Annotated in this window: 97 protein-coding genes and 1 riboswitch (2 of these 98 only partly in view); of the genes, 44 read left to right on the forward strand and 53 right to left on the reverse strand. The window is 55.7% G+C overall.

Annotated elements, in window-relative coordinates:
• A protein-coding gene (locus H2Z33_RS04105) for an ABC transporter permease (RefSeq protein WP_006810078.1) crosses the window boundary here: on the reverse strand, positions 1–501 show its 5' portion. 270 nt of this gene lie to the left of the window's left edge; 501 of the gene's 771 nt are visible here — the first part of the coding sequence; the start codon lies at positions 499–501; its stop codon lies off the left edge, out of view.
• A complete protein-coding gene (locus tag H2Z33_RS04110; protein ID WP_017383763.1) occupies positions 498–1,424 on the reverse strand; it encodes an ABC transporter ATP-binding protein in 927 nt (308 codons plus the stop codon). Before H2Z33_RS04110 ends, H2Z33_RS04105 begins: the two co-directional genes overlap by 4 nt.
• 107 nt (positions 1,425–1,531) lie before the next feature.
• On the opposite strand from H2Z33_RS04110, the gene can reads away from it, so the two are divergent.
• The gene (can, locus tag H2Z33_RS04115; protein WP_003856301.1) at positions 1,532–2,194 is read left to right on the forward strand and encodes a carbonate dehydratase; all 663 of its coding nucleotides are present in this window, start codon (positions 1,532–1,534) and stop codon (positions 2,192–2,194) included.
• A 64-nt stretch (positions 2,195–2,258) separates the two neighbouring features.
• Here can and hpt read toward each other — a convergent pair whose 3' ends face one another.
• Positions 2,259–2,795, reverse strand: a complete 537-nt coding sequence (gene hpt / locus H2Z33_RS04120; RefSeq protein WP_003856303.1) for a hypoxanthine phosphoribosyltransferase — start codon at positions 2,793–2,795, stop codon at positions 2,259–2,261.
• A gap of 206 nt (positions 2,796–3,001) precedes the next feature.
• On the opposite strand from hpt, the gene H2Z33_RS04125 reads away from it, so the two are divergent.
• A complete protein-coding gene (locus H2Z33_RS04125) occupies positions 3,002–5,392 on the forward strand; it encodes a glucose/quinate/shikimate family membrane-bound PQQ-dependent dehydrogenase (RefSeq protein WP_003856304.1) in 2,391 nt (796 codons plus the stop codon).
• Positions 5,393–5,479: 87 nt separating this feature from the next.
• On the opposite strand, the gene cueO is transcribed toward H2Z33_RS04125, so the two are convergent.
• Complete coding sequence (gene cueO / locus H2Z33_RS04130) at positions 5,480–7,039, reverse strand: multicopper oxidase CueO (protein WP_032652587.1); 1,560 nt, start codon at positions 7,037–7,039, stop codon at positions 5,480–5,482.
• 145 nt (positions 7,040–7,184) lie between these two features.
• Between cueO and H2Z33_RS04135 the strand changes: the two genes are divergently transcribed.
• The 3 genes from H2Z33_RS04135 to speD all read left to right on the forward strand — a co-directional run bounded on the left by H2Z33_RS04135 (position 7,185) and on the right by speD (position 9,298).
• A complete protein-coding gene (locus tag H2Z33_RS04135; RefSeq protein WP_063135056.1) occupies positions 7,185–7,532 on the forward strand; it encodes a YacC family pilotin-like protein in 348 nt (115 codons plus the stop codon).
• 101 nt (positions 7,533–7,633) lie between these two features.
• The gene (gene speE / locus H2Z33_RS04140; RefSeq protein ID WP_063135042.1) at positions 7,634–8,503 is read left to right on the forward strand and encodes a polyamine aminopropyltransferase; all 870 of its coding nucleotides are present in this window, start codon (positions 7,634–7,636) and stop codon (positions 8,501–8,503) included.
• Entirely contained in the window at positions 8,504–9,298 is a 795-nt protein-coding gene (gene speD, locus H2Z33_RS04145) for an adenosylmethionine decarboxylase (protein ID WP_017694500.1), read from the forward strand.
• A gap of 31 nt (positions 9,299–9,329) precedes the next feature.
• Here speD and yacL read toward each other — a convergent pair whose 3' ends face one another.
• On the reverse strand, positions 9,330–9,692 hold the full coding sequence (gene yacL / locus H2Z33_RS04150) for a protein YacL (protein WP_017694501.1): 363 nt from the start codon (positions 9,690–9,692) through the stop codon (positions 9,330–9,332).
• 212 nt (positions 9,693–9,904) lie between these two features.
• A complete protein-coding gene (gene acnB, locus H2Z33_RS04155) occupies positions 9,905–12,502 on the reverse strand; it encodes a bifunctional aconitate hydratase 2/2-methylisocitrate dehydratase (protein WP_017383766.1) in 2,598 nt (865 codons plus the stop codon).
• 449 nt (positions 12,503–12,951) lie between these two features.
• Here acnB and H2Z33_RS04160 point away from each other — a divergent pair, with 449 nt between their 5' ends.
• A complete protein-coding gene (locus H2Z33_RS04160; RefSeq protein ID WP_063135041.1) occupies positions 12,952–14,448 on the forward strand; it encodes a DUF3300 domain-containing protein in 1,497 nt (498 codons plus the stop codon).
• A gap of 10 nt (positions 14,449–14,458) precedes the next feature.
• Complete coding sequence (locus H2Z33_RS04165) at positions 14,459–15,250, forward strand: DUF2950 family protein (RefSeq protein ID WP_032671432.1); 792 nt, start codon at positions 14,459–14,461, stop codon at positions 15,248–15,250.
• Between the two features lie 52 nt (positions 15,251–15,302).
• Here the strand turns inward: H2Z33_RS04165 and lpdA are convergent, their stop codons facing one another.
• From lpdA to pdhR, 4 genes are all read right to left on the reverse strand, one after another.
• A complete protein-coding gene (lpdA, locus tag H2Z33_RS04170; RefSeq protein ID WP_003856313.1) occupies positions 15,303–16,727 on the reverse strand; it encodes a dihydrolipoyl dehydrogenase in 1,425 nt (474 codons plus the stop codon).
• Between the two features lie 175 nt (positions 16,728–16,902).
• Positions 16,903–18,783, reverse strand: coding sequence for a pyruvate dehydrogenase complex dihydrolipoyllysine-residue acetyltransferase (aceF, locus tag H2Z33_RS04175; protein WP_063135040.1), 1,881 nt, complete (start codon positions 18,781–18,783; stop codon positions 16,903–16,905).
• A gap of 14 nt (positions 18,784–18,797) precedes the next feature.
• Positions 18,798–21,461, reverse strand: a complete 2,664-nt coding sequence (aceE, locus tag H2Z33_RS04180; RefSeq protein WP_003856315.1) for a pyruvate dehydrogenase (acetyl-transferring), homodimeric type — start codon at positions 21,459–21,461, stop codon at positions 18,798–18,800.
• 123 nt (positions 21,462–21,584) lie between these two features.
• Positions 21,585–22,349 (reverse strand): pyruvate dehydrogenase complex transcriptional repressor PdhR, encoded by a 765-nt coding sequence (gene pdhR, locus H2Z33_RS04185; RefSeq protein WP_015572686.1) that lies wholly within the window; start codon positions 22,347–22,349, stop codon positions 21,585–21,587.
• A gap of 537 nt (positions 22,350–22,886) precedes the next feature.
• On the opposite strand from pdhR, the gene aroP reads away from it, so the two are divergent.
• The 3 genes from aroP to H2Z33_RS04200 all read left to right on the forward strand — a co-directional run bounded on the left by aroP (position 22,887) and on the right by H2Z33_RS04200 (position 26,780).
• Positions 22,887–24,257, forward strand: a complete 1,371-nt coding sequence (aroP, locus tag H2Z33_RS04190) for an aromatic amino acid transporter AroP (protein WP_015572685.1) — start codon at positions 22,887–22,889, stop codon at positions 24,255–24,257.
• Positions 24,258–24,421: 164 nt separating this feature from the next.
• A complete protein-coding gene (locus H2Z33_RS04195) occupies positions 24,422–25,819 on the forward strand; it encodes a glycoside-pentoside-hexuronide (GPH):cation symporter (protein ID WP_040117219.1) in 1,398 nt (465 codons plus the stop codon).
• Between the two features lie 10 nt (positions 25,820–25,829).
• On the forward strand, positions 25,830–26,780 hold the full coding sequence (locus tag H2Z33_RS04200; RefSeq protein WP_045330130.1) for a family 43 glycosylhydrolase: 951 nt from the start codon (positions 25,830–25,832) through the stop codon (positions 26,778–26,780).
• 18 nt (positions 26,781–26,798) lie between these two features.
• On the opposite strand, the gene ampE is transcribed toward H2Z33_RS04200, so the two are convergent.
• Both ampE and ampD read right to left on the reverse strand, forming a co-directional pair.
• Positions 26,799–27,653, reverse strand: a complete 855-nt coding sequence (gene ampE / locus H2Z33_RS04205; protein ID WP_063135039.1) for a beta-lactamase regulator AmpE — start codon at positions 27,651–27,653, stop codon at positions 26,799–26,801.
• On the reverse strand, positions 27,650–28,213 hold the full coding sequence (ampD, locus tag H2Z33_RS04210) for a 1,6-anhydro-N-acetylmuramyl-L-alanine amidase AmpD (RefSeq protein ID WP_017694507.1): 564 nt from the start codon (positions 28,211–28,213) through the stop codon (positions 27,650–27,652). The genes ampE and ampD overlap by 4 nt, the downstream gene beginning before the upstream one ends.
• An 87-nt stretch (positions 28,214–28,300) precedes the next feature.
• Between ampD and nadC the strand changes: the two genes are divergently transcribed.
• From nadC to hofC, 4 genes are all read left to right on the forward strand, one after another.
• Positions 28,301–29,194 (forward strand): carboxylating nicotinate-nucleotide diphosphorylase, encoded by an 894-nt coding sequence (gene nadC / locus H2Z33_RS04215; RefSeq protein WP_015572681.1) that lies wholly within the window; start codon positions 28,301–28,303, stop codon positions 29,192–29,194.
• Positions 29,195–29,368: 174 nt separating this feature from the next.
• Positions 29,369–29,806, forward strand: coding sequence for a prepilin peptidase-dependent pilin (gene ppdD / locus H2Z33_RS04220; protein ID WP_015572680.1), 438 nt, complete (start codon positions 29,369–29,371; stop codon positions 29,804–29,806).
• Positions 29,807–29,818: 12 nt separating this feature from the next.
• Positions 29,819–31,198 carry a type II secretion system protein GspE gene (gene gspE / locus H2Z33_RS04225; protein WP_198091826.1) on the forward strand — a complete coding sequence of 460 codons (1,380 nt, stop codon included), beginning with the start codon at positions 29,819–29,821 and terminating at the stop codon, positions 31,196–31,198.
• The gene (gene hofC / locus H2Z33_RS04230; protein WP_062938403.1) at positions 31,188–32,372 is read left to right on the forward strand and encodes a protein transport protein HofC; all 1,185 of its coding nucleotides are present in this window, start codon (positions 31,188–31,190) and stop codon (positions 32,370–32,372) included. Before gspE ends, hofC begins: the two co-directional genes overlap by 11 nt.
• Before the next feature lie 33 nt (positions 32,373–32,405).
• Here the strand turns inward: hofC and H2Z33_RS04235 are convergent, their stop codons facing one another.
• On the reverse strand, positions 32,406–33,449 hold the full coding sequence (locus H2Z33_RS04235) for a GMP reductase (protein ID WP_017383777.1): 1,044 nt from the start codon (positions 33,447–33,449) through the stop codon (positions 32,406–32,408).
• A gap of 228 nt (positions 33,450–33,677) precedes the next feature.
• Between H2Z33_RS04235 and coaE the strand changes: the two genes are divergently transcribed.
• From coaE to yacG, 3 genes are read left to right on the forward strand one after another with little or no spacing between them, the layout of a single operon-like run.
• The gene (gene coaE / locus H2Z33_RS04240) at positions 33,678–34,298 is read left to right on the forward strand and encodes a dephospho-CoA kinase (RefSeq protein WP_032103181.1); all 621 of its coding nucleotides are present in this window, start codon (positions 33,678–33,680) and stop codon (positions 34,296–34,298) included.
• Positions 34,298–35,041 carry a cell division protein ZapD gene (gene zapD / locus H2Z33_RS04245; protein ID WP_017383779.1) on the forward strand — a complete coding sequence of 248 codons (744 nt, stop codon included), beginning with the start codon at positions 34,298–34,300 and terminating at the stop codon, positions 35,039–35,041. The genes coaE and zapD overlap by 1 nt, the downstream gene beginning before the upstream one ends.
• Before the next feature lie 9 nt (positions 35,042–35,050).
• Positions 35,051–35,245, forward strand: a complete 195-nt coding sequence (gene yacG / locus H2Z33_RS04250; RefSeq protein ID WP_015572675.1) for a DNA gyrase inhibitor YacG — start codon at positions 35,051–35,053, stop codon at positions 35,243–35,245.
• Between the two features lie 34 nt (positions 35,246–35,279).
• Here the strand turns inward: yacG and mutT are convergent, their stop codons facing one another.
• From mutT to leuO, 23 genes are all read right to left on the reverse strand, one after another.
• On the reverse strand, positions 35,280–35,672 hold the full coding sequence (gene mutT / locus H2Z33_RS04255) for an 8-oxo-dGTP diphosphatase MutT (protein WP_063135055.1): 393 nt from the start codon (positions 35,670–35,672) through the stop codon (positions 35,280–35,282).
• A gap of 57 nt (positions 35,673–35,729) precedes the next feature.
• Positions 35,730–38,435 carry a preprotein translocase subunit SecA gene (secA, locus tag H2Z33_RS04260; protein ID WP_015572673.1) on the reverse strand — a complete coding sequence of 902 codons (2,706 nt, stop codon included), beginning with the start codon at positions 38,433–38,435 and terminating at the stop codon, positions 35,730–35,732.
• 58 nt (positions 38,436–38,493) lie between these two features.
• Positions 38,494–38,997, reverse strand: coding sequence for a secA translation cis-regulator SecM (gene secM / locus H2Z33_RS04265; protein ID WP_032103219.1), 504 nt, complete (start codon positions 38,995–38,997; stop codon positions 38,494–38,496).
• Between the two features lie 280 nt (positions 38,998–39,277).
• Positions 39,278–40,195, reverse strand: coding sequence for a UDP-3-O-acyl-N-acetylglucosamine deacetylase (lpxC, locus tag H2Z33_RS04270; protein WP_003856337.1), 918 nt, complete (start codon positions 40,193–40,195; stop codon positions 39,278–39,280).
• Positions 40,196–40,296: 101 nt separating this feature from the next.
• Positions 40,297–41,448: a cell division protein FtsZ gene (ftsZ, locus tag H2Z33_RS04275; RefSeq protein ID WP_003856338.1), complete on the reverse strand. Its 1,152-nt coding sequence runs from the start codon at positions 41,446–41,448 to the stop codon at positions 40,297–40,299.
• Between the two features lie 63 nt (positions 41,449–41,511).
• A complete protein-coding gene (ftsA, locus tag H2Z33_RS04280; RefSeq protein WP_003856340.1) occupies positions 41,512–42,768 on the reverse strand; it encodes a cell division protein FtsA in 1,257 nt (418 codons plus the stop codon).
• Positions 42,765–43,607, reverse strand: coding sequence for a cell division protein FtsQ (gene ftsQ / locus H2Z33_RS04285; RefSeq protein ID WP_003856342.1), 843 nt, complete (start codon positions 43,605–43,607; stop codon positions 42,765–42,767). Before ftsQ ends, ftsA begins: the two co-directional genes overlap by 4 nt.
• 1 nt (position 43,608) lies before the next feature.
• A complete protein-coding gene (locus H2Z33_RS04290; protein WP_063135038.1) occupies positions 43,609–44,529 on the reverse strand; it encodes a D-alanine--D-alanine ligase in 921 nt (306 codons plus the stop codon).
• A complete protein-coding gene (murC, locus tag H2Z33_RS04295) occupies positions 44,522–45,997 on the reverse strand; it encodes a UDP-N-acetylmuramate--L-alanine ligase (protein WP_003856345.1) in 1,476 nt (491 codons plus the stop codon). Before murC ends, H2Z33_RS04290 begins: the two co-directional genes overlap by 8 nt.
• Before the next feature lie 59 nt (positions 45,998–46,056).
• On the reverse strand, positions 46,057–47,121 hold the full coding sequence (murG, locus tag H2Z33_RS04300; protein WP_017383783.1) for an undecaprenyldiphospho-muramoylpentapeptide beta-N-acetylglucosaminyltransferase: 1,065 nt from the start codon (positions 47,119–47,121) through the stop codon (positions 46,057–46,059).
• Positions 47,118–48,362, reverse strand: coding sequence for a cell division protein FtsW (gene ftsW, locus H2Z33_RS04305; RefSeq protein ID WP_006810115.1), 1,245 nt, complete (start codon positions 48,360–48,362; stop codon positions 47,118–47,120). The genes murG and ftsW overlap by 4 nt, the downstream gene beginning before the upstream one ends.
• Positions 48,362–49,678, reverse strand: a complete 1,317-nt coding sequence (gene murD / locus H2Z33_RS04310) for a UDP-N-acetylmuramoyl-L-alanine--D-glutamate ligase (protein WP_017694517.1) — start codon at positions 49,676–49,678, stop codon at positions 48,362–48,364. Before murD ends, ftsW begins: the two co-directional genes overlap by 1 nt.
• A 2-nt stretch (positions 49,679–49,680) precedes the next feature.
• Complete coding sequence (gene mraY / locus H2Z33_RS04315) at positions 49,681–50,763, reverse strand: phospho-N-acetylmuramoyl-pentapeptide-transferase (RefSeq protein ID WP_003856353.1); 1,083 nt, start codon at positions 50,761–50,763, stop codon at positions 49,681–49,683.
• Positions 50,757–52,115 (reverse strand): UDP-N-acetylmuramoyl-tripeptide--D-alanyl-D-alanine ligase, encoded by a 1,359-nt coding sequence (murF, locus tag H2Z33_RS04320; RefSeq protein WP_017383785.1) that lies wholly within the window; start codon positions 52,113–52,115, stop codon positions 50,757–50,759. Before murF ends, mraY begins: the two co-directional genes overlap by 7 nt.
• Complete coding sequence (gene murE / locus H2Z33_RS04325) at positions 52,112–53,599, reverse strand: UDP-N-acetylmuramoyl-L-alanyl-D-glutamate--2,6-diaminopimelate ligase (RefSeq protein WP_017383786.1); 1,488 nt, start codon at positions 53,597–53,599, stop codon at positions 52,112–52,114. Before murE ends, murF begins: the two co-directional genes overlap by 4 nt.
• Complete coding sequence (ftsI, locus tag H2Z33_RS04330; protein ID WP_003856361.1) at positions 53,586–55,352, reverse strand: peptidoglycan glycosyltransferase FtsI; 1,767 nt, start codon at positions 55,350–55,352, stop codon at positions 53,586–53,588. The genes murE and ftsI overlap by 14 nt, the downstream gene beginning before the upstream one ends.
• A 15-nt stretch (positions 55,353–55,367) precedes the next feature.
• Positions 55,368–55,733, reverse strand: a complete 366-nt coding sequence (gene ftsL, locus H2Z33_RS04335; protein ID WP_003856363.1) for a cell division protein FtsL — start codon at positions 55,731–55,733, stop codon at positions 55,368–55,370.
• Positions 55,730–56,671 (reverse strand): 16S rRNA (cytosine(1402)-N(4))-methyltransferase RsmH, encoded by a 942-nt coding sequence (rsmH, locus tag H2Z33_RS04340; protein WP_003856366.1) that lies wholly within the window; start codon positions 56,669–56,671, stop codon positions 55,730–55,732. Before rsmH ends, ftsL begins: the two co-directional genes overlap by 4 nt.
• Positions 56,672–56,673: 2 nt before the next feature.
• Entirely contained in the window at positions 56,674–57,132 is a 459-nt protein-coding gene (gene mraZ, locus H2Z33_RS04345; RefSeq protein WP_006810119.1) for a division/cell wall cluster transcriptional repressor MraZ, read from the reverse strand.
• Positions 57,133–57,723: 591 nt separating this feature from the next.
• Complete coding sequence (gene cra, locus H2Z33_RS04350) at positions 57,724–58,728, reverse strand: catabolite repressor/activator (protein ID WP_003856369.1); 1,005 nt, start codon at positions 58,726–58,728, stop codon at positions 57,724–57,726.
• A 179-nt stretch (positions 58,729–58,907) separates the two neighbouring features.
• A complete protein-coding gene (gene ilvN, locus H2Z33_RS04355; protein WP_063135036.1) occupies positions 58,908–59,399 on the reverse strand; it encodes an acetolactate synthase small subunit in 492 nt (163 codons plus the stop codon).
• Between the two features lies 1 nt (position 59,400).
• The gene (ilvI, locus tag H2Z33_RS04360; RefSeq protein WP_015572665.1) at positions 59,401–61,125 is read right to left on the reverse strand and encodes an acetolactate synthase 3 large subunit; all 1,725 of its coding nucleotides are present in this window, start codon (positions 61,123–61,125) and stop codon (positions 59,401–59,403) included.
• Positions 61,126–61,501: 376 nt separating this feature from the next.
• Positions 61,502–62,446 (reverse strand): transcriptional regulator LeuO, encoded by a 945-nt coding sequence (leuO, locus tag H2Z33_RS04365; RefSeq protein WP_017383788.1) that lies wholly within the window; start codon positions 62,444–62,446, stop codon positions 61,502–61,504.
• 628 nt (positions 62,447–63,074) lie between these two features.
• Here leuO and leuL point away from each other — a divergent pair.
• The 5 genes from leuL (at position 63,075) to leuD (ending at position 67,934) form a co-directional block, all read left to right on the forward strand.
• Entirely contained in the window at positions 63,075–63,161 is an 87-nt protein-coding gene (gene leuL, locus H2Z33_RS23555) for a leu operon leader peptide (protein ID WP_057979999.1), read from the forward strand.
• A gap of 91 nt (positions 63,162–63,252) precedes the next feature.
• A complete protein-coding gene (leuA, locus tag H2Z33_RS04375; protein WP_017383789.1) occupies positions 63,253–64,824 on the forward strand; it encodes a 2-isopropylmalate synthase in 1,572 nt (523 codons plus the stop codon).
• Positions 64,824–65,915 (forward strand): 3-isopropylmalate dehydrogenase, encoded by a 1,092-nt coding sequence (leuB, locus tag H2Z33_RS04380; protein ID WP_017694521.1) that lies wholly within the window; start codon positions 64,824–64,826, stop codon positions 65,913–65,915. Before leuA ends, leuB begins: the two co-directional genes overlap by 1 nt.
• Before the next feature lie 2 nt (positions 65,916–65,917).
• Positions 65,918–67,318, forward strand: a complete 1,401-nt coding sequence (gene leuC, locus H2Z33_RS04385) for a 3-isopropylmalate dehydratase large subunit (protein ID WP_017383791.1) — start codon at positions 65,918–65,920, stop codon at positions 67,316–67,318.
• 10 nt (positions 67,319–67,328) lie between these two features.
• Entirely contained in the window at positions 67,329–67,934 is a 606-nt protein-coding gene (gene leuD, locus H2Z33_RS04390) for a 3-isopropylmalate dehydratase small subunit (RefSeq protein ID WP_015572662.1), read from the forward strand.
• A gap of 91 nt (positions 67,935–68,025) precedes the next feature.
• On the opposite strand, the gene H2Z33_RS04395 is transcribed toward leuD, so the two are convergent.
• The 3 genes from H2Z33_RS04395 to sgrT form a co-directional block, all read right to left on the reverse strand.
• A complete protein-coding gene (locus H2Z33_RS04395) occupies positions 68,026–68,178 on the reverse strand; it encodes a Hok/Gef family protein (protein ID WP_010427008.1) in 153 nt (50 codons plus the stop codon).
• A gap of 216 nt (positions 68,179–68,394) precedes the next feature.
• Positions 68,395–69,573 (reverse strand): sugar efflux transporter, encoded by a 1,179-nt coding sequence (locus tag H2Z33_RS04400; RefSeq protein ID WP_033488170.1) that lies wholly within the window; start codon positions 69,571–69,573, stop codon positions 68,395–68,397.
• Between the two features lie 121 nt (positions 69,574–69,694).
• Positions 69,695–69,847 (reverse strand): glucose uptake inhibitor SgrT, encoded by a 153-nt coding sequence (sgrT, locus tag H2Z33_RS04405; RefSeq protein ID WP_003856388.1) that lies wholly within the window; start codon positions 69,845–69,847, stop codon positions 69,695–69,697.
• Positions 69,848–69,935: 88 nt separating this feature from the next.
• On the opposite strand from sgrT, the gene sgrR reads away from it, so the two are divergent.
• The 4 genes from sgrR (at position 69,936) to thiQ (ending at position 75,014) form a co-directional block, all read left to right on the forward strand.
• Complete coding sequence (gene sgrR / locus H2Z33_RS04410; RefSeq protein WP_063135034.1) at positions 69,936–71,591, forward strand: HTH-type transcriptional regulator SgrR; 1,656 nt, start codon at positions 69,936–69,938, stop codon at positions 71,589–71,591.
• A 36-nt stretch (positions 71,592–71,627) separates the two neighbouring features.
• A riboswitch (TPP riboswitch) is annotated at positions 71,628–71,728 on the forward strand.
• 31 nt (positions 71,729–71,759) lie between these two features.
• Positions 71,760–72,743, forward strand: a complete 984-nt coding sequence (thiB, locus tag H2Z33_RS04415) for a thiamine ABC transporter substrate binding subunit (protein WP_039271728.1) — start codon at positions 71,760–71,762, stop codon at positions 72,741–72,743.
• Complete coding sequence (thiP, locus tag H2Z33_RS04420) at positions 72,719–74,329, forward strand: thiamine/thiamine pyrophosphate ABC transporter permease ThiP (RefSeq protein ID WP_033488172.1); 1,611 nt, start codon at positions 72,719–72,721, stop codon at positions 74,327–74,329. The genes thiB and thiP overlap by 25 nt, the downstream gene beginning before the upstream one ends.
• On the forward strand, positions 74,313–75,014 hold the full coding sequence (thiQ, locus tag H2Z33_RS04425) for a thiamine ABC transporter ATP-binding protein ThiQ (protein WP_033488173.1): 702 nt from the start codon (positions 74,313–74,315) through the stop codon (positions 75,012–75,014). Before thiP ends, thiQ begins: the two co-directional genes overlap by 17 nt.
• A gap of 43 nt (positions 75,015–75,057) precedes the next feature.
• On the opposite strand, the gene H2Z33_RS04430 is transcribed toward thiQ, so the two are convergent.
• Positions 75,058–75,825 carry a DedA family protein gene (locus H2Z33_RS04430; RefSeq protein ID WP_017383796.1) on the reverse strand — a complete coding sequence of 256 codons (768 nt, stop codon included), beginning with the start codon at positions 75,823–75,825 and terminating at the stop codon, positions 75,058–75,060.
• A gap of 118 nt (positions 75,826–75,943) precedes the next feature.
• On the reverse strand, positions 75,944–76,789 hold the full coding sequence (araC, locus tag H2Z33_RS04435; RefSeq protein ID WP_003856402.1) for an arabinose operon transcriptional regulator AraC: 846 nt from the start codon (positions 76,787–76,789) through the stop codon (positions 75,944–75,946).
• Between the two features lie 337 nt (positions 76,790–77,126).
• Between araC and araB the strand changes: the two genes are divergently transcribed.
• The 6 genes from araB (at position 77,127) to rluA (ending at position 87,351) form a co-directional block, all read left to right on the forward strand.
• A complete protein-coding gene (gene araB / locus H2Z33_RS04440) occupies positions 77,127–78,836 on the forward strand; it encodes a ribulokinase (protein ID WP_032670576.1) in 1,710 nt (569 codons plus the stop codon).
• A gap of 10 nt (positions 78,837–78,846) precedes the next feature.
• Entirely contained in the window at positions 78,847–80,349 is a 1,503-nt protein-coding gene (araA, locus tag H2Z33_RS04445) for an L-arabinose isomerase (RefSeq protein ID WP_032671439.1), read from the forward strand.
• A gap of 86 nt (positions 80,350–80,435) precedes the next feature.
• Positions 80,436–81,131: an L-ribulose-5-phosphate 4-epimerase gene (araD, locus tag H2Z33_RS04450; protein WP_023295910.1), complete on the forward strand. Its 696-nt coding sequence runs from the start codon at positions 80,436–80,438 to the stop codon at positions 81,129–81,131.
• Between the two features lie 156 nt (positions 81,132–81,287).
• Positions 81,288–83,645 carry a DNA polymerase II gene (gene polB, locus H2Z33_RS04455; RefSeq protein ID WP_023303069.1) on the forward strand — a complete coding sequence of 786 codons (2,358 nt, stop codon included), beginning with the start codon at positions 81,288–81,290 and terminating at the stop codon, positions 83,643–83,645.
• A gap of 127 nt (positions 83,646–83,772) precedes the next feature.
• The gene (rapA, locus tag H2Z33_RS04460) at positions 83,773–86,679 is read left to right on the forward strand and encodes an RNA polymerase-associated protein RapA (RefSeq protein ID WP_063135033.1); all 2,907 of its coding nucleotides are present in this window, start codon (positions 83,773–83,775) and stop codon (positions 86,677–86,679) included.
• Between the two features lie 12 nt (positions 86,680–86,691).
• Positions 86,692–87,351: a bifunctional tRNA pseudouridine(32) synthase/23S rRNA pseudouridine(746) synthase RluA gene (gene rluA / locus H2Z33_RS04465; RefSeq protein ID WP_045330172.1), complete on the forward strand. Its 660-nt coding sequence runs from the start codon at positions 86,692–86,694 to the stop codon at positions 87,349–87,351.
• A gap of 31 nt (positions 87,352–87,382) precedes the next feature.
• Here the strand turns inward: rluA and djlA are convergent, their stop codons facing one another.
• Positions 87,383–88,198 (reverse strand): co-chaperone DjlA, encoded by an 816-nt coding sequence (gene djlA / locus H2Z33_RS04470; RefSeq protein ID WP_015572652.1) that lies wholly within the window; start codon positions 88,196–88,198, stop codon positions 87,383–87,385.
• 239 nt (positions 88,199–88,437) lie between these two features.
• Between djlA and lptD the strand changes: the two genes are divergently transcribed.
• Genes lptD through apaH form a run of 6 tightly spaced genes read left to right on the forward strand, consistent with a single transcriptional unit; the run spans position 88,438 to position 95,167 of the window.
• Entirely contained in the window at positions 88,438–90,789 is a 2,352-nt protein-coding gene (lptD, locus tag H2Z33_RS04475; protein WP_047737154.1) for an LPS assembly protein LptD, read from the forward strand.
• A gap of 53 nt (positions 90,790–90,842) precedes the next feature.
• Complete coding sequence (surA, locus tag H2Z33_RS04480; RefSeq protein WP_017383803.1) at positions 90,843–92,129, forward strand: peptidylprolyl isomerase SurA; 1,287 nt, start codon at positions 90,843–90,845, stop codon at positions 92,127–92,129.
• On the forward strand, positions 92,129–93,115 hold the full coding sequence (gene pdxA / locus H2Z33_RS04485) for a 4-hydroxythreonine-4-phosphate dehydrogenase PdxA (RefSeq protein ID WP_015572650.1): 987 nt from the start codon (positions 92,129–92,131) through the stop codon (positions 93,113–93,115). The genes surA and pdxA overlap by 1 nt, the downstream gene beginning before the upstream one ends.
• Positions 93,112–93,933 carry a 16S rRNA (adenine(1518)-N(6)/adenine(1519)-N(6))-dimethyltransferase RsmA gene (gene rsmA / locus H2Z33_RS04490; RefSeq protein ID WP_003856423.1) on the forward strand — a complete coding sequence of 274 codons (822 nt, stop codon included), beginning with the start codon at positions 93,112–93,114 and terminating at the stop codon, positions 93,931–93,933. Before pdxA ends, rsmA begins: the two co-directional genes overlap by 4 nt.
• Before the next feature lie 3 nt (positions 93,934–93,936).
• Positions 93,937–94,314, forward strand: coding sequence for a Co2+/Mg2+ efflux protein ApaG (apaG, locus tag H2Z33_RS04495; protein WP_003856425.1), 378 nt, complete (start codon positions 93,937–93,939; stop codon positions 94,312–94,314).
• Between the two features lie 4 nt (positions 94,315–94,318).
• On the forward strand, positions 94,319–95,167 hold the full coding sequence (gene apaH / locus H2Z33_RS04500; RefSeq protein ID WP_015572649.1) for a bis(5'-nucleosyl)-tetraphosphatase (symmetrical) ApaH: 849 nt from the start codon (positions 94,319–94,321) through the stop codon (positions 95,165–95,167).
• A 39-nt stretch (positions 95,168–95,206) separates the two neighbouring features.
• On the opposite strand, the gene folA is transcribed toward apaH, so the two are convergent.
• From folA to kefF, 3 genes are all read right to left on the reverse strand, one after another.
• Positions 95,207–95,686, reverse strand: coding sequence for a type 3 dihydrofolate reductase (folA, locus tag H2Z33_RS04505; RefSeq protein WP_003856431.1), 480 nt, complete (start codon positions 95,684–95,686; stop codon positions 95,207–95,209).
• A gap of 114 nt (positions 95,687–95,800) precedes the next feature.
• Entirely contained in the window at positions 95,801–97,666 is a 1,866-nt protein-coding gene (gene kefC, locus H2Z33_RS04510; RefSeq protein ID WP_062938884.1) for a glutathione-regulated potassium-efflux system protein KefC, read from the reverse strand.
• Entirely contained in the window at positions 97,659–98,189 is a 531-nt protein-coding gene (gene kefF, locus H2Z33_RS04515) for a glutathione-regulated potassium-efflux system oxidoreductase KefF (protein WP_017383806.1), read from the reverse strand. The genes kefC and kefF overlap by 8 nt, the downstream gene beginning before the upstream one ends.
• A gap of 370 nt (positions 98,190–98,559) precedes the next feature.
• On the opposite strand from kefF, the gene H2Z33_RS04520 reads away from it, so the two are divergent.
• Entirely contained in the window at positions 98,560–101,517 is a 2,958-nt protein-coding gene (locus tag H2Z33_RS04520; RefSeq protein ID WP_177799040.1) for an autotransporter outer membrane beta-barrel domain-containing protein, read from the forward strand.
• Between the two features lie 48 nt (positions 101,518–101,565).
• On the opposite strand, the gene H2Z33_RS04525 is transcribed toward H2Z33_RS04520, so the two are convergent.
• From H2Z33_RS04525 to H2Z33_RS04545, 5 genes are all read right to left on the reverse strand, one after another.
• Positions 101,566–101,799, reverse strand: a complete 234-nt coding sequence (locus tag H2Z33_RS04525; RefSeq protein WP_003856439.1) for a YgdI/YgdR family lipoprotein — start codon at positions 101,797–101,799, stop codon at positions 101,566–101,568.
• Positions 101,800–101,939: 140 nt separating this feature from the next.
• Positions 101,940–105,164 carry a carbamoyl-phosphate synthase large subunit gene (gene carB, locus H2Z33_RS04530; RefSeq protein WP_023295906.1) on the reverse strand — a complete coding sequence of 1,075 codons (3,225 nt, stop codon included), beginning with the start codon at positions 105,162–105,164 and terminating at the stop codon, positions 101,940–101,942.
• 18 nt (positions 105,165–105,182) lie between these two features.
• A complete protein-coding gene (gene carA, locus H2Z33_RS04535; protein WP_023295905.1) occupies positions 105,183–106,331 on the reverse strand; it encodes a glutamine-hydrolyzing carbamoyl-phosphate synthase small subunit in 1,149 nt (382 codons plus the stop codon).
• A gap of 454 nt (positions 106,332–106,785) precedes the next feature.
• A complete protein-coding gene (gene dapB / locus H2Z33_RS04540; RefSeq protein ID WP_032671442.1) occupies positions 106,786–107,607 on the reverse strand; it encodes a 4-hydroxy-tetrahydrodipicolinate reductase in 822 nt (273 codons plus the stop codon).
• Positions 107,608–107,739: 132 nt separating this feature from the next.
• The gene (locus tag H2Z33_RS04545) at positions 107,740–108,747 is read right to left on the reverse strand and encodes a LacI family DNA-binding transcriptional regulator (protein WP_063135031.1); all 1,008 of its coding nucleotides are present in this window, start codon (positions 108,745–108,747) and stop codon (positions 107,740–107,742) included.
• Between the two features lie 187 nt (positions 108,748–108,934).
• Between H2Z33_RS04545 and H2Z33_RS04550 the strand changes: the two genes are divergently transcribed.
• Genes H2Z33_RS04550 through H2Z33_RS04570 form a run of 5 tightly spaced genes read left to right on the forward strand, consistent with a single transcriptional unit; the run spans position 108,935 to position 113,239 of the window.
• Positions 108,935–110,677: a class I mannose-6-phosphate isomerase gene (locus H2Z33_RS04550; protein ID WP_017694537.1), complete on the forward strand. Its 1,743-nt coding sequence runs from the start codon at positions 108,935–108,937 to the stop codon at positions 110,675–110,677.
• Between the two features lie 2 nt (positions 110,678–110,679).
• Positions 110,680–111,108: a PTS sugar transporter subunit IIA gene (locus H2Z33_RS04555; protein WP_063135030.1), complete on the forward strand. Its 429-nt coding sequence runs from the start codon at positions 110,680–110,682 to the stop codon at positions 111,106–111,108.
• A 10-nt stretch (positions 111,109–111,118) separates the two neighbouring features.
• Positions 111,119–111,613, forward strand: a complete 495-nt coding sequence (locus H2Z33_RS04560; protein WP_015572639.1) for a PTS system mannose/fructose/N-acetylgalactosamine-transporter subunit IIB — start codon at positions 111,119–111,121, stop codon at positions 111,611–111,613.
• A 10-nt stretch (positions 111,614–111,623) separates the two neighbouring features.
• A complete protein-coding gene (locus H2Z33_RS04565) occupies positions 111,624–112,421 on the forward strand; it encodes a PTS mannose/fructose/sorbose/N-acetylgalactosamine transporter subunit IIC (protein ID WP_015572638.1) in 798 nt (265 codons plus the stop codon).
• Positions 112,421–113,239: a PTS system mannose/fructose/sorbose family transporter subunit IID gene (locus H2Z33_RS04570; protein WP_015572637.1), complete on the forward strand. Its 819-nt coding sequence runs from the start codon at positions 112,421–112,423 to the stop codon at positions 113,237–113,239. The genes H2Z33_RS04565 and H2Z33_RS04570 overlap by 1 nt, the downstream gene beginning before the upstream one ends.
• A gap of 27 nt (positions 113,240–113,266) precedes the next feature.
• On the opposite strand, the gene H2Z33_RS04575 is transcribed toward H2Z33_RS04570, so the two are convergent.
• From H2Z33_RS04575 to ispH, 3 genes are all read right to left on the reverse strand, one after another.
• Positions 113,267–114,037 carry a glucose-6-phosphate isomerase family protein gene (locus tag H2Z33_RS04575; RefSeq protein WP_063135029.1) on the reverse strand — a complete coding sequence of 257 codons (771 nt, stop codon included), beginning with the start codon at positions 114,035–114,037 and terminating at the stop codon, positions 113,267–113,269.
• A complete protein-coding gene (locus H2Z33_RS04580) occupies positions 114,030–114,584 on the reverse strand; it encodes a glucose-6-phosphate isomerase family protein (protein WP_032652534.1) in 555 nt (184 codons plus the stop codon). The genes H2Z33_RS04575 and H2Z33_RS04580 overlap by 8 nt, the downstream gene beginning before the upstream one ends.
• A 156-nt stretch (positions 114,585–114,740) precedes the next feature.
• Positions 114,741–115,343, reverse strand: partial view of a 4-hydroxy-3-methylbut-2-enyl diphosphate reductase gene (ispH, locus tag H2Z33_RS04585; RefSeq protein WP_017383814.1) — the 3' portion only. The gene runs 348 nt beyond the window's last position; 603 of the gene's 951 nt are visible here — the last part of the coding sequence; its start codon lies off the right edge, out of view; it ends in the stop codon at positions 114,741–114,743.

Genomic DNA, 115,343 nt, shown 5'->3' on the forward strand with positions numbered 1-115,343 from the left:
GAACGTTTTGGCGAACACGGCGTTCAGCAAGCCAGCCAGTGAGAACAGGATCGCCGTCAGCAATAGCGTGAGCGCCACGAACAGCCACGAGTGCACCTGGAACGGCACGAAGAACAGCGAAATCGCCGTCACCAGAATACCCACGCACAGCCCGCGCGCCACGCCGCCGCCCACGTAACCGGCGATAATGACGTGCGTCGGCACTGGCGCCACCAGCAGCTCTTCAATGTTGCGCTGGAACTTGGCGCTGAAGAATGAGGACGCCACGTTCGCGTAAGCGTTGGTGATCACTGCCATCATGATCAGGCCCGGCACGATAAACTGCATATAGGTAAAGCCGTGCATCTCACCAATGCGGGAGCCAATCAGGTTGCCGAAAATGATGAAGTAGAGCGTCATGGTGATCACCGGCGGCACCAGGGTTTGCACCCAGATGCGCATAAAGCGGTTAATCTCTTTCGCCCAGATGCTTTTCAGCGCGACCCAGTAAAGATGCGTCATGCCTTGTCTCCTTGTTTATCGTGCACCAGAGAGACAAACAGCTCTTCCAGTCGGTTCGCTTTGTTACGCATGCTTAATACCTGAACGCCCTGCGCGCTCAACTGGGAGAACACGCTGTTGATTCCCTGCTCGCGCAGCACTTCTACCTCCAGCGTCGAGGTATCGACCAGGCGATAGTTATACCCCTCCAGCTTCGGCAGGGCGCTTTTCGCCGCCAGATCGAGGATAAAGGTCTCTGATTTTAGCTTGGAGAGCAGGTTCTTCATCGAGGTGTTTTCCACCAGCTCGCCGTGCTGAATGATGCCGATGTTGCGGCACAGCATCTCTGCCTCTTCAAGGTAGTGCGTGGTCAGAATGATGGTGGTGCCTTTGTCGTTCAGATCCTTCAGGAAGCCCCACATGGAACGACGCAGTTCAATATCCACGCCAGCGGTCGGTTCATCAAGAATGAGCAGCTTTGGCTCGTGCATCAGCGCGCGAGCAATCATCAGGCGGCGCTTCATCCCCCCGGACAACATCCGCGCGCGCTCGTTACGCTTCTCCCACAGGTCAAGCTGTTTGAGATACTTTTCGCTGCGCTCCAGCGCTTCTTTGCGCTCAACGCCATAGTAACCCGCCTGGTTAACAACAATCTGCTGTACCGTCTCAAACGGGTTGAAGTTGAACTCCTGCGGCACCAGCCCCAGCTGGCGCTTGGCGTTGACCACGTCTTTTTGCAGGTCGTAGCCAAACACGCTAACGCGGCCAGACGTTTTATTGACCAGCGAGCTGATAATCCCGATGGTGGTCGATTTTCCCGCCCCGTTCGGCCCCAGAAGCGCGTAGAAATCTCCCGCTTCGACTTTAAGATCTATCCCGCGCAGCGCCTGGACGCCCCCCGGGTAGGTTTTTTTGAGCTGTTCAAGCTCCAGTGCAATCGCCATGAATTCAACTTACCTTAAGTTCTGACACACGTTGTGTGGTTTCATTAAAAGTCGGGTTACCCTATAGTAGCGCAACGCAATCACTTGGTTACAGGTCGCTAACCTCCATGAACGACATAGATACACTCATCAGCAACAATGCACTATGGTCAAAAATGCTGGTGGAGGAAGACCCCGGATTTTTTGGAAAACTGGCACAGGCGCAGAACCCGCGCTTTCTCTGGATTGGATGTTCCGACAGCCGCGTCCCCGCCGAACGTCTGACCGGTCTTGAACCGGGCGAACTGTTTGTTCACCGCAATGTGGCTAACCTCGTTATTCATACCGATCTCAACTGCCTTTCGGTTGTTCAGTATGCCGTTGACGTTCTGGAGGTTGAGCACATCATTATTTGTGGCCACTACGGCTGCGGCGGCGTACAGGCGGCGGTCGAAAATACAGAGCTGGGGTTAATCGATAACTGGCTGCTGCACATCCGTGATATCTGGTTCAAACATAGCTCACTGCTGGGCGAAATGCCGCAGGAGCGCCGTCTCGACACGCTGTGTGAGCTGAACGTGATGGAGCAGGTCTATAACCTGGGCCACTCGACGATTATGCAGTCTGCCTGGAAACGCGGACAGAAGGTCTCCATCCACGGCTGGGCGTACGGTATTCACGACGGCCTGCTACGCAATCTGGAAGTGACCGCCACCAACCGCGAAACGCTGGAACAGCGTTACCGCTCGGGAATTGCCAACCTCAAGCTTAAGCACGTTAACCATAAATAACAAAGCCGGGGGTTTTCACCCTCTCCCTGTGGGAGAGGGCTGGGGTGAGGGCATCAGCCCGCAATTATTCGTCCAGAATCACTACTTTCCCAACATACGGCAGATGGCGATAACGCTGCGCGTAATCAATGCCGTAACCCACCACGAATTCGTCCGGGATGGAGAAACCAACGAACTCCACCGGCACCTGCACTTCACGGCGCTCAGGCTTATCCAGCAGAGTACAAATCGCCAGTGATTTTGGTTCACGCAGGCTCAGGATCTCACGCACTTTAGAGAGCGTGTTGCCGGAGTCGATGATGTCCTCAACAATCAACACATCTTTGCCACGAATATCTTCATCCAGATCTTTCAGGATTTTCACATCACGGGTTGTGGACATGCCGCTGCCGTAGCTGGAGGCGGTCATAAAATCGACCTCGTGCGGCACCTGCACTTCACGGCACAGGTCTGCCATGAACATGAAAGAGCCACGCAACAGACCGACCAGCACCATTTCGCTGCCGCTGTCCTTGTAATGTTCGGTGATTTGACGACCCAGTTCGGCGATACGCGCTTTGATCTCGGCTTCCGGGATCATCACTTCAACAGTATGTTTCATATTACTAACCAAATGATTTTAGTGAAAATCTCTCAATGCGGATGACTCTCGCTCCGGCATCGATACGCAAGCCAGCCATTATACCAGTAATTGGATAAGCCTGGCGTATGAGTTATAAAAAGCAATATTTGTGATTCCGATCACAGTTGTTAATACCTATAATTAATTGCTAGCAAATAATTAACAAAACTGACGAGTACTTTTCTATGGCTGAAACAAAAACTAAACAGCCGCGTCTACTGGTGACATTAACAGCCGCGTTTGCCGCGTTCTGCGCGCTGTATTTGTTAATCGGTGGCGTATGGCTGGTCGCGATTGGCGGCTCCTGGTACTACCCGATTGCGGGTCTGGTTATGGTTGGCGTAACCGTCCTGCTTTTACGCAGAAAACAATCTGCTCTGTGGCTGTACGCAGCGTTACTGCTCGCAACCATGATCTGGGGCGTCTGGGAAGTCGGGTTCGACTTCTGGGCGTTGACGCCGCGCAGCGACATTCTGGTCTTCTTCGGTATCTGGCTGATCCTGCCGTTTGTCTGGCGTCGTCTGATCGTCCCTTCCAGTGGCGCCGTGGCCGGTCTGGTCGTTGCCCTGCTGATTAGTGGCGGCATCCTGACCTGGGCCGGTTTTAACGACCCGCAGGAGATCAACGGTACGCTGAACGCGGAATCCACGCCGGCTGCGGCTATTTCGCAGGTGGCGGACGGTGACTGGCCTGCTTATGGTCGTAACCAGGAAGGTCAACGCTACTCCCCGCTGAAGCAGATCAACGCGGACAACGTGAAAAACCTGAAGGAGGCCTGGGTATTCCGTACCGGCGACCTGAAGATGCCAAACGATCCGGGTGAGCTGACCAACGAAGTGACCCCGATTAAAGTGGGCAACATGCTCTACCTGTGTACGGCGCACCAGCGTCTGTTCGCGCTCGACGCGGCTACCGGTAAAGAGAAATGGCACTTTGATCCACAGCTGAACTCCAACCCGTCGTTCCAGCACATTACCTGCCGCGGCGTCTCTTACCACGAAGCGCGCGCCGATAATGCCAGCCCGGAAGTCATTGCCGACTGTCCTCGCCGCATTATGCTGCCGGTGAACGATGGCCGCCTGTTTGCCATTAACGCTGAGACCGGCAAGCTGTGCGAAACCTTCGCCAATAAAGGCATTCTGAATCTTCAGACCAACATGCCGGACACCACGCCGGGCCTGTATGAGCCGACCTCCCCGCCAATCATCACCGACAAAACCATCGTGATTGCCGGTTCGGTAACGGATAACTTCTCTACCCGTGAAACCTCCGGCGTTATCCGTGGTTTCGACGTGAACACCGGTAAACTGCTGTGGGCCTTCGACCCGGGCGCGAAGGATCCTAACGCGATCCCATCGGATGAACACACCTTTACCTTTAACTCACCGAACTCCTGGGCACCGGCAGCGTATGACGCGAAGCTGGACCTGGTCTACCTGCCGATGGGCGTGACCACGCCGGATATCTGGGGCGGTAACCGTACGCCGGAGCAGGAACGTTACGCCAGCTCCATCGTGGCGCTGAACGCAACAACCGGTAAACTGGCATGGAGCTACCAGACCGTTCACCACGATCTGTGGGATATGGATATGCCGTCCCAGCCGACGCTGGCGGACATTACCGTTAACGGTAAAACCGTACCGGTGATTTACGCCCCGGCGAAAACCGGTAACATCTTCGTGCTTGATCGTAGCAACGGTAAGCTGGTTGTTCCTGCGCCGGAAAAACCGGTTCCGCAGGGTGCGGCCAAAGGCGACTACGTCACCAAAACGCAGCCGTTCTCTGACCTGAGCTTCCGTCCGAAGAAAGATCTCAGCGGTGCAGACATGTGGGGTGCCACCATGTTTGACCAGCTGGTATGCCGCGTGATGTTCCACCAGCTGCGCTACGAAGGGATTTTCACCCCGCCGTCAGAGCAGGGTACGCTGGTCTTCCCGGGTAACCTGGGGATGTTCGAATGGGGTGGGATCTCCGTTGACCCTAACCGTCAGGTCGCCATCGCTAACCCAATGGCGCTGCCGTTCGTTTCCCGCCTGATCCCTCGTGGTCCGGGTAATCCAATGGAGCAGCCGAAAGATGCGAAAGGCAGCGGTACCGAAGCCGGTATCCAGCCGCAGTATGGCGTTCCTTATGGTGTGACCCTGAATCCGTTCCTTTCTCCGTTCGGTCTGCCGTGTAAACAGCCTGCCTGGGGTTACATCTCCGGTCTGGATCTGAAGACCAACAAGATCGTCTGGAAGAAACGTATTGGTACGCCACAGGACAGCATGCCGTTCCCGATGCCTGTTCCAGTGCCTTTCAATATGGGTATGCCAATGCTGGGTGGCCCAATCTCCACCGCCGGTAACGTGCTGTTCATCGCGGCAACCGCAGATAACTACCTGCGCGCGTACAACATGACCAACGGTGAGAAACTGTGGCAAGGCCGTCTGCCAGCCGGTGGACAGGCAACGCCGATGACCTATGAAGTGAATGGCAAGCAGTACGTTGTCATCTCTGCGGGTGGTCACGGTTCGTTTGGCACGAAGATGGGCGACTATATTGTCGCGTATGCACTGCCTGACGACGCTAAGTAACGAAAAAGCCCGGTGGCGCTAACGCCTACCGGGCCTACGGGTGCCCTATGTAGGCCGGGTAAGGCGAAGCCGCCACCCGGCTTTTTTTTATACGGTAAAACCGAGCATCATCCCCGTATCTTCATGCTCCAGCAGATGACAGTGGGCCATATAGGCAAACTCTTTCGGCGCCTCGTGGTCGAACTTCACCAGCACCTCGCTGACGCCGCCTTCCACCCTCACCGTATCTTTCCAGCCCGCACGATGCGCCTCCGGCGCTTTACCATTTTCAGACAGAATACGGAACTGCGTGCCGTGGATATGGAACGGGTGCAGCATCATGTCGCCTTCGCCTGAAATCACCCAGCGTTCAAACTGTCCTTTCGTGGCGGCGAACATGGGCGTGTTCATATCGAACGCTTTGCCGTTGATGCGGTTGGCGTTGTGGAAATCGAAACCATGGCCGCCGTGATCCATGCCGCCCATTTTACCGTGGTCCATATTCATATGGCCCATCATCTGGCCGTGATGCATTCCCGCCATGGCCTGATTGCCGTACTTCTTCATCAGCGCCTGCATGCCCATCATGTCTAGCATCGGATCCATAGAAAGCTGAAGTTTACGCTGCGTAAGCCCGTCCAGCGACGGGAGTGCTGGCAGCGTGGTGAGGGTCTCCGGCAGCGTACCGGAGGCGGTGATCTGTAGCGGCTGAATGCGCAGGACCGGATGCGGCTTATCAAACGGCGCAACGGCCATCCCCATCTGGCTGACCGGCAGGGTCACCAGGTCAAACGCTTTGCCATCGCTGATATCCACCAGCACCTCGAAGCGCTCCCCCATCAGCATCGGCAGCTCGCTCACCTTCACCGGTTCCGGCAGCAGGCCGCCGTCGCTTGCCACCACGTAAAGCGGGCGTTTATCGCTGGTGGCGAAGTTCAGCGAGCGGGCGTTACAGCCGTTAAGCAGACGTAAGCGCAGCCAGCCTTTTGGCGCGGCATGCTGCGGGTAGATCGCGCCGTTGGTCAGGAGTGTATCGCCAAACCAGCCTACCGCCGCGCTCATTACGTCCAGCTGATAGTCAATTTGCCCGTCAGCGTTGAATTTTTTGTCCTGCACAATCACCGGGACATCGTCGATTCCCCACTGTTTTGGCAGGCGCAGCAGGCGGCTTTCATCGTCTTCAATCAGCACCAGCCCGGCCAGCCCCATCGCCACCTGATGGCCCGTTTTGCCATGCTGATGCGGGTGGAACCAGCAGGTCGCCGCGCGTTGTTCCGGAGTAAAGGTTACGCTGCGTTTACCACCAGGCCTGATAATGCCCTGAGGCCCTCCATCCACTTCGCCCGGGACTTCCAGCCCGTGCCAGTGCAGCGTGGTCTCTTCCGCAAGCGTGTTATGAATGTCTACCGTCACCGCCTTCCCTTTGCGTAACTGCAACGCCGGGCCGAGCAGATTGCCGTTATAGCCCCACGTCGTGGCGGCGTGCTGACCGAACGTGGTTTTACCGGCCTGCACCACAAGCTGAATGCGGCTGCGGGCATCTGCGGCGAGTAATTCAGGAATGGGTAAAGCCGGTCTGTCGGCGGCAAAAACGGCGCGGCTCCAGAGAGGTAACGCGCTGGCAACCCCCAGTGCGGCAGAAAATTTTAAAAAATCACGACGTTGCATGTGCATTTCCTTATTTCCAGCAGGCGATCTTTTGAGCATAAACCCTCCCCTTACCGGAAGGTCAAGCACGGCGGCAATAATAAAGATCGTCGGCCTGGCATCAAGTATGCTAACGTTAATTTTCCGTGATGCAGTGGTAAAGGCAATGAAGACGTTTTTCAGAACAATTTTGTTCGCCAGCCTGATGGCGATGTGTGCGAACAGTTACGCGCTAAGTGAAAACGAAGCGGAAGATATGGCCGATCTGACGGCAGTTTTTGTTTTTCTGAAAAACGATTGTGGTTACCAGAATTTACCCAATGGGCAAATTCGTCGCGCACTGGTCTTTTTTGCCCAGCAGAACCAATGGGACCTCAGCAACTACGACAGCTTCGACATGAAGGCGCTCGGTGAAGACAGCTACCGTGATTTAAGCGGTATTGACATTCCCACTGCTAAAAAATGCAAAGCGCTGGCTCGCGATTCACTCAGCCTGCTCGCCTACGTGAAGTAACCTTCCCGACGCCCCTTGTTGACCCGTTAACCGCCTCACGGCGGTGTTGTGTTGCGCCCAACTGCCGGATGTAATGGATGTTAACGAAGGAGGTGCTCCCCATGACCGAAAAAACGGTATGGCAAGAAACGCTGCATGACCAGTTTGGTCAGTATTTTGCCGTGGATAACGTGCTCTATCATGAGAAAACCGATCATCAGGATTTGATAATCTTCGAAAACGCCGCCTTTGGCCGCGTGATGGCGCTGGACGGCGTGGTGCAAACCACCGAGCGCGACGAGTTTATCTATCACGAAATGATGACCCACGTCCCGCTGCTGGCCTACGGCCACGCGAAGGACGTGCTGATTATCGGCGGCGGCGACGGCGCGATGCTGCGTGAAGTCTCTCGCCATCAGAATGTCGAAACCATCACCATGGTGGAAATCGACGCCGGTGTGGTGTCGTTCTGCCGCCAGTATCTGCCCAACCATAATGCCGGCAGCTATGACGATCCGCGGTTTAATCTGGTTATCGATGATGGCGTCAATTTTGTTAACCAGACTACGCAAACGTTTGATGTCATTATCTCTGACTGTACCGACCCTATCGGTCCGGGCGCGTCGCTGTTTACCTCGTCGTTTTACGAAGGCTGCAAGCGCTGCCTGAAGCCTGGCGGAATTTTTGTGGCGCAAAACGGCGTTTGCTTCCTGCAACAGGATGAAGCGCTTGATAGCCACCGTAAGCTGAGCACCTATTTTGCTGACGTCAGCTTCTACCAGGCGGCGATCCCCACTTACTACGGTGGGATCATGACCTTTGCCTGGGCGACGGATAACGACGTACTGCGCCATCTTTCTACCGAGATCGTGCAGGCCCGCTTCCACCAGGCCGGACTCCAGTGCCGGTACTACAACCCGGCGATCCACACCGCAGCCTTTGCGTTGCCTCAATATCTGCAAGACGCGCTGTCCTCAAAGGAGGTGAACTAATTGAAAAAGCTTAAACTGCATGGCTTTAACAATCTGACCAAAAGCCTGAGTTTTTGTATTTACGATATCTGCTACGCCAAAACAGCAGAAGAGCGCGATGGTTACATCGCCTATATCGATGAACTCTACAACGCCAACCGTCTGACCGAGATCCTGACAGAGACCTGCTCGATTATCGGCGCGAACATCCTGAATATCGCGCGCCAGGATTATGAGCCTCAGGGTGCGAGCGTCACCATTCTGGTGAGTGAAGAGCCGGTTGACCCGAAGCTTATCGACAAAACCGAGCACCCCGGCCCGCTGCCGGAAGTGGTAGTCGCCCACCTGGATAAAAGCCACATCTGCGTGCACACCTACCCGGAAAGCCACCCGGAAGGCGGGCTATGTACCTTCCGCGCGGATATTGAAGTGTCGACCTGCGGCGTGATTTCACCGCTGAATGCGTTGAATTATTTAATCCACCAGCTGGAATCCGATATCGTCACTATTGATTATCGCGTGCGCGGTTTTACCCGTGATATCAACGGCATGAAGCACTTCATTGATCATGAGATCAACTCCATTCAGAACTTCATGTCCGAGGACATGAAGTCGCTGTACGACATGATGGATGTGAACGTCTATCAGGAGAATATCTTCCATACCAAGATGATGCTTAAAGAGTTCGATCTTAAGCACTATATGTTCCATACCAGGCCGGAAGATTTAAGTGACGAAGAGCGTAAGGTCATTACCGACCTGCTCTGGAAAGAGATGCGCGAAATTTACTACGGCCGTAACATTCCGACCGTGTAAACGTGATCCGGAGCAGGGACGCTTCGGGGAATTACTTCTGTTTCATAAAATCGCGGTAGGCGTTCAACACGCTCAGGAAGTCTTCCACGCCGCAAAGCGACAGGCTCTCTTCGTCGTAGTAGCTCATCCCCTCTTCCATCTCATCACCCGAGAACTCAAGTTGGTTGGCGCGCACCATCACCTCTTCGCCATCCATCCACAGCGTGTATTCGTGCCCGGCGCGTTGCCAGGAGCGTTCACTGCCTTTCACCGTTTCCGCCGCCTGTTCGACTTCATCCAGCAGCGCGAGGTTCTCTTTCACCTCTTCGTTAAACCAGTGTCCAACGGCTTCGTGCCCCATCGACATTCGCACTTTCACCACGCCGGTGATGTCGCGCAAAAATTCGTAATCCATAGCGTTTTCCTCTGCAAAGCCATTAGGGTAATTATCGCAGCAGAGAGGAAGAAAAAAAGCGGGAGAGGTGGGAGGAATGAAAATAAAAAACCCACCGACGTTGCGATGGGTTTTGTAGGCCCGGTAAGCGTAGCGCCACCGGGCAATGGGTCAGGTGCGGAGCGGTCTGGTGCCCTCACCCCCAGCCCCTCTCCCACGGGAGAGGGTAGCATTTATACTGCGGTCTGGAAGATCACCCCGTCAGCCTTCTCGGTGTACTGAGAGAGCTGGTCGAAGTTCAGATAGCGATAGGTATCCACCGCCGTCTTATCTACCTGAGCCACAAAGGTCTGGTACTCTTCCGGCGTTGGCAGTTTGCCAATCAGCGCCGCAACCGCCGCCAGCTCCGCAGAGGCCAGGTAAACGTTCGCCCCGGTTCCTAAACGGTTAGGGAAGTTACGGGTTGAGGTGGAAACCACCGTCGCACCGTCGGCCACGCGCGCCTGGTTGCCCATACACAGGGAACAGCCAGGGATTTCGATACGCGCCCCGCTCTTACCAAACACGCTGTAGTAGCCCTCTTCGGTCAGCTGCGCCGCATCCATACGGGTTGGCGGCGCCACCCACAGACGGGTCGGCAGCTGGCCTTTGTGGGTATCCAGCAGCTTACCGGCAGCACGGAAGTGGCCGATGTTGGTCATACAGGAGCCGATGAACACTTCGTCGATCTTATCGCCCTGCACGTCAGAGAGCAGACGCGCATCGTCCGGATCGTTAGGCGCACACAGGATTGGCTCTTTGATATCCGCCAGATCGATCTCAATCACCGCCGCGTACTCTGCGTCAGCGTCGGCTTCCAGCAGCTGCGGATCCGCCAGCCATTTTTCCATGCCCTGAATACGACGCTCCAGCGTACGACGGTCGCCGTAGCCTTCCGCTATCATCCACTTCAGCAGCACGATGTTGGAGGTCAGATACTCAATAATCGGCTCTTTGTTCAGCTTGATGGTACAGCCCGCCGCAGAACGCTCGGCAGAGGCATCGGTCAGCTCGAACGCCTGCTCCACTTTCAGATCCGGCAGACCTTCAATTTCCAGAATGCGGCCAGAGAAGATGTTTTTCTTGCCTTTCTTCTCGACGGTCAGCAGACCCTGTTTAATGGCATACAGCGGGATCGCGTGCACCAGATCGCGCAGGGTAATGCCCGGCTGCATTTTACCTTTGAAGCGCACCAGCACCGATTCCGGCATATCCAGCGGCATCACGCCGGTCGCTGCGGCAAACGCCACCAGACCGGAACCCGCCGGGAAGGAGATCCCGATTGGGAAACGGGTATGGGAGTCACCGCCGGTACCGACGGTATCCGGCAGCAGCATGCGGTTCAGCCAGGAGTGGATAACGCCGTCGCCCGGACGCAGGGAGACACCGCCACGGTTCATAATGAAGTCTGGCAGCGTGTGGTGCGTGGTTACGTCAACCGGCTTCGGATACGCCGCGGTGTGGCAGAAGGATTGCATCACCAGATCGGAAGAGAAGCCCAGGCACGCCAGGTCTTTCAGTTCATCACGGGTCATTGGGCCAGTGGTGTCCTGAGACCCCACGGAGGTCATTTTCGGTTCGCAGTACGCGCCAGGACGGATACCAGTGACGCCGCAGGCGCGACCCACCATTTTCTGCGCCAGAGAGTAACCGCGGTTGCTCTCGGCCACGTCTTTCGCCTGACGGAATACGTCACTGTGCGGCAGACCCAGCGCTTCACGCGCTTTGGTGGTCAGGCCACGGCCGATGATCAGCGGAATACGACCACCGGCACGCACTTCGTCGATCAGCACGTCGGTTTTCAGTTCGAAGCTGGCCAGCAGTTCGTTGGTTTCGTGGTTGCGCACTTCGCCTTTATACGGGTAAACGTCAATCACGTCGCCCATGTTCAGGTTGCTCACGTCCACTTCAATTGGCAGCGCGCCCGCATCTTCCATGGTATTGAAGAAGATTGGCGCAATTTTGCCGCCGAGGCACAGGCCGCCGCCGCGCTTGTTCGGCACGTGCGGAATGTCGTCGCCCATGAACCACAGCACGGAGTTGGTGGCGGATTTACGGGAAGAACCGGTACCAACCACGTCACCGACGTAAGCCAGCGGGAAACCTTTTTGTTGCAGGGCTTCGATCTGTTTGATCGGGCCAACCACGCCTGGCTGATCCGGCTCAATGCCTTCACGGGCGTTTTTCAGCATCGCCAGGGCGTGCAGTGGGATATCCGGGCGAGACCATGCATCCGGCGCCGGAGAAAGGTCATCGGTGTTGGTTTCACCGGTCACTTTAAAGACGGTAACGGTAATTTTTTCAGCAAGCTGAGGGCGGTTCAGGAACCATTCGGCATCGGCCCAGGACTGCATCACCTGCTTCGCGTAAACGTTGCCTGCTTTGGCTTTTTCTTCCACATCGTAGAAGTTATCGAACATCAGTAGCGTTGAAGAGAGCGCTTTGGCAGCAATTGGCGCCAGCTTGTCGTTATCCAGCGCGTCAATCAGCGGATGAATGTTATAGCCGCCCTGCATGGTGCCGAGCAGTTCAATCGCTTTTTCAGGAGTAACCAGTGGGGAGGTGGCTTCGCCTTTGGCAACGGCGGCAAGGAATCCGGCTTTTACGTAGGCAGCTTCATCTACGCCAGGCGGTACACGGTTGATCAGCAGATCTAACAGGAATTCTTCTTCGCCCTCAGGCGGGTTCTTCAGCAGCTCGACGAGCGCGGCCATTTGGGTTGCATCTAACGGTTTGGGTACAATTCCCTCGGCGGCACGTTCTGCTACGTGCTTACGGTATTCTTCTAGCACGACGGTTCTCCTCGCTCTCATTGTCATATGCGGCGGGCGTTCTCTTCACGCTCCTGTGAGACAGCAGTTTGTAGGGTAAATGCCCGATACCGCGTCGGGCAGCATAGCAGGATTTCTGCACAGTGTTAATCTGTTTACAAAAAAGCAACATTAAAAAATTTGCTGAATCGTTAAGCATGGTATAGCACCCCGTCACCGGGCCCGAAAGCAGTTCCGTAAGTTTGTCGCCACCCCAGCAGCTAGCTGCTGGCCGCTCGCAAGAGCGGCCTTCTGAATGTCCGTCGCCTGCTCAGCCATCCGATATAATTGCGTAATAAATACTCACACTCTTTATCCGGATGCTTCGGAGGTTTTCCCAACAAAAGTCAAAACTGTAAAACACGGGTGAATGATACTCGCGGCAACAGCAACGCCTCACGGCACTGCACTCGTCTCGTTGGAGTCAATCTATGAAGTTGCCTTTTAAACCACATCTTCTTGTTCTGCTTTGCAGTGCGGGGCTGTTTGCCGCCTCGGGCGTCATGTTCGTTAAAAGCCGCGCAACGGAACCCGCTCCCGCACTTGCGCCGGTAGCCCCGCAGCTCCCCGCCCCGACAGCACAACCTGCCCCGATGGCGACTCCGGCCTATACCGCCGCGCAGATCGATCAGTGGACCGCGCCTATCGCGCTCTACCCCGACGCGCTGCTGTCGCAAATTCTGATGGCCTCAACCTATCCGGCGAGCGTGATTCAGGCCGCCCAGTGGTCAAAGGACAACCCTAAAATGCAGGGCGATGCCGCCATTCAGGCGGTCAGCGGGCAGCCATGGGATGCCAGCGTAAAATCGCTGGTCGCCTTTCCGCAGTTAATATCGCTGATGGGGGAAAACCCGTCGTGGGTACAGAGCCTCGGCGACGCCTTTCTGGCCCAGCCAAAGGATGTGATGGATTCCGTGCAGCGTCTGCGCCTGCTGGCGCAGCAGACAGGCACGTTGCAATCCACCCCGCAGCAGACCGTCACCACCGTGAAAAAATCTGCGCCAGCCTCCACCAGTACAGCCGCGACGTCAACGTCGGCTAGTCCGACGGTGATTAAAATTGAGCCAGCCGATCCACAGGTGGTTTATGTCCCTACCTACAACCCTTCCACCGTTTACGGTACGTGGCCAAACGCCAGCTATCCGCCGGTGTATCTGCCCCCGTCTCCCGGCCAGCAGTTTACCAATAGTTTTGTCAGAGGCTTCGGCTATAGCCTCGGCGTAGCCACTACCTATGCGCTGTTCAGTAACATCGACTGGGACGATGACGACGATCACCATCACGATCATGATGACGATCACCACGGCGGTTATTCGCATAACGGCGATAACATTAATATTAATGTTAATAACTTCAATAAGATCACCGGCGAGCACCTTACCGATAATCATCAGGTCTGGCAGCATAATCCGGCCTACCGCAACGGCGTGCCCTACGCCAATAGCCAGCTTGCCAGCCGCTATCATCAGACTTCAGTGCCGGGCGGGTTGAGCGCTACCCGGCAGCAGCCGGTCAACCGCGATAGCCAGCGGCAGGCTGCGATGGCGCAGGTACAGCAGTCGACGGGCAAAACCCTCACACAGCTACAGCATGGCGACGCGCATTTCCCGCAACATTCAGCGTCCGCGCAGCAGCTGAAGCAGCTCTCTCAGCGCAGCAACTATCGCGGCTACGACAGCGCGCGGCCACACGCACAACAGATGAATAATACTCTTGCGCAAACCAGACGCCCGACGCAGGTTCAGCATCAGCCGCTGCGGGCAAACGCCCTGAGCGGCAACGACAGCCGTTCGGCCAGCTGGCAGGCCCAGCACCAGCGCGGGCTGCAAAGCCGCCAGCACGCGTCGCTGAACAGTGAGCAGCGTGCCAGCTTCCGCCAGCAGCTGTCCGAACACCATACCGAACACCGTGAATTCCACCGTCGTTAAGGGAGCCGCTATGAACATGAAACCGATCGGTGGAATGCTGTTGTTGATGGTATCCACCTTCGCCTGCGCCCAGCAATCCTTCTCCACGCCTGAGCAGGCAGCCAATGCCCTGACGAAGGCCATCAGCGAGCAGAATGAGCGCGCGATGGCCGACCTGCTGGGGGATAACTGGCGCGACTATCTGCCACCTGAAGGAGTTGATCCGGAGGCGGTAGCTCGATTCCTGCGTGACTGGAAGATTAACCATCGTACCGAAATCAGCGGCGATATTGCCCATCTGTCAGTTGGCGATAACGGCTGGCAACTCCCCATACCGGTAGTGAAGAAAAAAGAGGGCTGGCAATTTGATATGCAGAAAGCGGCGGATGAGATCCTGACCCGCGAAATCGGCCGCAACGAACTCGCGGCTATCGAAGCGCTGCACGCCTACGTCGACGCACAGCACAGCTACTACGCCATGAACCACCGCTATGCGCAGAAGATTGTCAGCACGCCAGGGCTAAAAGACGGCCTGTACTGGCCCATCTCGCCGGGCGAAGCGCCAAGCCCGCTGGGTCCCGCCTTCAGCCCGCCGGAGCCGGGTATGGGCTATCACGGCTATCGGTTCCGCATTCTGCCTGATAAAAATGGCTTTGCGATGGTTGCCTGGCCCGTGAGCTATGGTCAGACGGGGGTAATGAGCTTTGTTGTTAACCAGGATGACAAGGTGCATCAGGCAAATCTCGGCAACGATTCGGCACAAAAAGCGCAGGCGCTCGCTGCATACCACCCGGATAAAACCTGGCAGCCTGTCACCCCCTGAACGCGGCGCATAAAAAAAGCGGCCTGAGGCCGCTTTTTTCATCTGAAGAAATTTATTTCTTCTTCGCTTTCGCGTTTGGCAGGTCCGTAATGCTACCTTCAAACACTTCTGCCGCCAGGCCCACGGACTCGTGCAGAGTCGGGTGAGCGTGGATGGTCAGCGCGATGTCTTCCGCGTCACAGCCCATTTCGATAGCCAGACCGATTTCACCCAGCAGCTCGCCGCCGTTGGTACCGACAATCGCACCACCGATCACGCGGTGAGTCTCTTTGTCGAAGATCAGTTTAGTCATACCGTCTGCGCAGTCGGATGCGATAGCACGGCCAGAAGCAGCCCACGGGAAGGTGGCGGTTTCGTAGCTGATGCCTTTCTCTTTCGCTTCTTTCTCAGTCAGACCGACCCATGCAACTTCTGGCTCGGTGTAGGCGATAGATGGGATCACTTTCGGATCGAAGTAGTGCTTCATGCCGGCGATAACTTCAGCGGCAACGTGACCTTCGTGAACACCTTTGTGCGCCAGCATTGGCTGACCGACGATATCGCCGATAGCAAAGATGTGCGGCACGTTGGTGCGCAGCTGTTTGTCAACGCGGATGAAGCCACGGTCGTCCACTTCCACGCCAGCTTTGCCCGCGTCGAGGTTTTTACCGTTCGGCACACGACCGATAGCCACCAGCACGGCGTCGTAACGCTGTGGTTCGGATGGGGCTTTTTTGCCTTCCATGGAAACGTAAATACCGTCTTCTTTCGCTTCAACGGCAGTCACTTTGGTTTCCAGCATCAGGTTGAATTTCTTGCTGATGCGTTTGGTGAAGACTTTAACGATGTCTTTGTCGGCAGCCGGGATAACCTGGTCGAACATTTCAACCACGTCGATCTCTGAACCCAGCGCATGGTACACGGTACCCATTTCCAGACCGATGATACCGCCGCCCATAACCAGCAGGCGCTTAGGAACGGTTTTCAGCTCCAGCGCATCGGTGGAATCCCACACGCGTGGATCTTCATGTGGAATGAATGGCAGTTCGATTGGGCGAGAGCCTGCCGCGATGATCGCGTTGTCGAAGTTAATCACGGTTTTGCCGTTTTCGCCTTCCACTTCCAGGGTGTTCGCACCGGTGAATTTACCCAGACCGTTTACCACTTTCACTTTACGGCCTTTGGCCATACCCGCCAGACCGCCGGTCAGCTGAGTGATAACTTTCTCTTTCCAGGTACGAATTTTGTCGATGTCGGTTTTCGGCTCGCCGAAGACGATACCGTGTTCAGCCAGCGCTTTGGCTTCTTCGATAACTTTCGCTACGTGCAGCAGCGCTTTAGAAGGGATACAGCCGACGTTCAGACAAACACCGCCGAGGGTGCTGTAACGTTCTACGATGACGGTTTCCAGACCTAAATCCGCGGCGCGAAATGCTGCGGAGTAACCTGCCGGGCCTGCCCCAAGTACTACGACCTGAGTTTTGATTTCTGTGCTCATCATGACCTCTTAATGTATACCCGTCGTCCACCGGGTCGTTCTATCCGCCCGTATTTTACAAAATTGTTAACAATTTTGAAACAACAAACGGCTCACGAATTATCGCTTTCACCAATAACCTCAAAAACCCCATGAGATTATCAGAAAAAAGCCGGCCGACTGGCCGGCTTTTCGATTACATCACCAGGCGGCGAATGTCGCTCAGCATGTTGTTGATGATGGTGATGAAACGCGCACCATCAGCCCCGTCGATCACGCGGTGGTCGAAGGACAGAGAGATTGGCATCATCAGACGCGGCACGAACTCTTTGCCATTCCACACCGGCTCCATCGCGGACTTGGACACACCGAGGATAGCCACTTCCGGCGCGTTCACAATCGGCGCGAAGTGGGTGGTACCCAGGCCGCCGATGCTGGAGATAGTGAAGCAGCCGCCCTGCATTTCGCCGGCAGTCAGCTTACCATCACGCGCTTTTTTGGAGATGGTGGTCAGCTCACGGGACAGCTCAGTGACGCTCTTCTTGTTCACGTCTTTGAAGACCGGAACAACCAGACCATTTGGCGTATCAACCGCAACACCGATGTTGATGTACTTCTTCAGCGTCAGCTTCTGGCCGTCTTCGGACAGGGAGCTGTTGAAGCGAGGCATCTGCTCAAGGGCAGCGGCAACCGCTTTCATGATGAAGACCACTGGAGTGAACTTCACGTCCAGCTTACGCTTCTCAGCTTCGGCGTTCTGCTGTTTACGGAACGCTTCCAGATCGGTGATATCGGTCTTATCGAAGTGGGTAACGTGCGGGATCATTACCCAGTTACGGCTCAGGTTAGCACCCGAGATTTTCTGGATACGGCCCAGTTCCACTTCTTCGATTTCACCGAACTTGCTGAAGTCCACTTTCGGCCATGGCAGCATGCCCGGGATACCGCCACCGGCAGCAGCAGCAGGTGCAGCTTCGGCGCGTTTCACCGCATCTTTCACGTAAGCCTGAACGTCTTCGCGCAGGATACGGCCTTTACGGCCAGTGCCCTTCACTTTCGCCAGGTTCACACCGAATTCGCGCGCCAGGCGACGAATCAGCGGAGTCGCGTGGACGTAAGCGTCGTTTTCAGCGAACTCAGATTTTTCTGCTTTAGCAGCAGGGGCAGCAGCCGGTTTAGCAGCCGGTGCCGGAGCAGCCGCGGCAGCTGGAGCGGCGGCAGGTGCTGCGCCTTCCACTTCGAAGACCATGATCAGAGAGCCGGTAGATACTTTGTCGCCGGTGTTGATTTTGATCTCTTTAACGGTACCGGCGAACGGCGCAGGCACTTCCATAGAAGCTTTGTCGCCTTCAACGGTGATCACTGACTGTTCAGCGGCAACTTTGTCGCCCACTTTTACCATCACTTCGGTCACTTCAACTTCGTCACCGCCGATGTCCGGTACGTTAACGTCTTTCACGCCGCCAGCAGCCGCTGGTGCAGCAGCCGGAGCCGGAGCAGCTTCCGCTTTCGCTGGAGCCGCAGCGCCTTCAGCGCCCGCCACTTCGAAAATCATGATCAGGGAACCCGTAGACACTTTGTCGCCGGTGTTGATCTTGATCTCTTTAACGGTACCCGCGAACGGTGCCGGCACTTCCATAGAGGCTTTGTCGCCTTCTACGGTGATCAGTGACTGCTCGGCCGCAACGGTATCGCCCACTTTCACCAGGATTTCAGTGACTTCAACTTCGTCACCGCCGATGTCAGGCACGTTCACTTCTTTCGCTGCCGCGGCCGCTGCTGGAGCAGCAGCAGGAGCGGCTTCTTTCTTCTCTTCCTGCGCAGGCGCAGCAGCTGCTGCACCGTCGGCGGAATCGAAAATCATGATCAGTTTACCGGTCTCGGTTTTATCGCCAACAGAGACTTTGATCTCTTTAACAATGCCAGCCTGAGGAGACGGGACTTCCATAGAAGCTTTGTCGCCTTCTACGGTGATCAGCGACTGTTCAGCTTCAACTTTGTCGCCCACTTTGACCAGGATCTCGGTGATTTCAACTTCATCAGCCCCGATGTCCGGTACATTGATTTCGATAGCCATTATTCTTTTACCTCTTACGCCAGACGCGGGTTAACTTTATCTGCATCGATGTTGAATTTGGTGATTGCGTCTGCAACCACTTTCTTATCGATTTCGCCACGTTTAGCCAGTTCGCCCAGTGCTGCTACTACCACGTAGGAAGCATCAACTTCGAAGTGGTGACGCAGGTTTTCGCGGCTGTCAGAACGACCGAAGCCGTCAGTACCCAGTACGCGATAATCATCAGCTGGAACGTAAGTACGAACCTGCTCAGCGAACAGTTTCATATAGTCAGTAGACGCCACCGCTGGCGCGTCGTTCATCACCTGAGCGATGTACGGAACGCGTGGGGTTTCCATTGGGTGCAGCATGTTCCAGCGCTCACAATCCTGGCCATCACGCGCCAGTTCAGTGAAGGAGGTAACAGAGTACACATCGGAACCCACACCGTAGTCTTTCGCCAGGATCTGCGCTGCTTCACGAACGTGACGCAGGATAGAACCGGAGCCCAGCAGCTGAACTTTACCTTTGCTACCTTCGATGGTTTCGAGTTTGTAGATACCTTTACGGATACCTTCCTCGGCACCTGCTGGCATTGCCGGCATGTGGTAGTTTTCGTTCAGGGTGGTGATGTAGTAGTAAATATTCTCTTGCGCTTCACCGTACATGCGCTGCAAGCCGTCATGCATGATGACTGCCACTTCGTACGCGTAAGACGGGTCGTAAGAGATACAGTTAGGGATAGTCAGAGACTGAATGTGGCTGTGACCATCTTCGTGCTGTAGACCTTCACCGTTCAGGGTCGTACGACCAGAAGTACCACCGATCAGGAAGCCGCGAGCCTGCTGGTCGCCTGCCTGCCAGCACAGGTCACCGATACGCTGGAACCCGAACATGGAGTAGTAGATGTAGAACGGGATCATCGGCAGGTTGTTGGTGCTGTAAGAAGTCGCAGCAGCCAGCCAGGATGCGCCTGCACCCAGTTCGTTGATACCTTCCTGAAGGATCTGACCTTTCTCGTCTTCTTTGTAGTATGCAACCTGCTCACGGTCCTGCGGGGTGTACTGCTGACCGTTCGGGCTGTAGATACCGATCTGACGGAACAGACCTTCCATACCGAAAGTACGCGCTTCGTCGGCGATGATTGGAACCAGACGATCTTTGATCGACTTGTTCTTCAGCATCACGTTCAGGGCACGAACGAAAGCGATAGTGGTAGAGATCTCTTTGTTCTGCTCTTCCAGCAGCTGAGAGAAATCTTCCAGCGCTGGCAGTTCCAGCTTCTCGGTGAAGTTAGGCTGACGAGCAGGCAGGTAGCCTTTCAGCGCCTGACGACGTTCGTGCAGGTACTTGTGCTCTTCAGAACCTTCCGGGAAGGTGATGTAAGACAGTTTTTCTACCTGCTCATCGGTCACTGGAACGTTGAAACGGTCGCGGATATAACGCACGCCGTCCATGTTCATTTTCTTAACCTGGTGAGCGATGTTTTTACCTTCTGCGGTATCACCCATGCCGTAACCTTTGATGGTGTGGGCCAGGATCACAGTCGCTTTACCTTTGGTTTCACGCGCTTTTTTCAGTGCAGCGTAAACTTTCTTCGGATCGTGACCACCGCGGTTCAGCGCCCAGATCTGCTCGTCAGTCCAGTCTGCAACCAGGGCTGCGGTTTCAGGATATTTGCCGAAGAAGTGCTCACGAACGTAGGCACCGTCTTTGGATTTGAAGGTCTGGTAGTCGCCGTCAACGGTTTCGTTCATCAGCTGGATCAGTTTACCGCTGGTGTCTTTGCGCAGCAGCTCATCCCAACGACCGCCCCACATCACTTTGATCACGTTCCAGCCAGCACCTGCGAAGATGCCTTCCAGTTCGTTGATGATCTTGCCGTTACCGGTTACCGGACCATCCAGACGTTGCAGGTTACAGTTGATGATGAAGCACAGGTTGTCCAGCTTCTCACGGGTCGCGATGGTGATCGCGCCTTTAGATTCTGGCTCATCCATTTCACCGTCGCCCAGGAAGGCGTAAACGGTCTGCTCAGAGGTGTCTTTCAGACCACGGTGTTCCAGGTACTTCAGGAATTTAGCCTGATAGATCGCACCGATTGGACCCAGACCCATAGATACGGTCGGGAACTGCCAGAACTCAGGCATCAGTTTAGGGTGCGGGTAAGAAGACAGACCCTTACCGTGAACTTCCTGACGGAAGTTGTTCATCTGCTCTTCAGTCAGACGACCTTCCAGGAAGGCACGTGCATAGATGCCCGGAGAGATGTGGCCCTGGAAGTACACCAGATCGCCGCCATCTTTCTCGTTAGCTGCACGGAAGAAGTGGTTGAAGCACACTTCGTAAATGGTCGCAGAAGACTGGAAGGACGCCATGTGGCCACCCAGTTCCAGGTCCTTCTTGGATGCGCGCAGAACGGTCATGATGGCGTTCCAGCGGATAGCAGAACGGATACGGCGTTCCAAATCCAGATTGCCCGGGTATTCCGGTTCGTCTTCGACGGCAATCGTGTTTACGTAGTTGCTAGCCCCTGCACCTGAAGCCACTTTCACGCCGCCTTTGCGTGCTTCTGAAAGCAGCTGATCAATCAGATACTGAGCGCGCTCAACACCTTCTTCACGGATGACCGATTCGATCGCCTGTAGCCAGTCGCGAGTTTCGATCGGATCCACGTCATTTTGGAGACGTTCTGACATGGGGGTATTCCTTATCTATCTAATACGTTGATTTGTCTGGAACCTGTCCCATTGTATTTTCGCCAGAAAACACAATAAGACAGGTTCTGCGTTTAGTTGCCGCGCTCTAAAAGTACCTGGCGCTTAATCCTTTCGTTGCTGTATGCGGCGTAATGAACGTTCGCGACGCGATTGTTCACGGCTGCGGTCCAGCAAGATTTCCTCAATGAAAGCCAGATGGCGGTGCGACGCTTCGCGCGCCTGCTCCGGTTCCCCGGCCATTATCGCCTCGAATACTCGGGTGCGATGGTTGCTTACCAGCGGGAGCATCTCCCGACGGGCATACAACAATTCAAAATTCTGACGAACGTTCTGGGCCAGCATCGGCTCCATGCAGCGTAGCAGATGGAGGAGCACCACGTTGTGCGCCGCTTCGGTGACGGCAATTTGATACTGGACGACGGCATTGGACTCGGCGTCTAAATCGCCGGACTGCTGTGCCCGTTCAATGGCCTGATGCAGCTCGCGAATACGTACGCGGTCTTCATCAGTGCTGCGAAGGGCGGCGTAATAAGCCGCGATACCTTCCAGCGCGTGACGGGTCTCAAGCAGATCAAACTGGGATTCTGGGTGGTCAGAGAGAAGTTCTACCAGCGGGTCGCTGAAGCTCTGCCACAGGCTGTTTTGCACAAAGGTTCCGCCACCCTGGCGACGGAGCAACAGGCCCTTTGCTTCGAGACGTTGAATCGCCTCACGCAGAGAGGGGCGTGAAACGTCGAACTGTTTTGCCAGCTCGCGTTCTGGCGGGAGTTTCTCGCCCGGGCGCAGTGTCCCTTCGAGAATCAAAAACTCCAGCTGCTGCTCAATCACATCGGAAAGTTTTGGTTGGCGAATTTTGCTGTAGGCCATATTCCCTGTCTTACGCCTTTTTGCCCGGAGTCAATTGGTCTTACCAATTTCATGTTCGTATCGCTAAAGTAACAAAGTATTCACCTTCTGTCCATATTGGTTTTGATTGAAATCAGTAAACCCGGCACATTTTAACAACCTTACAGAACTAACGTTTCAGGAATGTAACTTTGCACAAATGAAATGGTTACTACCAAAGAGGCAGCTTTAACCATAATGAAACGAGGGTTTTTGCAATCTGAAGCGATTCAACAAGGCAAAAAATGAAAATTCGCCCTCTTCTGACGCATTTCTATTCTATAGGTTGGGGTATGAGGGGTTAACGTACCGATTTACAATTGGTTTCTTTTTATTCAAGTCGTCTTCATCCCTTCATAAAGCAGGTGCATTCGCTGGCGCTTACCACTATTCTTGCGCTAACGGAAGCCATCTCCGCTTTTTTCGGTATCGTTAACCGTAAAGAAATAAATACAGAATATGGACTTTCATAATTACACACGCACAGCGTGAACATAACAACCACACACGAGGTTTCAAATGGAAGCTCAACAGCATGGCGATCAGCTAAAGCGCGGCCTTAAAAACCGCCATATTCAGCTCATCGCCCTGGGCGGTGCTATTGGTACTGGCCTGTTTCTGGGCAGTGCATCGGTTATCCAGTCGGCCGGTCCGGGCATTATTCTGGGGTACGCGATTGCGGGTTTTATTGCATTTCTGATTATGCGCCAGTTAGGTGAAATGGTTGTTGAGGAGCCGGTCGCAGGCTCATTCAGCCACTTCGCCTATAAATACTGGGGCAGCTTCGCAGGTTTCGCCTCGGGGTGGAACTACTGGGTTCTGTACGTTCTGGTTGCCATGGCCGAGCTGACCGCCGTTGGGAAATACATTCAGTTCTGGTACCCGGAGATCCCCACCTGGGCGTCTGCGGCGGCCTTCTTCGTCATTATCAATGCCATTAACCTGACCAACGTAAAAGTGTTTGGTGAGATGGAGTTCTGGTTTGCCATCATCAAAGTGATTGCCGTTGTAGCGATGATCATCTTCGGCGGCTGGCTGCTGTTCAGCGGCAACGGCGGTCCGCAGGCCACCGTGCGCAACCTTTGGGAGCAAGGCGGGTTCCTGCCGCACGGCATGACCGGTCTGGTGATGATGATGGCAATTATCATGTTCTCCTTCGGCGGTCTGGAGCTGGTGGGCATCACCGCCGCGGAAGCCGACAACCCGGAGCAGAGCATCCCGAAAGCCACTAACCAGGTTATCTACCGTATTCTGATCTTCTATGTGGGCTCCCTGGCGGTCCTGCTCTCCCTGCTGCCATGGACGCGCGTGACGGCGGATACCAGCCCGTTTGTGCTCATCTTCCACGAGCTGGGCGACACCTTCGTGGCGAACGCGCTCAACGTCGTGGTGCTGACCGCCGCGCTCTCCGTTTATAACAGCTGCGTTTACTGCAACAGCCGTATGCTGTTCGGCCTGGCGCAACAGGGCAACGCACCGAAAGCGCTGCTTACCGTTGATAAGCGTGGCGTACCGGTTAATACCATCATCGTGTCGGCGGTCGTGACGGCGCTGTGCGTTCTGATTAACTACCTGGCACCGGAATCTGCCTTCGGTCTGCTGATGGCGCTGGTGGTTTCCGCGCTGGTGATTAACTGGGCGATGATTAGCCTCGCGCACATCAAGTTCCGCCGCGCCAAGCACCAGCAGGGCGTAACCACGCGCTTCCCTGCCCTGCTCTATCCGCTGGGGAACTGGGTTTGCCTGCTGTTCATGGCAGCTGTGCTGGTCATCATGCTCATCACCCCAGGCATGGCGATTTCCGTCTACCTGATCCCGGTCTGGATTGCGATCCTCGGCGTGGGTTATATGGTGAAACAGAAAAATGCCAAAACGGTGAAAGCGCACTAAGTGTTTTCTCGCTGTACTCGCGGTTGCGGGTACAGCGTCTTGTTACCTTCCTCACAAATTCGCGCCCACAGCAAAATCCTCCATATCACCGCCTTTATATTGCAACGCATATATTCGTTTGCCAGCGAATAATTCTCTCCATACCGAAACCCGGAGAGCTGTCGATGAATAACAACAAACTGTCAGTAAAAGAAAAGATCGGCTATGGCATGGGTGACGCCGGATGCAACATTATCTTTGGCGCCATCATGTTATTTGTTAACTACTTTTATACGGATATTTTTGGTCTGGCTCCTGCACTGGTTGGCGTTTTACTCCTGTCCGTACGCGTCATTGATGCCGTCACGGACCCAATTATGGGCGCGATTGCCGACCGTACCCGCAGCAAATATGGCCGGTTTCGTCCATGGCTGCTGTGGATTGCCTTCCCCTACGCGCTGTTCAGCATCCTGATGTTTACCACGCCTGACTGGAGCTATAACAGCAAAGTTATCTATGCCTTTGTCACCTACTTCCTGCTGTCGCTGACCTATACCGCCATCAACATTCCGTACTGCTCGCTCGGCGGCGTGATCACCAACGACCCGAAAGAGCGCGTTGCCTGCCAGTCCTACCGTTTTGTTATGGTTGGTATCGCCACGCTGCTGCTGTCGCTGACGCTCCTGCCGATGGCCGACTGGTTCGGTGGGGATAACAAAGCCAAAGGCTACCAGATGGCGATGACCGTGCTGGCGCTGATTGGTACCTGCATGTTCCTGTTCTGCTTCGCCACGGTGCGGGAGCGCGTGCGTCCGGCGGTGCAAACTCATGACGAACTGAAAAACGACCTGAAAGACGTGTGGAAGAATGACCAGTGGGTGCGGATCCTGCTGTTAACGCTGTGCAACGTCTGCCCCGGCTTTATCCGCATGGCGGCCACCATGTATTACGTCACCTGGGTCATGGGGCAAAGCACCCATTTCGCCACGCTGTTTATCAGCCTGGGCGTGGTCGGCATGATGTTCGGCAGTATGCTGGCGAAAGTGCTGACCGACCGCTGGTGTAAGCTGAAGGTCTTCTTCTGGACCAACATCGTGCTGGCGATTTTCTCCTGCGCCTTTTACTTCTTCGACCCGAAAGCGACGACAACTATTGTCGTGCTCTACGTCCTGCTGAACATCCTGCACCAGATCCCGTCACCACTGCACTGGTCCCTGATGGCCGACGTGGATGACTACGGCGAGTGGAAAACCGGGAAACGCATCACCGGGATCAGCTTCTCCGGCAACATCTTCTTCCTGAAGCTGGGTCTGGCGATTGCCGGGGCAATGGTCGGCTTCCTGCTCTCCTGGTACGGCTACGACGCGGGCGCAAAAGCGCAGAGCGCGGATGCCATCAACGGGATCGTGCTGCTGTTTACCATCATTCCCGGCATTGGATACTTAATTACCGCGGGCGTAGTACGTCTGCTGAAAGTGGACCGTGAGACCATGAAGCAGATCCAGTCCGATCTGGAAAAGCGTCGCACCAACTATCGCGAGCTGAACGATTATCAGGAACTCAAAGCCGCTGAGACTAAATAAGGAAAGCCGAATGCAAACCTGGCCAAACCCGTTTATTGAACAACGCGCCGACCCGTATATCCTGCGTCACGATGGGCAATATTACTTTATCGCCTCCGTACCAGAGTACGATCGGCTGGCGATCCGCCGCGCGGACTCGCTGGAAGGTTTACGCGATGCCGAAGAGGTGGTTGTCTGGCGCAAGCCCGACACCGGCCCGATGAGCCAGCTGATCTGGGCACCGGAACTGCATCATATCGACGGCAGGTGGTACATCTATTTTGCCGCCACGCATACCCAGGCGCTCGATCAGCTCGGGATGTTCCAGCATCGCATGTTTGCCATTGAATGCGCAGATCGCGATCCGCTCACCGGTACGTGGGTGGAAAAAGGGCAAATCAAAACCCCGTTTGACACCTTCGCGCTGGATGCCACCACCTTTGTTCATCAGGGTAAACGCTGGTATCTGTGGGCGCAAAAAGCCCCGGACATTTCCGGTAACTCCAATCTTTACCTGTGTGAAATGGAAAATCCGTGGACGCTGAAAGGCGAGCCGGTGATGCTCAGTAAACCGGAATATGACTGGGAGTGCCGTGGGTTCTGGGTCAACGAAGGCCCGGCGGTGCTGTTCCATGGCGATAAGCTGTTTATCAGCTATTCCGCCAGCGCCACCGACGAGAACTACTGCATGGGATTACTGTGGGCAGACCTGAATGCCGATCCGCAAAACCCGGCTAACTGGCATAAATCCCCGCGCCCGGTGTTCGTCACCAGCTACGAAAACCGTCAGTATGGGCCAGGCCATAACAGCTTTACGCAGACGCCGGAAGGCGAAGATGTGCTGGTCTACCACGCGCGAAACTACACTGAAATTGAAGGCGATCCGCTTTACGATCCCAATCGCCATACTCGCCTGAAACTCGTCCGCTGGAACGAAAACGGGATGCCTGACTTCGGCATCCCGCCCGCGGATACGCCGTAACGGCTTCGGCGCGCTGGGTCAGACCAGCGTGCCGTAAATCGTTAGCAGCGCCACAATCACCACCACCACAAAGGATGTTTTCTTCGCCATCGAGACGGCAGCTTTTGGCGTTGCGACTTTATCCGTGTGCGGCTCACGCGCCAGCGAGAACTGTGCCAGTCGGGTTAAAACCTGATACTGCGAGATATGGCGGTCTGCAAGGGAGACAAACCACGCGGGCAGCGCCTTTTCACCGTGACCGATGAGGGCATAGACCACGCCTACCAGACGCACCGGAAGCCAGTCGAGCACGTGCAGGATGGCATCAATGCCGGACTGTAGACGTTCATGCGGCGTAAGATAGCGGGCAAGCCAGGTCTGCCAGGCGCGCAGGAACGCATAACCCATCAGCAGAACCGGCCCCCAGGGTCCGCCCACCACGAACCAGAACAGCGGCGCCAGGTAGTAACGGAAGTTAATCCACAGCAGCGCGTTTTGCAGCTCCCGCAGAAACTCGCGTTCATCGCAATCCGGCGGTACGCCGTGGATCATCGTCAACTCGCTCGCCATCGCGCCGCGCGCGTGGGCATCATCCCGGGAAGCGGCTTTCAGATACGCGTGATAGTGCAAACGCACCTTGCCCGCGCCAATACACAGCACGCCGAGCAGGATCCACACCACCAGCAGCGGCACGTTGAAAAAGAGGCCGTAAAGCGAGCGCAGCAACAGGAACGTAATCGCCATCACGCCTGCCGCCATCAGCAGCGTGCGCAGCATGGAAAAATGCCTGATGCGGCGGAATAACACCTCCAGCCGATGATCCAGATGCCAGTGCTCGCCGAGCTTAAACAGGCGTTCAGCGATCATAACCAGCAGCATGGTAAACAACGTCATGTTATCTCCTTATCTGACGACGTGGTAAGCATGGCGTGAAACCGGGACCAGTCAAACGCCGGGCCGGGGTCGGTTTTTCTTTCCGGGGCGATGTCGCTGTGCCCTGTAATATTGTCTGCAATGGCGGGATAGCGCCCGATTAACGTTTGCGTTACAGCAACCAGTTTCTCATATTGCGCATCGGTGTAAGGCGTGGTGTCCGTTCCTTCCAGTTCAATTCCAATAGAGAAATCATTGCACCGCTCGCGCCCCTGATACATCGACACGCCAGCATGCCAGGCTCGCTTATCAAAAGGAACATACTGAACCACTTCGCCATCACGACGGATCAGACAGTGCGCCGATACGCGCAGATGCGCAATCTCAGCAAAGAAGGGGTGGGCATCGGGATCTATCGTTCCAGTGAATAACGCATCGATCCACGGACCGCCAAACTCACCCGGCGGGAGACTAATATTGTGAACCACCAGCAGTGTGGGCTTTTCATCCTCCGGGCGGCAGTCGTGGTGCGGCGACGGTACATGCCGCGCGTCCACCAGCCATCCGTTTTCTAACAACATGCTGGAACTCCTTATCTATGGTGCTGTTACTCGGTTCAGAGTAGCATGTTTCAATATTATGATTCGTTACCAATTTGGAGTTTTATCATGCCGCCTCGCCGCTATAACCCCGACCACCGACGTGACGCGCTTCTGGAACGTATTAATAGTGATATCCCGGCAAGCGTTGCCCATGCCCTGAAAGAAGATCTCGGCGGCGACGTCAGCGCCGATAACGATATTACCGCCCAATTGTTGCCAAAAGAGACACGCTCGCATGCGGTGATCATCACCCGCGAAGCGGGGGTTTTCTGCGGCAAACGCTGGGTTGAGGAGGTCTTTACCCAGCTGGCAGGCGACGAGGTGCAGGTAACATGGCACGTTGAAGACGGTGATGCGGTCACGGCGAATCAGCCACTGTTCGAGCTGGACGGCCCGTCCCGCGTCTTGCTGACCGGTGAACGCACCGCGCTCAATTTTGTGCAAACGCTCTCTGGCGTTGCCAGTGAAGTACGCCGCTACGTTGACCTGCTGGCAGGCACCCGCACGCAGCTGCTGGATACCCGTAAAACCCTGCCGGGCCTGCGGACCGCGCTGAAATACGCGGTACTCTGCGGTGGCGGCGCCAACCATCGTCTGGGGCTATCCGATGCCTTCCTGATCAAAGAGAACCACATTATTGCCTCTGGCTCGGTGCGTCAGGCCGTGGAAAAAGCCTTCTGGCTACATCCGGATGTGCCGGTCGAAGTGGAAGTGGAAACGCTGGAGGAGCTGGACGAGGCCATTAAAGCGGGGGCTGACATCATCATGCTCGATAACTTCGACACGGAGCAGATGCGTGAAGCGGTCAAACGCACAAACGGCCAGGCGCAGCTTGAGGTGTCCGGCAACGTGACGTTCGACACCATCCGCGAATTTGCTGAAACCGGCGTCGATTACATCTCCGTTGGCGCCCTGACCAAGCACGTCCGCGCCCTCGACCTCTCGATGCGCTTCAAATAAATTAGCCTCCCCTCTCCGCCCGGAGAGGGGAAATACGAAACCGCTCGCAATTACGCTGTCCTTCTCTGCAACACTGAATCATTTCCCTGAAAGCCCCTTCACGTTCACGCTTTTGTCCCTCGTTTCTGCATGCTGGCACTGCCACAGTAGCGCCACTTAACGTAAGGAGCAGACATGAACAGACAACAAGGATTTACCCTGATTGAGCTAATGGTGGTCATTGGCATTATTGCCATCCTGAGCGCCATTGGCGTTCCGGCCTATCAGAACTACCTGCGAAAAGCGGCGCTCACCGATATGCTGCAAACGTTCATCCCCTACCGCACCGCCATTGAGCTTTGCGCCCTGGATCGTGGTGGTGTGGATAGCTGCGACGCAGGCACCAATGGCATCCCCTCCCCGACAACCACACGTTACGTTTCAGCGATGAGCGTGGCAAAGGGGGCCGTATCGTTAACAGGGCAGGAAAGCCTTAACGGACTTGAAGTGCTCATGACACCGATCTGGAGCGACGGTAACGGTATGACGGGCTGGACGCGTGACTGCAAAATTGCGTCCGACACGGCGCTCAGACAAGCCTGTGAAGATGTTTTCCGCTTCGACAACAACTGACAGGAGTGGACAATGAATACCGAACAGCTAATGACGCTCTGTCAGCGCCATCACGCACTGCTACTCGCAAGCGACACCGATATGATCAGCATTGCGGTGGTGGGTAATCCTGCCTCTGAGCTGATGGAAGCGTTACGCTTCGCCACGCAGAAGCGTATTGATATTGAGTGCTGGACGGCAGAACGGATGGAAAAACGGCTTCAGTCCGTCTCATCATCGCACCTGCCGGGCATAGCGCCAAACTCAGCCGCTGACGTGCTCAGTACAACCTTGCAGCAGGCAGTAAACCAGCGGGCTTCTGACATCCATATTGAACCGACGGAGCACGGCTACCAGATCCGTTTGCGAATCGACGGTGTTCTCTACCCGCAACCGCCGATCTCTGCCACCCTCGGGACGACGCTTGCCGCACGCCTGAAGGTGCTGGGTCAACTGGATATTGCGGAGCGCCGGCTGCCGCAGGACGGTCAGTTTACGGTGGAGCTGGCAAGCGTCCCCGTCTCTTTTCGTATCGCAACCCTTCCCTGTAGTGGTGGAGAAAAAATCGTGCTTCGTCTGCTTCACCAGGTACAGCAGGCACTGGAGCTTGAACAGCTGGGGATGAGCGCAGACCAGCAGGCCCGTTTTGCCGGGGCGCTTAACAGCCCTCAGGGGTTGATTTTGGTCACCGGCCCGACCGGTAGCGGGAAAACGGTGACGCTGTACAGCGCGTTACAGGCGCGAAATACCTCTGACGTCAATATTTGCAGCGTGGAAGATCCCGTTGAAATCCCGCTTGCAGGCTTAAACCAGACGCAGATTAATCCGCGCGCGGGGCTGACCTTTCAGAGCGTGCTGCGTGCCCTGCTCAGGCAGGATCCTGACATCATTATGGTGGGTGAAATTCGTGACGGCGAAACGGCAGAAATTGCCATTCAGGCGGCGCAAACCGGACATCTGGTGCTGTCCACCCTCCATACTAATTCGACGACTGAAACGCTGGTACGACTGCAACAGATGGGCGTCGCGCGCTGGATGATCTCTTCGGCGCTCTCGATGGTGATTGCCCAGCGACTGGTGCGCCGTTTATGTCCGTACTGCCGACAGGAAGCCAGCCGCCACACCGAATTACCCCGCACGCTGTGGCCCCGGCCGCTTCCTCGCTGGCAACCCACCGGCTGCGATCGCTGCTACCACGGTTTTTATGGTCGCGTAGCCATTTTTGAAGTGCTCGTCATCGACGACACGCTGCGGCAGGCCATCGCCAGCGGAGCAAACACGGAGGTGATTGGGTCCAGCGCTAGTCAGGCGGGAATGACCTCTTTGTTTGAGCATGGCTGCATGGCCGTAGAGCAAGGGCTGACCACGCTCGAAGAGCTGTTGCGCGTCCTGGGAATGCCCGATGGCTGCTAATTCGCTCTGGCGCTGGCGTGCCCTGAACACCGAGGGGGAGGTGCAAACCGGCACCCTCTGGGCCATCGACCGTGACGCAGCTTACACGGCTCTGGTGCTTAAACAACTGCACCCGCTGGCGCTAAAACGCTGTCAGCAGCGCCAGCGATGGCAGGTGCAGCACTGCTACGATATTTTTCGCCAGCTCGCCACGCTGCTACAGGCTGGACTCACGCTATCCCAAAGCCTGCACATGCTGGCGGAACAGCATCCTTTGCAGCACTGGCAGGCGCTGCTGCACAGTCTTGCTGATGACCTGAGCGAAGGTTGCGCCCTGTCAGAGACCATGAAGAAATGGCCAGAGGTGTTTAGCCCTCTTTATGTCTCAATGGTGAAGACGGGTGAGCTGACGGGTAAGCTCGAAGCCTGCTGCCGTCAGCTTGCGCAGCAACAAAAATCCCAGCAGCAGCTCAGTGCGAAGGTGAAGAAAGCGCTGCGCTATCCGCTGATCATCCTGACGCTGGCCGTTTTCGTGGTGCTGGCGATGGTCACGCTGGTTTTGCCTGAGTTTGCTGCAATCTACAAAACGTTCAACACCCCGCTCCCTTTGCTCACGCAGGCAGTCATGGGGCTGGCGGCCTTGGTTCAGGCGCATATCCTCACCCTTTTGACCCTGCTCGTGGCAATGGTTGTCATCGCCTGTAAGCTGCGGCGGCATCCACGCTGGCAGTATGTCTTGTTACACGTACCGGTGATGGGCACGCTGACGCGCGGGCAAAAACTGGGGCAGATTTTTACCGTGCTGTCATTAACCCAGCAGGCCGGAATTGCCTTTTTACAAGGACTGGAGAGTGTGGAGGAGACCGTTGAGAGGGGCTACTGGCAGGAGAAACTCCGTGAGATACGCAGCGATATCGAACAGGGGATGCCCGTGTGGTCCTCCTTCCAGAAGGCCTCTGTTTTTACGCCACTGTGTATTCAGCTCATTCGCACCGGAGAAGTGTCGGGTTCACTGGATGTGATGCTGATGAATCTGGCCCGCCACCATACGGAACAGACATTTCAGCAGGCAGACAATCTGGCAGCGCTTCTTGAGCCTTTGCTACTGGTCGTGACGGGTCTGATTATTGGCACGCTGGTGGTGGCAATGTATTTGCCGATTTTCCATCTGGGGGATGCAATGAGCGCGGGGTAATGCTGGCGCACGGACGCGCGCCAGCCGTAGCCGTCAGAGGCTATTGAATACGCGGTTTTCCTGCTCCTGAACGCGGATAAACGTCGTGCGTTTCGTCAGCTCTTTCAGGCGGGAAGCACCAACGTAGGTGCAGGCAGAACGCAGACCTCCGAGGATATCGCGCGCCGTGTTTTCGACCGGACCACGCAGTGGCAGCTTAACGGTTTTGCCTTCCGCCGCACGGTATTTCGCGACACCGCCCACGTGACGGGTCATCGCGGATTCAGAGCTCATTCCGTAGAACAGCATGAACTTCTCACCGTTTTCTTCCACCACGGTACCGCCGCTCTCTTCGTGGCCAGCCAGCATGCCGCCGAGCATCACGAAATCCGCGCCGCCGCCGAAGGCTTTCGCGACATCGCCTGGCATGGTGCAGCCACCGTCGCTGATGATCTGGCCGCCCAGACCGTGCGCAGCGTCAGCGCATTCAATTACCGCAGACAGCTGCGGATAACCCACACCGGTTTTCACGCGCGTGGTGCAAACGGACCCCGGGCCAATACCAACTTTTACAATGTCGGCCCCGGAGAGGATCAGCTCTTCACACATTTCACCGGTCACCACGTTGCCCGCGATGATGGTTTTGGTTGGCCAGGCCTCACGTGCCTTGCTGACGAACTGAACGAAATGCTCGGAATAACCATTTGCCACGTCAATGCAGACAAAATTCAGCGCTGGATTGGCGTTCAGGATCTGTTTGGTTTTCTCGAAATCTGCATCAGAGGTACCGGTCGAGACCATCACATGCTTCACCACGTCAGCCGAGGCGGAGGCGACAAACGCATCCCACTCTTCAGCGCTGTAGTGTTTGTGTACCGCAGTAAGGATGTCGAATTGCGCCAGTGCGGTAGCCATCTCGAAGGTTCCGACGGTGTCCATGTTGGCCGCGATAATCGGCACGCCAGACCACGTCTGACCGGAATGCTTAAAGGTGAATTGACGTTCGAGTTCAACGTCTGAGCGACTTTTCAGTGTAGAGCGTTTAGGGCGGATAAGAACGTCTTTGAAACCTAACTTCAGATCTTCTTCGATACGCATGTGCGGATTCCTGGGGTTAGAGGCAAATATATTAAAAGCACAACTCCAGTGACGCTATCATACGCACTAATACCTGCTCCGCAAGACTGCGAAATTCTCTTTTTTTACGCTACAATCCTATAAATTTACCTGGTAAAAAGCGGGTAAAGAGAGCTAAACATTGGCTGTTGTAAGTTTGAATTTTAAGCAACTGATTTTAAAACTGAATAATTCCCAGGATCTGATTTAATGGGGTATATCGTCGCATTAACCGGCGGCATCGGTAGTGGTAAAAGCACCGTTGCGCACGCGTTTGCTCGTCTCGGCATCACGATTATCGACGCCGATATCATTGCCCGTCAGGTGGTAGAACCCAATACACCCGCCTTAAACGCCATCGAAGCGCATTTTGGTCGCCCCGTGATACAGGCTGACGGCACCCTGAATCGTCGGCAGCTGCGTGAGTGCATATTTTCCGATCCAGCGGAAAAAGCCTGGCTTAATGCCCTGCTCCACCCCATTATCCACCAGGAAACTCAGCGTCAGATTGCCGCAGCCAGTTCGCCCTATGTGTTGTGGGTGGTCCCGTTACTGGTGGAAAATCAGCTTCAAAATAAAGCAGACAGAACGCTGGTGATTGACGTTTCCCGCGAAACGCAAATCCAGAGAACCATGGCGCGTGACCATGTTTCTCGCGAGCATGCTGAACAAATTCTTGCCGCACAGGCCACGCGCGAAGCGCGCCTCGCCATTGCGGATGATGTTATTGATAATAACGGCGCACCAGATGCCATTGCATCGGATGTTGCTCGTCTGCACGCGCAGTATCTGACCTTCGCCGCGCAGGCCGTTGCACAGGAAAAACCATAATGTCGACTCATATCCTTTTTGAGCACCCGCTTAACGAAAAAATGCGTACCTGGCTACGCATAGAATTTCTTATTCAACAGCTTTCACAACATCTGCCTGTCAACGATCACGCCACGGCGCTGCATTTTTTCCGCAACGTGGGCGATCTGCTGGATGTGATTGAACGCGGCGACGTCCGCACTGAGCTGTTGAAAGAGCTGGAGCGCCAGCAGCGTAAATTACAGGCCTGGGCCGAAGTACCGGGCGTGGATCAAAGTCGAATTGACGCTTTACGCAAGCAGCTAAAAAACAGCAGCACGACCCTGATGGCCGCGCCGCGCGTTGGCCAGTTTTTACGAGAGGATCGTCTGATTGCGCTGGTGCGCCAGCGCCTGAGCATACCGGGCGGATGCTGTAGCTTTGATCTGCCAACGCTGCATATGTGGCTGCACATGCCGCAGGAACAGCGCGATCGCCAGGTGAACAGCTGGCTGGGCAGCCTGGAGCCGATGAATCAGACGTTATCCCTGATCCTCGATCTTGTGCGTAACTCTGCCCCGTTCCGCAAACAAACCAGTCTCAACGGTTTCTATCAGGATAACGGCGACGACGCCGATCTTCTGCGCCTGAACCTGTCTCTTGGCGAGCAGCTTTACCCGCAAATTTCCGGGCATAAAAGCCGTTTCGCGATCCGCTTTATGCCGCTGGACAGTGAACATGGCACCGTGCCGGAACGCCTCGATTTTGAACTGGCCTGTTGTTAAGGAGTGCCAATGTCTGACGTAACCACCGTAAACTGCCCAACCTGTGGGAAAACTGTCGTCTGGGGAGACGTAAGTCCATTTCGCCCATTCTGCTGTAAGCGCTGTCAGCTTATAGACCTGGGCGAATGGGCGGCGGAAGAGAAACGCATTCCGAGCGAAGGCGATCTCTCGGATAGCGATGACTGGAGCGAAAACCAGCAGTAACGTTCAAAGCCTGCTGGCGCGTCGCTTAGCAGGCCTACGGTTGTGCGGCCAGCCGGAGGATCACAGGCTCATTGACAGGCGGGAATTTTTCCGCATCGCTGGCCTGAAGCTCAATCCAGTTACCCGGCTGCCCCTCTTTTCCCCACGGCTCACCTTCCCAGTTTTCAACCAGCCAGAACCACAGCGTGATGTGACGATCCGGAAACTGGTACTCCAGCTTATCGAACAGCGTTGCGCCAAGCGGGGTGATCCCCACCTCTTCCTGAAGCTCACGCACCAGCGCCTGCTCCGGCGTTTCACCTGATTCGATTTTTCCGCCGGGGAATTCCCATTTGTTGGCCATGTGCGCATCGGCGGCACGTTGGGTAATGAAGATCTGATTTTGCGGGTTGCGAATGATCCCGACAGCAATTTGCAGTGTTTTCATCATGTCACTTCCATAAAAAAGGCGCAGATATCTGCGCCTTTTCGGTTTGTTATGTTCTTAGCTCAGGCGGCCGTGGCACGCCTTGTATTTTTTGCCGGAACCGCATGGGCACGGATCGTTACGACCGACTTTACGATCGCCCGTCTGCGCTGCGATTGCCGCTGCGGCTTCGCTCTCATCGGTCTGATGGCTCAACTGCTGCATCTGTGCCAGACGCTCAGCTTCTTCACGACGCTGCTGCTCCATCGCTTCCACTTCTTCCGGCATACGCACCTGAACTTTGCTCAGGGTGCTGATGACTTCATACTTCAGCGACTCCAGCATGGCAGCAAACATGGAGAAGGATTCACGCTTGTACTCCTGCTTCGGATCTTTCTGCGCATAACCACGCAGATGGATACCCTGACGCAGGTAGTCCATTGCCGCCAGGTGCTCTTTCCACAGGGAGTCCAGGGTCTGCAACATTACGCCTTTCTCGAAGTGACGCATCATCTCTGCGCCAACCACTTCTTCCTTACGCTTGTAGACGTCCAGCGCGGTTTCGTAGATACGCTCGCGCAGGGTCTCTTCGTGCAGCTCAGGCTCTTTGTCCAGCCACTCTTTGATTGGCAGTTCGAGATCGAAGTCGTTTTTCAGACGTTCCTGCAAACCTTCGATATCCCACATCTCTTCCAGAGACTGCGGCGGAATGTGCGCGTCGATAGTGGCTTTGAACACATCTTCGCGAATGCTGTTGATGGTTTCGCTCACGTCGGACACGTCCAGCAGTTCGTTACGCTGGGTGTAGATCGCACGACGCTGGTCGTTGGCAACGTCATCATATTCCAGCAGCTGCTTACGAATATCGAAGTTGCGGCTTTCTACTTTACGCTGGGCGTTGGCAATCGCTTTGGTAACCCACGGGTGCTCGATCGCTTCGCCAGGTTTCATTCCCAGTTTACGCATCATGCCGGACACACGGTCAGAGGCGAAAATACGCATCAGCGCATCTTCCATAGACAGATAGAAGCGGGAAGAACCGGCATCACCCTGACGACCTGCACGACCGCGCAGCTGGTTATCGATACGACGAGATTCATGACGCTCGGTACCAATGATGTGCAGACCACCGGATGCCAGCACCGCGTCGTGACGCACCTGCCAGTCGGCTTTGATCTGCGCGATTTGCTCTGGGGTTGGGTTTTCCAGCTCCGCCACTTCGGCCTGCCAGCTACCGCCGAGCATAATATCGGTACCACGACCCGCCATGTTGGTGGCGATGGTTACGGCAGCCGGGTAACCGGCCTGCGCAACGATATCTGCTTCTTTAGCGTGGAACTTGGCGTTCAGAACGTTGTGTTTGATGCCTGCTTTGGTCAGCTCGTTAGATACCACTTCGGATTTCTCGATGGAGATGGTCCCCACCAGTACCGGCTGGCCCTTCGCGGTACGTTCGCGAATATCTTCAATGATCGCCTGAATTTTTTCCGCTTCAGTCATGTATACCAGGTCCGGCATATCCTTACGGATCATCGGACGGTTGGTAGGTACTACCACGGTATCCAGCTTATAGATGGAGCTGAACTCAAACGCTTCGGTATCTGCGGTACCGGTCATCCCCGCCAGCTTCTCGTACAGACGGAAGTAGTTCTGGAAGGTGATGGATGCCAGCGTCTGGTTTTCGTTTTGAATATCCACGCCTTCTTTCGCTTCCACGGCCTGGTGCAGGCCATCGGACCAGCGACGTCCCTGCATGGTACGGCCGGTGTGTTCATCGACGATGATGACTTCGCCGTCTTTAACGATGTAGTCAACGTCGCGGGTGAACAGGGCGTGCGCGCGCAGTGCGGCCGTTACGTGGTGCATCAGCATGATGTTGCTCGGGGAGTACAGAGACTCGCCCTCTTCCATAATGCCTTCAGCCACCAGCAGCTCTTCGATTTTCACCAGGCCGCGTTCGGTCAGGTTGACCTGACGCGCTTTTTCATCCACGGAGAAGTGACCTTCACCCTGGAAGGTATCGGAGTCTTCTTTCTCCTGACGCAGCAGGTGAGGAATGATTTTGTCGACTTTACGGTACATCTCGGAGCTGTCTTCGGCCGGGCCGGAGATGATCAGCGGGGTACGCGCTTCATCGATCAGAATGGAGTCAACCTCATCCACCAGCGCATAGTGCAGTTTACGCTGGACGCGCTCTTCCGGGCTGAACGCCATGTTGTCACGCAGGTAGTCGAAGCCGTATTCGTTGTTGGTGCCGTAGGTGATATCCGCGTTATACGCTTCACGCTTGGCAGGTGCCGGCAGGCCGGACATGTTAATGCCCACGGTCATGCCGAGGAATTCGAACAGCGGACGGTTGTTTTCGGCGTCGCGCTGCGCCAGATAGTCGTTGACGGTAACAACGTGAACGCCCTTACCCGTCAGCGCATTCAGGTAAGCCGGCAGCGTTGCCGTCAGGGTTTTACCTTCACCGGTACGCATTTCCGCGATGCAGCGCTCGTTGAGCACCATCCCGCCCAGCAGCTGCACGTCGAAGTGACGCATGCCGAACACGCGTTTACTGGCCTCACGTACAACGGCGAAGGCTTCCGGGATCAGGCTTTCTAAGGTTTCACCTTTCTCCAGACGCGCACGGAACTCCGCGGTTTTCGCTTTCAGCTCATCATCAGTGAGCTTCTCCATCGCCGGTTCCATACCGTTGATGACGTTCACAGCTTTGCGCATGCGGCGCAGGGTACGATCGTTACGACTACCAAAAACTTTGGTTAACAATTTAATTAGCATAATAAATTCTCAAACGCCCCAGTCGGGCAGATAAATTAAGGTATTGAAAAAGGTTAATTTAGCTGAGGCGTTGAGGCCCGGCACGGATGCCGTGAACCTGGCTAATCCATGTCGAAACAGAGAAGGATGCAGGGGAAACAAAATCCGTTTGCGCCGTCTGATTTACGGTCACTGGCGGCTGGTTGTCCTGCGTCAGAAGCGCATTAAGCGTATCGAGCAGGGCAAGATGCTGAGCCTGAACCGGCAGCGTTTCTTCCGCAACAGGCATCGTCTGCGGCGCCATCGCGAACGACAGATGGCGGATAACCGTGCGAATCGCGTGCTGCTGCCAGTAATCAACGGAGAAATTAGGACGGCGGCTAGCTTCAAGCCATGCGAGATTAGTGAAGTTAACCCGTGTGGTGAGATCGTGTTTGGTCGTCGTGGAACGTGCTGGCGTGGCCGCGTCTGCGCTGTTGCTGAGCACAGGCAAGCCGAAACTCGCCGCGACCATCCCCAATAAGAGATGCGGCCAGAAGTAACGTCTGCCAAATTGTCGCCAGCGCGTCAGTATTCCGCTCACTTGCTCCACCACGTTCGCCCGCCAGTGCAGGCTGAGTTCAGTTATTCTTTTTTAGCGCCCAGATATTACCACTAAAGCCAATACACGGCAGCAGGAATGACACCTTGCAGCAGGTAAAAACGGTCAATAATGCAGCGAACACACCGTTATTCGGCACCCGACACAGGCCAGGGGTGAGGGGGACAAATTAAAGAAGGGCAGAAATAAAAACGACTGGCTTCCCTGGTCGGAGAGAGTACCAGGTGAACCAGTCGCTTTTCTTACGAAACGGCTTTAACCGTTACGCCAGGACCATAGTCGGGGCTTTGAACGCCAGCGGCAGTTCAGCTTCGTCTTCGAAGGTCACATATTCCCAGGCTTCCTGTTTTGCCAGGACGGCCTGCAACAGTTTGTTGTTCAGTGCATGACCGGATTTAAACGCGGTAAATGCACCAATGATGTTGTGACCACACATGAAGAGGTCGCCGATCGCGTCCAGCATTTTGTGACGAACAAATTCATCTTCAAAACGCAGGCCGTCTTCGTTCAGTACGCGATAATCGTCAACAACGATGGCACAATCGAAGCTGCCGCCCAGGCACAGGCCGCGGGATTGCAGATATTCGATATCACGCATAAAGCCGAAGGTACGTGCTCGGCTGATCTGACGCATGAACGCATCCGCAGAGAAGTTCATCGCATAGCGCTGGGTGCTGGAGTCAATCGCCGGATGGTTAAAATCGATGGTGAAGTCCAACGAGAAACCATTGTACGGTTTGAATTCAGCCCATTTGTCGCCATCTTCGACGCGAACGGTCTCTTTAATGCGAACAAATTTCTTCGCGCAGTTCAGTTCTTCGATGCCGGCATCCAGCAACAAATAAACGAACGGAGCAGCACTCCCGTCCATGATCGGGATTTCTGGCGCATCGACTTCAACCATAATGTTGTCGATACCCAGACCCGCCAGGGCGGCGTTCAGGTGCTCTACGGTAGAAATCCGCACGTCATGCTCGTTCACCAGACAAGTACAGAGCATAGTATCACGCACAGATTTGGCATCGGCCGGAAAATCTACCGGTGGATTCAAGTCGGTGCGACGATAGATGACCCCGGTATTGGCCGGCGCAGGGCGTAACGTCAGTGTGACTTTCTTGCCGGTATGTAAACCGACACCCGTCGCCTGAACGATACGTTTAAGTGTCCTTTGTTTGATCATCGTATAATCTCGCCAAATTAACTATCCAACCGAGAGTGTATATCACTAACGGTGGGCCAGTTTAGCACAAAGAGCGCAAATCCCCAAATTCCAGCCAATTCTTAGTCAGCTTGCTTACGCAGGAACGCCGGGATATCCAGATAATCTGGCTCTTTTGCCGTTTGTGGAGTCGGGTCGTTCACCACTTTCGCAGCGGGTTTTTGCTCCTGAGTCAGAGGCGCCATACCGTGCTGCTGGTAACGATCCATAACCGGCTGCTGAGTCTGTTTGTTGGTCACCAGGGTGATCTCAGGACGCTTGTCCATCCCGATACCGGTGGCCACAACGGTCACACGCAGTTCGTCGTTCATTTCCGGATCAAGGGACGTACCGATAACGACGGTCGCGTTGTCAGAGGCGAACGCACGGATGGTGTTACCCACGGTTTCGAACTCATCCAGACGCAGGTCAAAGCCAGCGGTAATGTTGACCAGCACGCCGCGCGCACCAGACAGATCGATATCTTCCAGCAGTGGAGAAGAGATCGCCATTTCAGCGGCTTCTTCCGCACGGTCTTCGCCGCTCGCCACGCCAGAGCCCATCATCGCGTAGCCCATCTCGGACATCACGGTGCGAACGTCTGCAAAGTCAACGTTCATCAGACCAGGACGGGTAATCAGTTCAGCAATACCCTGAACCGCGCCTTTCAGCACGTCGTTTGCCGCGCCAAAGGCGTCCAGCAGAGAGATACCGCGACCCAGCACTTTCAGCAGCTTGTCGTTCGGGATGGTAATCAGAGAGTCCACGTGCTTGGACAGCTCGGTGATACCCTGCTCCGCGAAAGCCATACGCTTCTTACCTTCAAAGTTGAAAGGCTTGGTCACGACAGCAACGGTCAGAATACCTAAATCTTTAGCGACTTCCGCCACAACGGGTGCTGCACCGGTACCTGTACCGCCGCCCATACCCGCTGCGATGAAGACCATGTCTGCACCGTCCAGTGCAGCGCGCAGCGCTTCACGATCTTCTTCAGCCGCGTTGCGGCCCACTTCCGGGTTAGCCCCTGCTCCCAGACCTTTGGTGATGCCACCACCGATCTGAATCGTCTGGCCAACAGCCGTTTTACGCAGCGCCTGCGCATCGGTGTTCACCGCGAAGAATTCAACACCTTCGATGCGCTCGCGCACCATGTGCTCTACGGCGTTACCGCCGCCGCCACCGACGCCGATGACTTTAATCACCGCGTCGTTGGTTAATTCCATAGGTTCAAACATAATCTCTCTCTCCGTTGTGCCTGTCGCCCGAGACCGCTAATTCTCTCCGGTCTCTTAAAAAAATTAAAACTCTTTTCGCAACCAGGTGTTAAGTCGTTTGACCCAAGACCCCACCGAGACGCGTTTTTCCACTTCTGCTTCACCACTCAAATGGGATTCTTTCCCGTAGTGCAGCAGGCCCACGGCCGTTGAGTAATACGGCTCCTGAGCGTAATCCGTTAAACCGGTAATATTCAGCGGCGCACCAATACGCACCTGCGTATGGAACACGCGCTGAGCGCAGGCCGCAAGACCTTCAATTTGCGCTGCCCCGCCGGTTAATACAATCCCCGCCGCGAGATGATGTTTCACACCCTGCTGGCGAAGCTGTTCCTGTAACTGCAAAATCTCTTCGTTGACCAGGTTGAGCAGCTCGGTATAACGCGGCTCAATCACCTCTGCCAGCGTCTGGCGTTGCAGGCTGCGCGGCGGTCGCCCGCCTACGCTCGGCACTTCAACGCTCTCGTCTTTGCCGACGATAGAGCCCAGCGCGCAACCATGGCGCACTTTAATCGCCTCTGCATCGCTCGGTGGCGTACCAAAGGCGTAAGCGATATCGCTGGTCACCACATTCCCGGCGTACGGGATCACTTTGGTGTGGCGTAACGCACCGCCGGTATAGACGGCCATGTCCATTGTACCACCACCAATATCGACCACACAGACGCCCAGTTCACGTTCGTCTTCGGTCAGCACGGAATAGCTCGCGGCAAGACCGGCGAAAATGAGTTGGTCAACTTTCAGGCCACAACGTTCAACGGCTTTTACAATGTTCTTCGCCATATCGTTGTGACATGTGATCAGGTGCACTTTTGCCTGCATACGCACGCCCGAGAGACCGACCGGATTCTTGATACCTTCCTGATAGTCGATCGCGTATTCCTGCGGGATCACATGCAGCACACGGTGCTCGTCGCGAACACGCACGGATTTCGCCGTGTGGACAACGTTCTCAACGTCTTCCTGCGTCACCTCTTCTTCAGAAATCGGCACCATACCGATTTCATTCTGGCAGCTGATGTGCTTACCAGACAGGGCCAGATAGACAGAGGAAATCTGGCAATCTGCCATCAATTCAGCCTGGTCGATGGCGCGCTGAACGCATTTCACCACCGACTCAAGGTCGTTTACCCCACCTTTATCCATACCACGGGAGGGGCAGCTGCCCACGCCAATGATATTGACCATACCGTCGGGCAGAACTTCCCCTACCAAAGCGGCAACCTTCGCGGTGCCAATCTCCAGTCCTACTACCAATTTTCTGTCCGTCGACTTGATCATTGTTGTTCTGCCTGTACCTGTGCCTGATTTTGTTGCTGATTAGGTTCCTCGACCGGAGCCGGCTCCCAACCGACTGCTGCGCCTGAGTCATAGCGCAAATCAACGTAGCTTATCCGTTTGCCATCCGTCTGCGCCTGCTGCTGTAAAACCGGGTAAAGTTCTACAAAACGCGCCAGACGTTTCATTGTGTCGCCGCGGCCAAGATTGAGCTTAATGCCATTCGTTAGGGTCAACTGCCAGGAACGGCGCGCCGTCATCGCAGCATCTTTTAACGTAAAGCGATCCTTAGCCAGCACCTGCCCCATCTCACGAAAACCCTGCAATACTTCGTTTTCGCTGCCTTCCGGGCCATACAACATCGGTAAATTCTGCTTGTTGACACGATCGCTCGGGACGCTGAACGAATTTCCGTCTACGTCAACCATATGCTGATCATTCCAACGCGCAATCGGCACATATTCAACCAGATGAATCTTCAATTCATCAGGCCATTGTTTTCTGACACTCGCCTGTTTTATCCACGGCAGACGTTCAATCTGACTCTGGATAATGTTGACGTCCTGCGTCATAAAGGTGCCAGGCGACCCAAGCGCCAGAATCGACTGGCGAATGTCATCGTTACGCGTGTAGTGTCGCTCCCCGGTCACCACCAGCTTCGACAGCGGCAACCGCTGCGCGTCTTCCATCCAGCCCAGCACCATCCAGCCGCTGATAAACACGGTGCACAGCACCCCGAGCAGGAAGATGATCCCTGCAAGACGCGTTCCATTACTCCGGCGCGAAGAGGAGTATTCTTCTTCGTCATCGCGGTTGCGCGTGTTCAATGCAGCCTGAGACATATCAGCCCGCCTGGTCCAGAATACGTACGACTAACTGCGAGAAGCTCATTCCCGCCTGACGCGCCGCCATCGGCACAAGGCTATGGCTGGTCATACCCGGAGACGTGTTTGCTTCCAGCAGATAAAATTGCCCGTCACCGTCAAGCATCACGTCAATGCGTCCCCAGCCACGACATCCCAGCACATTCCAGGCTTTAAGCACCAGAGACTGTAATTCGGCCTCACGCTCTGCTTCAAGACCCGCTGGGCAGAAATATTGCGTCTCATCAGAGAGATACTTCGCCTCATAATCATAGAAGACTCCGGCGGGTTGGATGCGAATTGACGGTAAAATTTCTTCGCCAAGCATCGCGACGGTAAATTCCGGCCCGCTAAGCCATTTTTCAATCAGAACTTCTTCATCATGTTGAAATGCCAGTGCTAAAGCGTCAGCCAAATCTACAGCTTTATCGACTTTGGACATTCCCACGCTCGACCCTTCACGGCTCGGCTTCACAATAACCGGTAAGCCCAGTGCCGCAATGCGTGTATTAACGCTGTCCGACAGACCCATTTCATATTCACGACGCGTCAGTGCAACCCATGGCGCAACGGGCAGGTCCGCCCCCTGCCACAGCAGTTTGCTGCGCAGTTTATCCATGGAGATGGCGGATGCCATCACGCCGCTGCCGGTGTACGGCATCCCGATCAGCTCCAGCAGCCCCTGCAACGTGCCGTCTTCACCGCCGCGACCGTGCAACGCGATAAAGGCTTTATCGAAGCCCATCGCTTTCAGCTGCGTGACGTCCACCTCTTTCGGATCAACCGGATGCGCGTCCGCGCCACCTTCACGCAGGCCCGCCAGCACGGCAGCGCCCGAATTCAGAGAAACCTCGCGTTCGGCGGAAGTGCCGCCAAACAGGACAGCAATCTTATCAGCCATGACGCTCGTCCTCCTGAGTTTGCGGCTTCAGTTTGATTTCAGCTAAGGTACGGGCGATTTTGCCGATATTTCCCGCGCCCTGAATCAGGATCAGATCGTTACCCGTCAGGACCGGGGCAAGCATTTCAGCCACCTGAGCCGGGTCGGGAACCAGAATAGGATCCACTTTACCGCGTCCACGGATGGTACGACATAAAGAACGACTGTCCGCACCCGGAATCGGAGTTTCACCCGCTGCATAAACATCCAGCATCAGCAGGGTATCAACCTGCGAAAGGACGTTGGCAAAATCGTCATACAGATCGCGAGTACGCGTGTAACGGTGCGGCTGGAAGATCATGACCAGATTCTTTTCCGGCCAACCCGCGCGTGCCGCTTTGATGGTTGCGTCCACTTCCGTCGGATGGTGACCGTAGTCGTCTACCAGCATCGCAGAACCTGGCTTACCGTTTACCGGCTCCAGCGGGAATTCACCGAGGAAGTCGAAGCGACGGCCCGTCCCCTGGAAGCTCTCCAGTGCGCGCAGGATCGCTTCATCGTCAATGCCTTCTTCTGTCGCAACAGCCACCGCCGCTGCCGCATTCAGGGCGTTGTGACGTCCCGGAGCGTTCAGGGTGACATGCAGCAGGTCTTTATCCTGACGCGCGAGGGTGAAATGCCCCTGCGCACCGATCTGCTTGTAATCTTCTACGCGTACATCCGCGTCTTCGCTGAAGCCGTAGGTCGTAATTTGACGCCCGACGCGCGGCAGCAGCTCGCGAATAACCGGATCGTCCACGCACATCACCGCACGGCCATAGAACGGCAGGTTGTGCAGGAAGTTAATAAAGGTCTGCTTTAAGTTCTCGAAGTCGCCCTGGTAAGTGTCCATATGGTCAGCTTCGATGTTGGTGACGATCGCCACCATCGGCTGTAGATGCAGGAACGACGCATCGCTCTCATCCGCTTCCGCAATCAGATAACGGCTGTGGCCCAGACGCGCATGCACGCCAGCGGCTTTCACCAGACCACCGTTAACGAACGTCGGGTCGAGACCCGCTTCCGCATAAATGCTGGAGACCATCGCTGTTGTGGTGGTTTTACCGTGCGTACCGGCCACCGCAATGCCGTGACGGAAACGCATCAGTTCCGCCAGCATTTCCGCGCGACGGATCACCGGGATGCGCGCCTCATGCGCCGCAACGATTTCCGGGTTATCCGCGGAGATAGCGCTGGACACCACAACCACGCTCGCATCGCTCACGTTTTCCGGGCGATGATTGAAATAGATAGTCGCCCCCAGCGACGCCAGCTGCTGCGTAACAGGGTTTGGCGCCAGGTCAGACCCGCTGATCTGATAGCCTTCGTTAGCTAACACTTCGGCAATACCGCCCATGCCAGCACCACCGATGCCGACAAAGTGAATGTGCCGGACGCGACGCATCTCGGGCACGATAGAACGCAGTTTTGCCAGTTGTTGTGTATTCATTCTCTAAACGCCATCGACTACTTCAAAAAAATCGTGCAGCGCAACACGCACTGCGAGAATTATGCCTGGGCTGCCAGGCTCACTTCTTTTGCCACCCGTTCCGTTGCATCCGGGATAGCGGTCGCGCGTGCGCGTTGCGCCATCTCCAGTAATACATCCCGGTTCCAGCCCGCCAGGGTAGTGGCGACCGCATCAGCGGTAAATTGTGGCTGCTCAAAAATCTTCGCTGCGCCCGCTTTCTCAAGCGGCAGCGCATTCCAGTACTGCTGTCGGTCTTTGTGCTGGAACGGCACAAACAGCGCCGGTAAACCGGCGGCGGCGATTTCGCTCACCGTCAGCGCGCCCGAGCGACAGACCACAACATCGGCCCAGGCATAGGCTGCGGCCATATCATCAATAAATTCAGTCACTTTATGCTGCGGCTGACCTTCCTGCACGTAGGCCTGCTCAACGGTCTGCTGAGCGCCCTTCCCGCTCTGGTGCCAGATGGTCACCGCATCACCCAGTTTTGCCGCAACCTGCGGCATCGTCTGGTTTAAAATACGTGCGCCCTGGGAACCGCCGACGACCAGCACGCGCACCGGCCCTTCGCGACCCGCCAGACGCGTATCTGGCAGCGGCAGCGCCAGCACGTCCACACGTACCGGATTCCCTACGACATCCGCTTTCGGGAATGCCCCGGGGAAGGCCTGCATAACTTTGGTGGCGATTTTTGCCAGCCATTTGTTGGTCAACCCGGCAATACCGTTCTGCTCATGCAGAACAACGGGGATGCCCAGTGACCACGCCGCCAGTCCGCCCGGACCGGAAACGTAACCGCCCATGCCCAGAACGACGTCAGGCTTAAAACGCTTCATAATGGCGCGCGCCTGACGCCAGGCATTGAAAATGCGCACCGGCGCCAGCAGCTGCGCCTTGATCCCTTTGCCACGAAGGCCAGAAATACGAATAAAGTCGATCTCGATACCGTGTTTAGGTACCAGATCGGCTTCCATGCGGTCTGCGGTTCCCAGCCAGCGTACCTGCCAGCCCTGTTCCATTAAATGGTGCGCAACCGCCAGTCCCGGGAACACGTGTCCACCGGTACCGCCTGCCATCACCATTAACCGCTTCGGTTGATTCATCGTGAACCTCGTGTAAACGCCTGAGCTTTCTCCAGACGCGTTTCATAATCTATGCGTAACAAAAACATGATGGCCGTCGACATGATCAACAGACTCGAACCACCATAACTGATCAACGGCAACGTCAGACCTTTGGTCGGCAGCATACCCGCTGCCGCCCCAACGTTTACCAGCGCCTGGAAGCTAAACCAGATACCAATTGAGCAGGCCAGGAAACCGGAGAAGCGGTGATCGATCTCCAGCGCTTTCCGGCCAATCGACATGGCGCGGAAAGCGACGAAGAATACCATTAATAGCGCCAATACCACACCGATATAACCCAGTTCTTCCCCAATAATGGAGAAGATGAAGTCGGTGTGCGCCTCCGGTAAATACTCCAGTTTTTGTACCGAGTTGCCCAGGCCTTGACCCCAGACTTCGCCGCGGCCAAACGCCATCAGCGACTGCGTCAGCTGGTAACCGCTGCCGAACGGATCTTCCCATGGGTTCCAGAACGAGGTCACACGGCGGATACGGTAGGGCTCGGCGAGGATCAGCAGCACCACCGCCGAAATCCCCATCCCGATGATGGCAATGAACTGCCACAGTTTTGCGCCCGCCAGGAACAGCATCGCCAGCGTAGTGACAAACAGTACGACTACCGTACCGAGGTCGGGCTGCGCCAGCAGCAGGATCGCGAGAACCAGAATCACGCCCATCGGTTTTAAGAAGCCACGAAGGTTGTTACGAACTTCGTCAACTTTACGCACCAGGTAGTTAGCCAGGTAGCAGAACAACGACAGTTTGGTGAACTCCGCGGGCTGGATACGCAGTGGCCCAAAGGCAATCCAGCGTGATGCCCCGTTAACGGAGCTCCCGACAACCAGAACGATCAACAGCATGATGATTGAGGCGATGAGCATGGCTGTACTGTGCCGCTGCCAGAACGACATCGGCAGGCGTAAGGTGATCATTGCCAGGCAGAACGCGAGAATGATGTACAGCCCGTCACGCTTGGCAAACAGGAACGGGTCGTTTGCCAGACGCTGTCCGACAGGCATTGACGCCGAGGTGACCATAATAAAGCCGATCGCTGCCAGCCCCAGCGTGAGCCAGAACAGCGTGCGGTCGTACATGATCAGGCTGTCGGAATCTTTATCCCGGGAAGCCATCACCCAGCCTTTCAGCGCCGTAAACAGCCATACCAGGATACCAAATCCTGGCAGGCGCGGCATTTTCAGGCGAGGGAGAGATAAACGCATCAGCCTAACTCCTTCGCCAGGCGGGTAAAGACATCACCCCGCTGTTCGAAACTCTTGAATTGATCGAGGCTGGCACAGGCTGGTGAGAGCAGTACCATATCGCCGGGCTTCACGCGTGGGGCGATGAGGCGCATCGCCTGCTCCATGGTCTCGGTTTGCTCGGCGACTTCAGGACGCAACGCTGCCAGCTCGCTGCCATCGCGGCCAAAGCAATACAGGCGCACGTTATCACCGTTGAGGTACTGCTTTAGCGAGGAGAAGTCAGCCGATTTACCGTCGCCGCCCAGCAGCAGGTATAGCGTGCCATCAACGTGCAAACCGTTCAGTGCCGCCTCGGTGCTACCCACGTTGGTCGCTTTGGAATCATTAATCCAGCGTACGCCGTTGTGCTCCAGCGCCAGCTGGAAGCGGTGCGCCAGGCCGGTAAAGGTGGTCAGCGCCTTCAGGCTTGAAGATCGCGGCAGGCCAACAGCATCCGCCAGCGCCAGCGCCGCCAGGGCATTAGTGTAGTTATGCTGGCCGGAGAGCATCATCTCTTTCACGTTCAGCACTTTCTCACCTTTCACACGTAGCCAGGTTTCGCCCTGCTGACGATTAAGGTGATAGTCACCCATGTTAATACCGAAGCTAATGCAGCGTTCGTCTGCGCCGCGCACCGGCATGGTGAGTGCATCATCGGCATTCACTACGCAAACTTTGGCATTTTCATAAACGCGCAGTTTGGCCGCACGGTACTGCTGCAAGCCGAACGGGTATCTGTCCATATGATCTTCGGTGACGTTTAGGATCGTCGCCGCCGCCGCATGCAGGCTTGAAGTGGTTTCCAGCTGGAAGCTGGAAAGCTCAAGGACGAACAGCTCACACCCTTTATCAAGCAGCATCAGAGCGGGCAGACCAATGTTACCGCCCACGCCGACATTTTTGCCCGCCGCCTTCGCCATTTCCCCCACCAGCGTGGTGACGGTGCTTTTACCGTTTGAACCGGTAATGGCGACGATCGGGGCCTGCGCCTCCCGGCAGAACAGTTCGATATCGCCGACAATCTCAACGCCCGCATCCGCGGCGGCGCTCAGGGAAGGATGCGCCAGCGCCATACCGGGGCTGGCAACAATCAGATCGGCGGCCAGCAGCCACTCATCATTCAGACCACCCAGGTGGCGTTCAACCTGCTCCGGCAGCTTGTCCAGACCCGACGGAGAGACGCGCGTATCCATCACGCGCGGCGTCACGCCACGCGCAAGGAAAAAGTCCACGCAGGAGAGGCCGGTGAGGCCTAACCCGATGATAACGACTTTTTTGCCCTGGTAATCTGCCATGATTAACGTACCTTCAGCGTTGCCAGGCCAATCAGCACCAGCATCAGCGAAATAATCCAGAAGCGCACAATGACGCGCGGCTCCGGCCAGCCTTTCAGTTCATAGTGGTGGTGAATCGGTGCCATACGGAAGATGCGCTGACCGCGCAGCTTGAAGGAACCGACCTGCAAAATCACCGACAGCGTCTCAACCACAAACACACCGCCCATGATTACCAGCAGGAACTCCTGACGCAGCAGCACGGCGATAATGCCCAGCGCACCGCCCAGCGCCAGTGAACCGACGTCGCCCATAAAGACCTGCGCCGGATAGGTGTTAAACCACAGGAAGCCCAGCCCCGCCCCGACAATCGCCGTACAGACGATCACCAGCTCACCCGCATGTCGCAGGTACGGGATGTGCAGGTAGTTTGCAAAGTTCATGTTACCGGTCGCCCACGCCACCAGCGCGAAACCGCCCGCGACAAACACGGTTGGCATGATGGCCAGGCCGTCCAGACCATCGGTAAGGTTGACGGCATTGCCGGTGCCGACGATCACAAAGTAAGCCAGCAGAATGTAGAACAGCCCCAGCTGCGGCATCACGTCTTTGAAGAACGGCACCACCAGCTCGGTGGCCGGGGTGTCTTTTCCTGCCAGGTAAAGCGCGAAGGCCACGCCCAGCGCAATCACCGACATCCAGAAATACTTCCAGCGGGCGATCAACCCTTTAGTGTCTTTGCGCACGACTTTGCGGTAGTCGTCAACAAAACCGATGATCCCGTAGCCAACCAGCACGGTCAGAACGCACCAGACGTAGGGGTTAGACGGATAGGCCCACAGCAGAACGGACACCACAATCGCGGTCAGGATCATGATCCCGCCCATGGTCGGCGTACCGCGCTTGCTGAAGTGCGATTCCGGACCATCGTTGCGTACAACCTGGCCGAAAGAGAGTTTTTGCAGACGGGCAATCATGCGCGGGCCCATCCACAGCGAGATGAACAGCGCAGTCAGCAGGCTGACGATGGCGCGAAACGTCAGATAGGAAAAGACGTTAAAGCCTGAGTAATATTTGACCAAATGTTCGGCCAGCCAAACTAACATGTCCCGTTCTCCTGTAATGCGTGCACAACCTCTTCCATGGCGGCACTACGTGAACCTTTAACTAAAACAGTCACAATCTGTTTTTCTGTAATCAATGCCTTCAGGCGTTCGATCAGTGCAGATTTATCGGCAAAATGTTCGCCAACTTCACTGGCATCGGAAATGGCCTTGCTCAGCGTGCCTGCGCTCAATACGCGGTCAAGCCCGGCGGCTTTCGCCGCTTCACCCACCTGAACATGGCAGGCTTCACTTTCATCACCCAGCTCGGCCATATCGCCCACAACCATCACGCGATAGCCCGGCATCTCAGACAAGACCTGCACGGCCGCCGTCATGGAACCGACGTTAGCGTTGTAGGAGTCATCCAGCAGAAGTTTGTTTTCAGCCAGCTGGATCGGGAAAAGACGCCCCGGCACGGCTTTTAAATTTGCCAGACCTGCTTTGATCGCCGCGTGTGAGGCACCTACCGCCATTGAGAGCGCTGTCGCAGCAAGCGCATTGGCAATGTTATGACGACCGGGCAGGGGCAGCAGCACCTCGATGTCGCCCGTTGGGGTCGTGAGGGTGAACTCGGTGCCGTGTGACGTCACATGAATGTTGGTCGCCGAAAAATCACTGTTTGCCGCATTCGGTGAGAAGCGCCAGGTTTTGCGTGAACCAATGATGCTCTGCCAGTTCAGCCAGTCGTTGTTATCGGCGTTCATAATGGCGATGCCGTCATCCGGCAGTCCGGTATAAATTTCACCTTTCGCTTTCGCCACACCGGCCAGCGAACCAAAACCTTCAAGATGTGCCGCCGCCAGGTTATTCACCAGCGCCGCTTCCGGACGCGTCAGGCTCACGGTCCAGGCGATTTCGCCCTGATGGTTAGCCCCTAACTCAATCACCGCATATTCATGCTCGTGGGTCAGGCGCAGCAGCGTCATCGGTACACCGATGTCATTATTAAGGTTGCCCGCCGTATAAAGCGTGTTACCGCACTGGCTAAGGATCGCCGCCGTCATCTCTTTAACGGAGGTTTTACCCGACGAGCCCGTCAGCGCCACGACGCGAGTCGGTACCTGCTGGCGAACCCATGCCGCCAGCTCGCCAAACGCCAGGCGCGTATCTTTCACCACAATCTGCGGCAAATCGATATCGAGCTTACGACTGACCAGCAGCGCGCCCGCGCCGTTATCTTTAGCCTGTTGCGCAAAATCGTGGGCGTCAAAACGCTCGCCCTTCAGCGCCACAAACAGGCAGCCCGCCGTCACCTTACGGGTGTCGGTGGTCACAGCCTCAATGGTCAGATCCTGACCATGCAGCATCCCCTGCAATACCGCAGCGGCCTGGCTTAACGTAATGCTAATCATGCCACCACTCCCAGCAGACGCGCTGCCGTCACGCGGTCGGAGTAATCCAGACGACGATTGCCGACGATCTGATAATCTTCATGACCTTTACCGGCCAGCAGAACCACATCGTTCTCCTGCGCCTGCATAATGGCGTTAGTCACGGCCTCCGCACGGCCTTCGACCACGCGCGCACGACCCGCATCCAGCATGCCCGCCAGAATGTCATTGATAATGGCCCGCGGCTCTTCGGTACGCGGGTTGTCATCGGTTACCACGGGAATATCCGCGAACTGCTCAGCTATGGCGCCCATCAGCGGACGTTTGCCCTTGTCGCGATCGCCACCGCAGCCAAACACGCACCAGAGCTTGCCTGCGCAGTGCAGACGCGCCGCTTCCAGCGCTTTTTCCAGCGCATCCGGCGTGTGTGCGTAATCCACGACCACCGTCGGCTTGCCCGGCGCGCTGAACACTTCCATGCGGCCACAGACCGGTTGCAAACGCTCAGACGTTTTCAGCAGATCCGCCATCGGGTAGCCCAGCGCCAGCAGCGTCGCCAGCGCCAGCAGCAGGTTACTGACGTTGAAGGCCCCCATCAGGCGGCTTTCAATTTCACCTTCGCCCCAGGTGGAAGCGAAGCGGATCGTCGCCCCACTATCGTGGTAGTTCACCTCGACCGCCTTCAGCCAGCGGCCGCGGCAGTTCGGATTAATGCGATCTTCCATCGACACCGCCACCGCATCCGGCAGTTTTTCCAGCCAGCGGCGACCGACTTCGTCGTCGGCGTTAATGATCGCCTGCCCGTGGTGGTGAGTGGAATAAAGCAGCCATTTCGCCGCTTCGTAGTGCTCCATATCACCATGATAATCAAGGTGATCGCGGCTCAGGTTAGTAAAGACAGAGGCAGCAAATTTCAGGGCCGCTACGCGATGTTGTACCAGACCATGGGAAGAGACTTCCATCGCAGCGAAGGTCGCCCCCTGCTCAGCGAGGCCCGCCAGCACACGCTGCACGTCAACCGCCGAGCCTGTAGTGTTTTCCGTCGGGCTTACTTTGCCCAGAAGACCGTTCCCCACCGTGCCCATGACGGCACCGGTTTCGCCCAGCAGCTGCGCCCACTGCGCCATCAGCTGAGTGGTGGTGGTTTTTCCGTTGGTTCCTGTCACGCCAACCAGCTTTAACTGGTCGGAAGGTTCGTTGTAAAAACGTCCTGCCAGCGCGGAGAGACGCTCATTCAGCTGGCTGAGATAGATGACCGGCACGCCGTGCATTTCACGGATCTCACCGTCTGTTGCCTCATCTTTGGCCTCAGCAATAATGGCAGCAACACCTTGCGCAATCGCCTGCGGGATATAACGACGCCCGTCCGCCTGATGACCCACCACTGCCACAAAAAGATCGCCAGAAGCCGCTACGCGGCTGTCCAGTACCATCTCTCGCAGTGCTCGCGCAGGTAGCATAGGCACCCACGGAGCAAGAAGGTCGCGCAAATTACGATCTGCCACCTGTTCCCTCGCCTTGATTAATTACAAATTCACTTTTTTCGCCCGTCGCCAGCGCATCCGGTTCAATGTTCATGGTGCGCAACACGCCGCCCATAATAGCCCCGAACACAGGCGCGGAGACGGCGCCGCCGTAGTATTTACCCGCCTGCGGATCGTTGATGACGACCACCAGCGCAAAACGCGGATTGCTTGCAGGCGCTACGCCTGCGGTATAGGCAATGTATTTGTTGATATAGCGGCCGTCCGGCCCCACTTTTTTCGCTGTACCGGTTTTAATGGCGATACGATAGCCCTTAATTGCGGCCTTCACGCCGCCACCGCCAGGTAACGCGACGCTTTCCATCATATGCACGACGGTACGAACGATAGATTCCGGGAAAACACGTTCCCCCGGAACCGGTGGATCAACTTTGGTGATCGACAGCGGACGATAAATGCCATAGCTGCCAATCGTTGCGTAGACTCGCGCTAACTGTAAGGGAGTTACCATTAGCCCGTAGCCGAAAGAGAAGGTGGCCCTCTCTATGTCAGACCACCGTTGTTTTTGAGGATATAAGCCACTGCGTTCTCCGACCAACCCCAAATTGGTCGCCTTTCCCAGCCCAAAACGTGAGTAAGTATCTACTAACGCTGAGGACGGCATCGCTAACGCCAGTTTTGACACACCGACGTTACTCGACTTCTGTAAGACCCCGGTGAGGGTCAGTTCGCTGTAACGTGCCACGTCTTTGATTTCGTGACCGTTAATTCGATAAGGAATCGTATTCAGAACGGTATTTTCGTTGACGATGCCTCGCTGTAGAGCCGTCATCACCACCATAGGTTTTACGGTTGAGCCGGGTTCAAACACATCGGTGATGGAGCGGTTACGCATTGCATCTTTTGCTGTACCGGCAAAATTATTCGGGTTGTATGAGGGGCTACTGGCCATCGCCAGCACTTCACCTGTCGCCACATCCACCAGCACGGCGCTGCCCGATTCCGCCTTGTTAAACGCGACGGCGTTGTTCAGCTCACGATAGACCAGCGCCTGCAAGCGTTCATCAATACTCAGGGCCAGGTTGTGCGCGGCCTGGCTGTCTGTCGAGGAAATGTCTTCAATGACGCGACCATAGCGGTCTTTACGCACGATTCGCTCGCCAGGCTGGCCGGTAAGCCACTTGTCGAAGCTTTTTTCAACGCCCTCAATCCCCTGGCTATCCACGTTGGTAAAGCCAATCAGGTGCGCGGTGACTTCGCCCGAAGGATAGTAACGGCGGGATTCTTCCCGCAGATGAATGCCCGGCAGCTTCAGTTTCTTAATGTAGTCAGCCATGTCAGGGTTCACCTGACGGGCAAGATAGATAAAGCGCCCTTTCGGGTTGGCGTTAACGCGCGACGCCAGCTGATCCAGCGGCATTTTCAACGCGTCTGACAGCGCCTTCCAGCGGTTATCAAGGGTGATCCCGCCTGCATCGTGTAACTCTTTCGGATCGGCCCAGATCGCCTTCACCGGCACGCTCACCGCCAGCGGACGGCCGGAACGATCGGTGATCATCCCACGAGAGGTAGAAACTTCCTGCACGCGCAGAGAACGCATATCACCCTGACGTACCAGCATGTCAGGCGCGATGATTTGTAGCCACGCCACGCGTCCCAGCAGGAAACCCAGCGCCAGTAAAATGCAGCCGCAAAGCAACGCAAAACGCCAACTGACAAAGTTGGCCTGTTCTTCCTGGCGTTTTGGTTTTAGCGTTTTTGCCGCTGCTTTCATGCGTCGCGTTTTCCCTTATTTTTGTACTACGATATTTTCCTGCGAAGGATCAACATGCTGTAATTGCAGTTTTTCCGTTGCGATCCGTTCAACCCGGCTGTGATCGCCGAGCGCGTTTTCTTCAAGGATCAGATTTCGCCATTCAATATCCAGCGCATCGCGTTCCAGTACCATCTGTTCGCGCTGCGCAGTTAATAAACGGGTATGGTGAGCGGTGGTGACCACCATGACTGCCGTCACAATGATGCAAATGAACAAGCAGAGTGGCAGCTTCCCAAACCGCAAAAGATCGTCGCCGATCACGCCAGGCAAGGCATGGCGCTCGTTGCTTCCTAACGATCCCTTAACTTTGCTTAGGGTCTCTGTCACTCTGCTGATCATGCGTTCGTCCTCTCTGCAATACGCAGCACTGAACTACGGGCACGTGGATTCTCTGCCACCTCTTCTTCGCCCGGCATCAACTTGCCTAATGCTCGCAACTGACGGCCTCCCAGCTTTCTGAGTTGTTCTTCCGTCATCGGCAACCCAGCTGGAACCTGCGGACCGCGGCTCTGTTCACGCATAAAGCGTTTTACGATGCGATCTTCCAGCGAATGGAAGCTGATGATGGATAACCGCCCACCCGGGGCCAGCACGTCGAGCGAGCTTTTTAGCGCCAGCTCTATTTCCTCCAGTTCACTGTTTACCCAGATACGAACCGCCTGGAAGGTACGGGTCGCAGGATGTTTGTGCTTGTCCTTCACCGGCGTTGCCGCCGCGATGACTTCTGCCAGCTCTTTGGTACGGGTCATTGGCTCAACGCGGTTGCGCTCCACGATGGCGCGCGCAATACGTTTGCCAAAGCGTTCTTCACCGAAGGTTTTAATTACCCAGGCAATATCCGCTTCGTCAGCAGTTTGTAACCATTCAGCGGCAGACTGGCCGCGAGTGGGGTCCATACGCATATCCAGCGGCCCATCACGCATAAAGGAGAAGCCGCGTTCTGCATCATCAAGCTGTGGTGAAGAGACGCCAAGATCGAGGAGAATCCCGTCGATCTTGCCGGTCAGGCCGCGCTCAGCGACATAATCCGCAAGCGCAGAGAAAGGTCCATGCACGATGGAAAAGCGAGGATCATCGATGGTTTGCGCAACGGCAATCGCCTGCGGATCGCGGTCAATTGCCAGCAGGCGTCCTTCCGCTCCAAGCTGGGAGAGGATCAAACGCGAGTGACCACCGCGACCAAAAGTGCCATCAATATAGATGCCGTCTGGACGAATATTCAGGCCGTTAACGGCCTCATCCAGCAGCACCGTTGTATGTTTATAATTTTCCATCATATTTATAGAGACAAGTCCCGCAGCCGTTCCGATAATGTTGCGGAATCAGACTGCTCAGCGTCGATATCTTCCTTGACCTGTTGATACCAGGTCGTTTCGTCCCACAGTTCAAACTTGTTGAACTGCCCGACCAGCATCACTTCTTTAGTCAGACCGGCATGTTGCCGCAACACAGGCGCAATCAATAATCGCCCGGCGCTATCCATCTGACATTCACTGGCATGTCCCAATAACAACCGCTGCACGCGGCGTTCTTGCGGGTTCATGCTCGACAGTCGCGACAGCTTTTGCTCAATGATTTCCCATTCAGGCAAAGGGTAAAGCAGCAGGCAGGGGGAGTTGATGTCAATGGTGCAAACCAGTTGACCCGAAGCGTTCTCAATCAGCTGGTCGCGGTATCGGGTTGGTACCGATAAACGCCCTTTGCTGTCGAGATTGACTAACGTTGCTCCACGGAACATGCCAGCCTCACCCCTCCTCACCACTTTAACCCACAAATTCCCACCTGAAGGAGTTTACGGAGCGAGGGAAAAGCTTGTCAAGCCAGGACTCTCTCTATACTGGCGCGAAAGCACCGTATTTACAGAGCAAGAGTGACCTGGCTAATAACTACACAACTGGCGAGGCAAAATTAACGTTATGAATATTTGTAAGAAAAAAACCGAATATGCACACGAGCGTTAAGACTCACTCAATATCATCGCAGGGAAATATAAAGTGTCAGTTTGCGACGCGGGCAGCATTTTAAGGCATATCGCCGGGGGATAACAGCACCAGATTAAGCGCAAGGCAATATGGATTCGTTCGTGTACATTGAGGGCTGAAGGGGACAGTAAAAAATGGCTGAATATTCATCGGCTGGCGGCTGTTTGTAACAAAACAATACAAAAGAATGCCCGTTAAAAATTATAATTGCGCTTTTTAACGCCAAAACGGATTCAGAAAAATAGCCGGCTACGAATCTTAGAGATAAATCCTAATTTTTATCCGGGAATTATTTCCCGCAATAAATGCGCCGCAAAAGGGGCAGTTTTACCGCCCCTGTGGAAATATTAATGGCGGCTCAAAATCCCGCGCCGATAGAGATTACGTTTGATACGCGTAAGCCCGGGTTTCGGTTTGCGAGGTTCATCCAGGCTTGCCAGAACAATCTCAAGCACGCGCTCGGCGACGTCGCGGTGACGCTGAGCCACGGCCAGCACCGGACATTGCAGGAAGTCGAGCAGTTCGTTATCGCCGAAGGTCGCAATCGCCAGATCGGATGGCAGCTTGCCATCGCGACGTAACGTCACGTCCATCACCCCCTGCAACAGGGCAAACGAGGTGGTAAACAACGCCTGCGGCATCGGGTGCGTTTCCAGCCATTTCTCGAACAGCTGAGCAGCCGCTTCGCGCTCATAGCTGTTGGCATACAGATAATGAACGTCACGCGGATCGTCTTTCCACGCCGTACGGAACCCTTGTTCACGCAGGAAGCTCACGGATAGTTCAGGCAAAGCGCCAAGATAGAGCACCGTTTCCGCCGGGAAGGTACGCAGCTCGGCAGCCAGCATTTCTGCATCGTCCTGATCGGCACCTACGACGCTGGTGAAATGTTCACGATCCAAAGCACGATCCAGCGCCACAATCGGGAATGGATCGTTCGCCCAGCGCTGATAGAAAGGATGCTCGGGTGGTAAAGAGGTCGACACGATGATGGCGTCAACCTGACGTTGCAGCAGATGCTCAATGCAGCGCATCTCGTTGTCGGGCTGATCCTCGGAGCAGGCAATCAACAGCTGATAGCCCCGCTGACGAGCCTGACGTTCAAGATAGTTGGCGATGCGGGTATAGCTGGTGTTTTCCAGATCCGGGATCACCAGGCCAATCGAGCGGGTGCGTCCGGCACGTAAACCTGCGGCGACAGCATTCGGATGGTAATTATGCTCACGAACGACTGCCATCACTTTCTCAACGGTCTTATCGCTGACACGATACTGCTTTGCTTTACCGTTAATCACATAGCTGGCCGTGGTTCTCGACACGCCGGCGAGCCGGGCGATTTCATCCAGTTTCACAATTGCCCCTCAAAAAAAGAAAAAAGTCCATGGCCCTGTCAAGGTTATGGTTAAATATTTTAACATCTAAACGCAGAATAGCTTTCACGGCAACCGCTTTTGTCCGCGTTGTCGGCGGATTACGCAAAAAAAAGCCCGGCTTTGGTTACCGGGCTGAAAGAGGCGAACCTTTTGCGCAACTAACGCATGATTTTATCGCCGCGCGAGAGGCCAACAACGCCAGAGCGCGCAACTTCAACAATTTTTGCCACATCCCTGACGGAGGCCACGAACGCATCCAGCTTATCGCTCGTTCCGGCAAGCTGCACAGTATATATAGAAGGCGTGACGTCAATGATCTGCCCACGGAAAATATCCGTGTTACGCTTGACCTCTTCACGGCCATAACCGCTGGCCTGAATTTTCACCAGCATCACTTCACGTTCGACGTAAGCCCCCTGCCCCAGCTCGCTGACGCGCAACACGTCCACCAGCTTGTGCAATTGCTTTTCGATCTGCTCAAGCACTTTCGCATCGCCGACAGTCTGGATCGTCATGCGGGAGAGCGTTGGATCATCGGTCGGCGCAACGGTCAGGCTTTCAATGTTGTATCCGCGCTGCGCAAAAAGCCCAATGACGCGTGACAGTGCGCCCGACTCATTTTCCAGTAATACAGATAATATCCGGCGCATATCAGGTTCTCTCCGTTTTGCTTAACCACATTTCATCCATACCACCGCCACGGATATGCATCGGATAAACGTGCTCTGTGCCGTCGACGATGACGTCCATGAAGACGAGGCGATTGTTTTTAACGTGCTCAAGCGCTTCGCCGAGCTTCGCTTCCAGCTCTGACGGATCGGTTACCCGCATGCCAATATGACCATAGGCTTCAGCCAGACGGACAAAGTCCGGAAGTGACTTCATATAAGACTGAGAGTGACGGCCGGAATAAATCATATCCTGCCACTGCTTCACCATACCGAGGTAACCGTTATTCAGGTTAAGCACCAGCACTGGCAACTCATATTGCAGCGCAGTAGAAAGCTCCTGAATATTCATCTGTATACTGCCATCACCCGTTACGCAGATAACCGTTTCGTTCGGCAACGCCAGCTTCACCCCCAGCGCGGCGGGCAGACCAAAGCCCATCGTGCCAAGCCCGCCTGAGTTGATCCAGCGACGCGGTTTATCAAACGGGTAATACAACGCAGCGAACATCTGATGCTGGCCTACGTCAGAAGTGACATACGCCTCGCCTTTGGTCAGATGCCAGATCGTCTCGATCACCGCCTGCGGCTTGATGTTTTCACTCTGCGTGTCGTATTTAAGGCACTGACGGCCGCGCCATTGTTCGATTTGTTGCCACCAGTCACGGATCTCATCCAGCGGTTGAGAGGCGGTCTCCTGCGCCAGCAGTTCCAACATTTGATCCAGCACCTGTCGTGCGTCCCCCACGATGGGCACATCCGCCGGCACCGTTTTAGAGATAGAAGTAGGATCGATATCAATGTGTAGCACCGTCGCATTCGGACAGTATTTCGCCAGGTTATTGGTGGTGCGATCGTCAAAACGTACGCCGACGGCAAAAATCACATCAGAATGGTGCATCGTCATATTGGCTTCATAGGTGCCATGCATACCCAGCATGCCCAGCGCCTGACGGTGGGTAGCCGGGAATGCCCCCAGCCCCATCAGCGATGACGCGACAGGAAGGTTCAGCTTCTCAATCAGTTCGCGTAGTTGCGTTTCACAGGCTGCATTGACGGCGCCGCCCCCCACATAGACTACGGGCTTTTTCGCAGCCAGCAGCGTTTGCAGCGCACGCTTAATCTGGCCTTTGTGCCCTTGCGTCGTCGGATTATACGAACGCATGCTCACCGACTCAGGCCACAGGTAAGGCAGTTTATTCGCGGGATTGAGAATATCTTTTGGCAGATCGACAACCACTGGCCCAGGACGACCGCTGGCGGCCAGCCAGAAGGCTTTTTTCAGCACGCCCGGGATATCTTCCGTTTGCTTAACCAGAAAGCTGTGCTTCACCACGGGGCGTGAGATCCCCACCATGTCGCATTCCTGAAACGCATCATAGCCAATCAGTGACGTCGCCACCTGTCCGGAGAGAATGACCAGTGGAATAGAGTCCATATACGCAGTCGCAATGCCGGTGATGGCATTGGTCGCTCCCGGCCCCGAAGTGACCAGCACTACACCCACTTCGCCCGTGGCGCGGGCCAGGCCGTCAGCCATATGCACAGCAGCCTGTTCATGACGAACCAGAACATGATCAATACCGCCTACCGTGTGCAGCGCGTCATAAATATCGAGAACCGCGCCTCCGGGATAGCCGAACACTTGTTTCACGCCCTGATCGATAAGCGATCGGACGACCATTTCCGCGCCAGACAACATCTCCATGCTTTGCCTCCAGGCTTTTGTTATAGACGGTCAACAGAATTCATTTCCGCGCCGTCTTCTGACAGGATAAACCCATCTTATAATGTGCAGAGTGAGGGATACCTTAACCGCTCGTTATGAGGCAGGCAATTAGCAAACGGAATGCGGGAATGGGCAATAAAAGCAGAAAAAATAGCTGTCAGACACGAATATGGTGAATTCGTCTGGTATGAGGGGAGACGCTAATAATTCATCTCTTAAAAAGAGGATGGATCAGGAAATCATCTATTTTTAAGCCGCCCTGAGCGTCTGAAAAAATGCGCACAGAACAAAATATTGCCTGCATAAAAAATCACAGAATAAACCGCATGGCACCATGCGGTTTATTCACCCTGACTTATCGACGACAAATATTGATCAGCAACTCTTCCATCCACTGGTGCCCTTTATCCCGCCCCGCCGCTTCATGCCAGGAAAGATAACAGGTACGGCTATTCAGCTTGAGCGGCAGAGGTAAAATTTGCAGGCTCAGCGAATCGGAGAACTCTTCAGCAAGCCAGCGCGGTGCAATAGCGACTAGCTGCGTCTGAGAAACGACATTTAAAACGCTGACCATCGCCATCCCCTGATAGGCCACGCTGGCTTGTTTATCGGCAGTGTCATACCACGGCTGACTGAACGAAGCATATCTGTCCAGAGCAACAACGGCATGCTGCTCGCTGTAAACATCGCTTTCACGCAGCGGCGAATTCATGCGTGGATGTTTTTTGCTGGCGACTAACACCATTTCATCTTTAAACAACGGAACACAGGCAAACTCTGGACGGCGAAACTCTTCGTAGCCCAGAACGAACTCCGTTTCCTGATAACGAAGCTGGTGCTCAGTGTTTTGATTTAAAGATGATTTAAAAACAAGATGAATATTAGGAGCAATCTGTTCAACTTTATTATATATAACAGACGTCAAATAATTGTCTAACGGACTGCAAACACAGAGATGGAAAACCCGCTCACTGCTTAAAGGTTCAAACCCTGAGCCGGGAAGCTCATTTTGAACCAGCTGTAGCGCCTGACGAATCGAACCGAATAGCTGGAATGCACGCGCCGTGGGCTGGATACCTCTTCCATACCGGACGAATAACTCGTCGTTAAACATCACCTTAAGTCTGGCTACGGCATTACTCACGGCAGGTTGAGACATTCCCAGAGATTGCGCTGCTCGCGTAATATTCTGCTCCTGCATAACTGCATCAAATACAGTTAACAGGTTGAGATCCACTGTGCGTAACTGAGGCTTAACCCCATCATAAGGCTGTGGTTGGTTAATATTATTTTCTGGCATTTCTGACTCCACTGTCACGCTAAATTCCCTTTGCCAAAGTACAGTAATAACTTCGAAAAATATGATTTACCATGCATATACAACAAGCGAAAGGAAATTATTTAAAATTCAGAATATATAAAGAACCCTCATTCAAGAGATGGCATTAAGCATTCCCTGAATGAAGAGCTAAAAATCGTTCAAATGATATCTAAAACTTTAATGCAGGCATGAAACCATAAAGCAGGCAAATACACAATCACCGCCTTAGTTAATAATAACTTAAGTATTATTAAACTATGAAGAGCATACACCACGATTTCATTAACAAAATGATATCAATATTGATAACTTTCCCGCCCGCGATTCATTCATAAAACTTATAACTCAATGAAATAAAACACATTCCATTTCACAGCACATCGGTAAAAATACTGTGTTCAATTGCTACCAATTATATTCAAATTATTCCAGAGATGAATCTCAAGTCCAATAATAGACAATTAAATCGGTTAACAGCGTAAAAACCAGCACAATTAGCTAATGTGTTTATCCTGCGCTGAGTGGCCGTTTTGCCTGAGAGGGGTTGACATGAGTCGGCGTATCCAGTACCACTAAAAGCATATCGCATTCATCTGGAGCACGATTCATGATTCGCACCCTTCGTTTCACCGGTCTACTACTACTAAACGCATCCACTGTGCGCGGTAGACTGGCGGGCGAAATTCAGCGTTGAATCGTCTTCAGTAAAACTAAAAACCCGCGCCACTGCGCGGGTTTTTTTATGCTCGTAGCAAGGCGCCCTAAGACTGACAAGGACCTAACCCATGAGCCAGCAAGTCGTTATTTTCGATACTACTTTACGTGACGGTGAACAGGCATTACAGGCGAGCCTGAGTGTTAAAGAAAAACTGCAAATTGCGCTGGCCCTCGAACGCATGGGTGTAGACGTAATGGAAGTCGGCTTTCCCGTCTCCTCGCCGGGTGATTTCGAGTCAGTACAGACCATCGCCCGCACCATCAAAAACAGCCGCGTGTGCGGTCTGGCTCGCTGCGTTGAGAAAGATATTGATGTGGCCGCGGAATCCCTGAAAGTTGCAGAAGCCTTCCGTATCCATACATTCATTGCCACCTCCCCCATGCACATAGCAACCAAGTTGCGCAGCACGCTGGATGAAGTGATCGAACGTGCGGTGTATATGGTTAAACGCGCGCGTAACTACACTGATGACGTCGAATTCTCCTGTGAAGATGCAGGCCGCACGCCGATTGACGATTTGGCCCGTGTAGTGGAAGCCGCGATTAATGCCGGAGCCAGAACCATCAACATCCCGGATACCGTCGGCTACACCATGCCGTTTGAGTTCTCTAACATCATCACCGGCCTGTACGACCGCGTACCTAATATTGATAAAGCCATCATCTCTGTTCACACCCACGATGATTTGGGTCTGGCTGTGGGCAATGCCATCGCTGCCGTCCACGCCGGCGCGCGTCAGGTAGAAGGGGCAATGAACGGCATTGGTGAACGCGCCGGCAACTGCTCGCTGGAAGAAGTGATCATGGCGATCAAGGTGCGCAAAGACATTATGAACGTACACACTCGCATCAATCACAACGAAATCTGGCGCACCAGCCAGACCGTGAGCCAGATTTGCAATATGCCGATCCCGGCGAACAAGGCGATTGTTGGTACTGGCGCGTTCGCTCACTCCTCCGGTATTCACCAGGATGGCGTGCTGAAGAACCGTGAAAACTACGAAATCATGACTCCGGAATCCATCGGTCTGAACCAGGTTCAGCTGAACCTGACCTCGCGCTCTGGCCGCGCGGCGGTGAAACACCGTATGGAAGAGATGGGGTATCAGGACAGCGATTACAACATGGATCAGCTGTACGACGCATTCCTGAAACTGGCTGACAAGAAAGGCCAGGTCTTCGATTACGACCTGGAAGCGCTGGCATTCATCAACAAACAGCAGGAAGAGCCAGAACACTTCCGTCTGGACTACTTCACCGTTCAGTCAGGCTCAAGTGATATCGCTACCGCCTCCGTCAAGCTGGCCTGCGGCGATGAAATTAAAGCGGAAGCCGCCAACGGTAACGGCCCTGTGGATGCCATTTACCAGGCGATTAACCGCGTCACTGAGTACGACGTAGAGCTGGTGAAATACGACCTGACGGCAAAAGGGCACGGTAAAGACGCCCTGGGCCAGGTTGATATCGTGGTGAACTACAACGGCCGACGCTTCCACGGCGTGGGCCTGGCGACCGATATCGTTGAATCCTCCGCGAAAGCGATGGTGCATGTTCTGAACAACATCTGGCGCGCCGCCGAAGTCGAAAAAGAGTTGCAACGCAAAGCTCAGAATAAAGAGAACAACAAGGAAACCGTGTGATGTCGAAGAATTACCATATTGCTGTGTTGCCGGGTGACGGTATTGGCCCGGAAGTGATGACACAGGCGCTGAAAGTACTGGAAGCCGTACGTTCGCGTTTTGCGATGAAAATTACCACCAGCCACTACGACGTGGGCGGTATTGCCATTGATAACCACGGTACTCCCCTGCCGAAAGGGACTGTAGAAGGCTGCGAGAATGCCGATGCCGTTCTGTTTGGATCCGTGGGTGGCCCTAAGTGGGAACATTTGCCTCCAGCAGAGCAGCCAGAGCGCGGCGCGCTGCTGCCGCTGCGTAAACACTTCAAACTGTTCAGCAACCTGCGTCCGGCGAAGCTGTACCCGGGGCTGGAAGAGTTTTGCCCGCTGCGCGCCGATATCGCCGCCAACGGTTTCGACATCCTGTGCGTGCGTGAGCTGACCGGCGGGATCTACTTCGGTCAGCCAAAAGGCCGCGAAGGCAGCGGTCAGCATGAGAAAGCGTTTGATACCGAGGTGTATCACCGTTTTGAAATTGAACGTATCGCTCATATCGCGTTTGAGTCAGCGCGCAAACGCCGCCGTAAAGTGACCTCTATTGATAAAGCGAACGTGCTCCAGTCGTCTATTTTGTGGCGCGAAATCGTCAGTGAAGTTGCCAGGCAGTACCCGGACGTTGAGCTGTCACATATGTATATCGACAACGCAACGATGCAGCTGATCAAAGATCCGTCCCAGTTTGACGTGCTGCTGTGCTCCAACCTGTTCGGCGATATTCTCTCGGATGAGTGCGCGATGATCACCGGCTCCATGGGCATGCTGCCCTCGGCCAGCCTGAACGAAGAAGGCTTTGGCCTGTACGAACCGGCGGGCGGCTCCGCGCCGGATATCGCAGGTAAAAACATCGCCAACCCGATTGCGCAGATCCTCTCCCTGGCTCTGCTGCTGCGCTACAGCCTGGATGCAGGCGATGCAGCAACCGCAATTGAAAACGCCATTAACCGGGCGTTAGAAGAAGGCGTCCGTACCGGTGATTTAGCACGCGGCACGGCGGCAGTCAGTACCGATGAAATGGGCGACATCATTGCCCGCTATGTCGCTGAAGGGGTGTAATCATGGCTAAGACGTTATATGAGAAGTTGTTTGATGCGCACGTTGTTTACGAGGCGCCAAACGAAACCCCACTGTTGTACATCGACCGTCATCTGGTACACGAAGTGACCTCTCCTCAGGCATTTGACGGCCTGCGCGCGCATAAGCGCCCGGTACGTCAGCCGGGTAAAACCTTCGCCACGATGGATCACAACGTTTCCACCCAGACCAAAGACATCAATGCATCTGGCGAGATGGCGCGTATCCAGATGCAGGAGCTGATTAAGAACTGTAACGAGTTTGGCGTGGAGCTGTACGATCTGAACCACCCCTATCAGGGCATCGTCCACGTAATGGGGCCTGAGCAGGGTATTACTCTGCCGGGCATGACCATCGTCTGCGGTGACTCCCACACCGCGACGCACGGCGCATTTGGCGCCCTGGCGTTCGGGATTGGGACCTCTGAAGTTGAACACGTTCTGGCGACGCAGACCCTGAAGCAGGGCCGCGCCAAAACCATGAAGATTGAAGTGAAGGGTAAAGCTGCGCCGGGTATCACCGCGAAAGATATCGTGCTGGCGATTATCGGCAAAACCGGCAGCGCAGGCGGCACCGGTCACGTCGTGGAATTCTGCGGCGACGCTATCCAGGCGCTGAGCATGGAAGGTCGTATGACCCTGTGCAACATGGCCATTGAGATGGGCGCCAAAGCAGGCCTGGTGGCCCCAGACGAAACCACCTTCAACTATGTGAAGGGGCGTCTGCATGCCCCGAAAGGACAGGATTTTGACGACGCGGTAGCGTACTGGAAAACCCTGAAAACGGACGAGGGGGCAATTTTTGATACCGTTGTGACGTTACAGGCGGAAGAGATCGCCCCGCAGGTCACCTGGGGCACCAACCCGGGCCAGGTGATTTCCGTCAACGACAGCATTCCTGACCCGGCCTCCTTTGCCGATCCGGTCGAACGTGCCAGTGCGGAAAAAGCGCTGGCCTATATGGGGCTGAAGCCCGGCGTGCCGTTGACCGACGTGAGCATTGATAAAGTGTTCATCGGCTCCTGTACCAACTCCCGTATTGAAGATTTACGCGCAGCGGCAGAAATTGCTAAAGGCCGCAAAGTGGCGCCGGGCGTGCAGGCGCTGGTTGTGCCGGGCTCCGGGCCGGTGAAAGCCCAGGCGGAAGCGGAGGGTCTGGATAAGATCTTTATTGAAGCAGGCTTCGAGTGGCGCCTGCCCGGCTGCTCCATGTGTCTGGCCATGAACAACGACCGCCTGAATCCGGGCGAGCGCTGTGCCTCCACCAGCAACCGTAACTTTGAAGGCCGTCAGGGCCGCGGTGGGCGCACCCACCTGGTCAGCCCGGCAATGGCCGCCGCTGCGGCAGTCACCGGTCATTTCGCCGATATTCGCAGCCTGAAATAAGGAGACAATCATGGCAGAGAAATTTACCCAACATACGGGCCGGGTTGTCCCTCTGGACGCCGCTAACGTCGATACTGACGCGATCATTCCTAAGCAGTTTTTGCAGAAAGTGACGCGCACGGGTTTTGGTGCGCATCTGTTCAACGACTGGCGTTTCCTCGACGATAAAGGCGAAGTGCCGAACCCGGAATTCGTCCTGAACTTTCCGGAATACAAAGGGGCTTCCATTCTGCTGGCGCGGGAAAACTTTGGCTGCGGATCGTCGCGTGAACATGCGCCCTGGGCATTAACCGACTACGGCTTTAAGGTGGTTATCGCCCCGAGCTTCGCGGATATCTTCTACGGCAACAGCTTCAACAACCAGCTGCTGCCGGTGACGCTGAGTGACGAACAGGTCGATGAACTGTTTGCGCTGGTGCAGGCGAATCCGGGGATTTCGTTTGAGGTGGATCTGGAAGCGGAAGTGGTGAAAGCAGGGGATAAGATCTACAGCTTCAGCATTGATGCGTTCCGCCGCCACTGCATGCTGAACGGTCTGGATAGCATTGGCCTGACGCTGCAACACGAAGAGGCTATCTCCGCTTACGAGAAAAAACAGCCTGCGTTTATGGGTTAAAGGCAATGGCCCGCAGGGCGCGGGCCATTGATAAGGGTGCGTTGAGGCTCAACCACTCTGGAGAGGCGGGGAAAACTCCCCGCCAATACTGCTAACGTTTTGCTTCGTAAGCCAACACTGCCGCCAGCTCTGTTTTCTCCTGTCTGAAGTGCAGCTCACACAGCGAGTCGCGCACCATCCAGGTGAAGATCAACAGCGTCGTACAGATCAGAAACAAACCTAACAGCAGAGTACGTTTTGGCATTCCAGCCTCCTTATTGCTTTTCGGCAATGAAGAGACTAACCTCGCAATGATCGTTGTGAAGTTTGTCTCCCCATCAGTTTTTTGATGTGGGACTCTCCACTGTTTGCCTCTTGCGAAAGCCTGAGGCAAACAGCCTCAAGCACCCGCCACGCACTCTATGCGCCTTCTCGGCGCCTGTCAGAAAATCGTTTCATTTCGTGAAGCCGCCTTCCAGAATCAAACGTCTTTTACCCGGCACGTCAGTATCAGCGTGACAAGCGAAATCGCTGCGATCACCCAGTACACGGATGCATGCCCATAGCTTTGCGACAGCGCCCCCTGAATTACCCCTGCCAGAATCACGCCGGTAGAGATACTGTTGGTAAACAGCGTGGTCGCGGAGCCTGCGCGCCCCGGCATTAAATCCTGGAACCAGAGCATGCCTATCCCGGCAACGATGCCGATAAATACCGCGTTAAACAGCTGTAACGCCAGCAAGGCTTCACGCGAATGGAACAGGTTCAGCCCCGCGTAGAACAGTACCCCGGCCGCCACGGCGACGACCATCATCCGACGCTTTCCGAAACGTTTGACGTAGTAACCCGCCAGAATCATCGCCGGGATCTCCAGCCCGGCAGCGGTGCCCATCAGAATACCCGCCAGCTTGTCGGGCAGTCCCAGATCGCTGCTGATCCACAGCGGCATATCAATAATGTACATGGTGTTGCAGGTCCACATCAGCGTGGAGGCGATAAACAACATGCGGACGTTTTTATCCTGCCAGCCGCTCACCTGCGTGATGGGCTTGTCCGTCACCTGCTCTACGCGCGCCACCGATGGCAGCGCAAAGGCTATCAGCGCCAGGCTGATGACAAAAATCCCCGCCGCGATGGAAAACATGGTGGTGAAGCCGTAGTTCAGCGCCAGCATAAACGCCAGCGGCGGACCGATGACCCACGCGAGAGAGAGCTGCGCACGCATCACCGAGCTGAACATCACCACTTCCCTCGCCGAGCTGTCGGCGTACTCCCGGGCCAGGGCGAACAGTTGCGGCATCGCGGTGTTCGCCAGAGAGGCCAGCAGCACGCCGCAGGTAATGAGCGTCAGGTAATGGCGGTTGAAGGCAAACAGCAGCGCGTTGCCCACGGCCATGGCGCAACAAAAGAGGATCAGCTTGCGGCGATCGCCCTGGCTGTCGGATCGTTTCGCCAGCCACAGGCTGACGAGGATCCCGGCAATGGCGTTGACGGTGTAGAACAGACCCACCCAAAACGGCTGCGCCCCCACCTCGCGGCTGAGAAACAGGCTCAACGTCGGCGCCTGTAGCGCGCCGGCCACGCCCATCATGAAGGCCACCAGCATAAAAGCGGCGTACACGCCATTCAGGCGTCGCCCCATCGTCATCAACCAGAGCATGCGCAAGTCCTTATGAAAGCGAATCGAAATTGGGTGAAATAGTAAACGAAAAAAGCCAGCAAAAAACATTTTGCTGGCGGGTGATTAGCACCAATACTCAGTCACACATGATCGAGGCGAGTTAGCGAGAAGAGGTCGGTTTCGTAACGTCCCACTGCATCAGATCTTCCAGTATTCTCAGCCGCTGCTCTGCGCACTGGCGGGCCAGCCAGGACACTCCCTTTGTCGCTGAAAAATAGTGCTGATAAAACTGACGTGCGGTAGACCTCTTCATAATTTACCTCCTCGCTTCATCGAAAAGGATTATTGGCTTAATATAGGGATTAATAAATTGCTGATTTTTTGTCAGGAGTTCCCCTTTTATGCCTTCCGGTCGTCTGCAACAACAATTTATCCGCCTCTGGCAGTGCTGCGAGGGGCAATCGCGGGAGACCACGCTGAACGAGCTGGCCGAGCTCCTCAACTGCTCCCGGCGTCATATGCGCACACTCCTTAATACCATGCAGCAGCAGGGCTGGCTAAACTGGGAGGCCGAAGCCGGACGCGGCAAGCGTTCGCGCCTGACTTTCCTTTATACCGGCCTGGCGTTACAGCAACAGCGGGCGGAGGATCTGCTGGAGCAGGACCGCATCGATCAGCTGGTCCAGCTGGTGGGCGACAAAGCCGCCGTGCGCCAGATGCTGGTCTCGCATCTGGGACGCAGCTTTCGTCAGGGACGCCACATTCTGCGGGTACTTTACTACCGCCCAATGAAAAATCTGTTGCCCGGTACGGCGTTACGTCGCTCTGAAACCCACATGGCCCGGCAGATTTTCAGCGGCCTGACGCGGATAAATGAGGAAAACGGGGAACTGGAAGCGGATATTGCCCATCACTGGCAACAGGTGTCTCCGCTGCACTGGCGCTTCTTTCTACGCCCCGGCATTCATTTCCACCATGGACGCGAGCTGGAGATGCGCGACGTTATCGCCTCTTTAGAGCGCGCCCGCACGCTGCCGCTCTATTCGCATATCGCACGGATCCACTCTCCAACTGCCTGGACGCTGGATATTGAGCTTTCGCAGCCGGACAAATGGCTTCCGTGGCTTCTGGGCTACGTGCCATCAATGATCCTGCCTGCCGAGTGGCGATCCCTGAACAATTTTTCCAGCCAGCCGATTGGTACGGGCCCCTACTCCGTTTCACGGAACAACAGTAATCAACTGAAGATCCGCGCCTTTGATGATTACTTTGGCTATAGGGCGTTGATCGACGAAGTGAACGTCTGGGTGTTACCGGATCTCAACGAAGAGCTGAGCGCAGGCCTGACCCTGGAAGGGCCAACAGCCGGTGAAAAGGCGTTCGAAAGCCGCCTGGAGGAGGGCTGCTACTACCTGCTCTTTGATAGCCGCAGCCATCGCGGGGCAAACCACGACGTCCGCAGGTGGATAAGCCATATTCTGGCGCCCGCTAACCTGATTTATCACGCAGAGGAGCAATACCAGACCTGGTGGTTCCCGGCCTATGGCCTGCTCCCACGCTGGCACCATGCGCAGCCTGTCCGCAGTGAAAAGCCTGCCGGACTGGAGATCATCACCCTCAGCTACTATCGCGATCACATTGAGCACCGTTTTCTGGCGAGGATCATGAGCACGCTGCTGGCAGCCGAAGGCGTGACGCTGGCGATTCAGGAAGTCGATTATGATGAATGGCATCGCGGAGACGTCATCAGCGATATCTGGCTCAACAGCGCAAACTTTACGCTGCCGCTTGATTTCTCGCTCTTTTCTCACCTGTACGAAGTGCCCCTGATTCAGCACTGTATCAACCGGGACTGGCAGCAGGACGCCGCGCGGTGGCGGGCAGGAGAAATGGATCTGGCCGCCTGGTGTCAGGAATTACTGACCGGGCAGACGATCGTACCGTTAATTCACCACTGGCTGCTGATCCAGGGGCAGCGCAGCATGCGCGGCCTGCGGATGAATACCCTCGGCTGGTTTGATTTTAAATCCGCCTGGTTTGCGCCGCCGGAGCCATAACGCTTTCGTAATATTCACCAAATCATTACAATAGCGCCGTTCTCAACGGGGTGCTGCATCACTGATGTGCGCTGAGATAATACCCGTCGAACCTGATCCGGATAACGCCGGCGAAGGGATTTGAGGCTGTCTCTCAAAATCCTTTGCCACTCAACCCTGAGGTGCAAAGTGTTAAAAAACGTTCTTCCTCTGCTGGCGCTGTTTGCGCTGCCTGTTTTTGCTAAGCCCGTTCTGACGGTCTATACCTACGACTCCTTCTCCGCCGACTGGGGCCCCGGCCCGGTGGTAAAAAAAGCCTTTGAAGCCGACTGCAACTGCGAGCTGAAATTCGTGGCGCTGGAAGATGGCGTCTCGCTGCTCAACCGTCTGCGCATGGAAGGCAAAAACAGCAAAGCCGACGTGGTGCTCGGGCTGGATAACAACCTGCTGGAAGCCGCCACCCAAACCAGACTGTTCGCCAAAAGCGGTGTGGCGGCAGATGCCGTCAACGTACCGGGCGGCTGGAAAAACGACACCTTCGTTCCCTTTGATTACGGCTACTTTGCGTTTGTCTACGATAAAAACAAGCTGAAGAATCCGCCCAAAAGCCTGAAAGAGCTGGTCGAAAGTGACCAGAAATGGCGCGTAATTTATGAAGATCCGCGTACCAGCACGCCGGGTCTGGGGCTGCTATTGTGGATGCAGAAAGTCTACGGGGATAAAACGCCGGAAGCGTGGCAGAAGCTGGCCGCGAAAACCGTTACCGTCACCAAAGGCTGGAGCGAAGCCTACGGCCTGTTCCTGAAAGGCGAAAGCGATCTGGTGCTGAGCTACACTACCTCTCCGGCCTACCACATTATCGCCGAGAAGAAGGATAACTACGCCGCCGCGAACTTTGCTGAAGGGCATTATTTGCAGGTGGAAGTGGCCGCCCGCACCGCCGCGAGCAAACAGCCGGAGCTTGCCGAAAAATTCCTGAAATTTATGGTCTCCCCGGCATTCCAGAATGCTATTCCGACAGGAAACTGGATGTACCCGGTCACTGACGTTGCGCTGCCGGCAGGCTTTGAGCAGCTAAACAAGCCGCAAACCTCACTGGAATTTACGCCGCAGCAGGTTGCCGCCCAGCGCGCCGCATGGATTAGTGAATGGCAACGCGCCGTCAGCCGCTGATCCCCGGCTGGTTAGTTCCCGGGCTGCTCGCCGCCATACTGATGGTGGTCGTCAGTCTGGGTGCATTCCTTGCGCTGTGGTTTAACGCGCCAGAGAGCGATCTGCTCGCCCTCTGGCACGACAGCTATCTCTGGCACGTCATCCGTTTCTCCTTCTGGCAGGCGTTTCTCTCCGCGCTGCTGTCGACGATCCCGGCCATTTTCCTTGCACGCGCCCTCTATCGCAGACGTTTCCCCGGCAGGCTTGCCCTGCTGCGGCTGTGCGCGATGACGCTGATCCTGCCCGTGCTGGTGGCGGTGTTCGGTATTCTGAGCGTCTACGGTCGGCAGGGCTGGCTGGCATCCCTCTTCAACCTGCTTGGTCTGGAATGGACCTTCTCCCCTTACGGCCTGAAAGGCATTCTGCTGGCGCATATTTTTTTCAATATGCCGATGGCGACGCGCCTCTTTTTACAGGCGCTGGAAAACATTCCCGGGGAGCAGCGTCAGATTGCCGCCCAGCTTGGCATGCGCGGCTGGTCGTTCTTCCGCTTTGTCGAATGGCCGTGGCTGCGACGCCAGATTGCCCCGGTGGCCGCGCTAATCTTTATGCTCTGCTTCGCCAGCTTCGCGACCGTGCTTTCTCTCGGCGGCGGGCCGCAGGCCACCACCATTGAGCTGGCGATCTATCAGGCCTTAAGTTACGACTACGATCCGGGCCGCGCCGCGCTGCTGGCGATGGTGCAGATGGTCTGCTGCCTGGCGCTGGTGTTACTCAGCCAGCGGCTGAGTAAAGCGATCCCCACAGGCAGCAATCACTTGACAGGCTGGCGCGATCCGCAGGACAGCCTGCACAGCCGCGTCGCGGATTTTATGCTGATCGCGCTGGCCCTCCTGCTTCTGCTGCCCCCGCTGCTGGCCGTTATCGTTGATGGCCTGAATCGCAATGTGTTGTCGGTACTGCAACAGCCTGTCCTGTGGCAGGCGACGTGGATCTCATTGCGCATCGCGCTGGCAGCCGGGCTGCTGTGCGTGATCCTGACCATGATGCTGCTCTGGAGCAGCCGCGAGCTGTACGCGCGTCATGCCCGTAAAGCCGGACACGCGCTGGAACTGACGGGTATGCTGATCCTGGCGATGCCGGGTATTGTGCTGGCGACCGGATTCTTTTTACTGTTCAACAGCACCATCGGCCTGCCGGAAAGCGCCGACGGCATCGTCATTTTTACCAACGCGCTGATGGCTATCCCTTACGCGCTCAAGGTGCTGGAAAACCCGATGCGCGACGTCAACAGCCGCTACAGTTTGCTGTGTCAGTCGCTGGGCATGCAGGGCTGGCAGCGTCTGAAGGTGGTCGAACTCCGCGCGCTAAAGCGTCCGCTGGCTCAGGCGCTGGCGTTTGCCTGCGTGCTGTCGATTGGCGATTTTGGCGTTGTGGCCCTCTTTGGCAACGAGGATTTCCGCACGCTGCCGTTCTGGCTTTATCAGCAAATTGGCTCCTATCGTAGCCAGGACGGCGCCGTCACGGCGCTGCTCCTGTTGCTGCTGTGCTTTGCGTTATTTACCGTTATCGAAAAACTTCCGGGGCGTGATGTTAAAACTGACTGATGTAACCTGGCTTTATGAGCACCTGCCAATGCGTTTTACCCTCTCCGTTCGTCAGGGAGAGCGAATCGCAGTGCTTGGCCCTAGCGGGGCCGGAAAAAGTACTCTGCTCAATCTGATTGCCGGTTTTTTGCAGCCTGCCAGCGGGTCGATCGTCATTGATAATGGCGAATATACCTACGCTCCGCCGGCTACGCGCCCGGTGTCGATGCTGTTCCAGGAAAATAATCTGTTCAATCATCTTACGGTGTGGCAGAACATCGCGCTGGGTATGGATCCGGGGTTAAAACTCAGTGTTGCGCAGCGTCAGACGCTGGAGGCGATCGCCGAACAAATGGGCCTGGCTGCGTTTATCAACAGACTACCGGGTGAGCTTTCCGGCGGCCAGCGCCAGCGCGTGGCGCTGGCACGCTGTCTGGTGCGCAAGCAGCCGCTGCTGCTGCTCGACGAACCCTTTTCGGCGCTCGACCCGGCCCTGCGTCAGGAGATGCTCTCGCTGGTTGAGGAGGTTTGCGAGCGCGAGCAACTGACGATGCTGATGGTTTCGCATAGCATCGAAGATGCCGCACGCATCGCGCCGCGATCGGTAGTGATCGCGGAGGGACGTATTTTGTGGGATGGGGAAACAGAAGAACTTCTGAGTGGTAAGGCGGGGGCGTCTTCACTTTTAGGTATTCGTGAGGTCTGATGCCCTCACCCTTGCCCTCTCCCACAGGGAGAGGGAAAACACCTTAACGGCTCACCACCTTCAACAGGATCTCACCGTACACCGGCATCAGCGGGTGGCGAATCAGCGCCACCAGCGCCACGACAGCCACTCCCAGCGTCAGCGGGGCCAGCCAGAGCAGGCGCGTGCGCGGAAGATAGCGCGTCAGGCGATCAACACTGGCTTTCGCGCTGCGCCACAGGCGCCAGCAGAGCCAGACCGCCAGCCACAGCAGGACCGCCGTTCCCAGCAGCAGCCACTTGAACTCGCCGCTTTGCATACCGTCAGGAATATCGATCGCCGCGCCCGCCAGGATCCCCGGCAGGAAGTAGAACGGCGGCCAGAAGACGCAGCCGATGATGTTCGGCACCACAAACTTCGCGACGGGCAGATCCAGCATCCCGGCCACCATCGGCACCAGCGGGCGCGTTGGGCCAACGAAGCGCCCCACGAGGATGGTGAACATGCTGTGCTGGTGCAGCGCGTGCTCGGTTTTATCCAGCAGCGCTTTATTTTTTTTCATGAACGACCAGCGGTGCAGCGGCTTCTTAAAGCGCCAGCCCAGCCAGAAGGAGATCCAGTCCCCCAGCAAACAGCCAATAATACCGGCCATCCACGCCTGCCAGAAATTGACCTCGCCGCTGCCGATCAGCGCCCCAAGCCCTGCCATCATCACGGTGCCGGGCAGGATCAGCCCGACCAGCGCCAGCGACTCCAGAAACGCCACCAGCGCCACGGCGATGAGCGAATACATAACGGACTGGGTAATAAAATGTTCCAGCAATGCCTGCATAACTATTCCGGTCAGAAAACGAATCAGCGATTCTGCTTAGCGCCCTGCACCGCGTCAAGGCATCAATTGTCTGAATAGTTTACAAGATGCGCCTGAAGTTCACCTGAATGTTTACCGATTATTCACATCCCGCACGGAATTCGCTCGGGCTGGCACCGGTGCACTTCTTAAACACGCGAGAGAAATAGAGCTGATCTTCAAAGCCGACGTTACGCCCGACGGTGGCGATAGGCATTCGGGTGGTGCTGAGCAGCAGTTTCGCCTGGCTGATGCGCTGATCCTCACGCCAGCTGAGTACACTCACGCCAAGCTGCTGGCGGAACAGATGAGAGAGCCGTGACGGCGACAGACACACATGCTGGGCGACGCTGGCAATATCAAACTGGCTGTCGGCAAGGTGGTCGCTGATGTACTGGCAGGCGTCGCGGACGCGGTTGTCCAGCGGCGGATTAAGCGACTCGTTGATGGCCTCCATGCGGCGCAGCAGCACCTGTTCAAGCAGGTTGATGGCCAGCAGTTCGGCGTAGCGCCCGCCCGCCTGCCCTGCCTCAATAATCTGTGCGAACAGCTCACGGAACTGCGCCAGATGCGCCTCATCCGGGCGATATAAACCGGTATGGGCGAAAATGGCCGGCCACGAGAGCCACTCCTGCCAGTAGGCGCGCGGACGGAAATAGACCCACTGGTGATACCACTCTTTGGCATCCGGATGGCGCCCGTAGTGGTGGATCTCCCCCGGCGGGAACAGCAGCATATCACCGGGGCGGCAGATAAACTGCTGATCCCCGTTTTTGACGACCCCTTCTCCGCGTACGGTCAGGTTGAGGATATATCCCTTCATGCCAAGAGGGCGATCGACGTAAAAATCGAGATATCCCTCGGCCTCAATTGGCGTCAGCCCCGCCACCAGATGGGCGTTAAATGAGTAGCCCGGCAGTAAGGGATCGTTTTGCGGTTCGGCCATAGATTCAGTTCTCCCAAGGGTCCTGAAGGAAACCAATTGTCCATATCGATAAAAGCAGTATAAAAATGGCCCGCGGAAAGATCCAAAAAGCATCACGCCTCTTTTACGTCCGCCATGTTTCAGCCTTTCCCCCTGATTTGTCCGCCAGTACGGGCAGATAAGCAGTAACAAAAGTGTCTATAAGTGCGGCAGAAATGTCCACATAGAATATTTGCACGGCGTCACACTTTGCGTGGCTACAGCAATTTAGTCCATAAGATTAGCGGATCCTGCCTGACGATTTTTGTCCCCAGTCTCTAATGTTCTTCCATACCTGTTTTTTGGATGGAGCAACACCATGGCAATTGCAATTGGCCTCGATTTTGGCAGCGACTCAGTTCGCGCGCTGGCAGTGGACTGTACGACTGGCCTGGAGATAGCAACCAGCGTTGAGTGGTATCCGCGCTGGCAAGAGGGGCGCTACTGCGATGCGCCGAACAACCAGTTCCGCCACCACCCGCGTGATTACATTGAATCAATGGAAGCGGCGATCAAAACCGTGCTGGCGGAGTTGACGGACGCCCAGCGGGCCGATGTCGTGGGGATTGGCGTTGACAGCACCGGCTCAACGCCAGCTCCTGTCGATGCCGAAGGCCGCGTACTGGCGCTGCGACCGGAGTTTGCCGACAACCCGAACGCCATGTTTGTGCTGTGGAAAGACCATACCGCCGTGGAAGAGGCGGAAGCCATCACCCGCTTATGCCATCAGCCGGGCAAAACTGACTACTCCCGCTACATCGGCGGGATTTACTCCAGCGAGTGGTTCTGGGCCAAGATCCTGCACGTTACCCGCGCGGACGCGTCGGTCGCACAGGCAGCGGCATCATGGATTGAGCTATGCGACTGGGTTCCCGCCCTGCTCTCCGGCACCACTCGCCCGCAGGATATCCGCCGCGGCCGTTGCAGCGCCGGGCATAAATCGCTGTGGCATGAAAGCTGGGGGGGGCTGCCTCCGGCAGCGTTCTTCGATGAACTCGATCCGATCATCAACAAAAACCTGACATACCCGCTGTTTACCGACACCTTCACCGCCGATATTCCGGTCGGCACGCTCTGCGAAGAGTGGGCGAAACGCCTCGGTCTGCCGCAAAACGTGACCATTTCCGGCGGCGCGTTCGACTGCCATATGGGTGCCGTGGGCGCGGGTGCGCAGCCCAACACGCTGGTGAAAGTTATCGGCACCTCCACCTGTGACATTCTGACGGCAGATAAAGCCAGCGTCGGCGACCGCGCGGTGAAAGGCATTTGCGGTCAGGTTGACGGCAGCGTGGTACCCGATTTTATCGGCCTCGAAGCGGGTCAGTCCGCCTTCGGCGATATCTACGCCTGGTTTGGCCGTGTGCTCGGCTGGCCGCTGGATCAGCTGGCTGCCGCGCGTCCTGAACTGAAAACGCAGATTGCCGACAGCAAAAAACAGCTCCTGCCGCAGCTCACCGAAGCCTGGGCAAAAAATCCGTCTCTCGACCACCTGCCGGTGGTGCTGGACTGGTTCAACGGGCGTCGTACGCCGTTTGCCAACCAGCGTCTGAAAGGGGTGATTACCGATCTCAACCTCGCGACCGACGCGCCCGCGCTGTTTGGCGGCCTGATCGCCGCCACCGCATTCGGCGCGCGCGCCATTATGGAGTGCTTCACCGGGCAGGGCATTGACGTGAACAACGTGATGGCGCTGGGCGGCATCGCCCGTAAAAACCCGGTGATCATGCAGGCCTGCTGCGACGTGCTGAACCGGCCGCTGCAAATTGTGGCCTCCGATCAGTGCTGTGCGCTGGGCGCGGCGATTTTCGCTGCCGTGGCCGCAGGCGTACATGCGGATATCCCGACCGCGCAACAGCATATGGCGAGCGCCGTCGAAAGTACGCTCCAGCCGCAGACTCAGCAGGCACAACGCTTTGAACAGCTTTATCAGCGCTACCAGCAATGGGCAAAAAGCGCCGAACTTCACTATCTCCCTGTCGCCGCCCCGGCCAAAAGCACCGCGGATACTACGGCAACCCTGACACATTAAGGACACGATAATGACCATTTTTAATAATTATGAAGTGTGGTTTGTGATTGGCAGCCAGCATTTGTACGGACCGGAAGCGTTGCAGCAGGTGACGAAACACGCGGAGCACGTTGTGAACGCGCTGAACGCGGAAGCCAAACTGCCGTGCAAACTGGTGCTGAAGCCGCTGGGTACCACCCCGGACGAAATCACCAACATTTGCCGCGATGCCAATTACGATGACAAATGCGCTGGCCTGGTGGTGTGGCTGCACACCTTCTCGCCAGCCAAAATGTGGATCAACGGCCTGGCTATCCTCAACAAACCGCTGCTGCAATTCCACACGCAGTTCAACGCCTCCCTGCCGTGGGACAGCATCGACATGGACTTCATGAACCTGAACCAGACCGCGCACGGCGGCCGCGAGTTCGGCTTCATCGGCGCGCGCATGCGTCAACAGCATGCCGTGGTGACCGGGCACTGGCAGGACGGTCAGGCACAAAAACGTATTGGCTCCTGGATGCGTCAGGCGGTATCTAAGCAGGATACCCGCCACCTGAAAGTGGTGCGTTTCGGCGACAACATGCGCGAAGTGGCGGTCACCGACGGTGATAAAGTGGCCGCGCAGATTAAATTTGGCTTCTCCGTCAACACCTGGGCGGTGGGCGACCTGGTGCAGGTGGTGAATGACATCAGCGATGGCGACGTTAACGCGCTGGTGGACGAGTACGAAAGCAGCTATCGCCTGACGCCTGCGGCACAGGTCAACGGTGACAAGCGCCAGAACGTGCTGGATGCCGCACGTATTGAGCTGGGCATGAAGCGTTTTCTGGAACAGGGCGGCTTCCATGCCTTCACCACCACCTTTGAAGATCTCCACGGCCTAAAACAGCTCCCGGGTCTGGCGGTACAACGTCTGATGCAGCAGGGCTACGGCTTTGCGGGCGAAGGCGACTGGAAAACTGCCGCTCTGCTTCGCATCATGAAGGTGATGTCGACCGGTCTACAGGGCGGCACCTCTTTTATGGAGGACTACACCTACCACTTCGAGAACGGCAACGATCTGGTGCTCGGCTCGCACATGCTGGAAGTGTGTCCATCCATCGCGGTTGAAGAGAAACCGATCCTCGACGTGCAGTACCTCGGCATTGGCGGCAAAGCGGATCCGGCCCGTCTGATCTTCGACACCCGTACCGGCCCGGCCATTAACGCCAGCCTGATTGACCTCGGCGATCGTTTCCGCCTGCTGGTGAACTGCGTCGATGCGGTTGAAACCCCGCATTCTCTGCCGAAGCTGCCGGTCGCCAACGCTTTGTGGAAAGCGCAGCCTGACCTGCCAACCGCCTCGGAAGCCTGGATCCTGGCCGGCGGCGCGCACCACACCGTATTCAGCCACGCGCTGGACCTGAACGATATGCGTCAGTTTGCCGAGCTGCACGACATCGAACTGACCGTAATTGATAACGACACCCGTCTGCCAGCCTTTAAAGACGCGCTGCGCTGGAACGAAGTCTATTACGGTTCAAAACGCTAAGTACGGAGTGCCCGGTGGCACTTCGTTTACCGGGCCTACGGTTCTGTAGGCCGGATAAGCGTAGCGCCATCCGGCAGGAGACGACAATGTTAGAAGATCTCAAACGTCAGGTACTCGAAGCCAACCTGGCGCTGCCAAAACATAACCTCGTAACCCTGACATGGGGCAACGTCAGCGCCGTTGACCGGGAAAAAGGGGTGTTCGTGATCAAGCCTTCCGGCGTGGATTACACGGTAATGACCGCAGAAGACATGGTGGTGGTCAGCATCGAAACGGGTGAAGTGGTTGAAGGCAATAAAAAGCCCTCCTCCGATACGCCCACTCATCGCCTGCTGTATCAGGCCTTCCCGACCATCGGCGGGATTGTGCATACCCATTCGCGTCACGCGACCATCTGGGCGCAGGCGGGCCAGCCTATTCCGGCCACCGGCACCACCCACGCGGACTACTTTTACGGCACCATTCCCTGCACGCGTCTGATGACCGATGCGGAGATCGGCGGTGAGTACGAATGGGAAACGGGGAACGTGATTGTCGAAACCTTCGAAAAACAGGGAATCGACGCGGCGCAAATGCCCGGCGTGCTGGTGCACTCCCACGGCCCGTTTGCCTGGGGTAAAAACGCGGAGGACGCGGTGCACAACGCGATCGTGCTGGAGGAAGTCGCCTATATGGGGATCTTCTGCCGCCAGCTGGCACCGCAGCTGCCGGATATGCAGCAAACCCTGCTGGATAAGCATTACCTGCGTAAGCACGGTGCGAAAGCCTACTACGGGCAGTAAACCCCTGCCCGGTGACGCTGCGCTTACCGGGCCTGCGGAACCTGTAGGCCGGATAAGCGCAGCGCCATCCGGCGGAACGGGCACTGTATAAAACCCCAGCAAACACCCCTCAACCAGGCTATAATCAGGCCTGGTTTTGTTTTATGAGATAACGCCGTGACGCAGGCGCAAGAAGGCTTTTTACTGACCAGACACTGGCGGGATACCCCTCAGGGTACTGAGGTTGAATTCTGGCTGGCAACGGACAACGGCCCGCTAAACGTTACGCTCCCGCCGCAGGAGTCCGTGGCCTTTATTCCTGAAGCTCACGTCGAGAAAGTGAAACAACTGCTACGCGGCGAAAACAACTGGCGCCTTACGCCGCTTCAGCTGAAAGATTTCCACCGCCAGCCAGTTTACGGCCTCTACTGCCGCGCCCATCGCCAGTTGATGCGCTATGAAAAGCTGCTTCGTGAAGCAGGCGTGACGCTTTACGAGGCCGACATTCGCCCGCCTGAACGCTTTCTGATGGAGCGGTTTATCACCGCCCCCGTCTGGGTAGATGGCACCGCGCAAAACGGCAGGATCGTTAACGCGCGCCTGAAGCCTAATCCGCACTATCGCCCGCCGCTAAAGTGGGTGTCGCTGGATATTGAAACCACCCGCCATGGCGAACTGTACTGCATTGGCCTGGAAGGCTGTGGGCAGCGGGTTGTCTATATGCTCGGGCCGCCGAACGGCGATGCGTCCGCGCTGGATTTTAATCTGGAGTACGTCAACAGCCGCCCGCAACTGCTGGAGAAGCTTAACCAGTGGTTTGCCGAGCACGACCCGGACGTGCTGATCGGCTGGAACGTGGTGCAGTTTGACCTGCGCGTGCTGCAAAAACATGCCGAGCGTTACCGTATCCCGCTGATTCTGGGGCGCGGCAACAGTGAGCTGGAGTGGCGTGAGCACGGTTTTAAGAACGGTGTTTTCTTCGCGCAGGCCAATGGTCGCCTGATTATCGACGGCATCGAGGCGCTGAAATCCGCCTTCTGGAACTTCTCTTCCTTCTCGCTGGAAGCGGTCGCCCAGGAACTGCTCGGCGAAGGTAAATCCATCGACAATCCCTGGGACCGAATGGACGAGATCGACCGGCGCTTTAACGAGGATAAACCGGCGCTCGCTACCTATAACCTGAAAGATTGCGAGCTGGTGACGCAGATCTTCCACAAAACCGAGATCATGCCGTTCCTGCTGGAACGCGCAACGGTGAACGGTCTCGCGGTCGACAGGCACGGCGGCTCGGTAGCGGCCTTCAGCCACCTCTATTTCCCGCGGATGCACCGGGCGGGCTATGTCGCCCCTAATCTCGGCGACGTGCCGCCGCAGGCCAGCCCCGGCGGTTACGTGATGGATTCACGGCCCGGACTGTATGACTCGGTGCTGGTGCTGGATTATAAAAGCCTGTACCCGTCAATTATCCGCACGTTTCTGATTGATCCGGTGGGGCTGGTGGAGGGGATGGCCCAGCCAGACGATGCGCACAGCACCGAAGGGTTTCTTGGAGCTCGCTTCTCGCGGAAAAAACACTGCCTGCCCGAAATTGTGGGAAACATCTGGCACGGCCGCGACGAGGCGAAACGCCACGGCAACAAGCCGCTCTCACAGGCGCTGAAAATCATTATGAACGCCTTTTACGGCGTGCTGGGTACCAGCGCCTGCCGCTTCTTTGATCCCCGGCTGGCGTCTTCCATCACCATGCGCGGGCACGACATTATGCGCCAGACCAAAGCGCTGATTGAATCCCGGGGCTATGACGTTATTTATGGCGATACCGACTCCACCTTTGTCTGGCTGAAAGCGGCCCATTCAGAAGACGACGCCGCGCGAATCGGCAAAGAACTGGTCGCCTACGTGAACGACTGGTGGCGCGAAAATTTGCAAAAAGAGCGGTTAACCAGCGCGTTAGAGCTGGAGTTTGAAACCCATTTTGCCCGCTTTTTAATGCCGACCATTCGCGGAACCGACCAGGGCAGCAAGAAGCGCTACGCCGGGCTGATTCAGGAAGGTGACACGCAGCGGATGGTCTTTAAAGGGCTGGAGACGGTGCGCACCGACTGGACGCCACTGGCGCAGCAGTTCCAGCAGACGCTCTACCTGCGGGTGTTTCGCAACGAGCCCTATCAGGACTACGTGCGCGACACCATCGCCAGCCTGATGGCGGGTGAGCTGGATGACCAGCTGGTGTATCGCAAGCGCCTGCGCCGCCCGCTGGCCGAATATCAACGTAACGTTCCTCCCCACGTACGCGCCGCGCGGCTGGCGGATGAAGAGAATGTTCGGCGGGGCCGTGCGCCGCAGTATCAGAACCGGGGTACGATCAAATACGTCTGGACAACTAACGGCCCGGAACCCGTTGATTACCAGCAGTCTCCGCTCGATTACGATCACTACCTGACCCGCCAGCTTCAGCCGGTTGCGGAGGGAATTTTACCGTTCATCAATGACGACTTTGCTACACTAGTGACAGGACAACTTGGGCTATTTTGACGCGTGACGAAACCGTTGCCATCCAGTACCATAGCGCCCTTTCCATTCCCGGACCCATTTTTCGATGACCGTCTTTTTTGACGGGGTCGAACTATTGCCTGCAATTAAAGATTAGAGCCGAACAACTATGCCTTTTACACTTGGTCAACGCTGGATCAGCGATACAGAAAGCGAACTTGGATTAGGAACCGTCGTTGCCGTCGATGCGCGCATGGTTACCCTCCTTTTCCCTGCTACCGGTGAAAACCGCCTGTACGCTCGCAATGACTCCCCTGTTACCCGCGTAATGTTCAATCCGGGCGACACCGTGACCAGCCACGAAGGCTGGCAGCTGAAGGTTGAAGACGTAAAAGAAGAGAATGGACTGCTCGCCTACATTGGAACGCGTCTTGATACCGACGAGACGAATGTTATCCTGCGTGAAGTGCTGCTCGACAGCAAACTGGTTTTCAGCAAGCCGCAGGACCGTCTGTTTGCCGGGCAAATCGACCGAATGGATCGCTTCTCCCTGCGCTACCGCGCGCGTAAGTTCCAGAGTGAACAGTACCGCATGCCGTGGAGCGGCCTGCGCGGCCAGCGTACCAGCCTTATTCCCCATCAGCTGAATATCGCCCATGACGTGGGCCGTCGCCATGCGCCTCGCGTGCTGCTGGCTGACGAAGTGGGCCTGGGTAAAACCATCGAAGCAGGCATGATCCTGCACCAGCAGCTGCTCTCTGGCGCTGCCGAGCGCGTGCTGATTGTGGTGCCGGAAACGCTGCAACACCAGTGGCTGGTCGAGATGCTGCGCCGCTTTAACCTGCGCTTCTCCCTGTTCGACGACGAGCGCTATGCCGAAGCCCAGCACGACGCGGACAACCCGTTTGAAACCGAACAGCTGGTCATTTGTTCCCTGGACTTCGTGCGCCGCAGCAAGCAGCGCCTGGAGCACCTGTGCGACGCAGAATGGGATCTGATGGTCGTCGACGAAGCGCACCACCTCGTCTGGAGCGAAGATGCGCCAAGCCGTGAATACATGGCGATTGAGCAGCTTGCCGAGCGCGTACCGGGCGTTCTGCTTCTGACCGCCACCCCGGAGCAGCTGGGTCTTGAGAGCCACTTCGCCCGTCTGCGCCTGCTCGATCCGAACCGATTCCACGATTTTGAGCAGTTTGTTGAAGAGCAGAAAAACTACCGTCCGGTGGCGGACGCCGTCGCGCTGCTGCTGGCCGGTAATCGTCTCTCTAATGATGAACTTAACACCTTCAGCGATCTGATCGGCGAGCAGGATATTGAGCCGCTGCTTCAGGCCGCGAACAGCGACAGCGATAATGCGGGATCTGCGCGTAAAGAGCTGATCGACATGCTGATGGACCGTCACGGCACCAGCCGCGTGCTGTTCCGCAACACCCGTAACGGCGTGAAAGGCTTCCCGAAACGCGAGCTGCACATCATCAAACTGCCGCTGCCGACCCAGTACCAGACGGCGATTAAAGTCTCCGGCATTATGGGCACCCGTAAATCAGCGGAAGATCGCGCGCGCGATATGCTCTACCCGGAGCAAATTTATCAGGAATTTGAAGGCGACACTGGCACCTGGTGGAACTTCGATCCGCGCGTGGAGTGGTTAATGGGTTATCTGACCGCGCACCGTTCCCGGAAGGTGCTGGTGATCTGCGCCAAGGCAACCACCGCCCTGCAACTTGAACAAGTGCTGCGCGAGCGCGAAGGTATTCGCGCCGCCGTGTTCCATGAAGGCATGTCTATTATCGAGCGCGACCGCGCTGCGGCGTGGTTTAGTGAAGAGGACAGCGGCGCGCAGGTTCTGCTGTGCTCCGAAATCGGTTCTGAAGGCCGTAACTTCCAGTTCGCCAGCAATCTGGTGATGTTCGATCTGCCGTTTAACCCGGATCTGCTGGAGCAGCGTATCGGCCGTCTGGATCGTATCGGTCAGGCGCACGATATTCAGATCCACGTTCCGTATCTGGAGAAAACCGCCCAGTCCGTTCTGGTTCGCTGGTACCACGAAGGCCTGGATGCGTTTGAACATACCTGCCCGACGGGCCGCACCATTTATGACCAGGTGCATAGCGATCTGATCGGTTACCTTGCGGCGCCGGAAAACACCGAGGGCTTTGATGAGCTGATCAAATCCTGTCGAGAGAAGCACGACGCGCTGAAAGCTCAGCTGGAGCAGGGGCGCGATCGCCTGCTGGAGATCCACTCCAACGGCGGTGAAAAAGCGCAGCAGCTGGCCGAAAGTATCGAAGAACAGGACGATGACACCAGCCTGATCAGCTTCTCCATGAACCTGTTCGACATCGTCGGCATTAACCAGGACGATCGCGGCGAGAACATGATCGTTCTGACCCCGTCCGATCATATGCTGGTGCCGGATTTCCCGGGCCTGCCGGAAGACGGCTGCACCATCACCTTTGAGCGTGATGTGGCGCTTTCCCGCGAAGATGCACAGTTCATCACCTGGGAGCACCCGCTGATCCGCAACGGTCTGGATCTGATCCTCTCCGGCGATACCGGCAGCAGCACCATCTCCCTGTTGAAGAACAAAGCCTTGCCTGTGGGCACGCTGCTGGTGGAGCTGATCTACGTTGTGGAAGCGCAGGCGCCGAAACAGCTTCAGCTTAACCGCTTCCTGCCGCCAACCCCGGTGCGTCTGCTGCTGGATAAAAACGGTACGAACCTGGCCGGCCAGGTGGAGTTTGAAAGCTTCAACCGTCAGCTGAGCGCGGTGAACCGCCATACCGGCAGTAAGCTGGTGAATGCGGTGCAGCAGGACGTGCATGCCATTCTGCAACTGGGTGAAGCCCAGGCCGAAAAAGCGGCCAGAGTGCTGATCGATGCGGCGCGTAGCGAAGCCGATGAGAAGCTTTCTGCCGAGCTGTCGCGTCTGGAAGCGTTGAAAGCAGTGAACCCTAACATTCGTGACGATGAGCTGGCCGCCATTGAGAGCAACCGCCAGCAGGTGCTGGAAAGCCTGAATCAGGCGGGATGGCGTCTCGACGCCCTGCGTCTTATCGTTGTGACGCATCAGTAAGCGGAGCGCAAGATGGTAATGGAGCCCTACAATCCCCCGGTGGATCCGTGGCTGGTCATTCTGTATCAGGACGAGCACATTATGGTGGTCAATAAGCCGAGCGGCCTGTTGTCCGTGCCGGGGCGTCTGGAAGAGCATAAAGACAGCGTGATGACGCGTATCCAGCGTGATTATCCCCAGGCCGAGTCTGTCCATCGTCTGGATATGGCGACCAGCGGCGTGATTGTGGTGGCTCTGAATAAAGCGGCAGAACGCGAGCTGAAGCGTCAGTTCCGCGAGCGCGAGCCGAAGAAACAGTATGTCGCGCGCGTCTGGGGCCATCCGGCGCAGGCGGAAGGGCTGGTGGATTTACCGCTGATTTGCGACTGGCCGAACCGGCCAAAGCAGAAGGTGTGTTACGAAACCGGCAAGGCCGCGCAAACCGAGTATGAAGTGCTGGAGTACGCGCCGGATAACACCGCGCGCGTCCTGCTGAAGCCGATTACCGGGCGCTCCCACCAGCTGCGTGTGCATATGCTTGCGATGGGTCACCCCATTCTGGGGGACAGATTCTATGCGCCGCCGGAAGCGCTGGCGTTAGCGCCGCGCCTGCAACTGCATGCGCAGACGCTCACTATCACCCACCCTGCTTTCGGCAACGCCATGACGTTCAAAGCCCCGGTGGACTTCTGAAAAAATGGCCCGACACTGTCGGGCCATTTTTTTATTTAAAACCTTTCTGCTCTTTAATTAGCTCGTAGGCTTTCTGGATTTCCTGCGCTTTCTGTTTCGCCATCTCCATCATCTCTGGCGGCAGGCCTTTCGCCACCAGCTTATCCGGATGGTGCTCGCTCATCAGCTTACGATAGGCGCGTTTGATGGTCGTAACATCGTCAGACGGCTTCACGCCGAGGACGTTACAGGCATCTTCAAGCGTAGGGCCACGCTGCGCCTGCTGCCAGCCGCCGCCGGACGATTGCTGCTGATAACCGCCGCCAAAGTGCGCGCCGCCCTGCATCATGCGCAGGAACTGATCGAACTGCATGCGGGAAATGCCCAACTCTTCAGCAATCACATACAGGACGTCCCGTTCATTCGGATGCAGAGAGCCATCCGCGAAGGCGGCCTGGATTTGAATTTCCAGAAACATCCGAATTAAATCAAAACGCCCGAAACAGATGCTACGGAACTGCCGCATTTTTTCACGCAGCGGGTAGTGATCTGATTTACCAATCCGGAACGCATTCTGCGCCGCGATGCGGGATTCGCCGTGCAGATTCATGCGATCCATAAAGACGCTGGCCACCTGAATATCGGCTTCCGTTACGCGTCCTTTTGATTTGGTTAAGTGCCCCATCACCTCGAAGGTGGTGGAGAAAAAGAGTGACTGGCGCTCACGCTGGTTGGCAAACCAGGCCATTTTGCGGCTGCGTGCTTTATCAAACATATGGCCGATAATGAGGCCAAGAACGACACCCCAGAATCCGGCACCCATAATAATTGCGAACGCAACGCCGATTATTTTACCCCAATACTGCATATACTCCCCGAATGGTCATGTTCCTGGCCGACGCAACGCCATCATTACAGTGGTCGCGCCACGGTCAATTGAGGGACATCGCCTATAATTTGCATTATCATACTCGTCATTCGATAGCGAGCCTAACACTCTGGCGCGCAAACGGGCAGGATTAACGCTGGTACTGCGCTGATGAGTAAGATAGTCTCTGAGCGTTTGTAAGCCGTAGCCACTGATGACGGAACAATAAAATACAACGTATGAAAAAACGTATCCCCACCCTTCTGGCCACAATGATTGGCACCGCCCTGTATAGCCAACAGGGGCTCGCAGCCGATCTCGCCTCGCAGTGTATGCTTGGCGTCCCAAGTTACAATCGCCCACTGGTGAAAGGCGATACGAATGACTTACCCGTCACCATTAATGCCGACAGTGCAAAAGGTAATTATCCTGACAATGCGACCTTTACGGGCAATGTCGATATTAACCAGGGAAACAGTCGCCTGCTTGCTGACGAAGTGCAATTGCACCAGAAGCAACCGGAAGGTGCTCAGGCGCCTGTCCGTACGGTGGATGCGCTGGGTAATGTGCACTATGACGACAATCAGGTCATCCTGAAAGGTCCGAAAGCCTGGTCGAATCTGAATACCAAAGACACCAACGTCTGGGAAGGTGATTACCAGATGGTCGGTCGTCAGGGGCGCGGTACCGCGGACCTGATGAAGCAGCGCGGCGAAAACCGCTACACCATTCTCGAAAACGGCACGTTTACCTCCTGTTTGCCAGGGTCAAATACCTGGAGCGTTGTGGGCAGTGAAGTGATCCACGACCGTGAAGAACAGGTTGCAGAGATCTGGAACGCCCGTTTTAAACTCGGCCCGGTGCCCATTTTCTATAGCCCTTACCTGCAACTGCCTGTGGGTGACAAACGTCGTTCAGGTTTCCTGATCCCGAACGCCAAGTACAGCACGTCGAACTACTTTGAGTTCTACCTGCCGTACTACTGGAACATTGCGCCCAACATGGACGCCACGATCACGCCGCACTATATCCATAAGCGCGGTAACATCATGTGGGAGAACGAATTCCGCTATCTGACCAAGGCGGGCGCGGGTCTGATGGAATTTGATTATCTGCCATCAGATAAGGTGTTCCAGGACGAGCATCCGAGCGAAGGTGATAAGCACCGCTGGATGTACTACTGGAAGCACGCCGGGGTATTGGATCAGGTGTGGCGTTTCAACATCGACTACACCAAAGTCAGCGATCCGTATTACTTCAACGACTTTGATTCTAAATACGGCTCCAGTACCGACGGTTACGCCACGCAGAAATTCAGCGTGGGCTACGCCATTGAGAACTTTGACGCGACGGTGTCGACCAAACAGTTCCAGGTATTTGATACGCAAACAAACAGCACCTACGGCGCAGAGCCGCAGCTGGACGTTAACTGGTACCAGAACGATGTGGGTCCTTTCGACACGCGCGTTTACGCGCAGGCGGTCCATTTCGTCAACACCAACTCGGATATGCCGGAAGCTACGCGTCTGCATATCGAGCCGACGATCAACCTGCCGTGGTCAAACGACTGGGCGAGCCTGAATACCGAAGCTAAGCTGATGGCCACCCACTACCAGCAGAAAAATCTGGACTGGTATAACAAACGCTATGGCACCGATCTTGAAGAGTCGGTAAACCGTACGCTTCCGCAATTCAAAATGGACGGGAAGCTGATCTTCGAACGTGATATGGGCCTTCTCGCCGATGGATACACCCAGACGCTTGAGCCGCGTATGCAGTATCTGTACGTGCCTTATCGCGATCAGAGCAAAATTCAAAACTACGACTCTTCCTTCCTGCAATCAGACTACAGCGGCCTGTTCCGTGACCGTACCTACGGCGGGCTTGACCGTATTGCGTCTGCTAACCAGTTAACGACTGGCGTCACAACGCGCGTATATGATGATGCTGCCGTTGAACGTTTTAACGTTTCTGTTGGTCAAATCTACTATTTCACCGAGTCTCGTACCGGTGATGACGACATTAACTGGGAGAAAGACAACAAAACGGGCTCACTGGTATGGGCGGGCGACACCTACTGGCGCATGACGGATCGTTGGGGTCTGCGCGGTGGTGTTCAGTACGATACACGACTGGACAATATCGCGACGGGCAGCGCAGCCATCGAATACCGTCGTGATGAAGACCGCATGTTGCAGTTGACGTACCGTTACGCCAGCCCGGAGTATATCCAGGCGACGCTGCCAAACTATGCGAATACAGACCAATACAAAGACGGTATTTCACAGGTGGGTACCGCCGCGAGCTGGCCGATCGCCGATCGTTGGTCAGTCGTCGGGGCCTACTACTATGACACGAATGCCCAAAAACCTGCTGACCAGATGCTGGGTCTGCAATACAACTCCTGCTGTTACGCAATACGTGTCGGTTACGAACGCAAACTTAACGGCTGGGATACGCAAAACAGTCAGGGCAAATATGATAACGTGATCGGCTTTAATATCGAGTTGCGCGGCCTGAGTTCTAACTACGGTCTGGGCACGCAGCAGATGCTGCGCTCGAACATTCTTCCGTATCGTAGTTCATTGTAATGTGCTTGATTTACAACGTAATCCGCTTTGCGGTTAATTGAAATGGAAAAAGTATGAAGAACTGGAAAACGCTGCTACTCGGTGTCGCTATGGTTGCGAATACCAGCTTCGCGGCCCCACAGGTTGTCGATAAAGTCGCGGCTGTGGTTAACAACGGCGTCGTGCTTGAAAGTGACGTTGACGGTTTGATGAAATCTGTAAAGCTCAACTCGGGCGAAGCAGGTCAACAGCTTCCGGATGACGCTACGCTGCGCCACCAGATCCTGGAGCGTCTGATCATGGATCAGATTGTTCTTCAGATGGGCCAGAAAATGGGCGTGACGATCTCTGACGAGCAGCTCGATCAGGCGATCGCCAACATTGCAAAGCAGAACAACATTACCCCGGATCAGATGCGTAGCCGCCTGGCCTATGACGGCATCAGCTATGCCACCTACCGTAATCAGATCCGTAAAGAGATGCTGATTTCAGAAGTGCGTAACAATGAAGTCCGTCGCCGCGTCACCATCCTGCCTCAGGAAGTGGATGCCCTGGCAAAACAAGTGGGGAATCAGAATGATGCCAGCACTGAGCTTAACCTGAGCCACATCCTGATCCCACTGCCGGAAAACCCAACTTCCGATCAGGCGGCTGAGGCGGAAAGCCAGGCGCGCGCTATCGTTGAGCAGGCGCGTAATGGCGATGACTTCGGCAAGCTGGCGATCACCTATTCCGCTGACCAGCAGGCGCTGAAAGGCGGCCAGATGGGCTGGGGCCGTATTCAGGAGCTGCCATCCCTGTTTGCCCAGGCGCTGAGCACGGCGAAGAAAGGCGACATCGTCGGTCCAATCCGTTCCGGTGTGGGCTTCCACATTCTGAAAGTGAACGACCTGCGCGGCCAGAGCCAGAACATTTCGGTTACCGAAGTGCATGCGCGTCATATCCTGCTTAAGCCGTCTCCGATCATGACTGACGATCAGGCTCGTGCGAAGCTGGAACAGATCGCGGCAGACATCAAGAGCGGTAAAACCACCTTCGATAAAGCGGCAAAAGAGTTCTCTCAGGATCCTGGCTCTGCAAACCAGGGCGGTGACCTGGGTTGGGCGGCAGCGGATATTTACGATCCGGCTTTCCGCGATGCGTTAATGAAGCTGAATAAAGGCCAGATGAGCGCGCCGGTGCACTCCTCCTTCGGCTGGCATCTGATCCAGCTGATGGACACGCGCAACGTGGATAAAACCGACGCGGCGCAGAAAGACCGTGCGTATCGCATGCTGTTTAACCGTAAGTTCTCTGAAGAAGCCGCAACCTGGATGCAGGAACAACGCGCCAGCGCTTACGTGAAAGTGTTGAGCAACTGATGAAACCGCATCGTGTTGTGATCACCCCCGGCGAACCCGCCGGGATTGGGCCTGACCTTGTGGTTCAGCTCGCCCAGCGCAGCTGGCCGGTAGAGTTGGTTGTCTGCGCAGATGCAACACTGTTACAAGACCGGGCAGCCTTGCTCGGTCTGCCTTTAACGCTCCTCCCTTACGTTGAAGGCCAACAGCCCGCACCGCAGCAGGCGGGTACTCTCACCCTGCTTTCTGTTCCGCTCCGTGCGCCTGTTGTCCCCGGTGAGTTACACACTGAAAACGGCCACTACGTCGTCGAGACGCTGGCGCGCGCCTGTGACGGTTGCCTTCAGGGCGAATTTGCCGCCCTGATCACCGGTCCGGTGCATAAAGGCGTGATCAATGACGCGGGCATTCCGTTTACCGGGCATACCGAATTTTTCGAAGAGCGTTCGCACAGCCCGAAAGTGGTGATGATGCTGGCAACCGAAGCAATGCGCGTTGCGCTGGTAACAACGCACCTGCCGATCAAAGCCATTCCGGATGCCATTACGCCTGAACTCCTGCGTGAGATCATTGGCATTTTGCATCACGATCTGCAAACCAAATTCGGCATTCCGCAGCCGCATGTGCTGGTTTGCGGCCTGAATCCGCACGCGGGTGAGGGCGGACATATGGGCACCGAAGAGATCGACACCATCATTCCGGTGCTTGAGGAGATGCGGGCGAAGGGGATGAACCTCAGCGGGCCTCTGCCTGCCGACACCCTTTTCCAGCCCAAATACCTGGATAATGCCGACGCCGTACTCGCGATGTACCACGATCAGGGTCTGCCCGTGCTAAAATACCAGGGCTTTGGCCGCGGGGTGAATATCACCCTCGGTTTACCCTTTATTCGAACGTCCGTTGACCACGGTACTGCGCTGGATCTGGCAGGCCAGGGAAAAGCGGATGTCGGCAGTTTTATTACGGCGCTTAATCTCGCCATCAAAATGATTGTTAATACTCAATGACTAATCGAGTCCATCAGGGCCACTTAGCCCGTAAACGCTTCGGGCAAAACTTCCTCAACGATCAGTTTGTGATCGACAGTATCGTTTCTGCCATTAATCCGCAGAAAGGTCAGGCCATGGTCGAAATCGGCCCGGGTCTTGCCGCGCTGACCGAGCCGGTAGGCGAACGCCTCGACGAACTGACCGTTATCGAACTCGACCGCGATCTGGCCGCGCGTCTGCAAACGCACCCGTTCCTCGGGCCGAAGCTGACGATTTATCAGCAGGATGCGATGACCATGAACTTTGGCGAACTGTCAGAAAAAATGGGACAGCCGCTGCGCGTGTTCGGTAACCTGCCGTACAACATCTCCACCCCGCTGATGTTCCATCTGTTTAGCTATACTGATGCCATTGCCGACATGCACTTCATGTTGCAAAAAGAGGTCGTTAACCGTCTGGTTGCAGGGCCGAACAGTAAAGCGTATGGTCGTTTAAGCGTGATGGCGCAATATTACTGCAACGTGATCCCGGTATTAGAAGTACCGCCTTCCGCATTCACGCCACCGCCAAAGGTAGATTCTGCGGTTGTGCGCCTGGTGCCACATAAAACGATGCCGTACCCGGTCAAAGACCTGCGCGTGCTGAGCCGTATCACGACAGAAGCCTTTAACCAGCGCCGTAAAACGATTCGTAACAGCCTTGGCAATCTGTTTACCGTTGACGTATTAGCTGAGTTGGGCATCGACCCGGCAATGCGTGCGGAAAATATTTCCGTAGAGCAGTACTGCAAGCTGGCTAATTACATCAGCGACAATGCACCGCCGAAGGAGAGCTAAGCCATGATTGATTCGCCCCGCGTCTGTGTTCAGGTTCAAAGCGTCTACATTGAGTCCCAATCCACACCGGATGAAGAACGTTTTGTCTTTGCTTATACCGTAACCATTCGCAATCTGGGGCGGATGCCTGTGCAACTGCTCGGGCGCTACTGGCTTATCACCAACGGCAATGGCCGTGAAATTGAAGTCCAGGGCGAAGGCGTGGTCGGTGAACAACCCCATATCGCCCCTGGCGAAGAGTATCAGTACACCAGCGGCGCGGTCATTGAAACGCCGCTGGGTACCATGCAAGGCCATTATGAAATGGTCGATGCCGACGGCAATGCTTTCCGCATTGCTATTCCCGTATTCCGTCTCGCCGTACCTACACTTATTCATTAATCTAATGTCTACATATCTGATTGGCGACGTTCACGGTTGCTACGATGAACTGATCGCATTATTAAAACAGGTCGACTTCACCCCCGGGCAGGACACGCTCTGGCTGACGGGCGACTTAGTGGCGCGCGGTCCCGGTTCCCTGGACGTCCTCCGCTATGTCAAATCGCTGGGTGACAGCGTGCGCATGGTGCTGGGCAACCACGATCTGCATCTGCTGGCCGTATACGCCGGGATCAGCCGTAATAAGCCGAAAGATCGCATTACCCCCCTGCTGGAAGCACCGGATGCCGATGAGTTGCTCAACTGGCTGCGTCGCCAGCCGCTGCTACAGATTGACGAAGAGAAAAAACTGGTGATGGCGCATGCCGGCATCACGCCTCAGTGGGATCTTGAGACGGCAAAAACCTGCGCGCGCGACGCCGAAGCGGTGCTGGCGAGCGACTCCTACCCGTTCTTCCTTGATGCGATGTACGGCGACATGCCAAATAACTGGAGTGATGACCTCAGCGGCCTGGCACGACTGCGTTTTATCACCAATGCTTTTACGCGGATGCGCTACTGCTTCCCGAACGGGCAACTGGATATGTATTGCAAAGATACGCCTGAAAATGCCCCTGCGCCGCTTAAGCCATGGTTTGCGATTCCGGGCCCCGTGACAAACGAATACAGTGTGGTATTTGGACACTGGGCATCGCTGGAAGGAAAAGGCACCCCGGAAAATATCTATGCGCTGGATACCGGATGCTGCTGGGGCGGGGATTTAACCTGCTTACGCTGGGAAGATAAAACTTACTTTGTGCAGCCATCCAACCGACAGCTGGACTTAGGCGAGGGTGAGGCAGTCGCCTCCTGAAGATGTTTATCCTCTCCCTTCGGGGAGAGGATAAAACCGTTAACGACGTTCCAGAATTTCGAAGCAGTAGCTGTGTGAGTTCTGCGCATCCGCATCGTGAAACTCACTGAATACGGACTCCCACTCGTCCGGATCGTAATCCGGGAAATGGGTATCCCCTTCCACTTCCGCATCAATGTGCGTCAGATACAGTTTCTGCGCTTTAGGCAGGAACTGCTCATACACACGCCCCCCGCCGATCACCATGATCTCTTCGGCATCGCCGCAGGCGGCAATTGCTTCATCAACGGACTTAACCCACTGAACGCGATCGTCAGTGCCCGGCTGGCTACTGATCACAATATTCTTACGACCCGGCAGTGGACGACCAATCGACTCCCAGGTCAGGCGGCCCATCACTACCGGCTTGTTTAACGTAGTACGTTTAAACCATGCGAGATCGGCAGGCAGGTTCCACGGCATGGCGTTTTCCATGCCGATAACGCGGTCTACCGCCAGCGCTGCAATCAGACTGATCATTGAAAATTTCCCGGATGCAAAAAATTGCCGCCACTATACGGAAAGCTTAATCTTTCGTCGACTGGCGGCAGGGTAAAGAATTAGAAATTTTTTAATATTGCTGGCAACTCCACTTCACGCAGAGGGTTTACTCTCCGGTTCATCCGCAGGATCACCAGTATGCTTGCCCTCTTCCGTTCCTTGCCAGCCGTGGCGCTGAACCAGCGACAGATGATTACGATCCTCGTTGATGATCTCCGTCAGCATGGTGCTGGTGCGTTTAAACACCGCAGCGCGTTCGGTTGCCGTACTGATCGCCATCGCCACCATCTCTTCCACCATCTCATGATTAAAACGGCGGAACAGATCGGCACGCTCACGCGCTTCATACGCACCAAGCCCCAGGCTTTCCAGCGCCATGCGGCCAGATTTAAGCGCCCCTTCGAAGGTTTCGCGTTCAGGGGCTGCCACACCCGCCTGACGCAGCTGGATGTAGTGATCCACATCGCGCGCACGGGAGATAATGGTCAGATGCGGAAAATGCTCTTTAACCAGCTCAACCATCTGCATACTGGTCTCTGGATCGTCAATGGCATTAATCAACACCTCGGCTTTCGCCGCCCCGGCGGATTCCAGCAGATCAACTCGGGTCGCATCACCGTAAAACACTTTCATATCGAATTTACGCAGCGTATCGACATGGTCAGGATCGTGATCGAGGATAACCATTTTGACTCCGCTGGAGAGCAGTAAACGGCCAGTAATCTGCCCGAATCGGCCAAATCCGGCGATGATCACCCGCGGCTGCTCCTCGTCGATCTCATCGGCTTCTCGCTCCTGTTCGCTTCCCGTTTTCTCCAGACGCGTCAGCAGCACCAGCAGGATCGGCGTTGCGGCCATCGACAGCGCAACCGCCAGCGTCAGCGCTTTTGCCCATTCCGGATCGAGTACATTTGCCATCTGCGCTGCGCCAAAGACAACGAAAGCAAACTCACTCCCCTGCCCCAGCAGCACGGCAAACCAGCGGCGTTGCGGTTTTGGCACATTTAACGGGCGGGCAATCAGCCACAGCATCGCCATTTTAATGACCAGGAAACCCACCAGCAGAATGATGATGCGCAGCGGATGGGTTACCAGCGTCCCGAAGTCGATAGACATCCCGACGCCGATGAAAAACAGCCCCAGCAGCAATCCTTTAAACGGCTCGATATCGCTTTCCAGCGCGTGACGGTATTCGGAGCTTGCCAGTAAGACTCCCGCGAGGAAGGCGCCCATTGCCATCGACAGCCCGGCCTCTTCCAGCAGCAATCCAAAACCAAACACCAGGAATAACGCAACGGCGCTGAATACTTCGCGCAGGCCAGAGCGAGCAACAAAGCGCAGCAGCGGACGCGTTACGTAGCGACCAAGCAGAACAACCAGCGCCAGCGCACCGGCAACCTTCAGCGCTGATAAGGCAAATGCTCCCAGCGTCGTTGATGCGCCGCTGGCTGCCAGCAGCGGGATCATCGCCACCAGCGGGATGGCGGCAATATCCTGGAACAACAGTACGGAGAAGGTGCTGCGCCCCATTTGCGACACCGTCAGATTACGCTCGTTCATTGCCTGCATGGCAATCGCCGTCGAGGAGAGCGCCAGCGTCATGCCGATCAGCTCTGCGACTTTCCACTCCATCCCCAGCAGAATGCAGAACCCGCCCAACAGCAGACCGCAGGCCAGCATTTGCAGGGCGCCTCCGCCAAACACCGAGGCGCGCAGTTTCCACAGCCGCTGCGGATCCAGCTCCAGACCAATCACAAACAGCATCAGCACCACGCCGATCTCCGCAAAATGCAGGATCGACTCGGCATCCGTCACCAGCCGAAAGCCCCAGGGGCCAATCACACACCCGGCAATCAGATAGCCGAGCACCGAGCCCAGCCCCAGACGAACCGCCACGGGCACAATTAATGCCGCCGCGCCGAGGTAAATCAGCGCCTGTATCAGCGTATGGCTATCCATTGTGCGTCTCCTGCCACTCAAGTAAACGTTGTTTGTAGTGACGAGCCTGCGCCTGCAAGGTTTCATCGTCGCAGACAAAGGTACAGTGCATCGCAAAAGGCGGAAGCCAGTTCAGACCGCAGTAAAGGGCAGTAGCCTGGAGCGGCTGCGCCAGCACGTCAAATCCGGGGAAGGCGCCAATCTCAAAGTGGCTTTCCCCCCCGCCGGTGGTAACAGCCCACATCAGGCTTTTGCCCTGAAGCGCGTTGCCGTTGTGCCCATATGCCCAACCGTGGGAGAAAACTTTGTCGATCCACAATTTCAGCAGCGGAGGCGTGCTGTACCACTGCATCGGATGCTGCCAGACGATCAGATCGGCACGGGAGAGCGCCTCCTGTTCGGCGGCGACATCGATATTGAAATCAGGATAGAGTTGATAGAGGGAACGTATCTCTACGTTTTCAAGCGTCCTTGCCTGCTCAAGCATCCGCTTATTCGCATGCGAGTGCTGCGGATAGGGGTGCGCATAAATTATCAGAATCATGTATATGCCCGTCTTTTACTTTTCTTGTGCAATGAGTGTAGACAGTTACCACCCCGACTTAAAGGGGTCATCTTACGCTTCAAAGTAAATCGCAAGTATTGGCAATCATCACCACTTCAACAGCGATTACGGCGCTAAAGAAAGAAAACGACGCGTACGACAAATTCATGCCGCAAAATAATAGTAACAACTCATATTGCCAACAGATATTTTTAGAGGACCTTAAGTCATTCTTTAATAAAACAGTCTGTACATAACCCATTGAAAAAATAATAATTTTACGCTCTTTGTTTTGAGCTCATTATTTAGGCGGTCGATATACGTTTCACACACGTGTCGAATATTCCTTCTCACTCAAATGGATGTGTACATGAGCAACAAACCCTCCCAATTAAATAATACAACCAAAACTCTGGGAAAGATATTTCCTGCCTTGTTGATATGCACCCCTGCGGTTGCGTTTTCTGCAACGATTGACCAATCAACTTCTGTTCCTCAAGATTTCTCAGCCGATGCTGAATATGTTATTAATAAAGACGTGACGATATCTTCCGCAGATAGTGAAGCGGCGGTATCTGTCACTGGGTTTACTATCAATAATATCACTAACGAAGGGAATATTTCCGGTAGGGAAACTGGCCTGGATATAAATACTGCCGCGCAACGTGTTGTGGTGAATAACGAGGAAGGTGCCGCCATCACATCGAAATCGGCTACAGCTATTAGTATTGAATCAATGCAAGGTGAAATTAGCAACCGTGGGAATATAACCGCTTTTGAGGATGGTATATTCGTTAGTGAAAACTCATCGGCTGTAAGTATTTCAAATAGCACAACCGGAGTTATTAAAGGTAAAACTGGCCTGAACGCACTTGCAGGCGTTGCCATTAATAATGCGGGTACGATCACTGGTACAGCGAATGATGGAATCGCTCTGAGCGAGGGTAACACTAAGGTCATAAATACTGGTAACGTGCAGGGTGCACAATACGGTTTTAATGTAACGAATAATGCAAAAGTAGATATCACGAATAGCGGAACGATTAGTGGTGATACAGCCGCTGTTATGTTTGCCAGCAATAAAAATAACACCCTGGTGCTTGATACGGGTTCCACTCTTATCGGAGACGTTATTTCCACCAATTCCACGGGAAACACTCTCACCCTGATCGGCACCGGTACGGAAGACAGTAACTTTGTGGGTCTGAACGAAGGCGACGGTTTTGCCAGTATAAAAATGATGGGCGAAAATTGGGCGCTGTCGGGCGATCTCGATATTATTGGCTCTGGCGATTCCTTGCTGATAGACACGGGCGCGTTAACCCTGTCAGGCGCGGTATCGAATACCGGTAATACTCGGGTGGCCAAAGATGCTTCGTTGCAACTGGGCGATGGCGAAAAAACCGCGACCCTCAGCGGTGGGCTCACCAACAACGGTACCGTCATTTTTAACCAGGGAAGCGATTTCACTTTCGCCACCGACATGACCGGTAGCGGTAACGTCGAAAAAGTTGATTCCAACACCCTGACCCTGACGGGCAAAAATAGCTATACAGGGGATACGGTTCTGCACGGCGGCACCACGCTGGTCTCCACCGGCGCAACGCTCGGCGTCAAGGGCAGTAACGCCACCGTTACCGTTGAAAATGGCGCGACCTTTGCCACCGCAGGCGAAGTGAACAACAACATCGCGGTTCTTAGCGGCGGTACGCTGGCGGCATGGAATGCAGTCCAGGGTAACTCCACGCTCAGCGCTTCCGGCGTCGATACCATCAACGGCAACGTGACTAATGGCGGCACGCTGTTACTCAGTGCGGCTAATAATAGCGTTGGCAATAATTTTACGATTAATGGCGACTACACCGGCTCTGACGGTAGCCAGATCGTGATGAACAGCACCCTGGGTGAAGATAATTCACCAACTGATCACCTCACTATTACGGGCAGCAGCTTCGGTCAGTCCGGCATCAGCATCACCAACATTGGCGGCGCAGGCGCGCAAACCATTAACGGTATGGAAATTGTCAGCATCGGCGGCAGTTCCGAAGCCCAACTGACGCTGGCAAAACCAGTCGTTGCAGGCGCCTGGGAATATAGCCTCTACCAGCACAGTGACGGCAACTGGTATCTGGAATCAAAGGCGACGCCTTCTGATGATCCTTCCGACGACACCGATGACGGTGGCAATACTGATGATGGCGATAACACCGACAACGGCGGCAACACCGACAACGGCGGTAACACCGACAACGGCGGCAACACCGATAACGGCGATAACACCGATAACGGCGGCAACACCGACAACGGCGGCAACACCGACAACGGCGGCAACACCGATGATGGTGGCAACACCGACAACGGCGGCAACACTGACAACGGCGGTAACAATGCTCCGGAAGTCATGGCACCTGAAGTGGGTGCTTACTTAGGTAACTACCTTGCCGCACAGGGCATGTTCCTGCATAAGCGTGACGATCGCGACCAGATCACCTTCCGCAATGAAGACGACCTGAACACCTGGATGTACGTTAAGGGTCGCTATCACGAGAACGATGCGGGTGGCGATAAAGTCAGCTACGACACCACCACCACCGTACTGCAAGTCGGCAGCGATTTCATGAGCAAGCCAATGGATAACGGCATCCTGCGTGCTGGCGGGATGTTCGGTGCAGGCCAGGCGAAGACCCACTCTGATGCGAAGCACAACGTACGTGACGCACAGGGTAAGGTTGATGGCTTCAATGTTGGGCTGTACGCCACCTGGCAGGAAGATCAGAAATTACGTCTGGGCAGCTACGTTGATACCTGGGCCGCTTATAGCTGGTACAACAACAACGTCACCAGCAATCGCAACGATGAAGACTACGATAGTGAAGGTTTCGCCGCGTCTGTTGAAGTCGGCCACGCGTGGATAATCCAGTCTGAAAATGAACGCACCTGGAAGATCGAGCCGCAGGCGCAGGTGATCTACAGCTATCTCGATCAGGAAAATCATACCGATCGCGACGGCGTACGCGTCACTACCCTGGACAATGACAGCGTCTTTGGTCGTCTCGGCGTTAAAGCAAGCTACTTCCAGCAGAAGGACGTCAAGGCCTGGCAGCCGTACGTTGCGGTTAACTGGTTGAAAGGTGCTGGTCAAAACGATCTGGCATTCAACGACGAGACCGTCAGCAACGATACGCCGGAAGATCGTGGTCAGTTAGAGTTGGGCTTAACCGGCAACCTGAACGAAACCACGACGATCTCCCTGCGTGCCAGCGGCGAGTGGGGTGAAAACAGCTATGCCGCCTACGGCGGTCATATTTTGTTAAACCATCGCTGGTAATCGATCATCCTGAAGCAAAAAAGCAGTGGCATGTGCCACTGCTTTTTTTTAGTTATCCAGCTCGCCCATTGATTTAACCTGGTCACGGTTAATCTGTTCAGTTTGACCGGTTTCGGCGTTTTTGTACGATACCAGACCGGTATCGTCATCCACCTGCGGTTTCCCGTCAGTAACAATCGTTTTGCCATCGGTGGTTTTTACGGCCTGATTGGACGAACAGCCCGCCACGGTGAACATTGCGGTGGCAGCCAGAACGGAAGCGATCAGTAGTTTATTTTGCATGGTGTTTTCCCTTGCTCTCAGTTGAATTTTCGTTATCGACCTGACTATTTTAGGCTAACTGACTGAAAGCGGATGAAAAACCAGAAGGTTCTTAAGATGGGAAAATTGCCCGGTAACCGGATGGCACCGGGCAATGTGTGTTACTTGCTAATCTGAGCGTGCATTTCCTGCACCGAAATCACCTTCTCGGTGGCATCCGCATTCAGCGCCATGGCCGTCGCGAAACCGCCGTTCAGGGTGGTGTCGTAATGCACTTTGTACTGGAGCGCGCTGCGGCGAATCAGTTTGGAGTCTTCAATCGCCTGGCGACCTGCGGTGGTGTTAATGATGTAGGTGTACTCGCCATTCTTAATGCGGTCCTGAATGTGCGGACGACCTTCATGCACTTTGTTCACCAGACGCGGGTTGATACCCGCTTCACCCAACACAATCGCCGTACCGTGAGTGGCGTCCAGCTCGAAGCCCTGTTTCAGCAGCTTGGCGGCCAGGTCAACCACGCGCTCTTTATCGCCTTCGCGAACGGAGAGCAGCGCACGGCCAGATTTTCTCATGGTGGAGCTACTGCCCAGCTGCGCTTTCGCAAACGCTTCTGCGAAGGTACGGCCAACGCCCATCACTTCCCCGGTAGAGCGCATCTCTGGCCCTAACAGCGGGTCAACGCCCGGGAATTTGTTGAACGGCAGTACCACCTCTTTCACCGAGTAGTACGGCGGGATAATTTCTTTCGTGACGCCCTGCTGAGCCAGCGTCTGGCCAGCCATCACGCGCGCCGCCACTTTCGCCAGCGGAATACCGGTCGCTTTGGAGACGAACGGTACGGTACGCGCCGCACGCGGGTTGACTTCAATCAGATAGACTTCGTTGTCTTTTACCGCGAACTGAACGTTCATCAGGCCGCGAACCTGAAGCTCGAAGGCCAGCTTCTGCACCTGCTGGCGCATTACGTCCTGAATCTCCTGGCTCAGGGTGTACGCTGGCAGAGAACAGGCGGAGTCACCGGAGTGCACGCCCGCCTGCTCGATGTGCTCCATGATGCCGCCAATCAGCACCCTTTCGCCGTCGCAGATGGCATCCACGTCGACTTCAACCGCGTCGTCGAGGAAGCGGTCGAGCAGCACTGGCGCATCGTTGGAAACGCTCACCGCCGTCTGGAAGTAGCGACGCAGGTCCGCTTCGTCGTAGACGATTTCCATCGCGCGGCCGCCCAGTACGTAGGATGGACGCACCACCAGCGGGTAGCCGATCTCTTTCGCTTTCTCAACGGCCATTTCAATTGCGGTCACGGTGGCGTTCGCCGGCTGTTTCAGTTTGAGACGGTCAACCGCCTGCTGGAAACGCTCGCGGTCTTCCGCACGGTCAATCGCATCCGGGCTGGTGCCGATAACCGGCACACCTGCTGCTTCCAGCGCGCGCGCCAGCTTCAGCGGAGTCTGGCCGCCGTACTGCACGATCACGCCTTTTGGCTTCTCGATGCGCACGATTTCCAGCACGTCTTCCAGGGTGACCGGCTCGAAGTAGAGGCGGTCGGAAGTGTCGTAGTCGGTCGAGACGGTTTCCGGGTTACAGTTGACCATAATGGTCTCGTAACCGTCTTCGCGCAGCGCCAGTGAGGCGTGTACGCAGCAGTAGTCAAACTCGATGCCCTGGCCGATACGGTTTGGACCGCCGCCCAGCACCATAATCTTGTCGCGGTCGACGGACGGGTTCGCTTCGCACTCCTCTTCATAGGTGGAGTACATGTATGCGGTATCGGTCGAGAATTCAGCCGCACAGGTGTCCACGCGCTTGTAGACCGGGTGCAGGTCGTACTGGTCGCGCAGCTTGCGGATTTCCGCTTCACGCACGCCCGCCAGCTTAGCCAGACGCGCATCGGCGAAGCCTTTACGCTTCAACATGCGCAGGAAGTCTGCGTCCAGGCCGTTGATGCCCAGCTCCGCCACTTTCTCTTCCAGACGCACCAGCTCTTCAATTTGCACCAGGAACCAGCGGTCGATGTTAGTCAGGTTAAATACGCCGTCGACGGACAGGCCCGCGCGGAAGGCATCGGCGATGTACCAGATACGCTCTGCGCCCGCGTCTTTCAGCTCGCGGCGGATTTTGGTCAGCGCTTCCGGGTCGTCCAGGCTGACTTTCGGGTCAAAGCCGGTCGCGCCCACTTCCAGGCCGCGCAGTGCTTTTTGCAGGGATTCCTGCTGCGTGCGGCCAATCGCCATGACTTCACCAACGGATTTCATCTGGGTAGTCAGACGGTCGTTGGCACCGACGAATTTCTCGAAGTTAAAGCGTGGAATTTTGGTCACAACGTAGTCGATGGACGGTTCGAAGGACGCTGGCGTGCGGCCACCGGTGATATCGTTCATCAGCTCGTCAAGGGTGTAACCCACCGCCAGTTTCGCCGCCACTTTCGCAATCGGGAAGCCGGTGGCTTTGGAGGCCAGTGCGGAGGAACGGGACACGCGCGGGTTCATTTCGATAACAATCAGACGGCCGGTTTTCGGGTTCACCGAGAACTGCACGTTAGAGCCGCCGGTTTCCACGCCGATTTCACGCAGTACCGCCATCGAGGCGTTACGCATGATTTGGTACTCTTTGTCGGTCAGCGTCTGAGCTGGCGCAACGGTGATGGAGTCACCGGTGTGGATCCCCATCGCGTCGAAGTTTTCGATGGAGCAGACGATGATGCAGTTGTCGTTTTTATCACGCACCACTTCCATCTCGTACTCTTTCCAGCCAATCAGCGATTCATCAATCAGCAACTCTTTGGTTGGGGAGAGATCCAGGCCGCGCTCGCAAATTTCTTCAAACTCTTCGCGGTTGTAGGCAATGCCGCCGCCGGTGCCACCCATGGTGAAGGAAGGGCGGATGATGCACGGATAACCCACTTCAGCCGCAACGGCCAGCGCTTCTTCCATATTGTGCGCGATACCGGAACGTGCGGTATCAAGGCCAATTTTTTTCATTGCCACGTCGAAGCGGCGACGGTCTTCTGCTTTATCAATCGCGTCGGCGGTCGCACCGATCATGGTCACGCCGAACTCTTCCAGCACGCCCTGACGCTCCAGCTCCAGCGCACAGTTCAGCGCCGTCTGGCCGCCCATGGTCGGCAGCACCGCGTCCGGACGCTCTTTCTCGATAATTTTGCGTACCACTTCCCAGTGAATCGGCTCGATGTAGGTCGCATCCGCCATTTCCGGGTCGGTCATGATGGTGGCCGGGTTAGAGTTTACCAGGATGACACGGTAACCCTCTTCACGCAGGGCTTTACACGCCTGCGCACCGGAGTAGTCGAATTCGCAGGCCTGGCCGATGACAATCGGGCCAGCGCCAAGGATCAGGATGCTTTTTATGTCTGTACGTTTTGGCATGGTCTTCTCAGCTCCTGATTATTTAGCGGTCTTACGGTATTGCTCGATAAGTTCGATGAAGTGATCGAACAGCGGCGCGGCATCGTGTGGGCCCGGGCTGGCTTCAGGGTGGCCCTGGAAGCTGAACGCAGGCTTATCGGTGCGATGGATACCCTGCAAGGTACCATCGAACAGTGACTTATGCGTCACGCGCAGGTTAGCTGGCATCGTTGCTTCATCCACAGCGAAGCCGTGGTTCTGCGCGGTGATCATCACCGTGTTGTTGTCGATATCTTTCACCGGGTGGTTACCACCGTGGTGGCCAAACTTCATCTTGACGGTGTTCGCTCCGCTCGCCAGCGCCAGCAGCTGATGGCCGAGACAGATGCCGAATACTGGGATGTCGGTTTCAAGGAAGGACTTGATGGCGTCGATAGCGTAGTCGCACGGCGCCGGGTCGCCAGGACCGTTAGAGAGGAAGATGCCGTCCGGGTTCATCTTCAGAACATCTTCAGCAGAGGTTTTCGCCGGAACCACCGTCAGGCGGCAGCCACGGTCAACCAGCATACGCAGGATGTTGCGCTTGGCGCCAAAATCATAGGCCACCACGTGGAACGGCAGCTCGCTTTCCGGTTTCGCTTCCGGCAGGTCGCCTTCCAGCGTCCAGCTTCCCTGCGTCCAGCTGTAGGCTTCAGCGGTGGTCACTTCTTTCGCCAGGTCCATACCGTTCAGTCCCGGGAAGGCTTTCGCTTTTTCCAGCGCCAGCGTCGCATCGAGGTTATCCCCTGCGATGATACAACCGTTTTGTGCACCCTTCTCGCGCAGCAGACGCGTCAGCTTACGGGTATCGATATCGGCAATCGCCACAATGTTGTGGCGCTTCAGGTAAGAAGAGAGGTCTTCGGTGTTGCGGAAGTTGCTGGCAATCAGCGGCAGGTCGCGAATGACCAGGCCTTGCGCATGTACCTGAGAGGATTCTTCGTCAGCCGCATTGGTGCCGACATTGCCGATATGAGGATAAGTAAGAGTAACGATTTGGCGAGAATAGGAAGGATCAGTGAGGATTTCTTGATAACCGGTCATTGAAGTATTGAAAACGACTTCCCCAACCGCCGAACCCGTTGCCCCTATGGCCCGACCGATAAACTGGGTTCCGTCTTCCAGAACCAATAGCGCTGACTTAATCAAAACACCCTCCAGAGAATATTCACTCACTTTATTTGCATATTAATTCATAACCATGTCATGGATCAATGCAAATGTGTTGCCAGCGGATTTTTGGCAAACGGCGGCATTCTGGGGATTTGCCATGTAAAAGTCAACTTAAAACGGGAGTTTTGTATATTCTTTTGCAAGCCTGGCGGTCTGAACTCAGATTAAGCGGCAAAAAGATCAACTAAATCACTGTGGAAACCGCTTGCGTATGCTGTTTAATAGAAAGGAACGTCTTGCAGGAATAAAAAGTGGACCAAATGGTCAAAATTTACAGTTCAGCAACAGAAATTATCGACAAAACACTTACTTTAAATCAGTTAGACACAATAAACACCCAAAACAGACAAAATAAAAGGGCAATAAAATATTGCCCTATGCAATCAAGTAATTACGACTGCAATAACCACATCACGAAGGGTAATAATGCTTACAAATTGTTGAGTTCGAGGACATCTCGCATATCAAAAAGACCATTACGCTTACCTTTCAGCCACAATGCCGAACGTACCGCCCCGTTTGCAAATGTCATGCGGCTGGATGCTTTATGAGTGATTTCGATCCTTTCGCCAATATCGGCGAACATAGCGGTATGTTCACCGACGATATCACCTGCGCGAACGGTGGCAAACCCAATGGTGCCAGGCACGCGCTCGCCAGTGTGGCCTTCGCGAGAATAGACCGCGATGTCTTTCAAATCTTTATCCATTGCACACGCAATCGCTTCGCCCATTGCCAGCGCCGTGCCTGACGGAGCATCGACTTTGTGGCGATGGTGCGCTTCGACGATTTCAATGTCGGTGTAGTCGCCCATCACCTTCGCCGCCTTCTCCAGCAGTTTCAGCATGACGTTTACCCCCACGCTAAAGTTTGCCGCAAAGACAATCGCAATCTCAGTGGACGCATCCTGAATGGCTTGCTTACCGGCCTCGTCAAAACCGGTGGTGCCAATCACCATCCCTTTACCGTGCTGACGGCAAAACGCCAGGTGAGCCAACGTGCCTTCAGGGCGGGTAAAATCGATAAACACGTCAAAGTCTTCTTTCACCGCCTCAAGGCTGCTCTGCACGGTAACGCCCGTCTGACCTGCGCCCGCCAGCTCGCCTGCATCGGCTCCCAAAAGCGATGAACCTTCACGCTCCAGCGCCGCGCCAAGCGCCACGCCATCCATCTGTAGTGCCGCCTGAATCAGCTGACGGCCCATACGTCCACCCGCGCCCGCAATGGCGACGCGGATCTGTGCATCATGCATAGTTATTCTCTTACGTTAAAATGATGTAAATCGTTTTCAGATTAACCAGCCTTTGCACAGGCTGCCACAGAAAACGCCGATAATTAGAATTTAATGATAAACAGGGTGAGATATCAGTGAAAGACATGATCGTCAGCGAAAACCACATGATTCCCGCACCACCAGCGCAGGCGGCAGAATGATGCGTTTGGCGGGTTCGTCGTTGCCCTGTATGCGGCTGTAAAGTAACTCCCCTGCCTTACGACCAATCTCTTTCGCCGCCACCGATACGGTGGTCAATGCGGGCTGCACCAGAGCCGCTTCGGTAATATCATCGAAACCGACCAGCGCAAAATCACGTCCCGGCTCACGGCCCATCTTGCGTAAGCTTTGCATCACCCCCAGCGCCACAACATCCTGATAGCAAATTGCCGCACTGATGTGTGGATGCTCGAGAAGTAACGCCTCTGCCACGCGCGCGCCGTCGCTTTGGCTGGCGTGAGAGGTTCTGATCCAGGCAGGATTCGGCGTCACGCCGTACTCCAGCAGCTTGCTGGTAAAGCCCCCGATACGCTGCGCCCGAGAGCCCGAATTCTGGCTCCCTCCAATGAACGCAATGTGCCGATGGCCCATTCTGAGCAGATGCTCCGTCGCCATCTGCGTGCCTAAGAAGTTATCCGTTCCGACAAAATCAAAATCCGGATCGTTCAGCGGTCGCACAACCATGATAGCCGGAATATTGCGCCGCTTCAGACCCTCAAAAAAGGCCTGGGGCGTTTCCCGAGCCGCACACAGCACCATACCGCCGACGTTATTACGCATCAGTGAATCAACAAATTTTTGCTGTCGCTCTGCCGATTCCTCGCTATTCGCCAGAAAAAGCATCAGCTCGTGGCGCTCCATTTCATGACTTAGCCCTGCCGTCATCTCGCTGTAAAAAGGGTTGGTGATATCGTGCAAGAGCAGCCCGACCTGGTTACTGCTGCGGTTACGTAAATTGGCTGCCGTCTGGTTATAGACATAGCCGGATTCATCCAGCGCCTTAAGCACACGTTCGCGCGTGCTTTGCGAAATGCGGCCTTTGTTGCAGAGCAACATCGAGACCGTCGCCGTTGACACGCCGGCGCGTTTCGCGACATCGGCCAGTGTAATTCCCGTCATGTTGTCTCCTTCATCATCACTACAGGTTAATCGAATAACCTGTTTTTTGCATTTTTCCCTGTGAGACTCTTCACATTACCGCTGTTGTTCTGGATTCGATTCGCATTTATGGCGGGTTAATCGCGTTAACCACTCTTCTCAAATACGGTTAATCGAATAACCTTAAATAACGATTACGGAGGATACAATGACAACCTACGACAAATTCCCCACGGTGGCGATACAGGGTTTTGATGACAGCGCCTGGCAAGGCTGGGAAGCAATAACCCGCGTTCTTGAGTCAAAAACCCAACAGCGCAGCCGCACGGTGCTGGTGATTGACTGCTATCCGGGCGTGCGCATGACCGAGCTTGAAGAGAACGTGCTGCCGCGTCTACGCCCGACGCTGGCGATCAATGCTGAACAGGCGCGACGGGATGAGTGTGCCATTCATGAGATGCTGGCACGCAACCTCACAGACGATCGCGTCTTTGGCGTTCTCTCCTGCCACCAGCTTGGAGAGTTTTTCGATCCCGCGCGTCTGGAGGCGTTGCAGGTTCGGGTGAGCCAGTGTTCTGGGGGGCTGATTGTGATCTACGGTCCCGGTGCGACGCTTGTCCATCCGGGTGATGTGCTGGTGTATGCCGATCTGCCGCGCTGGGAGATCCAGCAGCGTATGCGCCGGGGTGAGACTGGGAACTGGGGCGCAGATAATCAGCAGGAAGATATGCTTCGTCGCTACAAGCGCGCCTTTTTTGTCGAATGGCGCGTCTTCGATCGCCACAAAACACCGCTGCTCAGGCGCACCGATTTTTTACTGGATACAACCCAGACGAACCAGCCCGCGATGGTCAGCGGCGAGGCCCTGCGAGCCGGGCTGAAGCAAACTACCACCCAGCCTTTCCGCGTGGCGCCCTTTTTCGATCCTGGCGTCTGGGGCGGCCAGTGGATGAAACAGCAATTCGATCTCGATCCCTCTGCACCCAATTACGCGTGGTGTTTTGACTGCGTGCCCGAGGAGAACAGCCTGTTACTGCGTTTTGGCGCAGTGCGGATCGAGATCCCCTCTCAGGATCTGGTTTTGCTTGAGCCCCGTGCTCTGCTGGGCGAGAAAGTTCACGCACGTTTCGGCGCGGAATTCCCGATCCGTTTTGACTTCCTCGACACCATGGGTGGCCAGAATCTGAGCTTCCAGGTCCACCCCATTACCGAGTACATCCAGCAGCAGTTTGGGATGCACTATACCCAGGATGAGAGTTATTACATTCTGGAAGCGGAGCCGGGTGCCGTCGTCTATCTGGGGACCAAAACCGGCACAGACCCTGAGGCCATGATGGACGATCTCAGGCGCGCGGGTCGCGGTGAAAAACCGTTTGATGACGACCGCTTCGTTAATCAGATTCCGGCAAAAAAGCACGATCATTTCCTGATCCCGGCTGGGACGGTGCACTGCTCCGGCGCGGGAACCATGGTGCTGGAGATCAGCGCTACGCCGTATATTTTCACCTTCAAACTGTGGGACTGGGGCCGCCTGGGCCTGGACGGGCTGCCGCGCCCGGTACACCTGGAGCACGGTGAAAAGGTGATCGACTGGCAGCGCGACGCGCAGTGGGTTCATCAGCATCTGGTGAATCAGTTCGAACCTGTCGCGGAAGGAAACGGCTGGCGTGAAGAGCGTACTGGCCTGCACGAGCGTGAATTTATCGAAACCCGCCGCCACTGGTTTAGCGAACCCGTTTTGCACCACACCGGCGGCGGCGTGAACGTGCTGAATCTGGTAGAGGGCGACGAAGCAATTGTCGACAGCCCAACCGGTGCATTTGAGCCGTTTACCGTCCATTACGCCGAAACCTTCATCATTCCGGCAAGCGTAGGTGACTATCGCATTTCACCTTCAGCCCGTGCTTCCGGACACCCCCTCGCGACTATCAAAGCCTGGGTAAGGAGCTAACGATGATTCATTTTATTGTCGCCACTCATGGGCCGTTAGCCGCCGCGCTGCTGGAGAGCGGCCGGATGGTATACGGCGAGCTCCCCGGCGTACACGCCATTTGTCTGACCGAACAGGCGGGAATAGAGGGCTTCCGGCAGGATTTCATCTCCACACTGGAAGCGGCAAGCGTCAACGCTGACGGCGTGCTGGTGCTGTGCGACATGCAAAGCGGCACGCCGTGGAACGTGGCCTGTGAGGCCGCGCTTAACCCACATACGCAGCCGCCGGTCGCCGTGGTGGCTGGAGTCAACTTCCCGATGCTACTGCAAACCGATGAGGTGAGGATGGCTCGCGATGTTCATCAGGCTGCCGGGCAGCTTATCGAACTTACTCTGCCGACGCTGGTACAGGCGAAACCGGCAGATACTGCACAGACAGACGATTTTTAAGGAGCCGCATATGAGTATTTCTTTTGTACGCATTGACGATCGCGTGATCCACGGGCAGCTCATTACACGCTGGGCCAGGGAGCTGCCCTGCGACGGCATCGTTGCCATTGACGATGCCGTTGCGGCCGATCCGCTGTTATCGTCGGTCATGAAAGGAGCCGTATCAGATACTAAAGTGTGGCTGTTCGATACGGCAACCGCGATCGAAAAACTGCCAAAAGTGATTGCCAGCGAAAAGCGCTATTTCGTGATTGGCAAATCTCCACTCACGCTACAGCGCATTGAGCAGGCGGGCATTAGCCTGAAAAACAGCAATGGAAAAATTAACGTGGGCCCGATGAGCGCCCGGGCTAACACGATCACCATCGGCCCGAATCAATCGGTAACCCAGGATGAAGCGGCGGCGTTCGAGTGGCTGACCGGGCAGGGACACGCGATTGAATTCCGCCTGGTTCCCGATGCCAGTTTTTATACCTGGCAGGATGCCAGACAAAAGCTGAAATAAGGAGCGGATCATGATTATCGAAGCGGCTTTAATTGGCCTGCTGTGTTATCTGGGCGCACTCAGTAGTCCGTGGCTTTTAGGGCTGACGGGCGGCTGGTATCTCATCTCCCGACCGCTCATTTCCGGGATGCTGGTTGGCCTGATCCTGGGCGATATCAAAACCGGGATTATGATTGGCGTAGCGGTGCAGGCGGTGTATATCGCAATGGTGACACCCGGCGGCTCGATGCCAGCAGATTTAAACTTTGTGGCTTATCCGGCCATTGCACTGGGAATACTTTCCGGCAAAGGACCTGAGGTTGCCGTCGCGCTGGCGGCGACTATTGGGATCGCCGGAACCATTCTCTTCAATGCGATGATGGTGCTGAACTCCTTCTGGAACCATCGTGCGGATGTGGCGCTGGAGAACGGCGACGAGCGCGGGATCTACCTCAACAGCGCCATCTGGCCGCAGGCGATGAATTTTGTGCTGCGCTTTGTGCCTACCTTTATCGCCGTCTTTTTTGGCGCACAGTACATTAGCGGGTTTATGGACAGCCTGCCGCACATCGTCCTCTCCACCATGAATGTGCTGGGCGGCATCTTGCCCGCCGTCGGTATTGCCATCCTGCTTAAGCAGATCATCAAAAGCTATACCATGCTCATCTACTTTCTGGTGGGCTTCGTTTGCATCGTTTTCCTGAAACTCAATATGGTCGCGCTGGTGATCGTGGGCGCCCTGCTGGCACTGATTCATTACAACTATAAACCCGAGGCACCGCAGGCCGTGGCTTCAGCACCTGTCCCTGACGACGAGGATGAATTCTGATGGAAGAACGTAAACTCACCCGCAAGGATCTGCGCCGCTGCTGGCGAGCGTGGATGATGCACAACCTCTCCTCAATGAGCTTTGAACGCCTTGAATCCTTCGGCTTTTGCCTGAGCATGCTGCCGGTCGCAAAAAAGCTCTATCCCGACCCGGTACAACGTACCGAGATGCTGCGCCGTCACGCGTCGTTCTACAACACGGAGCCACAGATTGGCGCGATCGTTAACGGTATGGCGCTGGGGCTGGAGGAGAAAAAAGCCAACGGCGAGCCGATTGACGGTGAAACCATAAATACCCTGAAGGTAGGCCTGATGGGGCCAATTGCCGGGATCGGCGATTCGATGATCCCCGGCATGCTGATCCCGATCCTGCTTAGCATTGGGATGGCGCTGGCGGCAGGCGGAAATATCCTCGGTCCACTGTTTTATACCGTTGCCTGGCTGGCCATCATTATCCCTGGCTCCTGGTTCCTGTTTCTCAAAGGCTACCAGATGGGATCAGGCTCCGTGGAGATGCTGGTCAGCAGCAAATCTACCCGGCTACGGGAAGCGCTCTCGCTACTGGGCGTATTTGTCATGGGCGGCGTGGCGGCCAGCTACGTGAAGCTCGGCACCGGGCTGGAGTTCATCACCCGGGACGGGGTTAACATTCACGTTCAGCAGATGCTGGACGGTATTTTCCCGCAGCTGCTTCCGCTGGCGGTGGTGCTGGGGACCTGGTATCTGATGGCAAAACGCGGCGTGTCGCCGGTAAAAGCCATGATATTGCTGCTTATACTGGCAGCGCTTGGCGTGGCGTCCGGTTTGTTTGCAGGATAAGAAAACCGGGGCAATGCCCCGGCTTCTTTATGGATGGAAGTTATTCCACAGTTCTGCGACTTTATCCGGACGCGAAACAAACTGGAACCGTGCGGGGTCATCAATAAACTGCTGATAAACAGGCGCATCAGTAATGCCAAATTCCGGATAACTTCTCGGCGTAATCATCTGCAAGCGCCCTGGTCTGTAGTGACTGTTATGCTGCCAGACAATATGATTACCCTGAACTAAGGGATACCAGGCCAGACCTTTTCGCGCACGAACGGCCTCATACTCAAAGCCATATTCCCGATCGCACCACGCACCAAACGTCAGCGGCTCATTGGGCGAGGCCGAAATCGTCGCATGGCCCCATCCGGGAGGGACCAGTACCTTTTCACCCGGCCCCGCGAGTACCGCAAAACAACGTCCCGGATCGTCGTCCACATACTCCTGCATGTAGATAATCGCTTTACCCTGCCAGATTTCGTACAGCTCAGGGGGCGACCATCCGCTGTGCTGGCTAATACGGTGAACATGTCCCTGGCTGCGGACCGGCTCATCGCCAAGCGTGCCTGCCGCGTAGGTGACCACACCAAAAAGCAGCATGCGTTTTTCGAGCTCCGGCCTGTCCGCCAGACGCGCCACGTCCATCGCGATGGCATATACCTGTTCAGGCCCTTCGCAGTCCGGATTGCGCAGCGACGGGCGGATCTGATCCAGCGTTCTGATCTCCGGCATCGGCCCGGTAACATCCTCTCCGTAGCAAAAACCGAGCGGCTGACGGTTGATGGTCATATCAAGGCCATAGTTAGCCATGGCGCACCTCGTAACCTTCCCCGGAGGCAAAGATCCGCAGGGTGAAGCCCTCTGCCAGCGCCGCATAGTCGTGTCCCGCAATGCTCGGCCAGACGGCAAGGGAGGATAGCGTCTCGTTGCCAGTGTTAATCAAACGATGCGCTGTAAAAGGAGGAATAATATGCACGGAGCCAGCCGTCACCTGCTCAAGCCGCGCGTCGCCCGCCTCCGTTTGCAGCAGCAACAAGCCACATCCGCGCAGGCCAAAATAGACCTCCCCCTGTTCGCGGCGCTGATGAAAATGACCGCGAGTCATAAAGAACTCATCGCCCACGTTACCCGCACGCAGGTGAGTTACCCCAACGAAGAGTGCCCCTTCCCCTACGGGCGAGCCCAGTACGTCTACGTCATACACACTTTTTTGAGGATTGCCGCACTTCCACGCCTCGCCGTCTGCGAAGATCCCAGGAAGATCCGCAAGACGAGTCGTTTTGCGGATAAGCGGCCCGCCGGCTAGCGCGCCGGTAGCCCACGTCAACTGAGGTGGCATAAAGATGTCTGAATTCATATCGCTCTCCGGCCCGAGGAGAACAGCAATATCATGATGGCAGATTAAACGATTAACCTAGTGATAAAAGCGTCAATATTGATGGTGAATCACAGTTAACCAGAAACAAAAATGCCGGAGGCTTTCGCCACCGGCATTTTGAAGATTGAGAGGACATTATTCCACTTCGCGGGCGTCGATTCGCAGCTCTTTCGGCACTTCGAAGACAATGTTCTCTTCACGGCCTTCCAGCGGCACCGCTTCGCCACCGCCCAGCTCTTGCAGGCGGGCAATGACGTTTTGCACCAGGATATCCGGCGCTGAAGCGCCTGCGGTAACACCGACACAGGCCGCGTTTTTCACCCACGCTTCCTGAATGTCCGTTGCGTCGTCGATCAGAAAAGCTGCTTTCCCCATACGCTGCGCCAGTTCGGCCAGTCGGTTGGAGTTAGAGGAGTTTTTCGAGCCGACCACCAGCACCACATCCGCCTGTTCAGCCAGGGCGCGTACGGCTTCCTGACGGTTGGTGGTTGCATAGCAGATATCATCTTTGCGCGGCCCGACGATTTTCGGGAAGCGCTGGCGCAGGGCGTCAATCACGTCTGAGGTGTCGTCTACGGAAAGCGTCGTCTGGGTCATAAACGACAGACGGGCTTCGTTTTTCACGTCCAGCGTAAAGACATCTTCCGGTGATTCGACCAGGTACATGCCCCCTTCCGGGTTGCTGTACTGGCCCATGGTGCCTTCAACTTCCGGGTGACCGGCGTGACCAATCAGAAT

Origin of the sequence: Enterobacter sp. YSU, from assembly GCF_016082135.1 — a bacterium.
Classification (GTDB): domain Bacteria; phylum Pseudomonadota; class Gammaproteobacteria; order Enterobacterales; family Enterobacteriaceae; genus Enterobacter; species Enterobacter hormaechei_C.

Bases quoted from the DNA above. Each gene is read 5' to 3' on its own strand.
- H2Z33_RS04110 (WP_017383763.1), bottom strand. From the start codon at position 1,424: ATGGCGATTGCACTGGAGCTTGAACAGCTCAAAAAAACCTACCCGGGG.
- can (WP_003856301.1), top strand. From the start codon at position 1,532: ATGAACGACATAGATACACTCATCAGCAACAATGCACTATGGTCAAAA.
- hpt (WP_003856303.1), bottom strand. From the start codon at position 2,795: ATGAAACATACTGTTGAAGTGATGATCCCGGAAGCCGAGATCAAAGCG.
- H2Z33_RS04125 (WP_003856304.1), top strand. From the start codon at position 3,002: ATGGCTGAAACAAAAACTAAACAGCCGCGTCTACTGGTGACATTAACA.
- cueO (WP_032652587.1), bottom strand. From the start codon at position 7,039: ATGCAACGTCGTGATTTTTTAAAATTTTCTGCCGCACTGGGGGTTGCC.
- H2Z33_RS04135 (WP_063135056.1), top strand. From the start codon at position 7,185: ATGAAGACGTTTTTCAGAACAATTTTGTTCGCCAGCCTGATGGCGATG.
- speE (WP_063135042.1), top strand. From the start codon at position 7,634: ATGACCGAAAAAACGGTATGGCAAGAAACGCTGCATGACCAGTTTGGT.
- yacL (WP_017694501.1), bottom strand. From the start codon at position 9,692: ATGGATTACGAATTTTTGCGCGACATCACCGGCGTGGTGAAAGTGCGA.
- H2Z33_RS04160 (WP_063135041.1), top strand. From the start codon at position 12,952: ATGAAGTTGCCTTTTAAACCACATCTTCTTGTTCTGCTTTGCAGTGCG.
- H2Z33_RS04165 (WP_032671432.1), top strand. From the start codon at position 14,459: ATGAACATGAAACCGATCGGTGGAATGCTGTTGTTGATGGTATCCACC.
- lpdA (WP_003856313.1), bottom strand. From the start codon at position 16,727: ATGAGCACAGAAATCAAAACTCAGGTCGTAGTACTTGGGGCAGGCCCG.
- aceF (WP_063135040.1), bottom strand. From the start codon at position 18,783: ATGGCTATCGAAATCAATGTACCGGACATCGGGGCTGATGAAGTTGAA.
- aceE (WP_003856315.1), bottom strand. From the start codon at position 21,461: ATGTCAGAACGTCTCCAAAATGACGTGGATCCGATCGAAACTCGCGAC.
- pdhR (WP_015572686.1), bottom strand. From the start codon at position 22,349: ATGGCCTACAGCAAAATTCGCCAACCAAAACTTTCCGATGTGATTGAG.
- aroP (WP_015572685.1), top strand. From the start codon at position 22,887: ATGGAAGCTCAACAGCATGGCGATCAGCTAAAGCGCGGCCTTAAAAAC.
- H2Z33_RS04195 (WP_040117219.1), top strand. From the start codon at position 24,422: ATGAATAACAACAAACTGTCAGTAAAAGAAAAGATCGGCTATGGCATG.
- H2Z33_RS04200 (WP_045330130.1), top strand. From the start codon at position 25,830: ATGCAAACCTGGCCAAACCCGTTTATTGAACAACGCGCCGACCCGTAT.
- ampE (WP_063135039.1), bottom strand. From the start codon at position 27,653: ATGACGTTGTTTACCATGCTGCTGGTTATGATCGCTGAACGCCTGTTT.
- ampD (WP_017694507.1), bottom strand. From the start codon at position 28,213: ATGTTGTTAGAAAACGGATGGCTGGTGGACGCGCGGCATGTACCGTCG.
- nadC (WP_015572681.1), top strand. From the start codon at position 28,301: ATGCCGCCTCGCCGCTATAACCCCGACCACCGACGTGACGCGCTTCTG.
- ppdD (WP_015572680.1), top strand. From the start codon at position 29,369: ATGAACAGACAACAAGGATTTACCCTGATTGAGCTAATGGTGGTCATT.
- gspE (WP_198091826.1), top strand. From the start codon at position 29,819: ATGAATACCGAACAGCTAATGACGCTCTGTCAGCGCCATCACGCACTG.
- hofC (WP_062938403.1), top strand. From the start codon at position 31,188: ATGGCTGCTAATTCGCTCTGGCGCTGGCGTGCCCTGAACACCGAGGGG.
- H2Z33_RS04235 (WP_017383777.1), bottom strand. From the start codon at position 33,449: ATGCGTATCGAAGAAGATCTGAAGTTAGGTTTCAAAGACGTTCTTATC.
- coaE (WP_032103181.1), top strand. From the start codon at position 33,678: ATGGGGTATATCGTCGCATTAACCGGCGGCATCGGTAGTGGTAAAAGC.
- zapD (WP_017383779.1), top strand. From the start codon at position 34,298: ATGTCGACTCATATCCTTTTTGAGCACCCGCTTAACGAAAAAATGCGT.
- yacG (WP_015572675.1), top strand. From the start codon at position 35,051: ATGTCTGACGTAACCACCGTAAACTGCCCAACCTGTGGGAAAACTGTC.
- mutT (WP_063135055.1), bottom strand. From the start codon at position 35,672: ATGAAAACACTGCAAATTGCTGTCGGGATCATTCGCAACCCGCAAAAT.
- secA (WP_015572673.1), bottom strand. From the start codon at position 38,435: ATGCTAATTAAATTGTTAACCAAAGTTTTTGGTAGTCGTAACGATCGT.
- lpxC (WP_003856337.1), bottom strand. From the start codon at position 40,195: ATGATCAAACAAAGGACACTTAAACGTATCGTTCAGGCGACGGGTGTC.
- ftsZ (WP_003856338.1), bottom strand. From the start codon at position 41,448: ATGTTTGAACCTATGGAATTAACCAACGACGCGGTGATTAAAGTCATC.
- ftsA (WP_003856340.1), bottom strand. From the start codon at position 42,768: ATGATCAAGTCGACGGACAGAAAATTGGTAGTAGGACTGGAGATTGGC.
- ftsQ (WP_003856342.1), bottom strand. From the start codon at position 43,607: ATGTCTCAGGCTGCATTGAACACGCGCAACCGCGATGACGAAGAAGAA.
- H2Z33_RS04290 (WP_063135038.1), bottom strand. From the start codon at position 44,529: ATGGCTGATAAGATTGCTGTCCTGTTTGGCGGCACTTCCGCCGAACGC.
- murC (WP_003856345.1), bottom strand. From the start codon at position 45,997: ATGAATACACAACAACTGGCAAAACTGCGTTCTATCGTGCCCGAGATG.
- murG (WP_017383783.1), bottom strand. From the start codon at position 47,121: ATGAATCAACCGAAGCGGTTAATGGTGATGGCAGGCGGTACCGGTGGA.
- ftsW (WP_006810115.1), bottom strand. From the start codon at position 48,362: ATGCGTTTATCTCTCCCTCGCCTGAAAATGCCGCGCCTGCCAGGATTT.
- murD (WP_017694517.1), bottom strand. From the start codon at position 49,678: ATGGCAGATTACCAGGGCAAAAAAGTCGTTATCATCGGGTTAGGCCTC.
- mraY (WP_003856353.1), bottom strand. From the start codon at position 50,763: ATGTTAGTTTGGCTGGCCGAACATTTGGTCAAATATTACTCAGGCTTT.
- murF (WP_017383785.1), bottom strand. From the start codon at position 52,115: ATGATTAGCATTACGTTAAGCCAGGCCGCTGCGGTATTGCAGGGGATG.
- ftsI (WP_003856361.1), bottom strand. From the start codon at position 55,352: ATGAAAGCAGCGGCAAAAACGCTAAAACCAAAACGCCAGGAAGAACAG.
- ftsL (WP_003856363.1), bottom strand. From the start codon at position 55,733: ATGATCAGCAGAGTGACAGAGACCCTAAGCAAAGTTAAGGGATCGTTA.
- rsmH (WP_003856366.1), bottom strand. From the start codon at position 56,671: ATGATGGAAAATTATAAACATACAACGGTGCTGCTGGATGAGGCCGTT.
- mraZ (WP_006810119.1), bottom strand. From the start codon at position 57,132: ATGTTCCGTGGAGCAACGTTAGTCAATCTCGACAGCAAAGGGCGTTTA.
- ilvN (WP_063135036.1), bottom strand. From the start codon at position 59,399: ATGCGCCGGATATTATCTGTATTACTGGAAAATGAGTCGGGCGCACTG.
- ilvI (WP_015572665.1), bottom strand. From the start codon at position 61,125: ATGGAGATGTTGTCTGGCGCGGAAATGGTCGTCCGATCGCTTATCGAT.
- leuO (WP_017383788.1), bottom strand. From the start codon at position 62,446: ATGCCAGAAAATAATATTAACCAACCACAGCCTTATGATGGGGTTAAG.
- leuL (WP_057979999.1), top strand. From the start codon at position 63,075: ATGATTCGCACCCTTCGTTTCACCGGTCTACTACTACTAAACGCATCC.
- leuA (WP_017383789.1), top strand. From the start codon at position 63,253: ATGAGCCAGCAAGTCGTTATTTTCGATACTACTTTACGTGACGGTGAA.
- leuB (WP_017694521.1), top strand. From the start codon at position 64,824: ATGTCGAAGAATTACCATATTGCTGTGTTGCCGGGTGACGGTATTGGC.
- leuC (WP_017383791.1), top strand. From the start codon at position 65,918: ATGGCTAAGACGTTATATGAGAAGTTGTTTGATGCGCACGTTGTTTAC.
- leuD (WP_015572662.1), top strand. From the start codon at position 67,329: ATGGCAGAGAAATTTACCCAACATACGGGCCGGGTTGTCCCTCTGGAC.
- H2Z33_RS04395 (WP_010427008.1), bottom strand. From the start codon at position 68,178: ATGCCAAAACGTACTCTGCTGTTAGGTTTGTTTCTGATCTGTACGACG.
- H2Z33_RS04400 (WP_033488170.1), bottom strand. From the start codon at position 69,573: ATGCTCTGGTTGATGACGATGGGGCGACGCCTGAATGGCGTGTACGCC.
- sgrT (WP_003856388.1), bottom strand. From the start codon at position 69,847: ATGAAGAGGTCTACCGCACGTCAGTTTTATCAGCACTATTTTTCAGCG.
- sgrR (WP_063135034.1), top strand. From the start codon at position 69,936: ATGCCTTCCGGTCGTCTGCAACAACAATTTATCCGCCTCTGGCAGTGC.
- thiP (WP_033488172.1), top strand. From the start codon at position 72,719: ATGGCAACGCGCCGTCAGCCGCTGATCCCCGGCTGGTTAGTTCCCGGG.
- thiQ (WP_033488173.1), top strand. From the start codon at position 74,313: ATGTTAAAACTGACTGATGTAACCTGGCTTTATGAGCACCTGCCAATG.
- H2Z33_RS04430 (WP_017383796.1), bottom strand. From the start codon at position 75,825: ATGCAGGCATTGCTGGAACATTTTATTACCCAGTCCGTTATGTATTCG.
- araC (WP_003856402.1), bottom strand. From the start codon at position 76,789: ATGGCCGAACCGCAAAACGATCCCTTACTGCCGGGCTACTCATTTAAC.
- araB (WP_032670576.1), top strand. From the start codon at position 77,127: ATGGCAATTGCAATTGGCCTCGATTTTGGCAGCGACTCAGTTCGCGCG.
- araA (WP_032671439.1), top strand. From the start codon at position 78,847: ATGACCATTTTTAATAATTATGAAGTGTGGTTTGTGATTGGCAGCCAG.
- araD (WP_023295910.1), top strand. From the start codon at position 80,436: ATGTTAGAAGATCTCAAACGTCAGGTACTCGAAGCCAACCTGGCGCTG.
- rapA (WP_063135033.1), top strand. From the start codon at position 83,773: ATGCCTTTTACACTTGGTCAACGCTGGATCAGCGATACAGAAAGCGAA.
- rluA (WP_045330172.1), top strand. From the start codon at position 86,692: ATGGTAATGGAGCCCTACAATCCCCCGGTGGATCCGTGGCTGGTCATT.
- djlA (WP_015572652.1), bottom strand. From the start codon at position 88,198: ATGCAGTATTGGGGTAAAATAATCGGCGTTGCGTTCGCAATTATTATG.
- lptD (WP_047737154.1), top strand. From the start codon at position 88,438: ATGAAAAAACGTATCCCCACCCTTCTGGCCACAATGATTGGCACCGCC.
- surA (WP_017383803.1), top strand. From the start codon at position 90,843: ATGAAGAACTGGAAAACGCTGCTACTCGGTGTCGCTATGGTTGCGAAT.
- pdxA (WP_015572650.1), top strand. From the start codon at position 92,129: ATGAAACCGCATCGTGTTGTGATCACCCCCGGCGAACCCGCCGGGATT.
- rsmA (WP_003856423.1), top strand. From the start codon at position 93,112: ATGACTAATCGAGTCCATCAGGGCCACTTAGCCCGTAAACGCTTCGGG.
- apaG (WP_003856425.1), top strand. From the start codon at position 93,937: ATGATTGATTCGCCCCGCGTCTGTGTTCAGGTTCAAAGCGTCTACATT.
- apaH (WP_015572649.1), top strand. From the start codon at position 94,319: ATGTCTACATATCTGATTGGCGACGTTCACGGTTGCTACGATGAACTG.
- folA (WP_003856431.1), bottom strand. From the start codon at position 95,686: ATGATCAGTCTGATTGCAGCGCTGGCGGTAGACCGCGTTATCGGCATG.
- kefC (WP_062938884.1), bottom strand. From the start codon at position 97,666: ATGGATAGCCATACGCTGATACAGGCGCTGATTTACCTCGGCGCGGCG.
- kefF (WP_017383806.1), bottom strand. From the start codon at position 98,189: ATGATTCTGATAATTTATGCGCACCCCTATCCGCAGCACTCGCATGCG.
- H2Z33_RS04520 (WP_177799040.1), top strand. From the start codon at position 98,560: ATGAGCAACAAACCCTCCCAATTAAATAATACAACCAAAACTCTGGGA.
- H2Z33_RS04525 (WP_003856439.1), bottom strand. From the start codon at position 101,799: ATGCAAAATAAACTACTGATCGCTTCCGTTCTGGCTGCCACCGCAATG.
- carB (WP_023295906.1), bottom strand. From the start codon at position 105,164: ATGCCAAAACGTACAGACATAAAAAGCATCCTGATCCTTGGCGCTGGC.
- dapB (WP_032671442.1), bottom strand. From the start codon at position 107,607: ATGCATGATGCACAGATCCGCGTCGCCATTGCGGGCGCGGGTGGACGT.
- H2Z33_RS04545 (WP_063135031.1), bottom strand. From the start codon at position 108,747: ATGACGGGAATTACACTGGCCGATGTCGCGAAACGCGCCGGCGTGTCA.
- H2Z33_RS04550 (WP_017694537.1), top strand. From the start codon at position 108,935: ATGACAACCTACGACAAATTCCCCACGGTGGCGATACAGGGTTTTGAT.
- H2Z33_RS04555 (WP_063135030.1), top strand. From the start codon at position 110,680: ATGATTCATTTTATTGTCGCCACTCATGGGCCGTTAGCCGCCGCGCTG.
- H2Z33_RS04560 (WP_015572639.1), top strand. From the start codon at position 111,119: ATGAGTATTTCTTTTGTACGCATTGACGATCGCGTGATCCACGGGCAG.
- H2Z33_RS04565 (WP_015572638.1), top strand. From the start codon at position 111,624: ATGATTATCGAAGCGGCTTTAATTGGCCTGCTGTGTTATCTGGGCGCA.
- H2Z33_RS04570 (WP_015572637.1), top strand. From the start codon at position 112,421: ATGGAAGAACGTAAACTCACCCGCAAGGATCTGCGCCGCTGCTGGCGA.
- H2Z33_RS04575 (WP_063135029.1), bottom strand. From the start codon at position 114,037: ATGGCTAACTATGGCCTTGATATGACCATCAACCGTCAGCCGCTCGGT.
- H2Z33_RS04580 (WP_032652534.1), bottom strand. From the start codon at position 114,584: ATGAATTCAGACATCTTTATGCCACCTCAGTTGACGTGGGCTACCGGC.